Below are 115,343 nucleotides of genomic sequence, written 5' to 3' on the forward strand. Positions count from 1 at the left end.
ATCTGATCCCCTTCCAGATCAAAGCCAACCTCACCAATTTGTATGTTCAGCTAAATCCAGTTACTCTTCGTAAGTCCATAGATCAGAAGGTTCACCAATTATGTACTTTATCTCGGTAACATCAATTATGAGGCAACGATTACCCTTTGGTTACATTTTCCCGTGAGGCATTACGATATTTGACATCAAGGCATACTGAATGTCATCAGGTAAAGTAGACTACAATAGTAGTGATTTGTTCCCATTGGTTCAAATCATGGCCATCTTTTGCGGCGAGGATGCGGCTGTATCCGCCTTTTATTGAAAAAGGACTTATGCAACCTCAAATTTCTTCAGGATCAGCCCGGAAGATACCCCCTAAATTTATAATTGGCGGCCTCTTTTTGGCGGCTGCCGTAATTTACCTGATCATTTCTTCTACTCAGGCGAATGTGGAATATTTTCTGACTGTAGACGAAGTGCTTTCAAAACGAGCCTCTCTCGAAGGGAAGACTATCCGTTTATCCGGTGCGGTTCTCGGAGAGTCTATTCACTATGATCCTCAGACCATGGAGCTGACGTTTACAGTAGCTCATATTCCGGGAGATTATGCCGTGATCGAAAAAGCCGGTGGACTGGCGTTGGTTTTGCATCAGGCAATTAGCGATCCCAAAAATCATACTATCAACATTTACTACAAAGGACCGCAGCCCGATTTATTGAAGAATGAATCACAGGCAATTCTGACAGGTAAATTACGTTCTGATGGCGTTTTTGCCGCTGATGAAATTCTATTGAAATGCCCCACTCGTTATGAAGGGGCTGTGCCTGATCAGGCTGGACGCAGATAAATGGCCGCCAACCTGGGTTTTGGTTCACTGGTAATTGCGTTTTTGCTGGCCGTTTACAGCTCAGTTGCTGGATGTATGGGCGGCTTGAAAAAGCGAGCGGTTCTCGTTGAATCGGGGCGCCTGGGTTTGGTGTTAATTTTCCCCCTCGTCAGCCTGTCAATCGGTTGCCTGATTTATTTATTGCTGAACGGCCGGTATGAAATTCAATATGTATACAGCGTTGTGAGCAATGATCTGCCTTTTTATTTACGGATCACAGCTCTCTGGGGTGGTCAGGCAGGATCGCTCTTGTTCTGGTCATTCCTTCTGGCCGGGTTATCGGTGCTTATCACCAATAATCACTGGGATCGTGATATTGAATTCCTTCCCTGGGTGATCAGTGTGCTGGGTATTGTATTGGCCTTCTTCATCAGTCTCTCGGTGTTTGTTGAAAACCCGTTTGTCCGATTTTGGGAATTACCGGACGGAAGTCATCTGGCATCCATGATGATGCCTGCCGGAGCAACTATTTATCAGGCAGATAACGGGAATGGATTGAATCCTTTATTGCGGCATCCAGGAATGGTATTCCATCCACCTTTGCTTTATCTGGGGTTTGTCTCCTTTGTCATCCCGTTTTCCTTTGCCATGGCAGCATTGATCACCGGACGAACAGATGACCGCTGGATACGGTTAACCCGCCGATGGTCTTTGATGGCCTGGTTATTCCTGTCACTTGGCCTGATACTCGGTGCCCGCTGGGCGTATGACGTGCTCGGATGGGGTGGGTACTGGGGCTGGGATCCGGTGGAAATTTCCGCCTTCATGCCCTGGTTGACAGGAACTGCTTTCCTGCATTCTGTTGTCTCACAGGAAAAACGGGGGCTCTTCAAACGCTGGAACATTATTTTAATCATCCTTACCTTTGATCTGATTATTCTCGGAACATTCCTGACGCGATCGGGTGTTTTGTCTTCGGTGCATGCTTTTTCTCAAAGTGCCATTGGACCGTTATTCCTGGTGTTTATCGCACTGACGTTTGGCGTTTCTGTAGGAATGCTGCTCTGGCGTTGGAATGATCTGCAAAGTGAGAACCAGTTGACCTCTCTGTTTTCACGCGAATCGGTCTTTTTATTCAACAACTTGATCTTTATCAGTCTTTTCATTGTCTGTTTCTGGGGAGTGGTCTACCCGGTAATATCCGATGTGTTTACCGGTCAGAAGGTGACCGTAGGCCCGCCTTTCTACGAAAGAGCCACGGCACCGTTGTTTGCTGCCATGCTTTTGTTGATGGGTATTGCCCCGCTGACTGCCTGGGGGCATTCAACAGCCCGGACGCTGGGAAAGAGTTTGATCAAACCCTTGTTGGTTGCTGTTTTGATCCTCATAATTATTGCGGCATCAGGAGTACAGTCACCTGGTGCATTGCTCGGCTTTGGTCTGGTATCCCTTGTAGTTACGGTAACATTTTATGAATATGGCCGTGGAGTTCACATACGCAGCCAACAAACCGGAGAGCCTGTACTTCTATCTGGTATTAAACTGGCGGGAAGGAATCGCCGAAGGTATGGCGGGTATATCATCCACCTGGGTGTGGTGATGATGGCCTTGGGAATCATTGGGATTGAACTTTTCCAAACAGAAACTCAGGGAACCATTGCCCGTGGACAGTCTTTGAAATTAGATGACCTCACAATTTCTTTTCGAGATCTGGCTGTATTTGATACTCATGATGGCCGAAATATTGCCCGGGCGGTAGTCAATATTAAACAGGGTGACAATGTAATCGGAGAGATTTATCCACGGCGTGATTATTATTATGAATCTCAACAACCCGTAACAGTGCCTGGTGTGATCAGCACTTTCGCAGAAGATATCTATGTGATACTGGTGGATTGGCAATCCATCAGCCTGCAGGGAGCCACATTTAAGGTGTATCACAATCCACTGGTCAAATGGCTGTGGCTGGGTGGTTTCGTTTTTATTCTTGGAACACTCCTGGCTTCATGGCCAGATTTAACACTGGATGAAGAGAGAATTATCCGGATGGTTATTCGGCATGGACCGGAGGAATTCTTCAAATGAAAAACCGGGCATTCCTTTTTTCTTTTTTGTTTCTGCTGGTGTTAATCATTGGAATACAACCTGCATATGCCCAGCAACCCACTCCTTCAGATGACAGAGTCAATAAACTGGCTCGAGAAATCTATTGCCCGGTTTGTGAAAATACACCATTGGATGTGTGCCCCACAAAAGCCTGCGCACAATGGCGCGAATTAATCAGGGAGAAAATGACGGAGGGTTGGACTGACCGCCAGATCAAGGATTTCTTTGCAGAACAATATGGCGACCGGGTTCTGGCTGAACCTCCTTTGACCGGAACCAACTGGTTGATTTATATCCTTCCACCTTCAGGCTTTCTTCTAGGACTATGGTTGGTTTTCAGGGTCTTTTTTACTGGAAGGAAGATCACACCAGAAGAAGGTATTTCTGATTCTACGGTATCTTCCCCTGTATTGAATGCATCCGAAACCAACCGGGTGGAAGAAGAACTGATACGTTACAAGAAGCGCTGAAATGAAAAAAGACGTGGTGGATTCTCAAAATCAAAAGGTAAGACGGCATCTTCCTGTCTGGATATTCCTGACGGCATTTATTATTCTGGGAGTATTTCTTGGAATAATGGCAGCCGGATATGCCCGGTCAGTTCGAGTAGCCCTGTCGCCCGGGGAAAAATTACCTGAACTTTCGTTAACTTCATTTACTGGTACGACATATCATTCAATGGATTTGAAAAATAAAGTAGTTGTCATCCATTTTTGGGCATCATGGTGTCAGACTTGCGAAGAAGAAATGCGATCCTTCGAAGAGATCTGGCAACAATATAAAAAAAGTGATCAATTTATGATCCTTGGTGTGGATTATGTTGATACAGAGGTGCAGGCATTGCCTTATTTGAAGAGATTGGGAATCACCTATCCCAATGGCCCGGATTTGCAAATGAAACTGGCAGAGACATTTCGGGTCACAGGGGTTCCGGAAACATTTATATTTGATCGCAGCAGCCATCTGGCATTCTATAAAATTGGTCCGTTTGCCTCTGTTTCCGAAATCAAAGGTGTCATTGAACCGCTCTTGGTTCGGGAGTAATTGTGGATATCGGATCTTTATTGCTCATTCTGGCAATCTCTCTTCTGGCTGGATTTGTTGTATCCCGTCCTTTCTTTGCTGAATCTTCCGATAAATCTACAGATGAAGAAATTACGGAACTTCTGGCTGGCAAAGAGTTGAAGCTCTCTAATCTTATGAGCGAAAAGGAAAGAATATTCACCACCCTTCAGGAATTGGAGACAGACCATGCGTTGAAAAAGATTCCCGATGAGGAATTTCCTAAACAACGGGTTGTTTTGGTTCACGCGGCAGCGAAAACTCTTCGGGATATTGATGAACTTGAAGTTGAGATCAAATCGATTCTAAAAGAAACCTCCGTTCAGAAAAAGGGAGCATCATTGGCTGCCAATGCCGGCATACCCAATGAAGTTTTAGAAGAGTTAATCGCTGCACGGCGACGGTCACGCAGTGAAAAATCTGCCGGATTCTGCCCGCACTGTGGAAAAGTAATCCAATCATCCGATGTGTTTTGTCCCGCCTGTGGATCGAGAGTATCTGCTTCATGAAGGAATTTAAAAACCGTCTGTATAAAACAAGTATTGTTCTGGTGTTTTTACTGATATCGGGTTGTTCAGGTTCTTTGGTGGCTGATGTTACTCCGCCGCCAGGTTACCAACCCACTATTTATCCACAGTCAACTGCCTATGTACAGGCTGAAATTTCACCCTTGCTGCCACCGGATTCCCGGGCTGGTGAAGATGTTTATTCCCAGAACTGTCTGGCCTGCCACGGGATAGATGGAAAGGGGAATGGCAATCGGGTTGAAAGTCTGCCCTCGCCGCCTTCAATGCTGGGCTCGTTATCCTATTCCCGAAAGATTGCTCCGGTAATCTGGTATCAAACGATCACCCAGGGGCGCATGGACAAATTGATGCCTGGTTTTGGTACAAGTTTAAGTGACAGACAGCGCTGGGATGTAACAGCCTACCTGCTTTCACTGGATATCTCGGCCAGTCAGATGTCTACTGGAGAAGCTGTTTACAGGCAGACCTGTCAGACCTGCCATGGAGAAAAAGCTGAAGGAATCTCTGGTTCTGGACCTGAATTAACTGGTGCAGACCAGCTGCAAAGATCGCTGAATGATACGATAAATATCATTACATTCGGAAAAAACACTATGCCGGCGGTGGGAAAAGACCTGCCGGATGAACAAAAGATCAATGCGGCCATATACGTCCGTTCATTGGTTATGACCAATCCTGCCGGAGAAGAAAAATCTTCCAATGTAGAGAATAAAACACCCCTTCCTGATTTTACAGATGATCGTGACCATGATTCTAAAATCACCGGACGGGTAATCAATGGTTCTGGCGCATCTCTGCCCACCGGCCTGTTGGTGACCCTTACTGGATTTGATTCAGATCAGGAAAAATACACACAGTCCATTCCTGTGGATATCAACGGGTATTTTTCTTTTCATGATGTTCCTGTGCCTGAAGGCCGCATATATCAGCTTTCTGTTTTATATAAAGATATTCTTTATTCATCTACTCCCATTCAAGCCGGAAATACGACGGCTATGGAAAATCAGCAGATTACTATTTATGAACCAATTACTGACACTGCCTTGATAAAGGCCGCCAGGATGCATATTTTCTTCGAATTCCCGAAAGCCAATGTCCTCCGGGTTATCCAGCTGTTTGTTCTTTCCAACCCAACGAAAAACCTGATCACTTCTGCCCACGCCGGTGACCCTGTGATCACCTTCCAATTACCGGACGGAGCATCAAATCTTATGGTTAAGGGCGGTTCACTTGGCGGCCGTTTTGTTTCGACATCTGACGGTTTTGGAGATACACAGGGAATCCCGCCAGGTACAGGCACGCAGATCTTGTTCTCGTATGATTTACCATATGATAAAGATCTGCTTTTCTATATCAAACTTCCGTTAAATATTGATGTCACAAATATCATGCTTCCATCCGAAGGGGTGACGATAAAAAGCAGTCAGCTTAATACCGCTGGTGAGAAGCTCATTCAAAATACGGAATGGCGGATTTACTCTTCAGGACCCCTGACGTCAGGTTCGCGATTGGATTTGCTGGTATCCGGCAAGCCGGTGATTGACGATCCGCAGGCAGATGAAATGAATACCAATCTGGCCGTAGGTCTGTTGGCTGTGGTGGTTGTTTCTGTCTTCGTAATTATTGCCATTCTTCAAGAGATTGGCGAAAAGAAAGCCGCAAAGAAACAAAAACCAATTCCACCAAAAGATATTTCTGCACAAAACACTGTGCTGGATGCCATCATTGCGTTGGATGATCAATTCAAAGCTGGTCAAATTCCGCCAGCGGCTTATAAAGAACGCCGCGAAGAGTTGTTGAAACGGCTTCAAGAGGCACTGGCATGACTACTGAACTCAAGCCAGGCATTATTGTCAGGAGATTAACGAAAAGGATTGGCCGGAAGTGTATCCTCGAGGACGTAGATTTTTCTATTCAACCCGCTCAAATCGCAGCTGTGATTGGGCCAAATGGTTCTGGTAAGACAACCCTCCTGCGAATCCTTGCAACACTGATGCGTCCGTCTGATGGTGATATTCGGGTAGCCGGTTATCCCCTTCCCGAGGAGGCGGTTTTAGCCCGAACACATGTAGGGGTCGTTCTCCATCAACCGCTGTTATATAGTGATCTGACTGCCCGGGAAAACCTGGTATTTCATGCCCGGTTGCATAACAGGGAAAATTCCGATCATCAGATTTCTCAATTACTGCAACGGGTGGGATTGGCTGGCCGGGAGGATGATCTCGTCCGCACATTTTCTCGCGGTATGCAACAGCGTCTTGCCATTGCACGGGCTATTCTGACAAATCCAGACATACTGCTATTGGATGAACCTTTCACCGGGCTTGATTCAGAGGGAATCGTCACTCTTACCGTGATACTAAAACAAATGGCAGACCGTGGAGCGGCTATCCTGCTTTCCAGTCATGATGTTCCGGGTGTTGAGATGCTGGCAACCCGTTTTTTAATCCTCAACAAGGGCAAGATGCAGGTTTCCATCGGTAAGTCGGAATTATCTGAAAATGGACTCTTATCTGTCTACCAGAAATCTTTCCCCCCGGCAGGAGAAGCGCAATGAATTCTGTACGGGATTATTTCCAGGTTTTACGTGCCATTATTTGGAAAGACCTGAAAATGGAGTGGCGTAATCGGGAACTGATTTCCGGTATGCTGATGTTTGCCCTGCTGATGATTTTGATTTTTAATTTTGCGCTTGAATTAGAATCGCACACCAGTGCAGGTCTTTCTGCTGGAGTGCTCTGGGTAACCCTGATATATTCCGGAGCCATTGGAATAAATCGCTCGATCCTGTCTGAACGTGAAAACAATTGTTTAGACAGTTTGCTGTTGGCTCCAACGGATCGGTCAGCGATTTTTTTCGGAAAAGCAGTGGGAATCTGGGTGGTCATGTTAGCCGCGTCTGCCGTGTTATTGCCTGTTTATTCAATGTTGTACTCTGTATTCCTGTTGAAAGATGGTTTCTTTCTGGTGATTATTCTGGGAACAGCCGGGTATGCCCTGGCTGGAACTTTACTGGCTGGTATGTCTGCGCAATCACGAGCACGAGATTCACTCCTGCCGCTGTTGCTTCTTCCGGTAACATTCCCTTTGATCCTCGCTTCTGTAAAAACTTCAACCGGTCTCTTGCAGGGCTTTGCTCTGGCCGATGTTCAAACCTGGATTTCTCTTCTGGTGGTCTATGATATTCTGTTTATAGTCCTCGGCCTGCTTCTGTTTGAACGTATTGTCGAAGAATGATCGGTGCTTATCCATGATGAAACAATCCAAATGGTTAACTGTACTTGATGTGATAACCGGTTTGTTATTTCTTACGGCACTTTGTCTGGTGTTTTTCTTTACCCCGGAGGATGCCATGATGGGGGCCGTTCAAAAAGTGTTTTATTTTCATGTTTCTTCTGCCTGGGTGGGAATGCTTGCCTTCTTTCTTTCTGCCATCAGCGGGGCAGGGTACCTGATTAAACATAATCGCATTTGGGATCATGTATCCGAATCGGCTGTCGAAATAGGGTTGGTTTTTTCGGTTATTGGAATCATCAGCGGTTCCATATGGGCCAAACCCATCTGGAATACCTGGTGGACATGGGATCCGCGATTGACAACAACCGCCATCATGGTCTTGATTTATCTGGCGTATCGAATGTTGCGCAGTGGAGTGGATGATCCTGACCGAAAGGCAAGATACGCTGCCATCTATGCGATAGTCGGCTTTCTATCTGTGCCGTTCACGTTCTTTTCCATCCGTCTTTTCCGAACCATTCACCCGGTAGTCATTGGCCTGTCTGAGTCAGGTGGTGGTCTTAATATGGATACCGTCATGGTGCGCACATTGGTTTTCTGTCTTTGCACATTCACCGTATTGTTCTGTACCTTCCTGTGGCACCGCATAAATCTTGCCCAACTGACAGAAACGGTGGACGAGCTGCGATTTATGTCAGAAGAGGATAAATAGAATAGATGGATCAATCGGTTAATACAGGGAACTATTTTGTTGCCGGATATGTCGTCATCCTTGTGCTTATTCTGGCTTATGCTGCCAGTCTGTTTGTTCGATGGAAGAAATTGCAGGCGGAATGGGACAGATTGATAGAAAGAAAGAAATTGCATTAAACCAGGCCGTCCATTATTCTCTATCCAGTGTCTTCACAAATTGATACTGGCTTTTCGTAATCGTATATCCCATTACTTCATAAAACCGGTGTGATTCTTCACGGATCACATTGGAATGCAGGCGAATTTGACGGCAACCGATATCCTTTGCCCATTTTTCTGCCGCAGAGAGAAGCAATTTTCCAAGCCCCTTTTTTCGGTATACCTGATTGATCACCAGCCCGCCTACTTCTACGCATGGATCGTGTTCCAGCGACACATGCCGCATAGCATGAATGTAACCGGCTGTCTTTTTTTCAGGAATATCCACGGTAAAGATAATCTGCCCGGGATTGTTTAATATCACCTGAAGTCGTCTCAACATGCTTTCAACCGATGTGGGGTATCCAAGTTGATGGGCAAGCTCTGTGATCTCGGGGGCATCATTCATTTCCACACGTCTTATACGGGCATCATGTTCATTTGTTTTCATATGGTCATTATACTGAGAACCCCTTATGAGAACAATTTACTGCTTGACAAACGTATACAATCTGCTAATATATATGCGTAGATATAAAGCTACGTATACAGGGAGAATGAATGAAACAGATTTTAAAAGATCGAACTCTGCTGATTATTGGCGCAGCCGAAATGGTGAGTGGAATTGGAGATTGGATCACCATGATGGCTGTGTTGGCCATGCTTGTTTTTCGTGGGGACGGTGGAGTCATGTCTAGCAGTGGTATATTCCTGGCTGGATTACTCCCCACCCTGTTTTCCAGCCCGGTGGCTGGTTGGCTGGTGGATCGGGTCAACCGCCGGACTTTATTGATCGGCAGCCAGTTGCTTGCCGGTGTGGTCGTCAGCGGCCTGTTCTTTACCACCCGGATCGAATTGATCTATATCCTTCTGGCAGTGGAGGCTGTAATTCTCTCGGTGGTCACCCCGACAAGGCAGGCTGTCATTCCTGACCTTGTATCCCGGGAGGATTTGCCCAGAGCGAATGCGTTTCTTCAACAGTTGGCTGGTCTGGTCAAAGTGTTTTCGCCGGTCATCGCCGGTATGGTACTCAGTATCATGGATCCACATACTGCCATTTTGTTTGATGTGGCTTCCTTTTTTCTCGCGGCAATTGTATTAATGTTCTTACCTTCGTTACCGGCGCATGGTACAGAGACCACGCATGAAAAAAGCAAACTGGCGGAAAGTCCTATTAACGTATTACAGACCATTCCTCAGCTTCAAATCCTTTTCACGGGTGTTTTTGTCGCCATTCTGACCATCATCGGTTTCGATGTGCTCTCATCTATCTATACGCGTGATGTTCTACATCAGGGAGAGAAGCTGTATGGAATGGCTATCAGCCTGGTTGGAATCGGATCGCTGGTGGCAACAACCATTGTTATGTTCCGAAAAACTGGAGCCAATCCCTGGATAGATATTGTCCTTGGATTCAGCTTCCTGACTATTATTCCACTGGCATTGGTGGTTTCCTACCAGTTTGACAACCTGCTGGCAGCCCAGTACCTGTTGCTTTTTGCCTGCCTTATCGGTGGGATCGGAAATGGTCTGGTGCATGTGCAGATTGGCACGATTATGCAACTGGTCACCCCGACCCACATCCTCGGGCAGGTGAGTGGTTGGCTGCAAATGGTGATGGTAGCCGGCCAATTGGTGGGATTATTATTGACACCTTTCCTGGTTCCTGGCCTGGTGAACATGGAGCATTTTTTTGCCGGGATGGTGGGTATGATGTGTATTCTGATCATCTTTCTTTCCATACAGATATTTAGAAAAAATGGACTCAAACAAGAAATTCCATCTGCTGAGTTTTAAGGCTGAGGATACATTATGGACAAAGGACGAATGAGCAGTAATTCCGGTTGGAAAATCACACGATCCATCACTATGGAATTGGATGCTGCCCTTGGCATTGCCGGGGGCAGCTTTTTAGCCGGGAGTATCACACCCAATACTCAATACTTACATCAATCTGTATCATCGGAATGGATTGAAGATTGGAATACATTTTTCCATCCGATGGACTGGTTTTGTTCCATTCTGGAAACATCTGCCATACTGGCGGGTGTTCTGGACGAGAGTGATTATTCGCGAGCCACCATGGCCATCCGTCAGTTAACTCCTGAAACGGCGCTGGCTAATTTGCTGTCTCTTTTGCCCGAACACGAGAATGAGGGTCAACATTTAGAATCGATTCATGATGCTGTCATCCAACATCTTGTGAAATACCGTCGTTCAGCCTTTGAAGCCATTCATTTCACCCATCCAAATGACCCGCTTTATGAGTCCCGCCTGATAAAAGAAGTGCAATTCTGCCTGAAAATACTGCATGGAGGAGAATATCACGACAGATTCTGGCATTGGCTTGATCAGTTTTATTACGGAATTTATCAACCCTGGTGTGAATCGCGCATGGATTATCTTGTGAATCTGGAAAGGCAGGCTTCCACCATGCTGGGCGAGCGTGAGGCGCAGGGTATTATTCCTGATCTCACCTGGTTGTCCGATTTGAACCCGGCTCTTCGATATCCTGAGATTCATGATGCCATCTGTAAGGGCAGCCTTTTTGTAAACTTCATCGTTGAGCCGTTTGGTTTCTCAGATGCATTTGTTCTTTTACCCGGGTGCATATTTCTTACTATTGCCGAACCAGGGCAAATGTATGAGAATTTTGTTGCTTATTCACGTGAATTGAGCGGGAAAATGCAAGCGCTGGCTGATCCCACCCGGTTGATCATTTTGCGTCTCATTCGAGCCATGAGTATGACCAACACAGATATGGCTGCCTACCTGGGATTGGCAAGACCAACGGTCAGTATTCATGCCCGAATACTGCGTGAAGCTGGTTTAATTCGGTCGTGGGAAGAAGGCCGGGTGACCCGTCATGAGATCGATCCGGCGGCCGTCCATAAATTGTTCCGCGATCTTGAAAAATTCCTCGATTTACCATCAGAATAAACGGGTGGATGCAATAAGTTGGCTCATTTAATGCACATTTAATCAGAATTCCGTGCAGGTTTATGATTTTCACGCTATACTATTCTGGTATTTTGGTATGATTCGTTTGAGGAGGAAAGACAGATGATCGAAAGCCAGACCAGAAAGGCCTCCATTTTCCTGATAGTAATCCAAGTGATCTTGGCTATCACTCTGGCAGCCGGATTGGCTTCTTGCCCGGGCTCCATCAGCAAAGCCAACAGTGTTCCCACATTCAATATAGTCTCTGTTGTCAAAGATGTTTCTGTAACGATTCAGACATCTACTTTTCCGCCGGATAAACTATTTACCGTACGGATGGGATATGGCAATACAAATGGCTCCGGCGGGGTCGTGGTGGCCACCACGAACTCCGGCGCCGGCGGAGCTTTCCAGGAGACGTACCTGATTCCGGATATTCTGAAAGGTCAGGATATTATTGCCATTCGCATGGATGCCCCGGGCGGCTTCTATGCCTATAACTATTTCAGGAATGATCCAAATTTCCTGAATCCGGCCAGTGCCATAAATCCGGTAACAACCACAACCGGCACGGCATCCACAACGACACCCGGCTATACGGGAATCCCGACTTTCTCGATTAGCTCGGTTGAACGAGATGCCAGGGTTACTGTGAAGATGCACAATTTCCCGGCTGAACGCGATTTTACAGTCCGCATGGGGCTGTTTGGAACGCTGGCTAAAGGCGGCGAGGTCGTGGGTACCACCAACACTGGCGCCGGCGGCGATATGGAAGAAACATACGAAATTCCCGCTTCTCTTCGTGGAATTGATAAGATCGCCATCCGCATGGATGCTTCCACCTATCTGTTCTCGTACAACTGGTTCTATAACAACAGCACGTCTGTTGCCGGCACTGCGGGTGGAACCGGAGGCACCGGTGGGACTGGTGGAACTGGCGGCGAAGGTATGGCTGAAGGACAGGCCGCGCCAGCACCCGCTCCTGTTGAACCCATCTATCAGGGTATTCCATCCTTCACGATTGGCGAAGTTCAACAGGATAACGCGGTTACTATTTTGACCAGCAACCTGCCACTGAATACCGATTACACAGTTCTGATGGGTCCGTATGGAAGTTTAGGCTCCGGCGGTTCTGTTTCCGGAACGGGCAGAGTAGCAGATAATGGTAATTTGAAATTAACATTCAATATTCCGGCCAATCTGCGTGGAAGTACATATATCGCTATCAGGTTGGAAGCTTCAAACGGGTATTATGCATACAACTGGTTCCGCAATATGAATACGGCTATACCTGCGGCACCGGCTGCCGGATTTACCGGACCCACACCAACTCCGGTTTCTCCGGTCACTCCAGAAGCGGGTACAACCCCCGAAGCCGCTCCGGCTGCTTCCACACCTGTAGCTGCCGCACCGGTAGTAAATCCAAATGTTTCGTCTGACTATAATGCTGTCCCATCGTTCACGATCAGCTCGGTTGTGAAAGATTCGATGGTTTCCATCTTTGCCAAGGATTTCCCGCCAAATCAAACCTTTACCGTCCGAATGGGTGAATACGGAACGGCAGCGGTTGGTGGTGTGGTCGTTTCCACCACTGACACCGGAAAAGGCGGTGACTTCACCGCCACCTACAGTATTCCAGAATCCCTGAAGGGAAGCCAATCCATTGCCATTCGCATGGACAGCACATCGGGATATTATGCTTTCAACTGGTTCTATAACAGTTCATCCCGGTAATCTCTACCTGTAACGATCAAAAAGGACACGGGGCGAAATTCTTGTGAAAGAATTTCAAACCCCGTGTCCTCTGTTTACAGAGAACAGGAAGGAAAACTCTTGAAAAAGTTTTTATCCATTTTTGTTTTGATATTACTGTTTGGCTCCGGTTGTTCCAGTCTGCCCAATCTCTCATTGCCTACGGCGGCTGTGCTTTCACCAACGCAAATACCTGTAACACCGGCAGCCCAGAATCAAAATCCAACAGCAGCGGCGACAGCTACTGTTGGATCCGTTACAGAACAGGCAACAACGGCTTTGCCCACTATGGTGGTTCTACCCAAGATCGATCCTGAAAAAACCGTTTCACTTTTTCTGGACGGCCAGAAAGCAGCCGCAAATTTCGCGCTGACCTCCAGTCTGTTAAGCGCCAAATATGCCGCTGCATTGAAAGATGATGCCGGTTTGAAAGCAATCTTTGGTAAAGATGCTGTTCTGGGTGAGTACAAAGTCGGCTCCCCCACGATATCTGAAGATGCGCTAAAAGCAACTTTGGAGAGTACGATTTATATGCCCCAGGCTGCTAATATCCGGTTTTCATTGGTATTGGAAAACGGTGAGTGGAAGATCGATGACATAACCGTTCTTTCCACATCCGGAGAATATCCGTCCAATCCTGAAGGTGTTGTTCTGGGATTCCTTACATCTTATCAGGAATCGCCTGACCGTATGTCTAATTTCTTAATTTCTTCACGCCGTTCACAGCTGCCACCTGGAGGCGCCACAGCCATGCTGCAGATCAATGGCAGCCTTGAGGGTATGGTGATTCAATCTGCTGCAGTCAGTCCTGAACCACCGACGGCATCCATCATTGTGACCATCCGTGCAGGTGGCAAAGATTACCTTAAGAAGTTCCTGTTAACTAGGGATACTACTGGCTGGGGTATTGATGCAATAGAATCCGTCAGTGAATAAAGAGGATTCTGGCGATTGTCCTTTTATACCCACACTGTGTATACCTTTGTAGACGTCTTTGGTATTCTCTACTTGACAGCATGGTATAATCGCGCGACTATATGGGTAAGAATTGGTTGATTATCAATTCGCCTAATTATGTATCAAGAGACTTGGTTCTAATTTCAAAAATTCGGAATCGAACTTGCAACCCGAATAACAGGTGGCTCCATGGAGCAAAATCTTAGAGTATTACCCAATCATTTTAGTTTACCGAGACGGTTGTCACGCCTTTCAGAACTGGCTTACAACCTGTGGTGGACCTGGAATCCCGAAGCTCAGATGCTTTTTTCGTTCATCGACAAACTGCTCTGGGAACGGCTTTCCCACAACCCGATAGCTTTTTTGCGCCAGGTGGAGCGCTCCCGGTTAAATGCTGTCACCGGTGACCGGAATTATCTGGATTTTTATGACCGTGTGCTGCGGAATTTTGATAATTACATGAAAGGTGAGAGTACCTGGTATAAACGTACGTACCCGAACCTTACGGATAAACAAATTGCCTATTTCTCGTTTGAATTTGGTCTGCATGAATCATTGCCGGTTTATGCCGGGGGGCTGGGTATTCTTTCTGGCGATCACCTGAAAGAAGCCAGCGATCTCGGAATGCCCCTGGTTGCTGTTGGTTTTGTTTATATTCTTGGCTATTTCGCCCAGCGGATCACTGAAGACGGCTGGCAGGAGACCCGAACCCAGGTACTTAAACTGGATGAAATGCCGGTCATCCCGTTATACGATGAAGATGGACGGCAAATGGTGGTGAATGTTGAACTGCCCAAGCGGACTGTTGCAGCCCGCCTGTGGAAGGTGCAGGTAGGGCGGGTATCGCTTTACCTGATGGATACCAATGTAGCCACCAATAATCAGACAGACCAGCAATTGACTTCTCGGCTGTACACCAGCGACCTGGACGTACGGATTTCACAGGAGATACTACTAGGCATTGGCGGTGTACGTGTCTTACGGAAATTGAATTACAAGCCGGATGTCTGGCATATGAATGAAGGTCATTCCGCTTTTCTGGTTCTGGAACGCATCCGCGAACTGGTTGAACAGGGTTCTTCGTTTGACGAAGCTGCCGCCGTGGTTCGTAAATCCAATGTATTTACCACGCATACCCCGGTTCCGGCCGGAAATGATGCCTTCCCCTTCTGGCTGGTGGATAAATACTTTGATCATTTCATCCCCGGCCTGAAGATCTCCCGTGATGACTTTATCAAACTGGGCAGCACCCATTCGGAATGGGGTGAACAATTCAGTATGCCGGTTCTCGCTTTGAAATTATCTGACCAGCGAAACGGTGTTTCTGAATTACACGGCCAGGTTTCCCGCCGGATGTGGCAATTCCTCTGGCCTGACCTGACGGAAGATGAAGTTCCTATATCTCATATTACCAATGGAGTGCATACCGGCTCATGGATTGCCCGCCGTATGCGCCTGTTGTTTGACCGCTATTTTGGCCCTGATTGGATGCAGCATATTGACGATCTAGAAATGTGGTCTCAAATCGATGAAATCCCCGATGCCGAACTTTGGGCGATCCGGCGGCATCTGAAACGCAAACTGGTTACCTTTGCCAATGAACGAGCACGCCGCGCCTGGCTTTCCAACTCCATCCATCCAGTGCAGGTGATAGCCGGCGGTGTTTTGTTGGAACAATATTCTCTGACCATCGGTTTTGCACGCCGCTTTGCCACGTACAAGCGGGCTAATTTGGTCATGCGCGATATTGACCGGTTGCTGCGGATCATCAACAATCCATCGATGCCAGTGCAGATCGTATTTGCCGGCAAAGCGCATCCGGCCGATGAACCTGGAAAGCTCCTGATTCAAGAAGTGTATCGCATGGTTAAGGATTCACATGCCGGTGGACGGCTTGTCTTCCTTGAAGACTATGATATGAACGTAGCCCGTTACCTGGTGCAGGGTGTGGATGTCTGGATGAATACACCCCGCCGGCCGCTGGAAGCCAGCGGCACATCCGGTCAGAAAGCTGCCATAAATGGTGTGTTAAATTTCTCCTGTCTGGACGGCTGGTGGCGGGAAGGATTTAACGGCCGCAATGGCTGGGCCATCGGAGACGAATTAGACCATCCCGATCCCAATCAACAGGATGAGATTGATGCCGCTTCGATGTATGACACAATGGAAAAAGAGATCATCCCGTTATACTATGCCAACCGCTCTGCCGATAATCTGCCCAATGAATGGATCGGCATGATCAAAGAATCCATCCGTACACTGGCGCCCCAATTCAGTACGCGCCGCATGTTGAAAGAATATATGTCTCAGATGTATCTTCCTGAGATGGAAAGTGAAACTGAACCTGATCAGGAACCTGTGGAGAATCGGTGAATCTGAATTTTGACGTCTTTTCCTCACCGCAGGCATGGATGTTTGCGTTACTCATCTTCTGCCTGCGTGTGGGTGATATGTCACTGGACACCCTTCGAGTACTGTTTGTTGTCCGTGGACGAAAAGGAATTGCCTGGGTACTGGGTTTTTTTCAATCCCTGCTCTTCGTTATCGCCATCACTTCTGTGCTTTCACAATTGGATAACCCCTTGAACATCCTTGGATATGCAGCCGGTTTTGCCACAGGGAATGTGCTGGGAATGTTCATTGAAGAACGGCTGGCCGTGGGTCACATCCAATTGACTATCATCAGCGCGACTCGCGGTGCAGCGGTTTGTGATGCCCTGCGGATAGCCGGTTTTGGTGTGACGGAAATTCCAGGCCGTGGAAAGAACGGGACGGTTTCAGTCATTCTGACGAATGTGTTTCGCAAGGATGTTGACCATCTCGAGACGATCATCATGGAGACGGATCCCGAAGCTTTTGTGACCCGAGAGGATGTCCGCCCGATGCGCAGAGGATTCTGGCGGGCTTAGTCTTTTTCTGGATTTTCCTGTTTTACACGCAGGTGTAATCCTTCAACAGATGTAACTACAATCCGGCTTCCACGCGGAATGCTGGATTGATGTGATTCCAGCCCGGCACTCCATCGTTCTCCGGCCACCTGAACCTCGCCTTCCGGGTTAATATCGCTGACACAATACCCCGTTCTCCCGATTATTGTTTCAATTCCCGCAATGACGGGTTTTTTCTGGGCGCGAATTCCGATGGAAACCAGCACAAAAAAGAATACCCCCAGTGTAAGGCCTGTACCGATCACAAGGGGGACAGAAACGGCCGGATATCCGGGCAGCCGAACGCTGTTGAACAGGACCAGCGCACCCACAATGAATGAAACTGTACCAGCCGCTGTCAATGCCCCGTGTGTTGGCGCCTTAATATCCAGGATAAATAAAACAAATGCTGCCACCATGAATACCAACCCAAACAGGTTTACCGGCAGGATACCCATACCATAGATGGCCAGTGCGATACAGCATACTCCCAGGAAGCCGGCTACCCACCCGCCGGGAGTCGAAATTTCAATCAAAACAGCCTGTGCCCCAATCGCCAGCAACAGGAAAAGGAGATTGGGATTGGTCAACATCATTAATAAACCTTCAATCAAAGAAAGATCGAAGGTTTGAACAGAGGCATTGGCAAGGGATAATTTCTGGTTAGTCTCACCAACCTGCACGGTACGTCCGTCTAATTGATGAAGCAGGGAAGGCACATCATCAGCTAAAACATCCACCAATCCGCTGTCTACGGCTTCACTGGCAGAGACAGCCTGCGCGGATTCTATGGTTGATTCGGCCAGCCGGATGGCTTTTTCCCCGCGTTTTAACGCCAGGCTGCGGACGGTGGCTTTGAGAATCTCTTTGACTTTCGATTCCATGGTGGTGCCGATATCTTCTCCGCTGGGGCCAACGGGACTGGCTGCACCGATGGCTGTTTCAGGCGCCATGGCTGATAAATGACCTGCCAGGGTAATGATGGTGCCGGCACTGCCTGCCATGGCTCCTCGTGGAGCGATATATACAATAACCGGTACAGTACTGGATCGAATGACCTGCACAACCCGGTTCATCAACTCGATACTCCCGCCGGGTGTATTCATTTGTAGAATAATGGCCGCATCTGACTGTATTTCTGCTTCCTGTATGCCTCGGGAAATGTAATCCACCATAACAGACGTGACTGGTCCGTCATATTTTAATAAGAGCACCTGCGGCGAGTTTGATTGAGCCGTCACCAGGCTCGATGCCAACTGAAGGAGACCGGTTAGGATCAGTGCTATCCGAATGAACCGGGTGAGGAAAGATCTCTTCATACCATCATTATACGCATCAATCTGGCTGAGTCCTATTTCTCATATAACATAGACCGGGAAACCTTGTGAACGAGATTAATATTGAAAAATCAACATTTTTAGTATTGACGGTATTTTTGTTTACAGGTACTATCAACCCATGCTACTAAAAACCAGTCTCACTTCAACAGGTAAGTGTTCATGGTTGATGCCCGGGCGATGGTGTCCGAAGACGGCATCAGATCATGAATGTGACTGACCGGTAAATCACGGACCCATCGCTACCGAAGGTACATGAGGATGGTAAGACGATGGGCTAGTAATTCCCATACACTTGTTCGTTTAGCGTCACCAGCCATCCTGGTGACGCTTTCTTGTTCATTAGCGCTATGCAAACCAATATTTTTATGGAGAAGACGTAATGAAATCAACACAAGCAATACCTTCAAAAAAAAGTGCCGGGAAATCCATCGGAACAATTAATAGGATCGGCACAGTCGTTCTGTTCAGTTTATTGGTGTTTCTGATTGCCGCATGCTCCCCGGCCGCAGCTGGTACAGCAGCACCCGTTGCCACAGATGTACAGGATGCCAGGGTCGTTACCCTGAAGATTGGTGTCTCCCCCGTTCCCCATGGTGATATCATCAAATTTATTAACGAGAACCTGGCGGAAAAAGCCGGTTTGCAACTTGACATTGTTGAATTCACTGATTATGTTCAGCCCAATCTTGCCCTGGCTGATGGTCAGTTGGATGCCAACTTCTTCCAACATCTTCCGTATCTTGAAGATTTCTGCAAAGAACACAAACTAGACCTGGTTTCTGTTGCGGCTGTTCACATTGAACCTCTCGGAGTGTACTCAAAGAAAGTCAAGACGCTGGCAGAAATTCCCGATAAAGCCGTTATCGCCATTCCCAATGATGCCACCAACGGGGGGCGTGCGCTTGATCTGCTGGCTGCCAATGGTTTACTGAAACTGAAGGATGGGGCGGGTGTTAAAGCCACTGTTAAGGAAATTGTAGAGAACCCGAAACAGCTGGATATCAAAGAAATTGAAGCCGCCCAGTTGGTCCGCACACTTGACGATGTATCGGCTGCCGTTATTAATGGCAACTATGCCATCGATGCCGGTCTGAAACCAAACAAAGATGCCCTGGTTCTCGAGAGTGGTGAAAACAACCCGTATGCCAATATTCTGGTTGTAAAGAAAGGTCGTGAAAACGATGAAGCCATTCAGAAACTGGCCAGGCTGCTCACCTCACCTGAGGTTAAAAAGTTTATCGAAGAAAAATACGAAGGTGCTGTTATTCCTGCTTTCAAATAATGAATAAGAATGGTTGACGAAGCCTGTAGTATTACGATGAAAGGAATTTGTGGGCAAATCGTGACACATTTTCACGGTTCGCGTGGCGGTTTGTAGAAACATTAACGTTCACGATGTCCGAAACACCATAGTCATCCTGCTTTTTCAATGGTTGGAGCCAGGAGAGCGTACCAGACTCTCCTGGCAACCGTTTTAGGGTGATGACGATCTCGATAGAATTTAAAAACTTTTTCAGGATTACCGCTTTGAAAATGATTGAAGTAATTGATCTAAAAAAGAATTACAGCCTCAAAGATCAGATTATCACCGCATTAGATGGTGTCACTCTAACAGTAGAGGCTGGAGAAATTTTCGGTGTTGTTGGATTGAGCGGCGCCGGAAAGAGCACCTTGATCCGGTGTATCAATATGCTCGAAAAACCTACTTCGGGCACCATCGTCGTCAATGGACAGGAGGTTACATCCCTGCCACCGGCTGAATTGCGTAAAGCCCGGCAGCGGATCGGGATGATCTTCCAACACTTTAATTTACTCAGTTCACGGACGGTCGCTCAAAACATTGCGTTTCCGCTTGAGATTGTCAATTATCCCAAGGAGAAACGGAAAGATCGCATTGCTGAGCTGCTTTCACTGGTCGGTTTGATGGAAAAAGCCAATGCCTATCCATCCCAACTTTCCGGAGGACAAAAACAACGGGTTGGTATTGCCCGTGCTCTGGCCTCTGAACCTGAAGTTTTGTTGTCTGATGAGGCTACATCGGCATTGGATCCACAGACGACAACCTCAATATTGGAGTTGCTGCGCGATCTGAACCGCCGCCTTGGATTGACTATATTACTAATAACACACGAGATGAACGTCATCCGGCAAATTTGCGACCGGGTGGCGGTTTTGCAGGATGGCCGTATCATCGAACAGGGAACCATTGACGAATTGATCACACGCCCAGATTCGTTGATTTCTCGGGCGCTGTTGCCTCAATTTGAGAAACAAACAATTTCCTCCGAAGCGACATCTGTTACGATCACATTTATGGGAGAAGCCGCCGATCAACCTGTGCTGGCCAGCCTGGTTCGCAACTACGATATTGATGTCAACATCATAGCCGGAAATTTACAAAAAATCGGGAAAAACCGGGTAGGCAAACTGCAGGTCGAAATATCCGGCAAACAGGTGAATGCGGCACTCCTGCACCTGATGAATCTCGGTTTACGTGTGGAGAAAAATTAGATGGACTGGTCTTCCTGGATACCTACAATACTTGCCGGTACATGGGATACCCTGTACATGGTATTGGTTTCTACTTTATTCACGGTTCTTTTTGGGCTGCCGCTGGGAATTCTCTTGACCGTTACCGATAAAGACGGACTGGCACCGGCAGATGCCTTTAACAGTGTTCTGGGCGCCATTGTGAATGCCGCCCGTTCATTGCCATTCATAATTCTGCTGGTTCTGGTAATACCCTTTACCCGTCTTGTAGTTGGAACAACAATTGGTTCGACAGCCGCTATCGTGCCGCTGGTACTGGCGGCCACCCCATTTTTTGCCCGGGTGGCTGAATCTTCCCTGCGGGAGGTTGACCACGGTCTTGTGGAAGCGGCTCAATCCATGGGTTGTACCGACTGGCAGATCATTTATAAAGTGTTGATCCCTGAATCATTATCTTCTTTGATCCTTGGTGTAGCATTGACAATCATCAGTCTGATCGGTTATTCAGCGATGGCAGGAGCCATTGGAGGCGGTGGGCTGGGTGATCTGGCCATCCGGTATGGATACCAACGGTATGAAACCGAGATCATGGCTGCCACAGTGGTCATTTTGATCCTTCTGGTTCAGGGAGTGCAATACGCCGGGAATACACTGGCCAGGCGTATTTCCAAAAAATAACGGGCAATTCTTGTATCATGGGACCTGTTTATAGAATTCTATTAAAAAGTTAATATTTTTCATGCAAATCTGGCTTATCCTAGACGAGATAAAGAAAATACGTCAGGAGTGTAAAAAATGGGCAAAATTATAGGTATTGATCTGGGAACAACCAACAGCGTTGTGGCTGTCATGGAAGGCGGTGATCCAGTTGTAATCACCACAGCCGAAGGTTCCCGGCTGTGCCCATCGGTTGTTGCTTTCAGTAAGAATGGTGAAAGGCTGGTTGGGCAAACAGCCAAACGACAGGCGGTTATCAATTCAGATAACACCATATCATCCATCAAACGTTTCATGGGCCGCCGGTATGACGAAGTGGAACAGGAACGCAAGATGGTTCCGTATTCTGTTGTCCGCGGCAGCGGCGGTGACGCCCGTGTAAAGATTACACAAACGGGTAAGGAATATACACCTCAGGAAATTTCTGCCATGATCCTGGCCAAATTGAAGGCCGATGCAGAAGCCCATCTCGGGCAACCGGTCACCCAGGCCGTGATCACGGTTCCCGCCTATTTCAATGACAGTCAAAGGCAGGCCACCAAAGATGCCGGTCGAATTGCCGGTTTGGAAGTGCTGCGGATCATCAACGAACCGACGGCTTCGGCTTTGGCTTATGGCCTGGAAAAGAAATCCAACGAGAAAATCCTCGTGTTTGACCTGGGCGGCGGTACATTTGATGTATCTGTGTTGGAAGTAGGCGATGGTGTCTTTGAAGTAAAGGCAACCAACGGTGACACGCACCTGGGCGGTGATGATTGGGATGAGCGTATTGTCAACTGGATGGCAGAAGAATTCCTGAAAGATCAGGGAATTGATCTGCGAAACGACCGTCAGGCTCTGCAGCGTCTGCGAGAAGCGGCTGAAAAAGCAAAAATTGAGCTCTCCACACTCATGGAGACTGAGATCAACCTGCCGTATATTACTGCTGATGCCAGTGGACCGCGCCATCTACAGTTGAAGCTCAACCGTGCCCGGTTTGAACAAATGACGGCTGACCTGCTGAATCGCTGCAAGGGGCCGTTTGAATCTGCTCTACGCGACTCGGGTTTGACAGCATCTGCCATTGATGAAGTTGTTCTGGTAGGTGGTTCCACCCGAATGCCAATGGTTCAGGAACTGGTCCGTTCATTAACCGGTAAGGAACCCAACCGGGGTGTCAACCCGGATGAGGTGGTGGCGGTTGGTGCTGCCATTCAAGGTGGCGTACTGGGTGGAGAAGTGAAAGATGTCTTGCTCCTCGATGTGACACCACTGACGCTGGGTCTTGAAACTCTGGGCAGTGTGATGACACCGTTGATCGAACGGAACACCACCATCCCTGTCAAGAAATCACAGGTGTTCTCGACGGCAGAAGACAACCAGACGGCTGTGGATATCCACGTGCTGCAAGGTGAACGCCCGATGGCGGGTGACAATATGAGCCTGGGACGGTTCCGTCTTGAGGGTATTCCGATGGCACCGCGTGGAATTCCGCAGATTGAAGTTACGTTTGATATTGACGCCAACGGCATTCTGAACGTTTCAGCCAAAGATAAAGCCAGCGGACGCGAACAAAAGGTCACCATCACGGCATCTACGAACTTGAATAAGAGTGAAATTGACCGGTTGATAAAAGACGCTGAAGCCAATCGTTCGGATGATGCCCGCCGAAAGACCGTTGTGGAAACCCGAAACCAGGCAGATACAGTGGCTTATGCAGCTGAAAAAATCATTAAGGATAATGGCGGGGCTGATCATGCTGCCCTGCAGGAAAAGATCAATGCGCTGCGGCAGGCAATGAATGGTGAAGATGTTTCACGCATGCAAAACTTGATGCAGGAAGTCCAACAGGCCATGCAATCGACTGCTTCGCAAACAACTGCTTCAGACAGTCAGTCTCCGGTTCAGGAAGCCAGTCCACAGGGCGATGTGGTGGATGGTGAATTTAAAGAAGCCTGATGAATTTGTGTTATGAAAGGACCTCTGGATTAAGATCCAAGAGGTCCTTTTTTGGTGATTTGGAGGACGCCCTCTTCAATAAGAGCGATGAGTAAATATCAATTCTGGCAGGCTTTATTAACCCACGCAAAGAACTTTGGACAATAGGCCATGGCTACTTCATGCCGGCCGGATGAGAGTTTCACGCTCTTGAATGTTCCAAACAATGTTGAAAAATCAACCGCTTCTCCATCAACACGGGCAATCCAATTCTCATCCCAGTTATCAACAAAAGTGAAATATCCCGATTCGGGGGCAGTCACCTCTACAAGGAGGCTGTCTCCGGTGTAATCATGCACAACCGGGTCTACTTTATACTGATGTGCATCTGTCAGAAAGTCAGAAATGGATGTCTGGTCAATGGATGAACTGAAGAAGAATCGATTCCCATCTGATACACCCAGCAATTCATCGCGGGCTGTCAGTTCATCCTTAACATTGAAATAAAAATCCTGATACCGGCTGAAGTGCCACTTGGGAGGACTGCCTACCGAAAATGATGGTGAGAGTGTTAGAGTCGAGTCTTCGTTTTTGCGGGGTGTTGACAGTGATTGAGACATCATGCGCTGATAGTTGCCTGGCTCGCGGATTTCACGCACGGTAAATCCGTTATTCCACAACCAGGGTCCGCCATACCAGAGGTTAATAGCAGAAAACAAACCTGCTATGATCAGCCAGAAGGTGTCTTTATGATTTGATGGTCTGGAAAGGAGAATAAACATGAGCCCGACGGCCAGAAGGCTAAACGCCATAAAAGAAAAGCAAAAGACCATAGAAAGGACGGAAGGGTCGGGCAACAGGTTTTTCCCAAATACATTGGCTGCTGATTGAAGCAGGTATCCGGTTCGGGGGATGAAATAGACATTCCAGTATTCGTCTGTTATACCGCGTGAAAATTCAAATAGCTGGAATCCCAGACTGAGAATGGCGGTTCCCATCAGGGTAATCCACATCCAGGGTTGAATGCGCCTACCCTTGTTGTCTGAGCAGGTGATCAGCGATTCAAAATCTGCCAGGGCATAAGCAAGCAAAAGTGCCAGACCAGGCAGCAGAGTGATGCTCAACCTGCCCCAGCCTCGCAGGGCAGAAAATTCGGGTAGGATGCGGTAAAACAACAGGAACAAGTAGGATTGTTCACCATAAGAAATGTAACTGAGAAATACCAGCCAACCCACCAGGGCAGCTTTCACCGGCCACGTACGCCGGTGTAACAGTTCGATGTCTTCTGCTGAAAGAGACCGTTTCCCGGGGTGGGCAAGATAGAACAGTATCAGCGTTAGACCAAGAGCGCCAAAATAAAACCAACCTTCCGGGCGTGCGGCCGTTGGATAGACCAGCGATTCAATCGTATCCTGGAAATCAAAGGGGTACATGGTGGCATGATGGAAATCATCCCCTGCTCGACCCGAAGTTTGAGCTACTGTTTGACTCATATGAAGCAAATATGGCGCACAAATTAGAAGTGCAACAAGGCAGGCCGAGCCAAACCCGATAATAAACTTCCGCCAGTCTGGCTTATCCATTTGAAATACCACAGATCGGATACGCGGAAGGAGCATAAACAACAGATACGGTCCTGCCAGGAACGGCAGGTAATAAACATAATACGGATAACCGGCAGTAAACAGGCAGATTAGAGAGAATCCCAGGACCATGGACCAGCGAGCAACTGTCTTCCAATCCCGCGAAAGGAACAACCGTGTCAATGCCAGCAAAATCCATGGATACCAGGCAGCTTCATGTGCGGCATTCGGAAAACGCAGCAGTTCGGTCATTTTATAGCTGAGAGCCATTGTCAGGGCGGCAAAGAGAGCAAACCGGCGGTCAATATGCAGAGACCGCAGCCAGACAAACAGTCCCAGTGAAAACCAGCAGACCGCCGCTACCGTAAAGATCTGGTGATCTAACCGGGTATAACCCTGATTGATTCGGTAGAAAAATGCCAGCAGCAAATTGGGCGGATACACCGCCTGTGCCAGAGGATCGGAGAAAAATGGATAACCGGCACCTTCAGACGGAGACCATAAAGGGAAACGCCCGTTGGAAAGAAAATCCAACAGATAGGTTTTATAAACATAATAAAATGGACCAAAATCATTCCCAAGAGAGACATTGTGTCCGGCGATGGTTGTCACATAAGGCAAAAGGAACAGGATGGGGAAAATAACCGCGGTTGTTTCGGCTGCCCAGTGTGAAAAAAGTCCGTAGAGGAGAACCGCTGCCAGGAGCCATTCTGATAAGGCCAGCAAAACCACCCAGAAAACCCACAGAGGAGAGATGGCACCCAGAGAAGCCGGGAAGGGTGTGACAATGGCGTAATCAGGCATCGGAGTGTTAAGGTTGATCGTTTGCTCTGCCGCCAGCATACGCACTTGAGTTTTCCCAAACTCAGGGCCGGTGGCAAATTCCAATTCAAGGGGGGCATTCATAGAGCCTGATAGCGATAAAACCCCCTGACCGGAGCCGGAATAAATCCAGACATTTTCGTCCAATTGCCAGCCATCTGTACCAGATAATGTATCCAACGGAACCGTTTGACCGGCGGATCGTATTCCAGTCAAATGCACCAATCCTTCGCCTTTGATCGAAACTTGATAAAAAGACGGAAAAGCAGGAGGCTGCCAGTTAAATAGAACAAGTCCGATCAGGGCTGCCAGACCGGCGGCCGTCCAACCGATTTTTTTATTCCAATGGGTTTTCTCTATGACGGCGAATGCGCGATTGAGAAAAATGTATACTCCGAAAACAACCAGCCATACTGCAAGAAGAGTAATGACCTTCTCCGCCATTGGTTTCAGGAAGAATCCAAACCACCGGCAGGCAGCCGGGTAAGCGGTAACAAAGGAAAAAACAATGATATATGGAAGATGATTTCTAAGGATCCGGTTCTTCATCGACGTTATTATAGTCGAGCCGTCCATTTTCACAGAATCTGGGTGATATAATGCCGATATGTCCAATACCACACCCCGGAGACGACGCCGACGTCGTTCTAATTTACCAAAGATTATATTTGCCCTGGTTATTCTGGCCGGGGTTGTTTATTTTCTACCTCCTGTCAGGGAACGGGTTGATTTCCGGCTGAATACCTGGCGGATGCAGGCCATGTCAATCATCCGGCCGCCGGAAAAAGAGGTGTTTGTCCCTCAAAAGGCTACGGCTGCTTTCACTCCGGTCATCACCATGGCTCCGACTGTCACACCAACTGTTGCTCCCACACAGATTCCAACATCAGAAACAACCCAACCTGTTGAAACTCCAACAACAGCCGCTACACCGCTGCCCGCCATGGTTGATCTCAAAGGGGTACGTTATATTGATCAACACGGAGTGAAGAATTATTGCGCTCCATCCACGCTTGCGATGGCTTTATCCTATTGGGGCTGGAAAGGTTCGCGCACTGATGTTGGCAAAGTCGTCAAGCCGTATGATGATGACTACAATGTGATGCCCTATGAGTTGGAAGATTACACGAAGAACAATGCCAACCTGCAGGCCATTACACGCATTGGCGGCACTGTTGATCTAGTGAAGAAACTGGTGGCGGGGAATTTCCCTGTATTGGTGGAAACCGGTGTTTATCAGCTTGACCTGGCTAACAATGTCAGTTGGATGGGACATTACTATCTGGTAACCGGTTACGATGACGCGAATGGCGAATTTATCACCCAGGATGCCTATAAGGGTCCGGATCACCGTGTGAAATACACCGATATGGAAAAGGAATGGCGTTCGTTCAATTTCCTGTTCATGATTGTTTATTCATCGGATAAAGAACCTGCACTGCGCGGACTTATGGGCGGCATGTGGGATGAGAACACCGCCAACCGGGCTGCCTACGACAGGGCAAATACAGAAATCTCATCCATGACCGATATTAACCAGTACTTTGCCTGGTTTAATCGCGGCACCAGTATGGTTAAAATGCAAGACTATGCCGGAGCCGGACAGGCATATGATGAAGCCTTTAAGATCTATCAGACTCTGCCCGAAAACACCCGTCCATTCCGTATGGTGTGGTATCAGACCGGACCGTATCAGGCGTATTATTACACCGGACGGTACCAGGATGTGATCAATCTGGCCGATTTTACCCTCGGCCTGACGAACCACCTGGGGTTGGAAGAATCGAATTACTGGCGGGCTATGGGGTATGCCGCCATTGGAAAGCGGGCTGAAGCCGTGGCTGATCTGCGCACCACATTGAAGATCCACCCGAATTTCGGGCCGAGCATTGCTGAATTGCAGGCTCTGGGAGAGAGTTACTGATTTGCTGTTCGGGTAAATTTGGGCCAGATTTTTCAGTAAAATAGAGAAAGACAGTCAAGCCATTCCTTTGAAAGGTATACTGACGGATACAGATTCAATCATGTGACTGTCAGGATTTTTTCATGCGTATATTGCATTTTGCTGATGCCCATATTGATATCGCCAGCCAGCGCAGACGTGATCCTGAAAGCGGTCTGCCTATCCGTGTACTCGATTTTCTTAAGGCACTTGATGCCATTGTCAAAACAGCCATTGATGAAAAAGTAGATCTTGTCTTGTTTGCAGGAGATGCCTATAAAGACCGCACACCGGTTCCCACGTATCAGCGGGAATGGGGCCGGCGGATTATGCGCCTTTCGCAGGCCGGAATTCAAACGCTTCTTCTGGTTGGAAACCATGATCTTCCCCCGGCGTCTGGCCGGGCCAATGCCTTGCAGGAATTTGACACGCTGGAAGTTCCACATGTAAAGGTACTGGCCAAACCGGCGTTTCTTTCACCGGTTGACCTGGAAGGCCTGCCATTACAGATCATCGCACTGCCGTGGATTTCTCGCTCTGGAATGTTGGCTACACTGGCTGCCAACGGTGAAACGGCAGTCAATGTGCTTGAAGAATTGGAAAACCGCATCACACGGGTGGTTGAACAGTGGTTGGAAAAGGCCGACCCATCCATCCCAATAGTCCTGACTGCGCACGGAATGGTGCAGGGGGCAGAATTGGGATCCGAACGGACCATCAGTCTGGGCAGTGACCTCACATTCCCCGGCTCGCTGGTAAAAGATCCACGTATTGCATATTCTGCTCTGGGACACATCCATAAGTATCAGGATTTGAATAAGGGCAGCCAACCTCCAGTTATTTATCCTGGCTCCATTGAGCGGGTTGATTTTGGAGAAGTGCAGGACGAGAAAGGATTTGTCATTGCCACGATTGAACCGGGCAAACCGACGGTGGTGGAAAGACGCATTTTATCTGGGCGGAGATTTATTGACCGGTATATTAAATTAGATACAGCAGAAGACATACCGGTGAAAATTGAACATGCGATGCCCTCAGAAAAGGAAATAACTGATTCAATCTTCCGTTTAACGATGGAATATCCACGTTCACTGGAACCAATGATTGATGAACCGGGAATACGGCAGGCGGCAGAAACTGCATTGGAGTTTCACCTTGTACGAAAAGTGCGTATGGAAGCCCGTTCACGGGTGGGAGATGGTGTGGGAATTGGAAGTCTGCCGCCCGATGAACAGTTGGATATTTACTGGCGGGCATCAAAGGTGAACGCTGATGACCGCCAATCGCTCAACGAGCTGGCGCGGTCAATCATTGCTTCTGCCGATGGCATGGCGGATGTACAAACGCCGTGATGATGAATACGGGGAATTATTGAATGAATGGTAATTGGACTGAGGTCTTTTTAATATTTTTGATGATTATTCTGAATGGCCTGTTTGCCATGACAGAAATTGCTCTGGTTTCAGTGCGCAAGTCGCGGTTGGAACAGCAGGCGGAAGATGGAAACAAGGATGCCCGTACAGCATTGGAATTAATTGAATCCCCCAACCGGTTCCTTTCCACCGTTCAGGTGGGGATATCACTCGTGGGTGTATTTGCCGGAGCCCTGGGTGGTGCCAGTTTTGCCGATAAACTGGCTGTGTGGATTGATAAAGTCCCTGTACTTATGCCCTACAGTCATGCCATATCGCTGGTGGTGGTTGTCTTGATCATCACGTATTTTTCACTGGTCATCGGTGAATTGATTCCCAAACGTCTGGCACTGCATTCCTCTGAAAAAGTTGCGCTGGCAGTCGCCCGGCCGATGAAATTCCTTTCAAGGTTGGTTTCACCGGTTATTTCACTGCTCGCCAATTCGACGGACCTTGGATTGAAAATTCTAGGCGTGAAAGATACTCAGGAATCGCCCGTTTCTGATGAAGAGATTATGATGCTGGTGGAACAGGCTCGTGAGACGGGTACTGTGCAGGATGTAGAACAGGATATGGTTGAAAGCGTCTTCCGATTGGGAGACCGCCGGGCGGATGCCATTATGACACCCCGGGTGGATCTGGTCTGGTTGGATGATCAGGAACCTGTGGATATGAATGTAGCCAAAGTACTGGCTTCCAGTCACTCTCTCTTTCCGGTGGGAGATGGAAGTCTGGATGAGATTATCGGAATTGTCAGAGCCAAGGAATTGGTGGGCCGTAAACTAAATGGCGAGTCATTCCAACTGGCCGATATTGTCATCCCGCCGCTGTTTGTGCCAGAAAGTATGCCTGCGCTGAAAGTTCTTGAACTTCTAAAGACCCCTGGTAACCGTGCCGCATTGGTGATTGATGAATACGGTGGGTTACAGGGCATGGTTACATTATCAGATGTACTGCAAGCTATCATCGGAGATGTACCAACACCGGGCGAATCTTTCGAACCACAGGTGATTGAGCGGGAGGATGGATCATATCTATTTGACGGCCAATTGCAGATTGATGAACTCAAGGATATCTTAGATATTGACGAGCTTCCCGAGGAAGAACATGCCGGATATTCCACCCTCGGCGGTTTTATGATGAACCAGCTGGGTGAAATACCCCGAGCCGGCCAGCATTTTGAGTGGGACGGTTTTCATTTTGAAGTGGTGGATATGGATGGCCGCAGGGTGGATAAGGTACTTGTTCAGAGGATTGAAACTCCGGAAGAATATGAATAGGCAGCTCTCACTATGATCCCGATCAAATTAACTATTGATGGTTTTCTTTCCTACCAAAAACCGGTGGAAGTAGATTTCACCGGTTTTAACCTGGCCTGTATATCTGGCACGAATGGAGCAGGAAAATCTTCTTTATTGGATGCGATCACCTGGGTACTGTTTGGCAATGCACGCCGCAACGATGATTCTGTCATTAACAGTCATGTTGAAAGAGCCCGCGTAGAATTGATTTTTCACTATGAAAATGCCGTCTACCGGGTGGCGCGGGAAAAACCCCGTAACAAAGCCGGTACCCTGGAATTCAATATCCGTAATGAAGCGGGCGACTGGCAGGTACTCACAGCCGAATCAATCCGGGCAACGGAAGCGCGTATCTGTGAAACTCTGAGGATGCAATATGACACTTTTATTAATGCCTCTTTCTTTTTACAGGGAAAAGCTGACCAGTTTGCCCAGCAGAAACCGTCTGACCGCAAACGTATCTTGAGTTCCATTCTGGGTCTGGAACGTTGGGAAACCTATCAGAATGAAGCCGCATCGAGGAGGAAACAGGTGCAGGCGGAAATTGATATTCTCGACGGCCGATTGACTGAAATTTCCAATGAACTAAATGAAGAAGACCTGCGCAGGCAAAAACTGGCTGAAATTGAGACACAAAAAGATCAGATCACCAAACAACGATCTGCTCAGGAAGCCGCCCTCCAGGGTTTTGAACGCCTTGAGGCCGTATTGACTGGTCAACGTCAGGCGGTAGAGCGAATGGAGAGTGACCTTCTATCAATTTTAAATCGAAAAAAACAATTATCGTTGAGCCTGGATGACAGACAAAAAGAGATATCAGCATCAGAATCATTGCTGAAAGATGAGAAGATCATCGAAGCCCGTTTCAAAGAATGGGAGTCTGTGCGCAGAGAAAAAGAGAAACTGGATAGTCTGGCTTTGCGTTTTCATGAGCTTGAATCACAATGCCAGAAACCCCTGCAGCAAATTGCCTCAGAGCGTGGAAAGCTGCAACAGGAATTAGACAGCCTGAATCTGCGGCTTAATGAGGCCCCGAACGTCAGACAGGAATTGACCAATATTGACAGGGAGCTGCCACTAACAAAAGCAAAACTCGATGCGCAAAATGCCATTGTGGAGAATCGTTCGGCGTTTGATGCAGACCTTCACACTGTGACGGATTTGATTTCCCAATTGAGTGCAGAAAACGGTCAACTTAAAGAGACTATGCAGCAATTACGCGAACGTATGGATCAACTTCAAGCCGTAATTGGAGCTGATTGTCCCCTTTGTGGCCAGCCATTATCGTCTGATCACCGCACCGAATTACTGGCCAGCCTCGAAAAGGAAGGTAAATCTCTGGCAGATAGGTATCGTCGAAACCAGCAGACCATCAAAGAGAAGACCGAAGAAAAAATCGAATTGGGGAATCGATTAAAAGAATGTGACCAGGCCGCCAGTCTGATTCAGGAAATCCAGCGCATGTATGACCAGTCATCCATCCGCCGGGCATTCTTGCTGCAAAAACAGGAAGAATTGAAGGCGGCTGAAATCAGATCGGGTGAAATTCAATTTTTGCTATCGAAAGAGGATTTTGCCGAGGATGCCCGGGTTGCTTTGAAGGCGGTCGTTTCCGAAATGGAAGCACTCGGTTTCGATGCTGGAAAATTGGAAAGACTGACAGCAGAAGAAAAACATCTGCGGCAGGTTGATGAACAGCAACAAGAGATTAAAAGAGCAAAAGCCCGGCTGGAACCTCTGCGTCGTGAAGCGGCATCTCTTTCGCTCCAAATAGAAGAGGCCGAAAAAGAGATTTACAGACGCACGGATGAATTTGAGAAGGCTAAAGCCCAATTGGCGCATGATTCCGAAGGGCTGCCGGATATTCCTGCTTTGCGTCAGGAGCTGGCCAGATTGCGTCAAGACGAAGCCCGGTTGATCAGCGAAGCTGGCGGAGCCCGTCAGAGAGTGCAAGTCCTGAACACTCTACGAGACAGGCAGGTTGAGATTAATAATCAACGGACGGAACTGACTCGTCTGGTAGCCCGCTATAAAACACTCGAACGGGCATTTGGGAAAGATGGCGTTCAGGCTTTATTAATAGAAGAAGCCTTGCCGGAGATTGAAACTCAGGCCAATGAAATTCTTGACCGGTTGAGCGGCGGCAGCATGTCTGTTCAATTCGCCACCCAGAAAGAGTACAAAGATAAGAACCGGGATGATAAACGCGAAACACTCGATATTCTTATCGGAGATGGCGCTGGAGTACGAGCGTATGAATTGTTTTCTGGCGGTGAAGCCTTTCGGGTCAATTTTGCCATCCGGCTGGCTCTCTCGCGTGTACTGGCACACCGGGCAGGCGCCCGGCTGCAAACCCTTGTAATTGACGAAGGTTTTGGCAGTCAAGATGTTGACGGACGCCAGCGGTTGATCGAAACCATCAACCTCGTGCAGCAGGATTTTTCTAAAATACTGGTGATTACACATCTGGAAGAGTTAAAAGAAGCCTTTCCGGCTCGAATTGAAGTCGAAAAATCAGAAATGAATGGCTCCAGGGTATCGGTGATATTGTGACCATAAAGAATGTCAAGCTGGGCATTGTCCACCGGGTGCTCACGGATTATCGGGTGCCCTTTATTGACCTGCTGGCAGACCGATTCCCCGGAGGTGTACAGGTGGCAGCCGGCGAAGCCCGTCCTGAAGAACAGATTATTTCAGGGAAGCCCCAAAAAGCGGGTTTATTTATTCTGCAAAACATCCATCTCATGAAAAATGGACTGTATCTCTGCCATCAACGCGGTTTGATTGACTGGCTGGAAAAGTTCGATCCAGATGTTCTGATTATGGAAGCCAATCCTCGCTATCTGGCAACACCTCAAACAGTGCGTTGGATGCACCAACGCAGACGACCGGTCATTGGATGGGGGCTGGGTATTCCTCCTGCCAGCAGCGGTCTGCGGACTGGCTTGCGGTTGACCTTTTTACAGCAATTTGATGCCATGCTGGCTTACAGTCGAAAAGGCCGGCAAGAATATATCTCCGCTGGAATTCCGGCTGAGAAAGTGTTTCTGGCATCCAATGCGGCTGCTTTTAAACCAAAAGGCAGTATTCCGGAACACCGATCGAACTTTGATAAAAGTCCTGCAGTTGTACTTTTTGTTGGACGTCTTCAGGACCGTAAACGGGTAGACCTGCTTTTGGAAGCCTGTGCCCGGTTGGATGAGTCCATTAAACCTCGGGTGATTATTGTGGGTGACGGCCCGGAGCGACGATCTCTGGAAGCACTGGCAGGACGTATTTACCCGCAGGCAGAATTCACTGGCGATAAACGGGGAGATGACCTGTCAGATCTATTCAGGCAGGCGGATCTTTTTGTTTTACCCGGCACAGGCGGTCTGGCGTTGCAGCAGGCGTTAAGTTTCGCCCTGCCGGCCATTGCCGCCGAAGGTGACGGTACCCAGGCTGACCTGGTGCGGCCGGAAAACGGCTGGCTGGTGACACCGGGAAATCTGGACAGCCTTGTCAATGCTCTGCAAACCGCTCTTCAAGATCCGTCTGCGTTGGTACTCAAAGGTCGCGAATCCTTTCGGATTGTGAGCGATGAAGTAAACCTGGAGTGCATGGCTGATGCTTTCGAACAGGCTGTTGGGTTTGTATTACGGAAGATTGTGCGATGAAAATCCTTCTTGTCGCCGATGGGCGTAGCCCGATAACCAATGGTTGGATTCAACTCCTGAAAGAAGCCGGATGTGACATTTCGCTGGTATCCACCTTCCCATGTACTCCCATCGACGGGTTGGATGAAATGCGGATCATACCAACCGCCTTCTCTTCTATGGCGGGCAGCCAGGCGGGTGATAGAGCGTCAAAAAAAACCAGCCGATTGCGTAGATTTGTCAGCCAGTTCAGAGATGTATTCTTGACTGGACGCTACTACCTGGGGCCGCTCAGCCTGGGCAGCTCGCGGCAGATTTTCCTTGACCACCTTCGCAGGATAAAACCTGATATCGTTCATGCGCTGCGAATTCCGTATGAAGGGATGGTAGCCCGGGTGACACCCGTTGGCATTCCATTGGCCATATCTATCTGGGGCAATGACCTGACACTCCATGCACACGGTTCTCCCCTGATGAGCCGAGAAACCCGGCTGACCTTGCAACGGGCCGACGGGCTGATGGCGGATGCCCACCGCGACCTTGATCTGGCCGCCCGTTGGGGCCTACACTCCGCTACTCCGCTGTTATTCGTTCCCGGCGGTGGTGGTATCGATCTGACAGCCATCAACAGAGCTGTAGATAAACAGGAACATCTGCCAGTGGAAATTCCTGAAAATGTTCCCGTGGTGATCAATCCACGCGGTTTCCGGCCGGGCAGTGTCCGAAACGACACCTTCTTTAAAGCCATTCCCGCGGTTTTACAGGAAAAACCCGATACTGTATTTATCTGTGCCGGTATGGCCGGGCAGCCGGAAGCCTTGAAGTGGATGGCGGATCTGGAGATCGAGTCATCTGTAAAATTGCTGCCCTTCCTCCCGCAGGAAGACCTCTGGCGGTTGTTCAAACGCTCACAGGTTACTGTATCTGTCAGCCAGCATGACGGCACCCCGAATTCATTGCTTGAGGCCATGTCAATTGGCTGTTACCCGGTAGTGGGCGATATTGCCTCCACCCGTGAATGGATTACTGACGGAGAAAATGGGAGTCTGGTTTCACCCGATAATCCATCGGATGTGTCACATGCCATCCTAAAAGTCTTAAATGACCCCGCTCTGAAGGAAAAAGCCGCTGTTAAAAACATTGAAATCATTAGAAAACAGGCGGTCAGACAAAACATAGCGCATGGCGTTAAATCGTTTTATGAAACACTTCTCAAACACGATTCAGATTCAGAGCAGAGGATGTAATGAAAAAGGCAGAACAAATTACATTGATTAAGTCGGAGCATGCGAAATTGGATAAGGCTCTGAGTCAAATACCACCCAATCATATGGAGGTATCTGATACGTCTGGTGAATGGTCCATTAAAGAGACGCTCGCTCATCTGACATACTGGGAAAAGGAATTACTGGCTGATTATGCCCGATGGGTGAACGGTCAACCAATTCATGAATTTGAAAGTGAAGAGGAAATTAACACACTGAATGATGCCACCCGTGATAAAGCCAAAACCATGCCTCTTTCACAAGCGGTATCTGAATTCCATCAATCATATGACCAGCTGATTGCCTGGTTAGACTCCTTACCAGAAAGTGAATTGGATCGTCCTTTTGCCTATGGGATGACACTGGGTGAGTTCATCGGTGAAGACACCTGGAAGCATTACCAGGAACACCTGTATTTATTTGAAAAACATCTTTGAAGAACATCCTGAAAAAATAGATAAGGTGCAATTTTCTGTCGGAACTTACGTATATGAATTAACTAACTAGAGGAGAATTACTATGGGATTATTATCCTGGATTGTTGTGGGTCTGATCGCCGGCTGGCTGGCCGGAAAAGTTATGAAGGGATCCGGGTTTGGCCTGGGCGGCGATATCATTGTTGGTATCATCGGTGCGCTGGTGGGCGGTTGGCTGGCTGACTCAGTTCTCGGGCTTCACGTGGGAATTACCGGGTTTAACCTGTCAACCATCATCGTGGCATTCCTGGGCTCTATCGTTGTTTTGCTGGTGCTTCGGATTTTGAAGAAAAAATAGAAATGGTATGCCTATTGATAAACAACCTCTCTGATCAACAGAGAGGTTGTTTATTTAATTGCTATAATCATCGCTATGAACAATGAACAATTTGCCCAGGTATTTGACCGTATTGCTGATTTATTGGAAATTAAAGGTGAAGTGGTTTTTAAGACGCTGGCATATCGCAAAGCAGCTGAAAGCATCCGCGACCTTCCGGGCAGCCTGAAGGCTTTTCACCAACAGGGTAAGCTGATGGAGATTCCCGGTATTGGCAAAGCAATTGCAGAAAAAATTGAAGAGCTGATCGCCACGGAAAAGTTGGGTTTCCTTGAGAGGTTGGAAGCTGAAGTTCCGGTTGGATTATTAGAGGTGCTACAAGTGCCAGATGTTGGTCCGCGCAAGGCGGCCTTATTTTGGAAACAGGCCGGGGTGACGTCGCTGGCAGAACTGGAAGCGGCCGCCAACGCGGGAATTATTCGGACATTGCCCGGAATGGGTGAAAAATCTGAAGCCCGCATTTTGGCCGGTATTGATGCCCTAAAACGACGCGGCCATAGACTAAATCTGGATACAGCCCGGAGTATTGCTGACCGATGGTTGGATTGGATCCGTCATCAGCCCGGGGTTGAAAGGGCCGAAGCCGCCGGAAGCCTGCGCCGTTGGAAGACGACTGTCGGAGATATTGATATTGTGGTTGCCATTAAAGAACCATCGGAACTTATGAAAGCACTGGCCAGTCATCCCGATGTGCAGCGTGTTCTGGGAACCGGTGATAATAAAACCAGTCTGGAATTACCCGGCGGAATAAATATGCAGGTATGGACACAGCCGCCCGACCGATTTGGAACGCTTCTTCAATTTGTATCTGGATCCAAAGATCATAATGTGGCATTACGTGCCCTGGCTCAAAAACAGGGACTATCACTGAGCGAACAATGCATCACAACGGCTGATGGCAAAGAGATGTTGTTTGCCGATGAAGAAGGAATTTATAAAACCTTAGGATTAGATTTCATACCGCCTGAACTGCGGGAAGATCGGGGTGAAATCAAGGCGGCCGAAGAGCACAGGCTTCCCCGGTTATTGGAGGTGAGCCAACTCACGGCTGAATTACACACCCATTCTACCTGGAGTGACGGAATCAACACCATTGAAGAGATGGCGCGCGGCTGTCTCTCACGGGGGCTGAAAATCTATTCTGCCAGTGACCATTCTGGTGGACTCGGAATTGCCGGAGGGCTAAAACCGGAACGACTGCGGGAACGTAAAAAAGAAATTGAACAGGTTCAGCAAAAACTGGGGAACGGGATCACCATTCTGGGGGGCGCTGAAGTGGAAATTAAAGCTGATGGTACCCTGGATTACAATGATGAAACCCTCGCCTGGCTGGATGTGGTGGTGGCTTCCTTGCATACTTCCCTGAGGCAGCCAAGGGATGAAATAACGGCACGATTGGTGAATGCCATACGGCATCCGCATGTGGATATCATCGGTCATGCCAGTGGTCGTTTGTTGCCTAATCGCGAAGGTGCCGACCTGGATTGGGATATTGTGCTGGATGAAGCTCAAAAATCCGGTGTAGCTTTTGAAATCAATGCCAATCCTTCACGGTTGGATATTGACGAAGTTCATGTACGGCAGGCTGTGGAAATGGGCATTCCCATTTTTATCAATACGGATGCGCATGCCGTGGAACAACTTGACCTGGTAGTTTATGGGGTTTCTGTGGCACGCCGGGCCTGGTTGAAGCCAGATCAAATACTTTCCACTTGGGAACCAGACCGCCTTCTGACCTGGTTAAAGATGCCGAAAGCAAATCGGAAGAACCTGTAATTCTTATAGAAAATAATGGCATCAGAGTTCACATCCGAATCGCTTCAAGTAAAACTGGCACCGATCATTCCCGGTGAAATCCGGTATTTTGACGTTACCGGTTCCACGAATGATGATGCCCTGCGTTGGCTGCAAGCAGGCGCGCCTGACGGCAGCCTTGTGGTGGCAGATGAACAAACCTCCGGACGCGGAAGAATGCAGCGTACATGGGTCACCCGTCCGGGCGCATCTCTGGCTTTCAGCCTTATTTTCCGGCCGCAAATTCATGACCAGATTCCGTTTTATGCCCCTCTGGGTGCCCTTGGTGTTGCTCTGACTCTGGAAAAATTATACGGAGTCTGTCCAGAGATCAAATGGCCGAACGATGTGCTCATTTTTCGAAAAAAAGTCTGCGGTATACTGGCTGAGGCAGACTGGCAGGACAGCCAGCTTGCCGGTCTGGTGCTGGGTATTGGCATCAATGTTGCATCAACAGCCGTACGCAAGGAAGATAATTTCATCTTTCCAGCGGATTCATTGCAAAACAGCCTTGGCAGGCCTATAGACCGTCTGGATGTGCTGGTGGAAACCATTCGATCGGTCTTTTTATGGCGGCAAAAGATTGGGAATGACGTTTTTTTACGTGAATGGAATAACAGGCTGGCTTTTCGCGGTGAAAAGGTACAGATTCACAGACCACAGCAAGATGTAATGAACGGAACCGTACTACACATTGCGCCAGATGGCGCTTTGTGGATCAGAACAGATAATGGAGAGGATGTACCAGTTTCGGCAGGTGATGTATCATTAAGACAGACACAAACGTCGCCGACGAAGTAAATTGGGAGGCTGGATATGCTGGACGATTTTCGGAATACATCAGAACAACCTGATTATCAGGAGCCGGTACCGCCCGCCGCGATGCCTGCATATCAAGAAGAAAAGCCGGCGCAATCCCGCTTTCTGGGAATGACGCCGTTCCAACGTTTTATTATTGTTTTCTTGCTTTTTATGTTGACCTGCGTACTGGGGTCATTCTGTCTGTTGATAACAGAAAAAATAATTCCGCCTTTCTTTTAGGTGGAAAAATTTTATACTTTCGAAAAAGAGCCGGATTACGGCTCTTTTCTTTTTTAATCGTTATTTTGTCTTTTGTGGTTGACCTACGGCCAGGTCTTCCTGTGTCAGGCGCGCCATAGACACAGCCAGTTGAGATTTGGTCAGATTGATGATGTGAACTCCCCGGCTGGCTCGCCCCTGTGATGCAATGTCTTTCACTTTAAGACGCAACATCACACCGCCGCTTGTCATGATGGTGATTTCATCGTCTTCCTTGACGATTCTTGCAGAAACCAGAAGGCCGGTTTTCGGTAATGCTTTTTCATCAATGGTCATAACACCACTGGTTGCCCGTCCCTTGGTCGGATAATTCTTGATGGCTGTGCGTTTACCGAAGCCGTTTTCGGTCAAAGTAAGCAGGAAACTATCTGGCTCTACCACTTCCATCGAAGTGACTTTATCTCCTTCGGCCAGGCTGATTCCAGCCACACCGGAAGCCGGCCGGCCCATGGCACGAACGGCCGTTTCTTTCATGCGCAGTGCTTTACCCATCTTTGTGACCAGAATAATTTCATCATTGCCGCTGGTCTGGCGAACCCAGCCGAGTTGATCGCCTTTATCAAGCCCCATGGCGATCAGACCTGAAGGGCGGACTGAGGAGAATTCAGATAGCACCACACGCTTGATCTTGCCATTAACGGTGGCCATGGTGAAGTAATCGGCTTTGTCAAAATCAGGAACGGCGACTGCTGTGGTGATCTTTTCATCCGCCCCGATAGATAGAATATTTTGAATGGGAATGCCTTTGTCTGTGCGGTTGGCATCTGGGAACTGATAGGCTTTTTCCGAATAGACCTTCCCCTGATCAGAGAAGAAAAGAATGGTGTTGACACTGCGGGCAGGGATGAGCATAGCAATCTCATCTTCATCCTTCATGCCCTGACCGGATACTCCGCGTCCTCCGCGGGCCTGTGTCTTGTATTGGCTGGTTTGGGTGCGTTTTACATAACCACGCTGGGTAATACTGATCAATACCGGAACGTCAGCCTGTAAGTCTTCTTCTTCAAGTTTTTCAGAGGCATCATGGGCGATACGAGTGCGGCGTTCGTCGCCGTACTTATCACTCATCTGTTTAAGATCGTCCTGAACGACTTTGAGGATTTTCTTCGGGTTAGCCAGTAAGTCTTCCAGATAACTGATCAAATTTTTGACTTCTTGGGCTTCCTTCTCAATTTTTTCTCGTTCAAGGGCAGCCAGACGGCGTAATTGCATATCCAGAATGGCTTGAGCCTGAATTTCTGTCAGTTTGAATCTGGTCATCAGGCGAGTTTTTGCCGTGTCAGCATCCGGCGATTTGCGGATGGTCGCAATGACTTCATCGAGGTTGGCCAGTGCGATAAGCAGCCCGTCCAAGATGTGCATACGGGCGCGGGCTTTTTCAAGTTCAAATTGAGATCGGCGGGTAATTACCGACCGGCGGTGTTCTATATAAATCTGCAGGGCGCGCTTGAGTGACAGGGTACGCGGCTCACCATCTACAAGCGCCAGAAGCTGGACACCGAAGGTGGATTGCAACGGTGTGTATTTGAAAAGTTGATTTAAAACCTTGCGGGGTTCGGCACCGCGTTTCAGTTCAATGACAATACTCATACCGCGGCGGTCAGATTCATCACGGAGATCGGTGATTGAATCAATGCGCCCCTCACGAACCAGTTCAGCAATCCGTTCGATTAGACTGGTTTTATTGATCTGGTAAGGGATTTCGGTGACTACAATGGCAAAACGACCGCCACGTATCTCTTCAATATGGGCCAGTCCACGAACCACCAGACGGCCGCGTCCAGTGGAATACGCCTGCCGGATACCTTCATTCCCGATAATTACGCCGCCTGTCGGAAAATCTGGACCCGGGAGGAATTCCATCAATGTATCTGGTGTGATTTTGTCAATTGTTTCGTAATGATCAATCAGATAGCTGATGGCTTTTGAAAGCTCCCGCAAATTGTGAGGCGGAATATTCGTGGCCATACCGACAGCAATACCGGACGAACCATTTAACAGTAGATTGGGCAGACGAGATGGTAAAACAAAGGGTTCTTTTAATGTGCCGTCAAAATTATCGCCAAAATCAACTGTATTCTTTTCAATATCCAGCAGCATCTCTTCGGCTAATGGATCAAGCCGTGCTTCGGTATAACGCATGGCAGCCGGAGCATCACCGTCAATCGAACCGAAGTTTCCCTGCCCGTCTATAAGCGGATAACGCATGGAAAAATCCTGTGCCATACGCGCCATAGAATCATAAACAGCCGAGTCGCCATGGGGATGATATTTACCCAAAACTTCACCGACGATACGGGCGGATTTTTTATATGGCGCATTGGAGCGGTTTCCCAGTTCAAGCATGCCATACAAGATGCGGCGATGAACCGGTTTCAATCCATCGCGGGCATCCGGAAGCGCACGCGCCACAATTACGCTCATGGCGTAATCCAGATAGGCAGTCCGCATTTCATGATCGATATCGATCGTTTGATTTGCGTTTACAGGTTCTTCAGAAGGTATTGGATTTTCAGGGGTTTGCGAGGTCATAGTCAGCTAGAATTATACCGCACAGCGGTATATCGCGTTTGCGTATAGTCTTGTGTTCTACTGGCTCTATCTCTTTAGAAATCGATTTAAGTCCTGTTGTTCAGCTAACAGAGAGACAACAGTGGATTTTTCTGGAAAAAGTTCTATCGCCAAGCCGTAAATATACTGGTATGAAAGGTTATTTTGTTCAAGGAACTTTTCCAGTATCTTGCTCAATTTATTGTGAAAAAGCTTATGCTGGTAATCATCACGAATTCCTGCGGCAAGAATTGTACTGACCACGAATGATATGATAGCCAGTACAACCCAAATTGGCAGGCTGATTCGTGTGGATCTAAAGATGAAATATCCTGAAAAAACCAGAACCGGCAATCCCCACCAGACAAGCAGGATCAGCCAGCCAGGGCCGGCGGGTATTGTGTCCAGTTCTTTATTCATCTGCAATAAAAAATCTTTACAAAGTTGACTTCTATCTTCCAGTATCCGGTGATCACCACAATACATACACGGTTCCTGATTTTTCATCGGGGCGCCGCAATTTGGACATACTGATTGCGTTTTTTCCGAATATTCCATAATTGCCTGCCGATAAGAAGTAATATATCTATTTTATAGATAATGCGAAATCATGCAAAGAAACAATTGACGGGAAAAATGATAGATATATGTCCCCTTTTCTTTCATAAAAACCTGACGAAGGCTTTTTACATCGGGAAGAAAGCGGAAATAATGCTTGCAATGATCATGAGGAGAACCTGCAGGGCAAACAATCCGCCAAACACATAGCCGACGATCACCCAGGGGCTGTTGGATGTGGAAGTGCGAACAGGTTGATTTTCAGCCAGCTGACGAATAATCCGTGCGGTTTCACGGGCTGATTCAAGTGTGTTGCGTGTTCCAAGCCCCTGCCATATCCAACCCTCTTTTTCTTCCGGGATGATCACACGCTTGCCGGAATAAGCATCCAACTTACCGCGGATCATTTCATCTGGTTCTGTGACGAACTTTACTGGAAGTACCAGTGCTTTGAATACGGTCAAGTCATTGACAGATGTGACTTCATCCTTTTTAAATACCGTCAGAGGAATGCCTGGTGCACTTTTTGAAAGGGATTCTTTTACCTGTTCCACATATTGTGAATCTGAGATGGCAAACAGGGCTGTTGGGAAAGAGGCATGACGCATTGACAGGGCAGCCTGGGCAGCCTTTCCATCTGAGTGTAACGCCAGGAAGTGATAAACAAGCCAGACAATGATGATGGCCAGGGTTTTTGAGTCATGTAGAAAATCCATTAATGGATTGCCCGGGTTTTCAACAGTTATCTTGCTGATCAGGTTATATAACAGTTGACCGGCAGATGCCATCATACCCACTACAAGGGAAAAGAGGAGAAGATACAGGTAGCTTTTTCGAATGATTGAACGTCGGGCATGATCGCCCATGTCGCTTGTCTGGGCGGCTTCCGTCTGTAAAACTGGCCAGTAACGAAGCCAGACGGGCAGTCCGATGATCAACATGGCCAATGATGTGCTGATGGAACTGGCATAGCTGGTCAGGCTGGTGAATTGACCAAAGATAATATCGATCATGACACCAAAAAGTTGTTGAATTCCGAAGAACACGGTGATATTTCCCAACAGGGAAAGAATATAGAAATACAACCTGCGAAGGGCTGCCTGCCGGAGAGTATCGGCGGCATTCTTTATCGTTTCATTCCATTGACGTCCGAAGTAGGCCCAGACAACTCCCATCGCAATGGTCACAGAAAGGGTAGAACTTAACCGGTTGAAGAGTTCGCTGCCGGTGATAGCCTCTTTTTCTAAAAACACTTTTAATACGGTTGCCAGCACCCATCCGCCACTGGTAAGGGTGATGATGATTCCGCCAAGGGCCAAACAATACAGGCTGACAAGTCGCAGATATGAATCGGCTTCCTCTCTGGAATCGAGTGATTTTTGAATCACCTGCCAGTTGAAGGTCCACAGGGGTGCTGAAACCAGCAGAATTGCGAGACCATTGGCCAGCATTTCGCGGGTCGGGTTGCCCAGATCGACCGGAGTATAAAAGATGTATTGCAGAATGAAGACTACCCCAAAGATCAGAAGTACCAGACTGTACAGCATCCAAATATATCGGAAGAGACGTCGGGTGCCCGGCAGATCATTCCCCGGAGTGTTATCTGCCCATTCTTTTTTAACTATGTGGAAAAAATAATAAAAAGCAACTGACAGCACCATAATGGCTATCAGATTATCGGCCAGGGTCTGTTCTGACCCGAGGAAGGCAAAGGTGTTATCGAGATCAAAGAGTTTTAACAATTCCCGGTTGATCAGGGCGATGATATTCTGTGCAATGGGAATCAATGTTGCCAGGTAGGTTCCGTAAAGGAAGAGTTCACGCAGACGGCTGGCTCGTTCGTCCGGGTCATGAGAACTGTCCCTCTGAATGAAGATCCAATGGAAGAGGAACATGGGAAGCCCAACAATCAAGAAAGCCAGTCCGCCGGCAATCTGGTCGCCAATATTGTTAAGACTGGCGGCATCGAAAATCGTGCGAGCCAGAGTGATGATGCTCCACATGACAACTTCAAGGCTGATGAAGGCAACCAGATAAAAATACAACCGTCTGATCGTGCGCATGAGATACTCCGTCCAGTTATCTGGCTGTCAACTAATACTTTAGGTTTTCATCGTACCAGTCGTATCCCCAGAATGGATTGGGGAACTTACGTATTTTCCATTGTCCGTTCTGACGCACCAGATCGACTGTTTCATGTTCACGGGAAAGTTCATTGAAGGGTCCACCGTAATTTCGTTGGATAACCACCGTAACAAACGCAGTGTCTCCTGTAATGGAGCTGGTTCCAAACGTGAGCCCGGCGCGGTTATACGATTCAAAGCTGGTAACGAAGAACTCCCGGAATCTGGCAAAATCTGGTTTGGCTTTATCTTCTGCCAGATATCCATAGGCTTTTTCAAAGTTCTTCTTCTGAAGAGCAAGAATATAATTCTGGATAATGCCTTCCGGTGTATCTTCGGCAGTGTAATGCGCCTCACCCCGGCGCATAAAAAAGAGCGAAAGGGCTACGATTACCAGTACACCGATACCGATTAGGATTCCAATGAGAAAACGATCAAGTTTCAAAACACCCTCCTGATCTGCCGCCATTATTTGCGGTTGAATCATCTCCTTTTTCATTGTAACGAAAACCAATAAACAAACCAACCATGTATAAAAAACACATGGTTGGTTTGACGTAATTAATAGGGAGCTGTTGGATTAATCGCAGAAAATTATTTTGCCGTCTTCCATCGAATCGATGCGTACGAGAGAAACGATCGGAACACCGAAAGATTCCAGGTTTTTCCGTCCGCCCTCAAAAGATTTTTCAATAAGTGCACCTATACCCACCAGTTCAGCCCCGGCAGCCTGTACCAATCGCACCAGACCAAGAATGGTGGAACCGGATGCCAGGAAATCATCGATGATCAATACTTTCTGGCCGCGTGGAAGGTAATCTGGTGAAACAATGAGGTCAACCATATGTCCTTTGGTATGCGAAGGTGCCACAGTGAAATACACCTGGTCGGGCATGGTTACGGGTTTATGTTTACGAGCATAGACAACAGGGAGCGAAAGGTGTTTGCCTGCCATTAAAGCCGGGGCGATACCCGATATTTCCGCCGTCAGGATGCGGTCAGCTTTACAGTTGGCAAAACTTCTGGCAAATTCTGCACCACAGGCATCCATCAATTCAGGATCAACCTGGTGATTGATAAAGCTATCTACTCGAAGAATGCCATTATTGAGATATTTTCCTTCTTTTAGAATGCGATCCTGTAAAAGCTGCATACCAAGCCTCCTCATTGATTTATCGTATTGTAATCTCCATTTATCAATATTCGTATCTGTTTTTTCCAACTTCAAACGTGTTAAAATTTTGACAATGTCTGCTCCTGTCCAGATTATTCTGGCTTCCAATTCTCCCCGCCGCCGCGAATTGCTGGCGTTAACCGGATGGCGTTTTATTGTCTCTCCGGCAGATATTGATGAAACTCCCAATCTGAAAGAACAACCAGAACAATATGTTCGGCGGCTGGCACATGGTAAAGCAACCGCCTGTACTTATAGTATCAAAGGTGTAATTCTGGCGGCAGATACCATTGTGGTGGATGGAAATCAAATCCTCGGGAAACCCGTTGACAGGGTGGATGCTGAACGAATGCTAAAACAGCTTCGCAATCGCAGCCATCAGGTCATGACAGCCGTTTCTCTGTTCAACCCGGCGACAGGCAAGATTGCGCAGGAGATTTACATCACTAACGTGCCCATGCGGAATTATTCGGATGAAGAAATTTCGGCGTATGTGGAGGGCGGCGACCCTCTGGACAAAGCCGGAGCGTATGCCATTCAACACACTGGTTTTCATCCTGTAGAAAACTTCAATGGATGTTTTGCCAGCGTTATGGGGCTGCCCCTTTGCCATGTAAAACGTATGGCTGCTTCATTTGGCCTTTATTCGCCGGACGATTTACCAGAGCGTTGCATGCATTTGAACAATTACGATTGCCCAATTTTTCGTCACATAGAAAGCGGGGCTGTCATTGGATAACAGAATGCTGACCGCGAAATATACTGCCATCAGAACCATCTGGATGATTATCATCTGTGTGATGCTGGTATCTGCCTGCACACCGTCAACTTTTTCAAACCGAAATATCACAACCGTAATCCCCACCCGTAATCCCTCTGCCAATTCAGCAGATGCACAAACGGCGGTGTTGAAATTCATTGAAGCCTGGAAGAGCGAAAACTACACCATGATGTATGACCTGATTACAACGGTCAGCCGTGATGCCATTTCACCGGCTGATTTCGAAAAACGGTACAGGGATACGGCACAAAATCTGGGCTATGATGATCTGGATGGCTCGGTTCTTTCGGTCATGCCTGGTGAACACGTTACGCAGGTCAATACACGGGTTGTCTACCATACGGCGGTTTTTGGGGATATATCGCGCGATATATTAATGAATGTTACAAAAGAAGATAATGAATGGCGTATCCAATGGGAAGACGGCCTGATCTTGCCGGAATTGCGTGGCGGAAACTTTCTGACATCAGAATATGCCTCCTCCGGGCGTGGAGATATTTATGACCGCAATGGCGCTCCTATCGCCACTCAGATTGATGCTATGGCTGTCGGTCTGAAACCGGCTGAATTATTAAAACCACAGGAAGGGAACCTGTTGGTTGCCCTTACCAAGCTGACCGGACGGACCAGTGATTCAATATTGAAACAATTAAATAAACACCGCGATGCTGACTATGTCCCCATTAGCGAGGTATCCGCGCAGGCTGTTCAGAAGATGTCAGATGAACTGGGGTTACTGCGAGGTCTTGTTCTAACTCCCTATAAAGGGCGGTTCTATTTTCAAGAAGGTGTTGCACCCCAAGCTGTTGGTTATTTATTAAAAATCTCGCCCGAACAATTGGAAGAATACCGCCGGAAGGGTTACTCTGGTGAAGAGACTGTCGGAGTTTCAGGACTGGAAGCATGGGCAGAAAATCGTCTGGCCGGTATTCGCGGCGGTTCTGTGTATGTACGCGATGCCAAGGGCAACATATTGACCCGCCTGGCAAATGCCAATTCAAAAGCCCCCGAATATTTGTACACTACGCTTGATCGCGACCTGCAGCTCCAGGCTCAACGGGCCATAGAAGGATACCGGGGCGCCATCGTTGTGATGGAGCGGGATACCGGGAATATTCTGGCCATGGTTTCGGCACCATCCTATGATGCCAATCTATTTGAAACCAATAATTTCAATTCAGGGTATCTTCTTAATGAAGCCATAAATGATCCTGACAGGCGGCTTTTGAATAGGGTAACGCAGGGCGCCTATCCGATGGGATCAATTTTTAAAATTGTGACCATGACGGCGGCATTAGAAAGCGGTTACTACCGGTCCAACACCACTTACGATTGCGGATATCGTTTTACTGAGTTGGCGGGAACCACTCTGTATGATTGGACATATACCTATCAGAAAAGCCCCAGTGGAAAAATTGACCTGATTGGAGGCCTTGTCCGATCGTGTAATCCGTATTTCTGGCATATTGGTCTGGACCTGTTCCAAAAAGGGGAAGCCAATGATATGGTGAACCATGCGGTGAAATATGGATTGGGGAAACCAACCGGAATCAAAGAGCTGGAAGAAGTTTCCGGCCAGGTACTGGACCCGCATAATGAAGGCGATGCTGTCCAACTGGCTATTGGACAGGGTTCCATGCTGGCTACACCACTACAGGTGGCAGTAATGATATCAGCCATAGGCAACGGGGGTTCGCTTTACCGGCCGCAGATTGTTTCTAAATTTACATCGGCAGATGGATCAATAACCTATTCCACCTCACCCGAAGTGGTAAGCCATTTAGATGAAAGACCGCAGATCATGGACGTGATCCGTAATGCCATGCGGCGTGTGGTTACAGATGAACACGGCACAGCCCAGGCGGCTCTCGCTGGAATCCAGATACCAATTTATGGAAAGACGGGTACGGCTTCAACAGCACAGGAAGAGCCACACTCCTGGTTTGCCGGTTATACCGATGCGGCAAAAGAGACGAAGAAACCTGATATTACCGTTGTGGTTTTAGCGGAGAATGGCGGTGAAGGTTCTATGGTGGCGGCGCCGATCTTCCGCCGGATCATAGAGATTTATTACAACGGCCGCCCATCCAAATTGTTCCCCTGGGAATCGTCGTTGTATGTGGCACGTGAACCAACACCTACGGCAGTCCCGACAGGTGAAATCACCGAAACTCCCGGTAACTTAACGGAAGATAAACCCACTCCTGTTGCCCCTTCCCCTATATTGGCCACGGCTACTCCTGAATCATAATGATTGAAGAAGGTTTGGTTGTACGAACGCAATCAGGGTTTGCCCGGGTAGATACTCCATCGGGATCATATACCTGCCGATTACGCGGAAAATTGAAACAACACCATAAAATCAGCGATATTCTATCTGTGGGTGACCGGGTAAAAATTACGGTTATCACAGAAAAAGAAGGTCGGATTGATGATGTCAGTCCGCGAAGTCGCGTGTTATCACGACTGGCCCCGGAAGCAAGGGGGATCCATGAACAGGTTCTGGTAGCAAACCCTGACCAGGTGCTATTGGTTTTTGCCTGTGCCAATCCGGCTCCTCACCTGAGAATGATCGATCGTTTTTTGATTGGTCTGGAAAAACAGGAAATCCCGGCGAGAATTGTTGTCAATAAAATTGATCTTGTGGAACGCAAAGAGATCGAAATGATCTTTCAATTGTATGAATCTCTGGACTTTCCGGTAGATTATGTATCTGCCGCTACAGGAAACGGGATACCTGAATTACGGAAGCAATTATCCAATAAGCTTTCAGTCATGGCCGGGCCATCTGGAGTAGGGAAGACCAGTCTGCTGAATGCTTTACAGCCTGGTCTGGGTGGATTGGTAAAAGAAGTCAGTCGGATCACAACAAAAGGTATGCATACCACCCAGGTACGCGAGTTATTCCCTCTGGAGAGCGGGGGCTGGCTGGCAGATCTACCGGGAATACGCAGCCTGGGATTATGGGACATCCAGCCAGAAGAATTGGACGGCTATTTTCGGGAATTTAAAGGTCTGGTTCAAGATTGCCAGTTCAATGATTGCACCCATCACAATGAACCTGGATGTGCCATTCGAAAAGCAGTTGAAGATGGACGTATTCATCCAGGCCGGTATGATTCCTATATCCGACTTCGATTTGGCGAGGAATGACAAAGAATTTTAATAATCGGATTGATTTCAATCTGTTCTGATTGAATAATTCATCCATTTGGGTGACTTTTTTATTATTTTCGTAAATTGATTTCTGTTCGTTTGACACTGTCCCAAAAAAACGATAAAATAACTGCACTTAAACATGCCTCCGGAGATAATCTGGAAGGCTCTGTTTGTTTATGATAATGTTTTCCATCTTCAGAATTGAGGTTGTATTTGCATGACAGAAATCTTAAGTGTGCAAGGCCTTGAAACGCAATTTCGAACCCGTGAAGGGATAGTACATGCGGTAAACGGCGTTTCGTTCAATCTTGACGAGGGGGAAACTTTAGGAATTGTTGGTGAAAGCGGTTGTGGGAAAAGCGTATCGGTAATGTCAATGCTGAGGTTGATTCCCTCGCCTCCTGGTCAGGTAGTTGCGGGCAAGGCGTTGTATCAAGGTAAAGACCTCCTGAAGATGACAGATGATGAAATTCGCCATGTTCGTGGCGCTCAGATCAGCATGGTTTTTCAGGACCCGATGACCTTCTTCAACCCGGTGTTAACCATTGGGAAACAGGTTTCTGAACCGCTGGAAATTCATAATGGAATGAATAAGAAAATGGCTTATGAACGGGCGGCCAAGGTTCTGGAAATGGTCGGTATCCCGAAAGCCAAAGAGCGTCTGGAAGATTATCCGCATCAATTTTCCGGTGGTATGCGTCAGCGTGTAATGATTGCCATGGCACTGATTACCAATCCACAGCTTCTGATCGCGGATGAACCGACCACGGCTCTTGACGTTACCATTCAAGCGCAGATTGTGGAACTTGTGCAACGGCTGCGCGAAGAACTGGGCATGGCCATTATCTGGATTACTCACGATCTGGGTATTATTGCCGGGCTGGCAAAACGGGTTGCCGTGATGTATGGCGGCTGCATCGTAGAGGAAGCGGAAGTCAAAGAGTTGTATGCCAATCCCATGCATCCGTATACACGCGGTTTGCTGGGCAGCCTGCCGCGCATGGATGAATCTGATCACCGCCGGCTGGTTTCTATCGACGGTATGCCGCCTATCTTGATGGAAAAGCCGAAATCATGTCCATTCCTGTCCCGGTGTACGTATGCTGTTGACCATTGCAAGACGGAAAACCCTGCATTAAAGAGCCTTTCCCCGAACCATAAAGTGGCTTGCTGGGTTGACCCCAACACGGGGAGGGAATTCTAATGGAAGAACGTAAAGTCCTCTTAAAAGTAGACCGACTGGTTAAGTACTTTCCCATCAATCAAGGTTTTATTTTCAAACAACATTCCGGAGACGTGCACGCTGTAGATGATGTCTCCTTCGATATCTATGCCGGCGAAACACTGGGTCTGGTTGGCGAATCTGGCTGCGGAAAATCCACCACTGGGCGGACAATCCTGCAACTTTATCGGCCAACTTCCGGTCATGTGTATTTTGAGGGTCAAGACCTCGTTAAAATGAAGGGAGAAACCCTTCGCAAAACTCGCAAAAAAATGCAGATGATCTTCCAGGACCCGTATGCCAGTTTGAATCCCCGCATGACGGTAGGAGATATCATCTCTGAACCCATGATTGTTCATAACACGTATAAAGGCTCTGCCATGAAAGAACGGGTAGTGCACCTGCTCGAACTGGTAGGGCTGAATCCGGCCTTCATCAAGCGGTATCCCCATGAATTTTCCGGCGGACAACGTCAACGCATTGGTATTGCCCGTGCTCTGGCATTAGATCCGGATCTGATCATTTGTGACGAACCTATTGCCGCATTGGATGTTTCCGTTCAAGCTCAGGTTGTAAACCTTCTGGAAGATTTACAGCGAGATTTGAAATTAACGTACCTGTTCATTGCGCATGACCTGTCTATGGTGAAACATATCAGCAATCGGGTAGCCGTTATGTACCTTGGTATTATTGCCGAAAAAGCCACCCGTGATGAACTGTACAGCCATCCATTGCATCCTTATACCAAAGCTCTACTTTCTGCTGTCCCCATTCCTGACCCGGTAGCAGAAGAAAAACGCAAACGTGTAATTCTGGAAGGCGATGTGCCTTCACCAGTAAATCCGCCCAGCGGGTGCCGGTTCCGTACACGCTGCCCGATCGCGGAGAAAATATGTGAGGAAGCAAGACCTGAATTGAGAGAGGTCAACCCCGGGCATTTTGTAGCGTGCCACCTGGTTAAGTAAGGAAAGGGAAGTCATCTGTATCAATCCGCAGGTTCTTGTGAAGGTTTTCCAAAACCCTTATTCTTTTGAGAGGAGAAGCACTATGCGTAACAAGTTGTTTGTATTAATGTCGTTGCTCGTTATGGCCAGTATGCTCCTGACCGCCTGCGGGCAACAACCAGCGACTCAGGCTGCTCCCACTGCTGCCGCCTCAACCGCTGCATCTGAATCGGCTGCTGAACCCACCAAAGCTCCAGAAGCTGCCGCTCCGGTTTCCGCTGTTGAATTTAAGAACCCGGACACCATCACCTATATTACCGGTGCCGGTGAACCAGAAACCTTAGATCCTGCCTGGACCTATGAAACCGCTGGCTCAACCACAGAACTCAATATTTACGAAGGCCTGACCTTCTTCAAACGGGAAAAAACCGATGAGTTCATTCCCGCACTGGCGACCGATTGGAAAACCAGCGATGATGGCCTGACCTGGACATTCAATATCCGCAAGGGTGTGAAATTCCATGAAGGCGGCACGCTCGAACCTCATGATGTAGCCTATACCGCCCAGCGTGCTTTCCTGCAGGGTCGTATTGACGGCTGGCAGTGGATCGTCTACGAAGCTTTCTATGGTCCTGATATGGCCATGGCCGGCATCAAAGATTTCGCCGCTGCTTTCTCTGCCCCGGCTGGAGCCAAAGAACCTCCGAAGTTCGAAACCCTCAAACCCGAGCAGCTTGTTAAAGTCTGCGAAGATGTCAAGACAAAGATCGTAGCTGATGACGATGCAGGCACTGTAACTTACCACTTCAAACAGCCCGTCCCCTGGATGCTTGCGCTGACCTCTCAGCAGTTCCTTGGCGGCATTCTTGATAAAGAATGGATGGCCGAAAATGGTGACTGGGATGGCGATTGCAAGACCTGGACGAAATATGCTGATCCATCTGCTGAAAACACCATTCTCTTCAAGAAAGCCAATGGTACTGGCCCTTACAAGCTGGATCACTGGACTCCTGGCGAAGAAATTGTTTTAACCGCCAATGAAAACTACTGGCGCACCGAACCCATGTGGGAAGGCGGCCCCAGTGGTGTGGCCAGCATCAAACGTGTTGTTATCAAGAATGTGGATGAATGGGGTACCCGCCTCTCTATGCTCCAGGCTGGTGATGCGGATGAAATTTACACTCCTCCACAATACCGCAAAGAGCTTGAACCGTTTGCCAAACAGACCTGCGGAACCGATGAATCCTCCTGCAAAGATGACAAAGCTGATGGCTTCCTCACCTACTTCCGCAAGCTGCCTATGCCTGCCATCACACCTGGTCAGTTTAACTGGCAGATGAATGTTGAAGGCGGCAACCCGTATATCGGTTCTGGAAAATTGGACGGCAATGGTATTCCGGCCAACTTCTTCAGCGACATCCATATCCGCAAAGCCTTCTCTGCCTGCTTTGACTATGATGCCATGGTCAAGGATGCCCTCGCCGGTGAAGGTGTTCAGGCCCAGGGACCCATTCCGCAAGGTATGATGGGTTACCTCAAAGATCAGGCGCCTTTGAACAAATTCGATACAGCCACATGCGAAGCTGAATTTAAGAAAGCTGATCTTGACGGCGATGGAAAAGCTGCCGGTGAAGACGATGACGATATCTGGTCTAAGGGCTTCTACATGCAGATTGCTTACAATACCGGCAATGATACACGCCGTATGGCAGCAGAAATTTTGAAAGCCGGCATTGAATCTGTTAATCCGAAGTTCACCGTTGCTGTACTGGCTATGCCGTGGCCTGTCTTGCTTGAGAGCCGCCGCCAGGGTAAACTGCCCATTTATGTGGGCGGTTGGGTAGAAGACTACCATGACCCCCATAACTGGGTTAATCCCTTCCTGTATTCACAGGGCGCTTACGGTCGTATCGTCAACATGACCGCTGACTACAAGAAGAAATATGACGATATTATTATCTCTGGTGCAAAAGCCAATGGCGTTGAAGCCCGTACACCCATCTATGAAAGCATCCAGAAAATGGCACAGGAAGATGCTGTGGATATCTGGATGTACCAGCAGATGGAAGGATTCCCATTCCAATCCTGGATTAAAGGCTTTTACTTCAATCCTGCGTACGGAAATCCGGAATACGGTTGGATCTACTCTCTGTCGAAAGTAGCCCCGAAATAGTTCTTTGATATTCTGATTACATTTGGGAGCCGGGGGAAACTCCGGCTCCCAATTGCAGTTTTTCGGGCCAGATTTCAAGTCTCACTTGATTATCTGGCATTTTGGAGGTGTTATTTGTCGTCAATGCTTTCCTTCATTATTCGACGGTTGCTGATTCTGCCGCTGCTTCTTATTGCAGTGACGATTTTGATCTTTTCCATGCTGTCTATGTTGACACCCTACGAGCGCGTTTCCTTATATGTTAAGGATATTCCCAAACGTCAGGGAGCTATGGAAGGACTGATCAAAAAATATGGCCTTGATGATCCAGTTCCCGTTCAATACTGGCGCTGGATGGCTGGAACGAAAAATCCTGACACTGGCGAAATTGAAGGCGGCGTTCTTCGCGGCAACCTCGGCTGGTCAAAAACCGGCAAAGGAACTGTATGGGAAGTCATTGGACGCCGGCTGCCTGCCACGGCAGAACTGGCGCTCTGGACGGCGATTCCCATGATTGGCATCGGCATTTATCTGGGCGTCGTCTCTGCGGTTAATCATAATAAATTGCTTGACCAGATACTTCGGGTTTTTAGTATCGTCGGCTGGTCAATTCCTGTCTTTGTTTTTGGTCTTATTGTTCTTCTTTTCTTCTATGCCAAACTCGGGTGGTTCCCACCCGGCCGATTATCTGACTGGGCGTCGCAAGTTGTCCAGTCTTCCCAGTTTATTCGTTATACCAATATGAATTCTATTGATGCCCTGCTCAACGGACGGCTGGATATTTTCCGTGATGCCGTTCGTCATCTTGTGCTGCCAGTGATTACACTGGCGTACCTTGACTGGGCATATCTCTTGAGAGTAACCCGCTCCTCCATGCTTGATACGTTGAACCAGGATTATATGACGACAGCTCGTGCAAAAGGTTTGAGTGAGAATAAAGTCATCCGGCGGCACGCTTTGCCAAATGCCTTAATCCCGGTTGTTACGGTTGGAGCGTTAATGTTGATTGGTTTGTTGAATGGTGTGGTTATTACCGAGACAATTTTCAACATTCCCGGTATGGGTTCATTCCTGGCGGAATCGGCCATCTCGTTGGATGTCATTTCGGTATTAGGCATTACCATGTTCAATTGCTTGATCCTGCTGGTTGGTAATCTGATTGTCGATATTCTTTACGGTGTTATTGACCCGCGCATCCGCCTGCGGTAAATTCCCGGCAATAATAATGAGGTATCCATGGATGTAGTTAGACGATTACTGAAAAACCCCACATCTCTGCTTGGCATTATTTTATTGCTGGGTTTTGTCTTTGTGGCCATAGCCGCACCGGTCATTGCACCTCCGGCAAAAAGCTCTCGTAATGTGTATCTGATTCCACGTGATGGATTTGGAAATCAACCGAAACCACCCAATGAAAAACATATCATGGGAACAACGGAAGGACAATATGATATTCTTTATGGTGTTGTCTGGGGAACTCGAACTGCCTTCCGAGTAGGTATTGTGATTACTTTGATCACCACATTGATTGGGTTGATTATTGGTTCGCTTGCCGGTTTCTATGGGGGGTGGGTTGATGAAGTGCTGATGAGGATCACGGAGGTTTTCCTTGTGTTCCCCTTCCTGCTGGCAGCCATTACGCTGACATCCGTGCTTCAAACGGTATATGGACGAGGTGAAGCGAATTTCCTGGTTGTTCTTGCCAAAGGTTTAGCCTTATTAACCTTTGGACAAAGCCCGGCGAAAGATCTCGACCCGATCCAGATCCAAATCTTGACGGGTATGCTGGCCATCATTGTGTTTGGTTGGATGACGTATGCCCGTGTGATTCGCGGCAATATCCTGTCGGTAAAAGAGTATGAATACGCTCTGGCTGCCCGATTAATTGGCGCCAGCGATATGCGTATTCTTTTCCGCCACCTGTTGCCGAATGCCGTTTTCCCTGTTTTGGTTTTAGCCTCCATGGATATCGGCTCATATGTGTTGACATTTGCCGCATTAAGCTTCCTCGGTCTGGGTGCTCAACGAGGCTATGCTGACTGGGGACAGATGATCAGTTTTGCGCGAAGTTGGATACCCTCTCTGGGTCAATACTGGTTCATCGTGGTTTATCCCGGTTTGGCGATTATTCTGTTTGTTTTGGCCTGGAATCTGGTGGGAGATGCTCTTCGGGATGTTCTCGATCCGCGCATGCGTGGACGCGGCAACGACTAGACTTTTGCTCGAATAAGTAAAACGCCTGAAAGATACTTTTCAGGCGTTTTTTTATTAGTCTTATTTTTGTCATTTTCTTTTTGAATTGAGAAAATGCTATAAATCACGGTGATTATTTTGAATTATTCGGTTGGAAAAAGACCAAATCAGTATAAAAGCATGAAGATTCATCACTAAAACTCATAGGATTGACTGCCAAAATACATGATATTGTCATGAGTTTTTTCGATGCCAACCGGGAAATATACCACTACCTGCCTTGGCCTCCTTCCAGTAATATGATTTTTATGCCGTTTCGAAATCTACATCAACTTGAATTATTCAAAGGGTTGGAGATGAGCCAGATCGATCTAATTCTGCCCCTAATGGAACCATGTACTTTTGAAAATGGAATTCAGATATTTGCTCAGGAAACCCGGGCATCACATTTTTTCATTTTACTTGAGGGGGAGGTTGTTGTTAAATATAAACCGTATGATGGCGAAGAACTTGTAATTGCCCACATATGTCCTGAAGATGTGTTTGGATGGTCTGCTGCACTTGGACGACAAACATATACTTCTTCAGCCTATGCCTCAAAACCATCCTCAGCTGTATGTGTTGAGGTTGAAAAACTAAAAGTTTTCTGTCAAAATAATCCTGAATTGGGGATGTTATTACTTAAAAGATTGGCATCTGGTATTGCGTTCCGGCTACGCACCACGAACAATGAAATATTGGATTTGTTAACCCGTGGAATGGTGACTGTTCCAGAAAAGTGAGGCTTCAGATGGGAGATAATCCGCCTGAATTTCCTGTGCAGGAACAAATGGAAGCATTGATTGGACAACTCGATTCATATATCAGTCATTATCATGGCGGGGGAGTCGAGATGTTAAGTTTTGACGGCCACACCGTCAGAGTCCGCCTGGGTGGTGCCTGCCTTGGTTGCCCATTATCACCTGTTACACTGCACGGATGGGTGGAAGGAACCATACACCAGTTTTTTCCGAATGTTGTCGTACTGGAAGAAAAATAAGTTAGCAAAACAACCGCTATTGTTTTCTACTCCAGTGAAATTACAATTCTCTCACCAATTTCGTTGTCTGATACATCCGTGATACGACCAATCTGCCCGGCTTTTAATGCCTGCCGAATCAGGTCGGGTGAATAACCACGGCTGATTGTTGAAAATCTTGCACCCAATTTCAGGCCAGATTCAATCACCTGGATAGGTAAACGAATGTTTATTTTTTCTCTCTGGCCAATCAAATCATAGACAACAACACGCAACCACCGGGGTTTACCCGGCTTTCTTGTTAAATTTTGCATTCTTCCCTGATCGGGTAACCCGTTTTCTTTTTCCAGATTATTTAACAGGTCAATACCCTGATCGGGTGTAATTTTTCCGTCCTGTATCATTTTCAGAATATGGAGCTTTTCTTCAGGAGACACTATTTCGCTATTTTCCAATGCTAGTATTTTACCCATATCGAAAAGAAGCAGATCAAATCTTAATGTTAAAATAATCCCATTTTAGGAAAAGGATGGAATCGTTCCAGTGGAAGATAACAAACCGGAGAATACATCTGAATCGGGCGAAAATTTCACGAATGTGACTGACAGTTTTACGACATTAATTTCCCGTATGTGCAATGCACACCATTGGGTTGTACGTGAAATTGATGAAGCTCATGCTGTGATCGAATTTAAATTGAATGAAACACGATTCCAGACCCTTTTCATTTTTGGTTTTGACGAAAATGTGGAGTTTTCAGTACCAAGTTTTGCCGCCTTTGATTCACTCGAACAAATTCCACACCTGATTTCCTCATCACTTTTGCAGATTAATGCCAAAACAAAAATTGGGTTCTGGTGCCTTGAAGAAATTGGTGGAAAACTCGTTTACACCTATATGCATAACATCAAACTGAGCCAACTCGATGAGAAACTCTTTGGCGATATCGTAATGACACTGGTGCAGCGTGTGGATGAATTTGAATCTTTGCTGGTAAATTTGTCCAGCCAGGGGAATCCCAAAATAGATTTACCCCAGTAGAATGGATTGTCAGATGTGGTTTTCTGCGCGGCGCTCCCATTCACGTGCAGCCGCGCGAATCAGCTCTTTTGCTTTGGGATCTGTCACCGCATCAATACCGGGAAAGTGTTCCTGACCAACCCAGACTATTACACCATCCTGACGTGATTCCATCAATTTAATCTGCCGCGTAGGGTCATCCGAAAGTTGAATGATCTCCTGTAAAATTTCATCAATTTGTTCAACCATAGATGCCGCCGGCTTTTTAACCGTTTCAGGTTGCGGTCGCGGTGGTGCAGGTACGACAGCTGGACGAACAACCGGCGGTGTTTGACTTTGCACAGCGACAGTGGGATTCGAAATAACCGGAGGAGGAACGGGTGGAAGCGGATCTGTCTTTATCGGTTCGCTGGCTTTAATTAAGGGCGGATTATCCGGTGATTCGACTATGACCGGCTCTTTTTCTTTTGATAATAATTGTGCATCTGGCTCCTGTTGGTCAGAAATCGATGGAGAGGCAGTATGGTTTGGTAATAATTCTGCTGCCGGAATATCCAACCAGATAGCCAATTCCTTGATCAAATCGATAAACCGACTCTTCTGTGAGCTGTTGAGCGGTTTGGATGAGGCAAGTAAATGTCCGCTGGTTTCAACATAGAGGCCCGCGCCTTCTTTGGCTCGCCAGAGACGCAATAATTCTGTGTATTTCGCCGGATCGGCCAGAGGTGCCGGGGTTTCTACAGCGGGTGCGGCTGGTGCAACAGTGTTTGAAGATTTCTCTTCTTTTTTTCGCTTATCTTTATTGAAATAACCAATAAAGCCGCCTGTAACAAAACCAATGATCATACAGGTGATGGCAATTATGAGCGTGGTGTTGATAGTAACTGTAACAGGATTCATTCTGGCACCCCTTCTGGCTGGCATTTCGGACAAAAATGGGTTCCCCTTTGACCCACCACCAATCGTTGGATGGGGGTAGAACAGACTGGACAGGGATTCCCAGTTTGTTGATACACCCTGAAATTATTTTGAAATTCTCCACCTCGATAGACCCAATCAATACTGGCGCCATTATGGGCTATCGCTTCGTTCAGAGTGTCTCTAATTGCCTTCAGTAAACGTTCAGCTTCTTTGCTTGAGAGGGTATTCGATAAACGCATCGGATGAATGCCTGATCGAAAAAGGCTTTCATCTGTATAAATATTACCCAATCCGGCAAGAAATGATTGGTCTAATAACAACGATTTTATTTGTTTTTTCTTTCTTTGCAACCTCATATAGAAATCAGATGCCATTAGTGTTGTGTCAAAGGGTTCTGGCCCGAGATTACCTGTCACAATTTCTGGATTAGAAACCAACCATGCACGCCCAAATTTGCGTGTATCGTTAAAAGCAAGTCTGTAACCATCTTCAAAGTAGATCAGCAGTCGATCATGGTTTTGAGGAGGTAATACCGGAGGAGGATCGATACGCAAGTCACCGCTCATTCGCAAGTGTATCAAAAGAAATTCGTTGTCAAGATGAATGACAACGAATTTCCCTCTGCGTGTAATATCTTTTATTGTGGTTTTGCTTATTTTCCCTTCAAACTTTTCAAATGAAGGGGTTGACAGCGTCTTGTCCCATAGCAAATTTGCATCTGAGACTTTCTTTCCAATAATAGGCGCTCCACCACGGCCACCATGTTTCAAAGCCCGAACAATTGTTTCAACTTCTGGTAGTTCAGGCATTCGTGTTTACCTATTCGTTGAACAGGGCACCAACCGAGCGGCCTTCATTTGCCCGCATGATGACTTCACCCAACAGACGGGAGACAGAAAGGATCTTTAATCGGTCACCAAAATAGGCGGCTTTTTCGGCTGGAATCGGAATGGTATCGGTGGCAATGAACTCTGTTACAGGTAGGGCGGAAAGTATTTGAGATGCCGGATCGGATAGAACCGGGTGCACAAACACCATGTAGATATTGCGGGCGCCGCAGCTCTTCACCAGGTTTACAGCCTGCACCATGGAACCACCGGTATTAATTTCATCATCCACAATGATGGCATCACGGTCCTTTACATCGCCAATAAAGGTCAAAGCTTCGGCTTTGGAATCATTGGAAACGCGCCGTTTTTCGATGAAAGCCAGCGGTGTATCCAGTTTTTGGGCAAAATTCCGTGCTTTTTTAGCGAAACCCAGATCGGCTGTCACCACCACGGGAGATTTCATTACAGGAAGTTTCTTCTTCAGATAATCTGTGAGGATGTAAAAGGCAGTCATCACATCACCGGGGATGGAGAAGAAACCCTGAATTTGACCGGCGTGCAGATCCATGGTGATATATCGGTCAGCACCGGCCACTTCGATCATATCTGCCACCAATCGGGCGGTGATGGGCACACGCGGCTGGTCTTTTTTGTCTGATCGGGCGTAGCACAGATAGGGAATAACTGCTGTGATTCGAGCAGCTGAATCAAGACGGAGGGTTTGCAGCATGATCAATAATTCCATCAGGTTCCGGTGAACCGGAGCAGATGTGGTTTGTATCACATAGCAATCCTGACCGCGTACGCTGGTATGAAGTTGTACGAATAAATTGTCGTTCGGAAACACGATTACATCGCGTTCGCATAGCGGCATACGTAAATAACCGGCAATATTTGAAGCCAATTCGGGACATCCTGTTCCCGCATAAAGCTTCACATCGCCATATTGGATCCGGTCGTGCCGGACGTGTACTGCATTGGGCATTTCTTCCTCCTGACCTGGCGATTAAACCCTGGCATCCTGCCATTCGCTGCGCAAGACACTCATGATGATCGTATCAATATATCGTCCATTTTTAAAGATATCTTCCCGTAAACGTCCTTCTTCTACGAAGCCGACCGCATGATATGCTTTGATGGCTCGTTCATTGGTACTGAATACGGTCAATGAGACTCTGTTAAGATTTAGATCATTAAAAGCATGCCGGAGCATTAACTGCATGGCTTCGCGGCCGAAACCACGGTTCCAGTACTTTTTCTCTCCAATACTGATACCAATCTCTGTGCTGCGATTCTTCCAATCCAGACGAATCAAGCCGGTTGAACCAGCAGAGATCCATTGTCCATCTTCGAAAACTTCGATCATATACACATGCTCTTCAGAAGGACGTTTCATCATCGTATCGAACCAGTTTTTTTCATCCACACTCGAAAGTGGGGAATCGATTAACAGGTTTTCAATGACATCTGGATCATTCATCCAGCGAACCAGATTGGTTAAATCTTCTGGTTCCATTGCCCTGAGGCGAACATTCTTTCCGGTAAGCATGCCGAATCCTGTTTTTATGGTTCCAGACGATTGGGGCCGCGGAACACGAACACGGCTTCCCGGACACTTTCGAGACCGAGCATTACCATCAACAACCGCGAGAGACCCATGCCAAAGCCACCGTGGGCCGGGCAGCCAAATTTGAAGTAGTCCAGATAGCCGCTGAGGATATCGAGGTTCAGGCCTTTATCGAGCGCCTGTTTTTCCAGGATATCGCGTCTGTGTTCTCGCTGTGCACCTGTCGTAATTTCCAGACCTTTGGCAATCAGATCGTAGCTCTTGGTCAGTTTCGGATTATCGGCATGGCGCATGTGGTAGAACGGCCGTACTTCGATAGGCCAATCTTTCAGGAACACAAATTCATGATTGTATTTTTCTTTGATGTATTGTCCCAATTCACGTTCACCGCCCGGATCCAGGTCGCCTTTTTTGTCTGCCGGAACGCTGTAATTTCGTTCTTTCAGAATTTGTTGGGCTTCGGCCATAGTGAGCCGGGGGAATGGCAGGGTGGGAACCGTAATATCAATGCCAAATCGGGCTTTAATCTCATCACCGTGGGCATCTTTGACCTTCTGGTAGGTGTATTGCAGCAACCGTTCCTGCATAGACATCACATCTTCATGGCTGTCGATCCAGGATATTTCTGCATCAATACTGATAAATTCTGTCATGTGACGTGAAGTAAAGGATGGATCAGCACGGAAAGCCGGACCGATTTCAAAAACGCGTTCAAAACCAGCTGCCATGGCCATTTGTTTATAGAACTGGGGAGATTGTGCCAGGTAGGCGGGACGCCCAAAGTAATCCAGGGAAAAGAGTTCGGCGCCGCCTTCACTGGGGGTACCCACCATTTTGGGGCTGTGAATTTCGATGAAACCGTTTTTAAGCCAGAATTCTCGCATAGCCATTTCGGCTGTAGTTTGAATTTTGAAGATAAGTAAATTTTCAGGACGGCGGAGTTCGAGGTAACGCCAGTCCATGCGGAAATCCAAAGCCGGGAGGGTGTCATTGAATGGTTCAAATGCCAGTGGAATGGCTGCATTGTTATTAACTTCGATGGATTCGAGCTGCATTTCAATGCCGCCTAATTTTACAATCGGGTTGTCTATCACTTTGCCGGTGATGGTGAGGGCTGATTCAACTCCGCAGGTTGAGATCAGGGCCGCCTGATCGGGGCTGGCAGCTTTTTCCACAACAATCTGGACGGCACCGGTCTGGTCTCGCAAGACAAGAAATTGCATTTTCTTCTGGTCACGTAAAACTTGCAGCCAGCCCTGAACGGTAACAGATTGTCCAATTTTGCTGCGCAGATCTCCGATAAGGGTTCGTTCCATAAGTCATTCCTCCAAAGAAATTTCGTACAGGTTATTTTAAATGAATTGACGGCGTTTTGCTGGCGAAATCTGAAGCAATCAACTCTTCTGCCAGATGGAAGGGTGATACTGATCGCGTAAACAGGCGGTCAAGGGCCTGGTCATACTCCTGTGGATTCATGCGCGAAAGCCAGGTTTGAAAAAGCACTTCCCGAATTAGAGATTCCAGGTTACGGCGCAGCCGTTTGCTCTCGTTGGATTTCCACTGTCCGCTATTTTGCAGGTAGGTATAGTGTTCTCGCAACGATTGAACCAATTGGGAGATGCCTTCGCCTGTGGTGGCAATCGTTTGAAGAATGGGAACCTGCCAGCCGGCAGGAGAACCAGTTGGAGGAGGTGCATCCTGATTCTCGTCTTCCATGAAATGATGGAAAGATCCACCTGTTGATGGATTGACCGAATTCATATCCAGCACTTCTCGGAGGGCGCGTTCCGTCTGTTCAACACCGGGGCGGTCGGCTTTATTAATGCAGATGACATTGGCGATTTCCAGAATTCCTGCTTTGATGGCCTGAATATCATCGCCCATACCGGGGTTCTCAACCAGAAGAACTGTGTGAGCCAGACGAGTGATTTCCATTTCTGTCTGGCCAACCCCCACGGTTTCTACGAGAATCACGTCAAATCCGGCTGCATCCATAGCTGTTACCATTTCGGCTGCTGCCATAGATAGCCCACCCAGTGTCCCGCGGGTGGCTACGGATCGGATAAATATCCCCGGGTCACCGCTGAGATCACGCATCCGTACCCGGTCACCCAGCACGGCACCGCCGGTAAACGGGCTGGTGGGATCAACAGCCAGAATAGCCACACGTGATGGCGGATTGGTGCCATTCGGTTGGCGAAATGCCAGTGCCAGTTGATTGACCAGCGTGGATTTTCCAGAGCCGGTTGGACCGGTCACACCAATAATATGAGCCTTACCAGCATGCTGGAAAAGAACATCCAACATGCTCCGGCTTTCCGAGGTGCCGTTCTCAATTTGGGATAACGTACGTGCCAGCGCCAGCCGGTCACCTTGAAGAAGGGCATCAACCTGATTCATGGCGCTTCGGCTGATCCTTACCCTTCTATGGCGCCCGTAAGAGCCAGGCGCACAGAAGAAATGATTTCTTCAGTTTTTGTACCGGGGCCAAATACACCGGCAACCCCCATCTTTTTTAATGCGATGGCATCTTCATCCGGAATAATGCCACCCACAAATACCGGTCTGTCACCCAGCCGGTTGAGTTTTAATAATTCCAAAATTCGGGGAACAAGAGTCATGTGAGCGCCGGAAAGAATCGATAATCCAATGGCGTCCACATCTTCTTGAAGGGCAGCCTCTACAATCATTTCCGGGGTTTGCCGGAGACCTGTGTAGATGACTTCCATTCCTGCATCACGCAAAGCACGGGCGACGATTTTCGCCCCGCGATCGTGACCATCCAGTCCGGGTTTTGCCACCAGCACACGAATTTTCTTTTCCATGCCAACTCCAGCATTCAAATTATACCCTGTTGGGTTGTTTCTGACGGACGTTTATCGCTGAAATCAGAAGTTTAGTGTGATCTTAAACAACCTTCTGTATGCAGTTGATTCCATGTTTTTGTGGTGGTAAACTTTCTACACTGTTGAAATATATATCAAGGATATTATTTTTATGCCAAACATTTTTCCCTTTACTGCGATCGTCGGACAGGAACGTATGCGCCGGGCGCTGGTTCTCAATGCTGTCGATCCTCGCATTGGCGGCGTACTTATCCGCGGTGAACGCGGTACGGCAAAATCTACGGCAGCACGCGCACTGGCTGCCCTGTTACCTTATGTGAAAGTTGTGGCAGATTGCCGCTTTGGCTGTGACCCGGATGCTCCGGCCAGCCTGTGCACCGAATGCCGTGAGCGGATTGCCCGCGGTGAATCTTTGCCTGTAAAAACCCGGCCAACACCCTTTGTCAACCTGCCGGTTTCTGCCACGGAAGATCGTGTGGTAGGGACATTGGATATCGAAAAAGCCATCCAGAAAGGCGAACGGGCATTTGAACCCGGTGTTCTGGCGGCAGCCAACCGCGGCATGTTATACATCGATGAAGTCAACCTGCTGGATGATCATGTGGTTGACGTGCTGCTTGACTCTGCGGCCATGGGTATGAATATTGTCGAACGCGAAGGTATTTCGTTTTCACACCCGGCCCGGTTTATCCTGGTGGGAACCATGAACCCGGAAGAAGGCGACCTGCGTCCGCAACTGCTGGACCGCTTTGCCCTTTCGGTAGATATTCACGGTATCCGTGATTCGCGTGAGCGCGTGACGATCATGGAACGCAACCTGGAATATGAAGCTTCCCCCGATAATTTCCGGAAGAAATGGGAACCGAAAGAAGAGGAAATTTCAAAACAGATTGAAGAAGCCCGCAAGCTCGTCGATCGGGTGGGTTACACCAAACATGACCTGATTTCCATTGCTTCTTTAACAGCATCTTTAAATGTTGACGGGCATCGCTCTGACCTGGTCATTTTGAAAGCTGCTCGCGCTCAGGCTGCCATTGAAGGACGTACGTCTGTTACTGATAGAGATATCGCCATGGCTGCTGAACTGGCTCTCCCTCACCGCCTGAAACGGGGTCCTTTTATGCAGTCTGAAATGACCATGGAAGACCTGCAGGAGCGTATAGAATCCCTGCAAGGTGGATCGAGCAAGGGTAAATCTGAACAGGAGCAGGAACCGGAAGATGATGCTTCCGATGATGTAAAAAAAAAGTAAGTGAAGATGTTCAGGTCGAAGAACGACAGGACCTGAAGCCTCCGGCTGAAGAAGGTAAGCCGGTTTTCAAAGATGCCACAGCCCACTGGTGGGATGGTGGTGAAAAAACCAAGATTGGCGAATCCTTCAATCCGCGCAAGCTGGATACCCCGCTTGACCAGATGATCCGCAAGCAGGGTGGACGGCGTTCACGTACCAAGACAGAACAGGCGCGCGGCCGATATGTTCAGGCGCGCCCCACACCGGGTAAGGCTTTTGATCTGGCGTTTGATGCCACCATTCGGGCGGCAGCACCATACCAGCGCAACCGTTCAGAACAACGGCGGCGGGTGGCGTTTGCCGTCAAACCGGCAGATTACATGCGCAAAGTTCGGGTTCGCCGGGCGGCCAACCTGGTCCTATTTCTGGTGGATGCCTCCTGGTCAATGGCTGTGGCAGAACGTATGGCTGCCACCAAGGGCGCTATACTCTCGCTCTTGACCGATGCCTACCAGCGCCGCGACCGTGTGGGTCTGATCGTTTTCCAGAAAGACCGGGCCACCCTTGTGTTGCCGCCAACCAATTCCGTTCAACTGGCTCAACGGGCGCTTTCTGAAATTCCGGTAGGCGGAAAAACACCCTTACCGGCTGGTTTACAGATGTCACTCGAGGTGCTGCACCGTGAATCAACACTGCATCCTGAAGTGCAGCCATTATTGATTGTTCTGACGGACGGGGCCGGTAATGTTTCGATGGGGCATATGTCACCTCAGGACGAGTCCAACATGCTGGCCGATTTACTCGCGGAAGAAAAAATCCACAGTGTAGTGGTCAATATGGAGCATGCGGCCTTCGATCAGGGACTGGCACAGGTATTGGCCGACCACCTGCAGGCTCCCTGCTATACGATCACCGATCTGAAGGCAGAAAACCTTTATCAGACAGTACGCAATGAAATGTCAGCCATTGGTACGGTTTCAATGGGTGGTATCGGCGCTAAATAAGAGTGTCTGTTGCATAGATAAAACCGAGGTTGGAGAGAGATTTTCGACCCCGGTTTTTATTTGAATCACCCGGAATACATGGGTTGAAATTTATGCAGGATAAGTGCGGCCTTGAATATAATCTTCCAGCTGGTTGATGGTCAGTTGTTTGTTGGAGATTAATTCGCGTACAACATCACCGATCGAAATCACCCCGATTAATTTTTCATTTTCCAACACCGGAAGATGCCGGATATGCCTGTCAGTCATCAATTGCATGCATTGTTCAATACTCTGGTCGGGTGTAACCGTCGAGATTTCAGTGGTCATATAACGTTCAACTGTCGAATAAAGCAGGCATTGGCCTGTTTGGGCAATTGAGCGAACGAAATCCCGTTCAGAAACAACACCAACGATTTTCCCCTCTTTTGTGACCATTAATGCGCCGACATCTTTTTTTGCCAGCAGATGGAGAGTGTCAATCATTGTTGTTTCCGGTGAAACTGACCAGACATCGCCGCCTTTGTTCCGTAAAAGGTCTCGGACTGTAACCATGGTTTGCTCCTTGTTATCGAGAATGATTGCTCCGATCTGTATAGAAAAACAGACGATCAAACCAACAAAAGTGCAACTGCATGATAATTATGGATATACTACAGGAAGCAGAGGAAAAATGCAATTCGGAAATTTCGCCAACAGGTAATAAAAAGAATTCGTATCGGGTCGATTAATATTCTGATTCTACAAAAACAGTCTTACACATTCCTAAAATCAGGTCATAGAGATTGCTTTTGGTTACGATAACCAGAATGTCCCCGGTAAATATGGTTGTTTCACCACGGGGAATGAAAACCTGATTCCCCCGGCGGATGCTGGCAATGATGCATTCAGGTGGAAAAGGAATTTCTTTTAGTTTCTTGTTCGCAATGGACGCTTTTTCTTGAACTGTGACATCAAATACCTGTACCTGTGGTGGAGTCAGTCCGTCAAGCCGGACTGCTTCCTGCCTGTGGCGCTGCGATGCCCTGCGTGAGAGTCCAATGGTATAGGCATGAATGATATCGGCTCTTCGAAGTACTCCCAGAAGTTCTCCGGGATTATGCTGATTCACTACCGGCAGCATTCCAATATCCCTTTTACTCATTCGGCGAAGTGCCAGATTTACCGTCTCTTCAGGATAAGCGACTTCTACTTTTTTGCTGCAGGCATCTTTTACCAGCCTGGCATCTGCTTTTTCTATATCCTGAATGGAGAGTATACCTTCAAGAAAACCCTGATCGTTCAACACCGGAAGACTGTTTTCATGCGACTTGAGAAGAATCTCTTCCGCCTCATCCAGGCTGGTTGTATCAGAGAGAGTCTCGGGCTCAGAGCGCATCACCTCACTGACTGTCAGTGTACTTAGTATTTCAATGTCCCGGCCGCGATCCAGCCGGATTCCCTGTTCAGCCAACCCCATTTCATACACTGAATCTGCCTGCAGTTTTCTGGATACGGCAAAACTGACTGCCACTGAAAACATAAGCGGCAAAATGATCCGGTAATCATTGGTCATTTCGAACAACAGGAGAATACAGGTTAATGGTGCTCGGACGGTACCGGAAAGAACGGCTGCCATGCCCACCAGAGCAAATGCAGCCGGATGGAGCCCAATATTCGGAAACCACAGGTTCATCAAGGCTCCAAATCCGCCACCCAGCGTGGCACCGATGAACAATGCCGGAGCAAAAACACCCCCGACAAATCCGCCGCCCAGGCTGAATGGTGTGAGAATCACTTTGACTATCATCAGGATGGCGAGTACTCTTAGGTCGAATGAGGTGTTATTTAAAACCTGGCCGATCGTTTCATACCCGGTTCCCAGCACCTGGGGAATGACCAATCCAACGGCACCGATAATCAGGCCGGATATTACAGGTTTTACCAGATTGGCAATATTCCATTGGGAGAAAAGACGACGGAAACTATCAATTAATCGAATATACAGTGCTGAAACTGGAGCGGCCAGTAAACCGAGGGCTAAGTAAAGGGGAAGCTCATAGACTGAATTGAAGGCATAGGCTGGTATGGGAAAAGCAGGGGACGTTCCGGAGACTGCCTGTGTGAAAACAGCCGAGGAAACAGCGGTGGCCAGAATCAACGTGAGTGCGCTGGTGCTGATTTCTCCCAGAATAATCTCTACGGCAAAGAAGACACCGGCAATGGGTGCATTAAAAGCGGCTGCTATGGCAGCGGCTACACCGGCTGCCACCAGGGCTGCCGTCCGTTCCTCAGACAGGTGAAGTAATTGCCCGAATATGGAACCAAAGCTGGCCCCAATCTGGACGGATGGATCTTCAGGTCCAAGGGATGCTCCGGAGCCAATGGAAATTATGGCCTGTATTGTTTTGATAGGCGTTTTTTGATAGTGGATTCTGCCGCCCGTTAAGGCAACAGCCTGCATGACTCCGGCTGTGCCGTGCATAGATTTGCCCGAATCAAAATATCGGGTCAACAATCCAACGATTAATCCACCGGCAGCCGGAATGAGGACAACCATCCAGCCTGAAACCAATCCAAAGGATTGACGATGGGCATACTCAATTAACCATTTGAACAGCCATATTGCGGCGCCGGTAAGAACACCGACAAGAACAGCCAACAGCGAAAGGGTGAGGGTTTGAGTAGAAAATGGTTTTGATAATCGGGTAAATAAAGTATCTTTCATCGATATAGCCAACCGATTTTAGCACTTAAATAATTGTCTCGATTCATAACAGAACACTGCCTTCGACAGGCTCAGGCAGCGGAAGGCGGGAAAGGCTCAGGCAGTGGAAGAAGGGAAAACTCAACCCGGTGGCTGAGCTCGTCGAAGCCCAAGGCACTTGCCTTCGACAGGCTCAGGCAGCGGAAGAAGGGAAAGGCTCAGGCAGTGGAGGGTTAACCCACCCACACAATGTCAGGAATATCGGCAAACCGCTTTCGCATCACATCCAGGGACTGCGGATTATTATCCACAAGCACAAATTGACGGCCAAGCTCCACACAGGCAGCTCCTGTAGTTCCGCTGCCGGCAAAGAAATCAAGGACCGTATCTCCTGGATTGGACGAAGCCGTAACGATTCGACGCAGCACACCAAGCGGCTTTTGAGTGGGATATCCGGTCTTTTCTTTCCCATTTGTGGCCACGATCGTATGCCACCAGGTGTCAGTGGGCAGCTTTCCCCTGGCTGCCTTGACTTCACCTACCAGCCCGGGTGCCATATACGGAATGCGATCGACAGCATCTTGATTGAAGGTGTATTGTTCCGGGTCTTTGACGTACAGCAGGATATTGTCATGTTTGGCCGGCCAGCGGTTTTTTGGACGGCCGCCGTAGTCATACGCCCAGATGATTTCATTCAAAAAGCACTCCCGCCCAAAAATCATATCCAACAAAATTTTGCAGTAGTGCACTTCGCGATAGTCGATATGGAAATACAGGCTGCCGGTGGTTTTTAAAAGACGATACGCTTCTGAAAGACGCGGCTCAAGGAATGACAGGTAATCGTCAAAAATATCGGCATACCCACGCGAACCAATTTTTATCGTCTCGTATCGCCGTCCGCCAAACCCGGTGCGGTCACCATTTGTACTGCGTTCCGTGCGGATCTGCGTGCGGGTCTGTGTCCGGCCGGTATTAAAGGGCGGATCGATGTATATAAGGTCGATGGATTCGGTTGGCAGGGATTGAAGAACAGGCAGGTTATCCCCGAAGTAGATGGTGTTGGGCATGGAGGAATTTTAACAGCAAAGAGGCAGGAAATAAGGGATCGGTTTTATCCCCCGGTGGATGATTTTTCGACAAGAATGGATTGCCATTCCTCCACCGGATTGGAATACCAGAATCCCGACGAATAACTGGCAATACCGATATCATAACCGTACGTGAGTTTGACCTGAATCTGGTCAAACTCATCAATTCCCTTCATGTTGTGCAAAGCCTGCCCGGCAATTCTTCTGGCAATCTCCCAGCGGCTGTCTTCCGGCAACTGACCGACTGTCCACACATCTATGACCAGCGACCGGTAGGCCGGATCTTTTTCCGGTGTGATGGTTTGATCACGGACGGTAACGGTGAAAAAACGGGGATCAGACGCCAGGGTTTGTTGAATTTCCCTGATTCGGGTTGAAGAAGGATTCGGAATGTAGGATGGGTTATCAGCCTGAAGAAAGAACAGGAAAATGGCAGTTAGCAGCATCCAGACACCGGCAAACGCCCAGTGGACGCTCTTCGTGCGGGGTAGGGGGACTTCCGCCACTGCGTTAACTTTAATCACATACGTCTGGTAAAGCAGGTCGTGGAAACCCTGCTGGGCACCCCGGTTGAAGATCATCGTGTACAGGATGGCGCCGCCCAGTCCGAACAGGATCCATGCAGATAAGAAGGCTAAAACTCTGTTTTCAAACGCAGGCAAAGCCCAACCACCCAACAGGAAAGGGAGTACCAGCAGGGTGGTGCGTGCCAGCGACCTTAACGGAGTAATTGGCCGTCCATTGGCATCGCTGACGGTTGTTTTCATCAGTCGTTTTCCTACAGTCTGACCGTTGCCAACGGACGAGTTCAACAGTCCAAAGTATGGAAGAATGATCAGCAGACCCAAAAGACGGCCATAGGGGCCGATGGTAAAGAGCCAGTCTGCGAACAACCACCCCAGAGCCTGACCTGCCAAACCCAGAAGAATGGCGTCAACCATCCAGGCGGCAAAGCGCTGCCAGAGACTGGCAATCGGCGTATCAGTTGGCAATGGTGTCGGCTGGTTTTCAGCCTGTTCTTGATGAGAATCCTGCATGATGTATAAAAAAATTCCTGGAAAGATAATTTTAGTGACCGATACAGAACATTAAAGCATCATTGTAGCAGAGATGCCCGGACTATTTTTTCTTGATGAAAGTCCCTTCCTGATATTCCCGGAAGGCCGTACGCAGTTCATCCTGTGTATTCATAACGATAGGGCCATACCAGGCAACCGGTTCACGCAGCGGTTTCCCGGAAATGAGCAGGAACTGCGCACCTTCAACGCCGGCGGTAGCCTGAACAGTATCGCCGTCATTGAATACCACCAGACTGTGATTGCCGAGATACGGATCACGGTTCAGGAAGTCGAAATAATTCTCACCTGATGATGAGTAGTCAAAGCAATCTTGTTCTTCGCAGAAACGTACACGGCCCCCAATGACATACGCAAAACACGTGTGACCGCGCGGCACGGGGTTGGTGAAACTTTCACCGGCGGGGATGGTCACATCGAGATATTCCGGTTCGATGACGATATCTTTCACCGATTCGCTGATCACCTTTATGACCACGCCGTTATCCAATGTCACCACCGGGATTGCGGCAGCTTTGATATCACGGTATCGGGGATCCATCATCTTCTGGCTGCTGGGCAGGTTGGCCCACAGTTGAAACCCGTACATACGCCCATCGGCGGATGCTTTGGGCATTTCCTGATGAATGATCCCGCTCCCGGCTGTCATCCATTGCACATCGCCGGGGCCGATCACCCCATGATTGCCCAGGCTGTCGCCGTGTTCCACTGTACCGACCGTCAGGTAGGTGATGGTTTCGATGCCGCGGTGGGGGTGCCAGGGGAATCCCTTGATGTAATTTTCCGCCTGGTCACCGCGGAAGTCATCGAGCAGCAGGAAGGGGTCAAACAGTTCGGTGGCGCCGAAGCCGAATGCCCGGCGAAGATGTACCCCGGCGCCTTCGAGAGTCGGCTGGCTTTTGGTCACACGGAAGATTTTGCGGTTGTTCATCGCGTGCCCCTTTTGTAAATAATTTTCCTTGATCATTGTAGCGGAATTTATTAACAAAAATCCAGATTCTCTTGACAAATCCATTTTTCCCGCTACAATAATCACAAATACGTCAAAAGACTTTGACGAGGACGAGTAAGCGCCGTCGAGGCGGTACAGAGAGCATGGAGAAGTGGTGAGAGCCTGCCCGTACAATGACGCCGAATGGACCTCCGAGTCGCAGGGAGAACGACTTTACGTCAAGTACCTCGTGCCGGAATTGCCACCGTTATCAGGGTAAAAGGTATCGCAGAATTTCTGCCGTACTTGAATGAGTGAGGCTGGCTTTTATTTTCCCCCGTGCGCCGTCACCGGGGGATTTTTGTTAAAGTCTACAACAGCAGCCTAACCAGGGTGGCACCGCGGATGCAAACGCATTCGTCCCTAACAAGGGATGAATGCGTTTTTTTTGTTTTCAGGAGGTGCCCCATCACATTGTTTTGTTTGTTGTCCTAACTAAACCATCTTCCACCCAATATTTCAGGAGGCTTACCATGTCAGACCAAATTCGTTTCGATCTTTCCCAGAATGATATTCCGCGTTTTTATTACAACATTAATGCAGATAATCCGGTGGCGCCGAACCCGGTGCTAAACCCTGCAACACTGGAACCGGTGACACCGGATTTTCTTTCCGTGCTTTTCCCCATGGATTTGATCATGCAGGAGATCAGCACAGAACGGTATATTGAAATCCCGCAGGAAGTGCTGGATATCTATAAACTCTGGAGGCCAACCCCCCTCATGCGTGCCGCGCGGCTTGAAAAAGCCCTGGGAACACCGGCCCATATTTACTACAAGTACGAGGGGACGTCGCCCTCCGGCAGCCATAAATCCAACACGGCCGTGCCGCAGGCTTTCTTCAACAAGATCGCCGGAACCAAAGCCCTGACCACTGAAACCGGCGCCGGGCAGTGGGGGTCAGCCGTTTCGATGGCGGGCAAATTCTTCGACCTGCCGGTGGAAGTCTACATGGTCAAGGTGTCTTACAACCAGAAACCCTATCGCCGCTTCCTTATGGAAACCTATGGCGGTGAGGTATATGCCAGTCCGAGTGACCGCACCGAGGCAGGGCGTGCCATGCTGGCCAAAGACCCCAATTGCAACGGGTCTCTTGGATTGGCCATATCAGAAGCGGTGGAAGTGGCCGCCAAATCGAATGGCACTAAAAAATACAGCCTGGGTTCGGTTTTGCATCATGTGTGTATGCACCAATCCATCATCGGTGAAGAAGCCCTCAAACAGATGGACCTGGCCGGTGAGTATCCTGATGTGGTGATTGGCTGCGTGGGCGGCGGCTCCAATTTCTCCGGCATCGCCTACCCATTCCTGCGCGAAAACCTGAAGAACGGTCAGCGGGCCAGATTATTGGCCGTGGAACCGACTGCTACTCCTTCGCTCACCAAGGGTATTTTCGCTTTTGACTATGGTGATACGGCAAAAATGGCACCGGTCGTCAAGATGCATACCCTCGGCCATGATTTCATGCCTCCGGCCATTCATGCCGGCGGATTGCGTTACCACGGTATGGCGCCTGTGCTTTCGTCGCTGGTGGACGCCGGGTATATTGAGGCAGCAGCCGTTGATCAGAAATCCGTTTTCGCGGCGGCTACGGCGTTTGCCCAGTCTGAAGGCATTCTGCCGGCCCCTGAATCTGCGCATGCTATCTGCGCGGCTATCAAAGAAGCTCTCGATGCCAAGGAAAAAGGCGAAAAACGCACCATTCTATTCAACCTGTCTGGTCATGGACACTTTGACCTTACAGCGTACAACGCCTACAAACAGGGCGAATTGGGCGATTCTACTTACCCAGATGAACTGATTGCCGATATCCCGAATCACCTGCCGAAAGTTCCGATGGTCGCTTGAGGTAGTTTCTGTAAAAGAAGGTGGTCAGATTTTTATTTGACCACCTTCTCTGTTATTCTGATCCATAATCCTTTAGTATTTCAGGTAATTTTTCTATTAATAATGGGATACGTTTTTTTATAGTTTCCCAGATGATGGAATGTTGAATCCCAAAATAGTGATGAATCAACAGGTCTCTCATTTTTGACATGGCCGACCAGTCAATTTCAGGGTAGATATCCGTAATGTCTTTTGGAATGTTCTTAGCTGCTTCACCAATAATCTCAAATCCCTGTATAACGGCAAAGACAGTTTTTTCATCCGCGATGAAATCATCATATGTCATATCCGAAACGAAATTTTGGATTGACCTGGCTGTTTGTAAAATATCAACGAGATATTCCTTGAAGTCTCTAGGCATCAGGTTATTTTGACCATTTCTTCATAAATGTGCCTGGCAAATTGAGGCCGTAAATTCATATCTGGGACAAGATCAATCTTAATCTTGAGGTTTTCTTCAAGAAAAAGGTTTAATGCCGCCAGATCAAATAGATCTGGCGTTTTTGTGTATGTTACGAGAATATCCAGGTCGCTTTCGGGTTTCTCTTCCCCTCTTGCATAGGAACCAAAAACAGCAATGTCTGAAATAGAAAAATTTTCACAGAGAAGTGGTTTTAAAGCTTCCAGTATTTTCACATAATCAGTCAGATTCTTTTTCATTTCATTATTCTACAGGATTTGATTTGTCTTTTTCAAGAATCCAGATAAGTTGGGTGATTACCTCAGCCATGTGCTTCATTTGATCCGGGTCAATCACCGATAATGTATCGTTTGGGGTATGGTAGGTTGCCCAGGAGAGGGGTGACCCCGTGTTTTCCTGATGGGCTGTAGAAAAACCAGCCCGGGCAAAGGGGACAAAATCACCCCAACGGCGGGGTACAGCATGGAAGACTGCCAGCGGGTCTGCCCGCTTGATGGATTCATTTAATTTTGGATCTGTTTTAATCGGGCGGAGGGTACCGCATTGGGTGGTGATACGCATTCCGCTTCCGGCGCCAATCATATCTACACTGATGACAGCTGCATGCATTTGATTTTCCACCATGAAGCTGGCAAATTGACGTGCACCGTGCAGCCCGGTTTCTTCTGCCCCGGTAAAGAGGAAACCGATCTGTAAATTCTTCGGCGTGTCACCGGCCAACGCCAGAGCTGATGCCGCCAACAGAGCCGTCCCAGAACCGTTGTCGTTTGCCCCGGGTGAAAATCGCCCTCGTGAGGAGGCCGCTTCCCAGATATCTTGAATAAGTAGCAGACCGGCCATACCCCAGGCCAAACTTTGCCCGAGCGTGAGGAATAATCCGGTGATATCAATACCCATGAATTGAAATAATCCGGGAATGATCAGGATATTGGCCACTCGCATCATGGTGTAGATCGATTTGTCGCGCCATTTCTTCCAAAGTGCTGGACCGTCTGGTACCGCCCGCGCAGAGTCAACATGAGCGCAGAAAATTACATCGAGGTTTTGATAAGACGTATTTTTCGGTGTTACCAGAAGATTGGCCGATCCGTCTTTATATGGCAACAGCTTTTCCTGTAGGAATAACATACACTCGGGTAACAGCAAAATTAATAATGGAAGGAGAAGAGTAACCCAGCCGCTTGTGGATAAAGTCAGGCCAACCAGGGCAAAACCGGCGGCGGCTACACTGTAATAAGGAAAGAATGCCGGTTCGGGTTGGTAACGAACGGGGAACTGCCTTGTATCCAGGGCGGATTGGCGGAATTGCTCTTCAAGCCAGTCAAGCGTGTGTTTTTCAGCCGCCGATCCGGCCGGGCGGGGACCAATCTCTTCCACCAGATGGGTGAGGAGTTCCATGGTTTTATGCTGAAGTAATTCCGGTTCGAGGCTCATCGTTTTGCCGTAATAATAAAACGTTCCAACGGATATGAGTATAAAAGTGGTTCCATGCGTATAGAGGCGGTTGGTTTTATCCCCAGATGTTCCAGATTCTTCAACTCGGCTGTATGCTCTTCCAGTCCCTGATTAACAATGAGCAACAGACCGCCCGGTTTAAGGCTGTTCCAGGCGGTATTAAGCAGGTCCATGGGTTCGAACAGGTTGCCGGGAAGCCCCCATTCCAGATGATCTTTAAGGAAAACAAAGGGAAAGAACAGGGTGATCAGATCACAGGTGGAGGGCAGGATCTCAAATCCTTTTTCACTGTATTCTATTCCTGCCAACCCCTGCATATTGCCCAGGGCATGATCCCGGCGGGTGTGAAAATCGGAATACAGGCGGAAGGCATCCATTTCATAACCGGTCAAATGGACGGTTCGCGGCACCGATGATTGGTACCAGGTCAATGCCGCATGCAGGGCGTGCACATAAAACCACGATGAAGGGCCGATATCGGCTGCCGTCACACTTGGAGGAAAGGCAGTTTGTGATTGCTCGAAGGCTGAATCCAGCATGGCGAGGTAGAAGAAATTCTCTTTTATTTCTTCCACCCTGTGGTTCTTTTCATAATAATCAAAATGATACTGTGCTCGCAGACGGGTAATCTGACTGTTTACCCGGGCCTGTTCTTCAGGTGGATACGTGTCAAGAATATTGACCGCGTGTTTCACTGTTTGTATAACAGGCCGCGAGGAAAAATGGAGATGCTGACGAATGGGGAAATCGAGTGAATTCCGCAAACGCATCCAGGCAAAATAAAGTGAAGTAAATGGATTCATAATCAGTTATCTGCGAGTAATTATACAGAATGAACCAAACGGTATAATTTGACCAAATTACCGAAGAAAGAATTGACTGAATGGACTGGTTAAAAGATACTCTCACTTTTGAAACCCGCGGCAAAGGCATGTACCTGATAACAAAAAACATTCAGGAGCTGCTCACAGAATGGAAGGTGCAAGAAGGGCAATGCACTTTGTTTGTACCACATACCAGTGCATCTCTGGCGCTCAGTGAGTGTTATGACCCGGATGCCAGGGCTGATGTGGAGCAGTTCTTTGAACGCATAGCTCCAGAGAACCAGTCCTGGCATAAGCACACTCTGGAGGGTGGTGATGATTCACCTTCCCACATGCGTGCGGTAATCAGCCATAACAGCCTGACCATTCCGATCGATCAAAGAAAGTTAAGCCTGGGAACCTGGCAGGGTGTATACCTGTTCGAGCACCGGCAGTCACCCATGCTGCGAAAAGTGCTGGTACGCTGCCTGAAAGTTACCTAAACTTTTTGGATTGGCTGACGGAGTATGGTTTTAAGTTTCTCGGGGGCTGATCGCTGGGGATTGCCCAGATAAATCTCATGGTGTTTGCCGCGTAATCCGTACCCATGGTTTTGTGCAAAGGCATGGATGCGCTGGATATTGGGACCTTCGGCGCTGTATGGACCGATATGCATCATCTGCACAACCAAACCTTCGTCATAGGTTTCGTAGCGAATTTTTTCCAGTACAGATTTTTCCACTTTGGCAGATGCCTTGTGGAGAGCTTTTTCTACCTGTTCGACAGATACCCAATCGGGCTGGGCCATCATCATCGTCCAGTCCCAGTTATCTTTATTCCCTAATAGAAAATCATCCATATTGTCTGACCACCACAAACCCTGCAATGGAAAGACCTTGTAATCCTCGACTCCGGTTTTCTTCAGGTCAAATTTGATTGTGTAAGACATGGTATACAGAGCCGAAATAACGGTTGAATATACCGGGCTGGTGTTGGGATCTCCATGACCGTCAATCATTAAGAATTTTATAGGGGGAATGGTGATGATCTGTGGTTCTTTTGCCGAAGGAGAATAGCAGGTTTTGATCAATTCTTTGGGATTGAGAGTCATTTTATCCTCCTTGGGATTCGATTAAAGAAAGGACCCACTCATATTCGGATTTCATGGCATGCAGATTGTGATCAAAGAGCAATGTCACATGAGGTGAAGAAGAGAGCTCCTGGCAAGCTTTTTTATTTTCAACTTCCCGAATGCGTTCAGCCAATGTTTCCTTCAGAAATTCAAGGGACTTGCGAATTTCTTTTTTTGTGAGTATTGGAAGGCAGCACAGGGCAAGGTCAAAATCACCGGTATGCAACCGGGGAGACGCCAGACGCTGCAAGGTTTCTTCATGAAGTATTTCTTTTCCGGCAGCCGTCAGAGAGTAAATTTTTCGGTTTGGCCTGTCTACATCTGATTCATTTTGAGATTGAAGGAAACCGCCGTTTTCGAGTTTATTTAATCCATGGTAAATGGATGAAAAGCCGATATTTGTCCATACACGAATGCCGCGTTCTTTAATGATCTGTTCCATCTGGTATCCATAAACCGGTTTTTCAGCAGCCAGCATGAGCAATACATAGTCAAGGTTGGAAAGGACATACATATTCTAATCCTGTAATATTCTAATATTAGAATATTATAAAAATCAGGTTTGTCAAGAGAGAATTATTCTTGCTATACTCTGTAAGAATACTATCTCCGGAATGGACAATGGAAAATTCAAGAGACCTGCTGGTGCGTGGAGTGGCTGCCGCCAAGTCGCGGTTGGTGGGCGAAGCGCGATTTTACCTGGAATGGGTTTTGCGGTTGGATCCTCCCAGAGACCAGAAGATTGATGCCCTGTTCTGGCTCAGCACACTGGCTTCTGATCCGTCAAAAGAACGGGAATTACTCGAGTCAATTCTGGCCGAAGAACCATTTGAACCGCGGGCACGACGGCGTCTATTGATCCTGGACGGTAAGCTTAAAACGGGCGACCTGATTGATCCAGAACTGTACCAGCAGGAAATAAATACCACGGCATCTTCGTCATCAGACCGGTTCACCTGCCCGAATTGCGGCGGACGATTGACCTATGCACCTGATGGTTCTTCTCTTGAATGTGAATATTGCAGCTCCCGCCAATTCTTCCGAAGGCAAACGGCTTCTCTGGCCAACGATCAAGCGAGTGGAAATGATTTCATCATGGCTATGGCGACTGCCAGCGGCCATAACCAGATGATTGCGCAGCAATTGCTCACCTGTAAAGGATGCGGGGCAGAATTCATCCTCGAAGAGCATCAAATTTCGGCCAACTGTCCTTTCTGTCGTTCATCGCAGGTGATTAACTTCAATACCATCCGGCAGATGATTCCTCCGGCGCGCATCATCCCCATTGAAATTGGTTATCCTCAGGCCTTTGCCACAGCAAAAGAAGCCTTTGCCGGAAATCTGGATATTAACAAGATGTTTGATGTTCGTCCGGCGTTTTATCCCGTTTGGGAATTTGAGTTGAATGGCACGATAGGCTGGCGCGTTCCGACCACCGACCTGGAAAACGAAGACCGGTTTTCTGGAGATGAATTAATCAATTTCTATATGGTGCCGGTACTTGCTGTAGATGGTTTATTAGAATCCTGCTCTGACCTGGCATCTGAATTCGATTATTCACGAATCGAGCCCTATAAACCGCAATATCTGGTGGACTGCCTGGCAGTGGGTTACCAGGTGACAATGGCTTCTGCAGCTCTTGAAGCGCGTGAAATAGCCGTCCGTGAAATGACCCGGCGTATGGAACATAAATTGGGGCGGCGTGCGGGTGATTTTTTCGTCAATTCGTCCGGTTTGTATGTGTCGCAATTCTGGCTGACACTCGTTCCCATATGGATTTTTCTTGAAGCGCAAACAAAGCGAGCGGCTGTTGTCAATGGACAAAACGGGAAAACCCGCATCATTTCAACCGACTAATTCCAATTTCATCCGGCTGTCCTCAGGGCTTTTGCGACTGCCTGAATGTGGTCGGGTGTACTTCCGCAGCAGCCGCCAAAAATTTTGATACCGGCATCTTTAAATTTCAAAGCGTATTCCGCCATGACTTCGGGTGTGACTTCATATACAGTCTGACCATCTTTTGAATGCGGCAATCCGGCATTGGGTTTGGCCATCAATACAGCCCGGGGATTCGCCTGGTGCATCGCCTCGATGGCTGCAAGGGTATCTGTCAGACTGCGGCCGCAATTGCCGCCAATGGCTGCTAAACCAAGCGGCCATAATTCTTGCATGGCCGTTGAGGGTTTGACCCCCATCATCGTTCGGCCATGTGTGTCGAAACTTAATGTCACAATGACTGGCAGATCACATGCCTGTTTCGCACCTTCTATGGCTGCTCTGGCTTCAGATAAATCACTCATCGTCTCGATCAGAATGGCATCCGCTCCACCTTTTGCCAGTGCCGCCGCCTGTTCAGAGAAGGCAGTAACAGCCTGTTCGAAGCTTAACGATCCGAGAGGCTCGAGGAGTTCTCCGGTAGGTCCCATATCGCCAAAAACAAGGCCATCATCCTTCATCACCTCTCTGGCCAATTCGGCAGCCCGTCTGTTGATTTCAACAACTTTTTCCCCCAGATGATTACGATTCAACTTGATCCGGCTGCCGCCAAAGGTGTTTGTCAATACAATATTGGCACCGGCATCTTTATAACTTGAATGAAGTGTGCGGATGGCGGTCGGATTATCCAGATTCCAACTTTCTGGAGCAGTACCGGCGGGTAAACCGGCTTTTTGAAGTTGTGTTCCGGTAGCACCGTCTGCAACTAAAATCGAATGACCGGAAAAAGAATCAGCAAATCGTGACATTTCTTCCTCCTGTAACAAAACTGAATCCAATTAATAATGAGGGACATCCGATAAAACTCCGGAAAACCGGAGGCATCCGCCAATTATTCCGTGCGAAGTTTGGAGCCGCAGGATCGGCAGAAAATATCACCCGCCATAGCCTTCCGACCGCAACTATGACAAAAGACAACGGTTGGTTCGGCATCTGAATCTTTCAAACGGCTTACCGAATATCTTTTACGGAATGCGGTGGTGATTGTTTTCCCCGATCGCCAGTACCAGTACCCCCCGGTGACAATCAGGAATAATCCCAATCCACTCAGGAAATACGGTAATACCTCATTTAGTGTCTGCCAGCCGATAGTCTTGGTGGTGATAGGTTCTACCGGAGAAACGGACTGAGAAGGGGCGCTTAAGTCTGTTCCTGTTTTGTCATAGGTTATATGGATGGTGAAAGTCACGCCGGATTTCACTTCACCAACTACTGATTCGAAATATGTCAATCCATCAGGATTCGCCTGACCGGTTCCCATGGCGGGTTGAATCTGGAAATTCTTTGCCTCAAGAGGCTGCTGTATGTTTAGAACCAGTGATTCGATCCCGTAATCTCCAGTCCATTGATAGGTAAAATCATGCCGGATGTCATCAGTATTTATGGATGGGTCATAATACTCAAATTGAATTTCTGGAACAGGTGACGTGAAGGTTACTTTAACCCAATCCCCTTCCGTTATGGTGGTGTATCGAAGGTTTTCCAACCTTCCATCAATGTCCTTCATAGCTACATTGAAAGGTTTATCAACTTCTGCGGGGATTCGGATTGAAAGAGTTGCCGGAAGGCTTGTTTGCGAAGCCAGCGAAATTCGATAAAACACAAGAACACCCGGCCTGTCATATTCGGGCCAGATATTAATCACCATTTTTGAAAACTCTATCCCGCTTTGTGCTTTTACAGAATTGGGAAAGAGAATCAGGCTGAGGAAAAAAATAAAAGTAAAAAACCTCTTCACCTTTCAAACTCCCGTTCAGGTGACAATCGACCTGATGTAAACCCTGGGAACTCTCAGGAAGGCAGGCGAACACTTAACTTAAATTAATCTTACCATAGTTACTTGATGATAAGGTTTTTTCCACCATTCATGGTGCGAGCCAAGAAATAAATAATGATGATAAGAATTACCAGAGTCCCCATGAATCCCCCAAGGTTGGTCAGGAGGTCGCTGATATCTTCCCAGGCTGAACCGAATAAATACCCGAGGTATCCATATCCTATCATCCATATAGCTTCACCGATCACATCATAGACGAGGTAGTGGAAAAATGGGTAATGGCTGGTTCCTGCTACAAGATTTGTTGGCACGGCCAATGTGGAAAGTATGGATCGTGTAGCCACAATCATGGCTCCACCAAACCGGTCGAATTTGTCGCCTGCCAGTTGCAAATTCTTCTGAGAGACGAATCGTGGTGAAATCACTGTGACTGCTTTTTTACCAATCCAATAACAGATTGAATCGCCCAAGACAACAGCAGTCAAACCAACCAGGGCAGTCGGAATGGGATCAAGAATACCCTGTTGAATAAAAGCTCCGGTGGCAATGATCACCAGACTGGCAGGCAGAGGGATCCCGATTCCACTAAAAAGCATGATGACACCAATAACCGGTGCGCCATAAGCAACCACCCAGGTTAGAAGAAAGGCGTACCAGTCGCTCATGGTTGCGCCTGGGGAGGCTGTTTATTATCAGGGGCCGGTTGCATATCCTTTTGCTGAAAATCATCAATATTCTTTTTTACTTTTTCCATCAAATCCTTGGGATTATCGGAATGCAATCCGCGGATCAATGATTCTAGACTGCGTTTTTCGTTCCCCTGTACCGGCAGATTAAGGGGAGAAAGCACAACATCAGGGGGAACATGATACATCTTGGTGATGTAATCAACCGTCATCCATCCGCGGATCAACTCAACATTTGTTTCACCTCCACCGCGCTTGAAAGCCAGAACACGTTGGAATCCATGAAAGGCACGGGCGGCGAAAAAAAAGGCCAATATTACTCCCAGAATGACCAGAACCAGGAGTATTGATCTTGTTTTGCCCGAAAAAAGTTTGTTTTTGTTTTCTTTTGGTGGAATATTGTCCATGTTTAGCTCATTTTTATATTCATTTAACAGTAATTTTACAGGCATTTTTAACAGTCTAGAGGAAAATTGAAGATATAAATCGGCAACCTGTATATCAGGTATTTAATGATGGAGTCTCCATGCAAATCGCTATCGTCGACGATGATCCCATAGCACGTCAGATTCTTAGGTCCAGTATAACCCGGCTTGGTCTGGAGGTATTGGAATTTCCCGACGGAGGATCAGCCTGGGATTATTTTCTGGCTAATCCCCCGAGATTTGTTATCACAGACTGGCTGATGCCCAATCTGGATGGATTGGATCTAATCCGGAATATACGATCCGCCCATTTTCACGGGTACACCTATGCCATAATCCTTACGGGAAAAGAAGACAAAACGGATGTGGTAACCGGTTTGAGTGCTGGTGCAGATGACTATCTGACCAAGCCATTTGATATATCCGAATTGAAGGCCAGAGTGAATATCGGCTTGCGTATCCTGGATCTTGAAGATGACCTGAACAGGGCCCGCGAGCAGATGGAACGCATGGCTATGTACGATTACCTTACAGGTTTGCTCAGCCGCCGGGCGATTTATTCTCATCTTCAGGGCGAAGTCGACCGGTTTTACCGCGAAGGTGGATCATTAAGCATCATGATGCTCGATCTGGATCATTTTAAGGCACTGAATGATTCATATGGCCATATGGTAGGGGATCAGGCACTTTGCCTGGTGGCAGAGCAGATATCACAAAGTGTCCGACCGTATGATTGGGCTGCCCGGTGGGGAGGAGATGAATTCCTGGTTGTATTGCCCAATACCAATCGAGAACAAGCCGAGGCAGTAAGCAACCGTATCCATTCCAGAATTCATAAGCTGGTGCTCACTGTACCAGATAAAGACCCTCTTCAATTGCAGATTAGCATTGGTGTGATTACGACCACAAAAATACAAGATGGAATTGATGGGTTGATACAATCCGCCGACGAGGCACTTTATACGGCCAAAAATCGGGGGAAAGATTGTATCTTTTTGAAGGATTTGCAGGCACCTGAATAAATTGACATGATGAAAAAGAATATTTTCTCAAGCCTCAAAATGCAGTTCGTTCTGATCATTATGGGTGCTATTCTGCCTTTCTTTCTGTTATCCATTTACAACATGTCACACATGTCAAAAATGGAAGCGCGAAATGCAGAAATCACTGCTCAAGAACAGGCTTATATTGCAGCACGTGAGTTTGAGACAATTATTCAAAATGCGCGTCATATTTTATACAATATTTCTGAAGACAGCCGGATAGTTAAAGATCGGGATTACTGTCAGGTATATGCAGAAGCAGTACCCTATCGGGAGCCGACAATCGTCAATCTGGTTGTACTGTCGACAGAAGGTAAGCGAATTTGCTCCAGTGTGCCCCTGACCATTCCTGCAGGTCTTGAAAGTTCAGATTGGTTCCAAAAACTTATATATGGGCAGGCACAGGCTATTGTGCCGCTGGATAAAAATTGGGGGAGTGCAGGATTATTTACCACAGTCTCTGCAGCTCATTACAATGAAATTGGACTGACAGATGGCATTGTCGTGGCATTAATCGGCCAGGATTGGATCAATTCCATTCGTAACCGCATTCAGCTTCCACCGAATTCTTCTATTACACTGGTTGCAGGTGATGGAACTGTTTTATATCGAGATCCATACAAAGCGGAATATTTAGATTCCAGATTGGGGGCTGAATTCCAGGCTGGTATGAAGGATGCGCCCCGAAAGGGATCCTTCACAGGAACTGGTCTGGATAAGGTGGAACGCTTTTACGGATTTGCCCGTATGGATCCAATCTATGGAAGTGACTACATTCTGGTAGGTATTCCCAAAGATAAAGCTCTTGAGTCAGTACAAAATCTTCTGGTTCAGAACGTGATCATCAACCTGATTGTCATGATTCTGGCCATATCATTTGCCTCCAGCTTTGCCGGAACGCGAATATTGCGAATTGTTGACAAGTTGGTGGAAACTTCTAAAAAACTCGCGTCAGGTGATTTAACAGCCAGGACAGGGATCATCGAAAAAGAAGGTGAATTAGGTTTTCTGGCACAAACCTTTGACTCAACAATCCAGGCTTTGGCGGAAAAGGATGCTGAACGCCAGGCAGCCATGGATGAAGTCTTGCGGGAACGTCAGTATTTTGAAACCCTGGTTCGGTGCAGCCCGGATGCCATTGCCATCAGGGATATGAATGGTGATATTCAGGTAATCAATCCTTCATTTACTGAAATGTTTGGTTACAGTTTTGAAGAAATTCAGGGAAAGAATTTTGATGAATTAATCAATACTCCTGAGACTTTTTCGCAGGGTGAAAAGCTGACAGCGCATGTTAAAGAAGGTGGAACCATACGGGTCATCTCAAAACGCCGCCGCAAAGATGGCAAGCTGATTGATGTTGATATCAGCGGTGTTCCTATTATGGTCAATGGAAAACAGGTGGGTGATTTTGGTATCTATCATGATATTACCGCATTGATTGAAGCCAAACAAAATGCCGAAGCATCTGCCAAAGCCAAAGCAGATTTCCTGGCCAATATGAGTCATGAAATTAGAACGCCATTAAATGCCGTGATCGGTATGACAAACCTCTTAATGGACACCAAAATGGACTGTACACAGTCGGATTATGTGGAGACCATTCGTACCAGTGGCGAAGATTTACTGACCATCATCAATGATATCCTTGACTTTTCCAAGATCGAAGCTGGAAAACTTGATATTGAATCCACTCCATTTGATCTGGCTGATTGTGTGGATTCAGCCCTTCAGTTGATGGCACCCCGGGCTGCTGAAAAGAAACTTGAACTTCTCTACCTGATTGACCAGGGCACGCCGGCTGCTTTTATCAGCGATCCAACTCGGCTACGGCAGGTTTTAGTCAATTTGCTCAGTAATGCCATCAAATTCACAGAAAAAGGTGAAGTATTCCTGTCTGTGGAGGCAAAACCGCTGGAAAATGATCTGTATGAGCTCCATTTTTCGGTCGCCGATACCGGGATTGGCATTTCTGAAGCCTCACGAAGCCGGATTTTCCAGTCTTTTAGTCAGGCGGATTCATCCACAACCCGGAAATTTGGTGGAACCGGATTGGGTCTATCCATCAGCAAACGTCTGGCAGAAAACATGGGCGGTACCATGTGGTATGAAAGTGAGTTTGGAAAAGGTTCTACATTCCACTTCACCATAAAAGCCCGGGTTGCCGAAAATGTAAACCGAAAAGTCATTACGGATTGTCTGGCAATTTCACAGGGAAAAACAATTCTTGTTGTAGATGATAACGAACGCAATCGGTTGATCCTTGACCGACAGCTGCAATCCTGGCGTATGAACTGCATTCCAGCCAGTTCGGGATTTCAAGCATTAGAAATATTGAAACGAATTACAACTATTGATGCCGCCATTGTGGATATGCAGATGCCTGAAATGGATGGCCTTATGCTGGCGCAGGCAATACGTGAAATGTCAGGATATAAGAAATTGCCGCTGGTTCTTCTCTCTTCCCTGGGTCATCAGGAGTCTGCAGAAAAGAAGAAAATTTTCTCTGCACAACTATCAAAACCTGTTCGGCCCTCCCTCCTTCTGGAAACTCTGTTGAGTGTATTTGCCAACCGGCCGGTGGTCGTTCGGGAAAATCAACATGCCGTGAGCGATATCGATCAACAAATGGGAGTGAACCATCCTCTACGAATTTTGCTCGCGGATGACAACGTGGTCAATCAAAAGGTTGCCACGCGTATGCTGGAAAAAATTGGCTACAGAGCTGATTTGGCCGCCAATGGTCTGGAAGTCCTTCAGGCTGTGGAACGTCAACCATATGATTTGATTTTTATGGATGTTCAAATGCCGGAAATGGATGGGATTGAAGCGTCGCGGCATTTACACAAACTACTTCCTCCTGATCGTTTGCCGCGTATTATCGCGATGACAGCTCATGCCCTGCAGGGAGACCGGGAACGTTTTCTTGCAGAAGGAATGGATGATTATTTAAGTAAGCCAATCCAGATCAATGAAATGGTCCGTGCCTTAAAAGGAACACCAGCTTTACAGACAGTTGAAAGTGTTGTTCCTAAAACGAAAGAAGTAAAAAACACTTCTCATATAAATTGGGAAACACTAGATTCATATTATCGGGTAATGGGTGATGATACTGATGCATTCCTTGTGGAATTGATCCAGACGTTTCTCCCCAATGCTCAGAAACTCATTGATGATTTGAAGGACAACCTCGAAAAACGGGACTTGAATGCTTTTCACCGGGCAGCCCATACACTAAAATCCAGCAGTGCCAGTCTGGGTGCCATGCAGCTATCAGACCTGGCCAAGCATCTTGAATTGGATTCGGTGGAGCATATACCTGAAGACAGCTCTTGTCGGGTGGACGCGCTGCAGAGAGAACTGGATGGCCTTATCCCGGAATATCAAAAATTTGTGATTGATAAGACGAAAAAATGAAGTGCGTTTGACGAAGATGTGTCTTCTTTGTATAATCACTCCTACAATTTAACCTGTATCGCCGGTAAGAGTATGTCTGAACATGACAGATAGAGAAGGAGATCATCGGCTGGAAATCTCCGCTGTGATTCAGACAGAATGTCGACCGGTACGACTGCCGAAGAAAGCCAGAATTAATGGTGATTAGAACGGCACGGGAAGCCCGTTACAGCGCAATCCGGTAGGTCAGGCCGGGTGTGAGTGCGCCGAAATTAATCGGCGAAGCGAGGTGGTACCGCGGAAGTCTATCCCTTTCGTCCTCCTTCTACTGCATATGCAGCCGGGAACGAAAGGGCTTTATGTTTCTGCCTGTTGTGTCTGGCGGTGGAGCCTGGAGGAGAAGGTAAATGATTACCAGCGTTAATGATCCAAGTATTCAGGTATGTTTAGACCAGGCCAAAAAACCCCGCCAGATCAGTGTTGAGGTCGACGGACGTACGGTCACCATGCGCAGGCCATTTCCATCACCCGATGACTGGCGTGATCTGCCAATTTATTTTGCCATGATCGACCGGTTTAATAATCCGATCGCCATGCCGCATGGAAAACCATGGGATATGGCATTTTCCGGATTTCAGGGGGGGACGTTTGAAGGCATCCGTCAAAAGCTGGATTACATAAAAAATCTGGGTTTCAGAGCCATCTGGCTTTCCCCTGTACTTAAAAATTGCTATTACAACCCGTACAGCTATCACGGTTATGGCATTCAGAATTTTCTTGCGATTGAACCCCGGTTCACATCCAATCCTGCGCGGGCTCACAAGGATCCACGGTTTGCTGAGATGGAATTGGAGCGTTTGGTGAACGAAGCCCATGCCCGCGGTTTATATATCATTTTTGATATTGTGTTAAATCATACGGGTGATGTTTTTGAATACACCGGATTTGGTTCAACAGCTCCCTGGGTTCGCGAACCCTACCGGATTGCCTGGCGCGATGTAAACGGAAGTCCCCGGTCTGACTGGCCTGAACCGCCATTAGATGTCCCTGATGAAGCCGCCATTCTGCCGGTCGAATTACGCCGCAATGAATTCTTTCGCCGCCGCGGCCAGGGTGATGAAGCAAATGGAGATTTTTCATCGTTAAAAGAACTGGTAACGGATTATTTTGAATTAGACCCTGTTCATGGAGCCATATTCCCCGTACGAGAAATTCTCATAAAGACATACCAGTATCTTCTTGCCCGGTTTGATCCAGATGGATACCGGATTGATACGCTGAAATATGTTGAACCTGGTTTTGCCCTTGAATTTGGCAACGACATTCGAGAATTTGCTCTTTCCATTGGTAAGAAAAACTTCTTTACCTTTGGTGAAGTGTATGATAACGAAGATATGATCTCGAAGTATATTGGCCGGAGTTCATCTGATTCCAGCGATCTTGTAGGGGTGGATGCCGCACTTGATTTCCCTCTTTTCTTCCGCCTGCCGGATGTAGTCAAAGGACAATTACCTCCCACCAAATTGGTGGAGATGTATACATACCGGCGCAAGGCGGAGAAAGGCATCATCAGTTCGCAGGGTGAAGCCAGCAACTATTTTGTAACTTTTTTGGATAATCATGACCAGTACCACCGTTTCTACTTTACTGATCCTGAAAACCCGCATAAATATGATGATCAGGTGATCCTTGGGATTGGCTGCCTATTTACCCTGCTGGGAATTCCCTGTTTATATTATGGAACAGAACAGGGTTTATCCGGTATGGGGAAGCAATTGGAAAGTGTCCGTGAAGCTCTATGGGGTAAACCGAATGCCTTTGATGAGAAACATCCCTTCTATCAGGCAACACGTAAGATTGCGAATGTGAGAGCTAATCAGGCGGCTTTACGATACGGGCGGTTATATTTCAGACCTGTATCGGGAGATGGTCTGCATTTTGGATTATCCAAAACAGTTGAAGGAGTTTTGGCTTATTCCCGGTTGCTTTCTGATGAAGAAATCTTAATCGTGGCTAACACCAGCGTCTCTTCTGTATGGGAAGGAGACGTTTTAGTGGACTATGATCTGAACGCACGGTCGTCATGCTTTGACTTACTGTATTGCAATCACGAAGCTGCCACAGAACTACCGATTGTTGACAAATCGGGCTCACGTGTATCTGTGCAGATGGAAAATGGAGCTACGACAACCGGACCCGTCCGTATTGTCCATTTACGGATGAATCCTATGGAAATACAAATTCTGCGAAATCGCATTTAAATGGTGGAGGATGTAGCTGTGAGTGAACCAACTTTACCCAAGGCGTATGATTTTTCGACAACCGAAAAACGGTTGTACGAGTGGTGGGAAAAGAGCGGTTTCTTTAAGCCGGTCAGTGACCCGAAAACGCCGCATTTTGATCCAAATCAGAAAACCTTTGTAATTACCATTCCGCCACCGAATGTGACCGGGGAACTTCATCTGGGTCATGCCATGTTTGTCTCCATGGAAGATCTGATGATCCGGCATGCCCGCATGAACGGCTATTCCACGTTGTGGGTTCCGGGCAGTGACCATGCCGGCATTGCCACGCAGCTTCAGGTGGAAAAAATGCTGGTGCGTGAAGGTACTTCACGCGAACAGGTGGGCCGTGCAGAATTCCTGCGGCGTACCTGGGAGTGGAAAGAAAAATATGGGGGCATGATCTACCAGCAAATCCGTCGGCTGGGTGCTTCCTGCGATTGGGACCGCACCCGCTTTACCCTCGATGAAGGTCTGTCACGTGCCGTACGAGAAGCCTTTGTCCGGCTCTATGAAAAAGGCCTGATCTATCGCGGCCTGCGGATGATCAACTGGTCTCCAGGGTTGAAGACGGCTGTGTCTGATCTTGAGGTGGAGTACTCGGAAGAAAATGGTACGTTGTATTACTTTAAATATATGTTGGCGGATGGCAGCGGCGATTACATCCCCGTAGCCACTACACGCCCTGAAACCATCCTGGGTGACAGCGCCGTAGCCGTACACCCGGAGGATGAACGTTACCAGCGGTTCGTTGGTAAGAAAGTCGTCGTCCCCATTCTCGGACGTGAAATTCCGGTAATTGCGGATGAATACGTTACGCGCGAATTTGGAACCGGCGGTTTGAAAGTCACCCCGGCACATGATCCGAATGACTATGCCCTCGGTAAAAAACACAACCTGGCCTTTATATCCATGCTGGATACTTCAGCCAAAGTCAATGAGAACGGCGGGCCATACCAGGGTATGGACCGGTTTGACTGCCGTAAGAAGCTCTGGGCAGACATGAAAGCAGCCGGACTGGTCATTAAAGAAGAACCCTATGTAATCAAAGTCCCGCGTTCACAGCGCGGAGGCGAAATCGTAGAACCCATGATTTCCACACAGTGGTTTGTATCCATCAAACCACTGGCGGATGCCGCCCTTGAAGCAGTTCGCAATGGCAGTATCAAAATTGTTCCGGAACGGTTTACCAAGGTCTACTATAACTGGCTGGAGAATATTGAAGACTGGTGTATCAGCCGCCAGTTGTGGTGGGGGCACCGTATACCGGTATGGTACTGCAAAGACTGCGGAGAAATGATTTGCACCCGGCAGGATCCAACTGTCTGTCCGAAATGCGGCAGCCAGCATCTTGAACAGGATCCAGATGTACTGGATACCTGGTTCTCCAGCGGATTGTGGCCATTCAGCACTCTTGGCTGGCCGGAAAAAACACCCGATCTCGATTATTTTTATCCAACGTCCGTCATGGAGACCGGATATGACATCTTGTTTTTCTGGGTAGCCCGCATGATTATGATGGGAATCGAGTTCACCGGAAAACCGCCATTCCATACGGTATACCTGCATGGTCTTATCCGCGACGAACACGGTCAAAAGATGAGCAAGACCAAAGGGAATGTGATTGACCCTCTCGGTGTAATGGATGAAATGGGTACAGATGCCCTGCGTTTTACACTTCTGGTCGGTTCGACTCCCGGAAATGATGCCAACCTGAGTCTGAAAAAGGTCGAAGCCAACCGCAATTTTGCCAACAAGATCTGGAATGTTGGACGGTTCATCATAGGCACTGTGGAAGATGCACCGAAGACGGCATCAGGTAAGCCTGATTGGACTCTGGCGGATTCCTGGATCTGGGCACGCCTGCAGGAACTCATTCGCACCGTTGACCGACTTTTTGAAACCTATCAGTACGGAGAAGCCGGCCGGCAGATTTATGACTTCCTGTGGAGTGATTTTGCTGACTGGTACGTGGAAATTGCTAAACTGCAGATGGCATCTGGCGGCGACCGGGCTCATTACACTGCCGTGACGTTGGTCAGGGTGCTGGATACCGTTTTGCGCCTGCTGCATCCCTTCACGCCTTTTGTTACTGAGGAACTCTGGGGGCACCTGAAGAAATCGGCTGCCAGTTTGAAGGATGCCACTCCCACTGATGGTTGGGAAAATGCTTTGATGATTGCTCACTGGCCGAAGGCTCAGGCTGTGGAAGGTTGGGAAGAAGACAAGATTGCTGCCTTCAATCGGGTGCAGGATGTTATTCGCGCCATCCGGAATGCCCGCACGGAGAAAAAAGTTACACCGGGAAAACGAATCACTGCCATTGTAGCTGCCGGTGATCACTTGTCTGTGTTCAATGATCAGCGTAAGTCATTAACTTCACTGGCATACCTGGATGAAAGTCAACTGGTTCTGACGGATAAGATAACCTCCGTTCCTGAAGGGGCACTATCACTGCTGGTGGCCGGTGTTGAAGTCTATCTACCGCTGGCTGGAATGGTGGATGCCGATGTGGAACGTGCCCGTATGGAAAAAGAATTGGCCGAAGCGGAAAGTCAGATTACCCGGTTGAGAGGATTGCTTTCCAGTGATTTTGCCAGCAAAGCCCCGGCCGCTCTGGTAGAGAAGGAACGAGCCAAGCTGGCCGCTTTTGAAGAGACGGCGGCAAAAATAAAAGCACAATTGTAGCCCCCATCACAACCTTCCGCCCATTTTGCTGAAATGGTGGAAGGCGTCTCAGGTGGATATGGACTTCCCTGTTTGTTTCATAAAACAGGGAAGTCTTATTCCCCGGGCAGGGTAGAAGCAGGCGGTCGGTTTCGCGGGATGGAAAAGGGACAATATTTCCGCCTGCTTCTACCGGGAGCATGAGAGGGCAGGGCAACGATAGAAGCAACCGGCGATGAGGTGGTTTTGCATAGATGAAGTGCCTTCCGGTTGCTTCTACCCTGCCAGGGTTTTTGTTAGTCGAAATTCTTGCCTGGCTGTGGCACTTGACCTATACTATTAATATACCGGTCAGATTATGCCGGCTTGAGGAGGCAATGTGTACCTGACTATTCTTCATGGCCACGTCAATAAAGAAAACTGGCAGGTTTTGGAACAATCTTATGCAAAAAAGGTCAAACATCCGCCAGAAGGATTGCTCCAATCTATGCTTATCCATTGCGAAGAGGATCGGTTGGAATGGAAAATTATCACCATCTGGCGGAGTGAGGAAGCCTATAACCAGGCGAAAGCCCAGGGAATAGCCGATACCTGTGTTGAACTCTTTTGTGATGCCGGCACAACTCCTGAACGCCGCCATTACCATATTGTTGAACGTTTTTTACGGGTGGCAGAAGAATAACCTAAAGTAGACCGGGTATCAATTTTGCCAGAGCCTGGGCGAATTTTGCATGTTCACCCGGTTCCCAATGCAGGCCGTCTATGTCACTGGTAACAACGATATCGTTTGCATCCAGCAACGGAATATTGTACAGGTCTGTATATTTTTTATAATAACTGGCCAGATTGCGAGATTTTTCTGTGCCTCCGGCAAACATTTCGGCATATTCATCCAGCTTTGCCAGCCGCGGAGGGGCAACCACCAGCAGCCTGGGAGCCTTATCATCTGGACCTGATTCGGAATTGAGCACTACTTTTATCAGAACACCAATACTGCGGGCAATATCTGATGGGGGAACAGAGTAGCGCATTTTCAGATCGTTGGTTCCCAGCATTAAAATAACCAGGTCAATTGGTTTATGGGAATGCAGGCATGGTCCAAGATACTTCCTGCCATTTTTATCTTCCTCAACCGGATCATCCCAGACAGTCGTTCGTCCGTTACAGCCTTCTTCAATCACATAATACTCATCCCCCAGTAATTTTTGCAGTACACCGGTCCAGCGCACATCACGCGGAAAACGTCCATGACCAGCCGGATTGCATCCCCAGGTATTCGAATCTCCATAACATAAAATAGTCTTCTGCATCTGAATTCTCCATTAAGAAAAAGTTACTGTGCTTTTAGAACCTCATTATAGTCAAAGATGATTTCTCCAATGGGTATTCCTTTTGGTACAATAAAACGTCTCAAAAATCCGGCAGAAAGGTTTTCCGTTCTGGTTAGAAATTGTTTATTGGTAAAGATACAGTTCACGTGACTGTAACCGTGAATTTTGAGTACATCGTCAGGCGAGATTTTGGCATAGATCGCTGGTTTTCGGGGTGAACCAGGCTTTTTTGCCTGAAAAAAATAATAAAGATTAGGGATGGTGTGCAAGTCAATTTAGGTTATTCATCACATGAAACATAGTTTGAAAAACTGTATAACTGTAAGGTAAAACTCATTTCCAGGTCGACGAGGAGGATTGGCTGTGTGGCAGATTGTGATCCTGGTGGGGATGCTTATTTGTGCGGTGATGGCTGTCCGCACACAGAAACTTTTAATATCCGCTTTATGGCTGGCCGGTGCCAGCGCGCTTGTGGCCCTCTGGATGTATTTACTGGGCGCACCTGAAATTGCCGTCATCGAGCTTAGTGTAGGAGCAGGGCTGGTGACGGTTCTTTTTGTTTTTGCCATCAATATTTCTGGCGAAGGGGGCGCTCCAGCAAAGGAACTTCTTCCCCGGTCGGTAAGCTGGGGGTTGATTGTTCTATCCATAGGTCTGCTGGCCTGGATGGGTTTTTCCGGCGGCTTGCCATTACCGGCTTCGATGGATGGCACGATTTTCAAATCTGTTTTCTGGCAAGACCGGGCGGCTGATGTATTGCTCCAGATTGTCATTATCTTTGCCGGAGCGCTGGGTATACTCGGGCTTCTGGCAGAGGGAAAATCTCATACAACGAAGGGGGAGGATTAATATGTCGCTTTCTATGACTACCCTTTCCATAATAGGTGTGCTCGGGTTGATTGGCATCGGTCTTTATGCCCTGCTGGCAGCCCAGCACATGATCAAGGTGATCATTGCTCTGCAAATTCTGGCTAAAGGTGCCATTCTGGCTTTTGTGGCAGCCGGCCAGGCAAATGGTCATGTCAGCCTTGGACAAAGCATGGCGTTGACGATCGTCGTGGCTGACACCATTGTGGCAGTTGTCGGCCTTTCACTAGCTGTGCAGGCCCGGCGTTATATCGGCTCCATGAACATTCGCAGTTTATCCAATTTGAAGAGGTGAGCCATATGGCATCTACACTTCTTTTGCTCACCATAGGTATTCCCTGGGCCGGTGCAGTCATCATCTGGCTGATCGGCGATGAATACCAGAAATTGCTGCATGGAATTGCCGTGGCTTTCTCGGTAGCTGCCGGTGTGGCTGCATTAATGCTGATTCCGTATGCCACCGGGACCCCGATCATTTCAGTTGATACCGGGCCGGTGTTTGGTGTGTTCACTTTCGCTCCTGATGGTCTGGGCGTGTTTCTGGCGGCAGTAGCCACCGTTATCGGCAGCCTGGCAGTCATCTTCTCTGTGGATTACATGAAAGGTGAAGACCAGATCGCCCGCTATTATGCCTTTGTGTTGTTCTTCATCGGAAGCATGGCGGGGCTGGTGATGACAACCAATCTTCTTCTGGTCTTTGTCTTCTGGGAAATTACGGCTTTGTGTTCCTACGCTCTGATTTCCTTCCATAATGATGATCCTAAAGCCGTAGCTGGCGGTATGAAAGCCCTGATCATCACCCAGTTCGGTGGTGTTGGTCTCCTCCTGGGTGCCTTGTTGATACACAGCTACCTGGGAAGTTATGAGTTGAACGACCTGCTGGCTCGCTGGAATGATATCCCGGCAGGTGTTCTTTCTGTGGCGGCTTTTGGATTTCTGGCAGCCGCGGCTGCTAAATCGGCTCAATTTCCCTTCCAGACATGGCTGCCCGATGCCATGGAAGCACCCACTCCCATCAGCGCCCTCATTCATGCCGCCACGATGGTCAATGCCGGTGTTTACCTCCTGGCTCGTTTCTACCCGGCTTTTTGTAACGTACCCGGATGGAAAACAGCCGTTGTGATTGTCGGCGTATTCTCCGCTCTGCTGGCCGCGATCATGGCCGTTGTTGCTACCGATCTGAAACGGGTTCTCGCGTATTCGACGGTTTCACAATTGGGATACATGGTCTATGCGGTTGGAACCGGTGGTATTTTTGCCAGCCAGTTTCATCTTTTCAGCCACTCAGTTTTTAAGGCTCTGCTCTTTTTGGGAGCTGGAGCGGTGATTCATGCTGCCGGTACCCGTGATATGCGGGAAATGGGCGGTTTGGGCAAAAAGATGCCGGTTGTTCGTAATGTGTTCATTCTCGGTTCACTGGCTCTGGCTGGACTGCCGATCATGAATGGTTTCTGGAGTAAGGAACTTGTTCTCGAATCTGGTTTGGCAGGTGGTCCGATGTGGGCTTATATCGCCATGTTAATCGGAGCAGGCATTACAGCTTTCTATACCTTCCGCTGTGTTTACCTGGTTTTCTATGGAGAACCTCGTAAAGAACTGCATGTTCATGATGCCGGTCCCTTCATGAAAACGGCACTCATTCCGCTGGCCGCTCTGTCTTTGGTCACATGGCTGGCGGCGGGTCCCTTCTCGTTATTATTGAAGAACACCCTTCCTTACCATGAACTGGAAGCTGTTTCTACCATGTTTGTAGTAGAGGAGGTTTTAAAAGCCCCGGCCACATGGATTGCTATGGTCGTCATTGCCCTGGGTTTGATTGCCTGGTGGCAGCGTGACAAATTGACAGGTCTGGGAAAGAGTCTGAAAGGTCTGGGAGACATTGCGGCTGACAGCTTTGGTTTTGAAGCGATCAACCGTGGTGTTGTGGCCGGGGTGCAGTCGACGGCAGAGTCATTGCGGGCTACACAAACCGGTGTGTTGAATTGGAATGTTGCATCCATCCTGATCGGACTGATCGTCGTGATGGTTATTCTGGTGATGGGAGCCTGAGAACATGGACGTAAATACACTCTTCCTCTGGCTGCTGATCCTGCCTTTTGCCGGTGCCATGGTCACCTATCTGGTTGGCCGGGTAGCGGTGATTAATAAGGTAAAAGACAATCCTGCTCGATGGCTGGCATTCTTTGTATTCCTGGGAGTGGATTACATCTTCATCCTTCTGGCACAGCAGTTCCTATCATCTGGTCCAATTGACCTGACTGTCGGTACGGTTGCCCTGCAATTCGATGGGATCAGTCTGGTGTTGGGCGGTTCCGCCTTGTTGCTGGGCACGCTGTCCAGTCTGTTTTCTGTTGATTACATTGCCGGTGACACCGGCGAAGAAAAGTTTTATGCCATGATTATTGCCATGATGGGGGCTGTAGTCGGCCTATCATGTGCAAATGACCTGTTCAACCTGTGGGTCTGGTTTGAAACCATGGCCATCACCTCGTATATGCTGGTGGCATTTTACAGTACCCAGCCCGGCGCTTTGGAAGCCGGTGTGAAATATCTGGTGCAAAGTGCTACTGGTTCGATCCTGGTAATGATCGGTATTGCTTTTGTCTTCCTGGTGACCGGCGAAACCAATCTGGATATCCTTCAAAAGACAACCGCTCCTGCCAGTATCCTGTTGGCAGCAGGCGCTTTGTTCATCATTGGTTTTGGTGTGAAAGCTGCGTTGGTCCCCATGCACACCTGGCTGCCTGACGCCCATTCTCAGGCACCGAGTGGGGTTTCCGCCCTGCTTTCTGGCATCGTTATCGAAGCCGGTCTGGTAGCCATGATGAAAGCTCTGGGTGCACTGGCACATGTGTCCCTGTCATGGGGGGTAATATTGCTGCTCTTTGGTGCAGTCAATATGACCTATGGCAACCTGATGGCCTTGCGGCAAAACCAGGTCAAGCGGCTTCTGGCGTTTTCCAGTCTAAGCCATGTCGGCTACATGCTCATCGGTTTTGGGGTTGCCATCCAGTTCAGCATTCTCAATGGCGCGGCAGGCGGCTTCTTCCACCTCCTCACACACACCATGATGAAAGGATTGGCCTTCCTTGCCGCTGGTGCCATGTTGTATGCACTGTATATTTCTAAACAGAAGCATGGACCACTCATGCTTGAAGACCTCAACGGCGCCAGCCGAAAATATCCGATGGCCGCCCTGGGTCTTTCTGTAGCCGTTCTCGGGCTGGGCGGACTGCCTCCGCTTGCCGGGTTCATGTCAAAATGGCAGATCTTTGTGGCCGGGTTTGAAACCCAGAACACCTGGGTCATCCTTCTGGTAGTCTATGCGGCTTTGAACAGTGTATTATCTCTGGGGTACTATGCACCTATGGTTAACCGCATGTACCGGCTTGAACCATCTGCCACTGTATCAGAGGGCAAGGAACTTGGATTTGTTATACAGATACCATTGGTCATATTAACGTCAGCGATCGTGGCCATCGGCCTCTGGCCGTCTGCGGTCAGCTTCATCACCACACCGGCAGCCGCCGCGCTGCTTAAAGCGTTTGGAGGATAAATATGGATATCTTACTTTCACCTCCGGTTGCCTTTTTGTTGTACATCCCACTGGTCGGATTGATCACTCTATTAGGCCGCAAACTGGCGGGTCCGGAACATGCCAATCCGATGAAATCAAGTCTGTATGCTTCCGGTGAAGAAGCTCCGACTAGCGCAGCCGCACCGGGCTATAAACCATTCTTTTTGATTGCCTTCTTCTTTGCGTTCCTGCATCTTGGAATGCTGGTACTCGGTACCGGAGGGTTCAACTGGACTACCGGCGCGTATGTGATTGGTTTGGCCCTGGCATTGATTGCCCTGATATTGGGTTAAGCTGCGTAAATAGGTATAATATATCTAAAATAGTCAGATTCGATCAGGAGCAAGACTTTGGAAACACAAATGGATTCAGTCTGGACGAAAACACTCAATCAAGTGAAAACCTGGGCGCGGATAAACAGCCCATGGGCTATTCATTTCAATAGCGGTTCTTGCAATGGATGTGACATTGAAATTTTGGCCACCCTGACCCCCCGTTATGATGTGGAACGGTTTGGGATCAAATTACAGGGCAGCCCCCGCCACGCCGATGTGCTTATCTGCACCGGCCCGGTCACACGCCAGGCAAAAAACCGGTTGCTGCGCATCTACGAGCAGATGCCCGATCCAAAATTTGTAATTGCCGTCGGTTCATGCGGTCTTTCGGGTGGAGCTTTTCAGGGCTGTTACAACATCACCGGTAATATTAACGAGGTCATTCCGGTGGATGTGTATGTTCCCGGCTGCCCGCCGCGTCCTGAAGCCATCATTTACGGTGTAGCTCAATTGCTGGCAAAACTACAAGCCCCGGCTCCTGCCGTAAAGGAAGGGTGATGATGGATACTGAAAAATTCTTGAAAAGTGCAGAAGAACTGCTTTCTCCGCTTGGTTTGCCGCTTTCACGATCGGCAAGCTTCCGCCTGGATGCAATTGTCACCACCGATACACTGGTTCCGGCTGCGAAAGCTTTGATGGATGGAAAATGGGGTTATCTATCTGCCATCACAGGTCTGGATATACCTGCCCCGGCACCGGCAGAGGGTGAAACACCCGGCGAAAACCATATGGAAGTTCTGTATCAATTTTGTAACGGACCGGCGGTCACCACTTTAAGAATCACAGTTCCATACAGCAAGCCGGTCGTTCCATCAATATGTGGAATTATTCCAATGGCCACGTTGTATGAACGGGAAATTATCGAGATGTTTGGCATTACTATGGAAGGAACCCCCAATACAGACAAGCTGCTGCTGCCCGATGATTGGCCGGATGGAGTCTTTCCACTGCGAAAAGAGTTCACCGGTTTTGGCACCAAGCCTGCCGGAGTTGAAGGAGCATGACAATGGAAGCACAGACTACTACAGGAAAATTTGTTGTTCCCATTGGCCCGCAGCATCCGGCATTAAAGGAACCCGGCCATTTTGAATTCACGGTCGACGGCGAAATCGTCACCGGCGCTTCTGTCCGCCTTGGATTTGTCCACCGCGGTATTGAAAAAGGTGCCGAAGCCCGCAACTGGGTTCAAAACATGTATATGGTAGAACGGGTCTGCGGTATTTGCAGCCACGTGCATGCCACCGCTTATGCACTGGGCGTGGAACAATTAGCCGGAGTGACCGCACCGCCGCGTGCGCAGGCCATTCGTGAATTGGTGGCCGAATTGGAACGCGTTCACAGCCATATGTTGTGGCTGGGTGTGGCAGCACATGAAGGTGGTTTTGATACCCTGTTCATGTATTCCTGGCGCGACCGCGAAACCGTGATGGATTTGCTGGAAGCTATTTGCGGCAACCGGGTACATTACAGCGTGAACCTTCTGGGCGGGGTGAAATATGACATTGATGACAAGCTGGCTGATCAACTCCGCAAGGGTGTTGATTTCCTGGAAGGCCGATGTGAACATTACATGAAGGTGGTCACCACAGATGAGACATTTGTCGGACGGACGAAAAATGTCGGCAAAATGTCAAAAGAAGAAGCCTATGAATTGGGCTCCGTAGGTCCAACCGCCCGGGCTTCCGGCGTGGATCGAGATATCCGGATTGATGCCCCGTATGTTTCTTATGAGCAGTTTCCGGTCAAATTGATTACGGATGACGCCGGAGATCTTCAAGCCCGATTCGTCGTCAGGATCAAAGAGTTATATGAAAGTTTCCGCCTGATTCGCGAAATTTTGGATCACATGCCGGAAGGGGAATTGACTGTCAAAGTTCCGCGCCGCATTCCAGCCGGGGAAGCCATCAGCCGGGTGGAAGCTCCGCGCGGTGAATTGTTGTATTTCTTGAAGAGCAACGGTACCGATATTCCGGACAGGGTGAAAATCCGCACCCCATCTCTATGCAACTGGTCATCCGTTGTAAATTATGCGGTAGGGCACAAACTGGCCGATATGCCTATGCTTTTAGCCGGTATCGACCCCTGTTTCTCCTGCAATGACCGGTCTGTGACGATCCATCGGGGTGGAAATGTGCAAAATGACTGGTCATGGGAACAACTCCGTCAATATGGGATAGCATACTACCGATGAACACTCCTCTTTCACTCCTCTATTTGTTGATTTTTCCCGGCGGTCTGTTTTTGATCGCCATGGGTCTGGTGTATGAATGGGCAGACAGGAAGCTGGTTGCCCAATTCCAGAATCGCATCGGCCCCCGCTGGTTCCAACCGCTGGCTGATGTTATAAAATTGTTGGCCAAGGAAGAGATCATCCCTGCCGGGGTGAGCAGCGGTCTGTTTACCGCACTTCCCATTGTTGCAGTGGCGGCTGCGCTTACGGCCGCACTGAATGTGCCCATGTTCGGCCTGCGCCCGGCATACAGTTTTTCCGGTGATTTGATCGTGGCCATGTACCTGTTGAGCCTGATGACATTGTGTACTGGTCTGGCTGGCGCCAACACGAATGACCGTTTCTCGCTCATTGGCGCCACCCGTACGCTCACACAATTGTTCTCGTATGAAGCGCCGTTCATGCTGGCTCTTCTGGGACCGGCCATCATGGCGGGTAGCTGGAATATCAGCGAGATCAATGCCTATGCTGAATCCCATTTGTGGATGGTTGTCACCCAGCCGATAGGCGCCTTGGTGGCCATCATCGGTTTGATGGGTAAACTGGAACTGCCGCCATTTGATGCCCCGGAAGCCGAAACCGAAATCGTCTCCGGCGCTTTAACGGAATACAGCGGCCGTGGATTGGCCCTGTTCCATATTGGCAAGGATATTGAACTGGTCATTGGATTGACCATGGTTTCAGCCTTCTATTTTGGCGGTCTGAGCAACCCGATTTACTTCATCGTGAAGACGGTTGTACTATTACTGATCACAGCCGGTCTGCAATCTTTGTTTGCCCGTCTGCGCATTGATCAAACCGTGGGTATGTGGTGGCGTCTGGGTGCCCTGCTCGCGCTGCTGCAACTGCTGGTTCTGATTGTGTTCAAAGGATTTGGCTTATGAAAATCGGCGCCATGCTTGGTGATATTTTTGGATCTCTGTTCAAAAAGCCGGTTACGCAGATGTATCCATATGTGAAACAGGAAGGTCCCAACCGCCTTCGCGGTCAACTTGTCTACAATTCGGAGAAATGCACCGGCTGTCAACTCTGCATGAAAGACTGCCCGGCGGAGGCGATCGAAATTCTGACCGTTGACAAAGTGAACAAGAAATTTGTTATGCGCTATCATGCCGATCGGTGTACTTTCTGCGCTCAATGTGTGCAGACGTGCCGGTTTGCCTGTATAGCCATGTCAAACTCCGAATGGGAATTGGCGTCTGCCAACCGGCAGCCATTTGAAGTGTATTACGGACGGGAAGAAGACGTTGCCTTTATCCTGGATAAAGCAAACCAGACAGTTGCTGCAGAACCTGCGAAGTAAAGATCCTGCCGTAAAAATCGCTCTGGTTGGTGTTGGAAATGTCCTTATGGGGGATGATGCTGCCGGCATGCTGGTTGTTCAGCGATTGAAAACCTGCCTGCCGGCAGATTCTTTTATTATTCCAATTGAAGGTGGATCGGCGCCTGAAAACATAACCGGCCTAATAAGGAACATGCTTCCCGGATTGGTGGTATTCATCGATGCCGGTGATATCGAATTGGCACCAGGAAGTCAGGCTCTTTTTTTAAGCAATGAAGCCGAAGGCGTGAGCGCTTTCGGCCATTCCCTGCCGTTAAGTGTTCTAGGGCAATACCTGGAAAAAGAAGTAGGATGCCAGAGCCTGATGCTTATCATTCAACCTGAAAAGATCGATTTTGATATTCCTGTTTCATCTCCGGTTGAACAGGCGGTTGAGACGATAACGGCAGGGTGGATGAACCTGGCAGCCGAATTTCCTGGTCAGACGGCCGTTCCATAAGATTGGCCTACTACAATACAAAGTGTTTCTGTAACACTATCAGTATTTTTGACCTGTAAACGCAATCTGGTATATTCCCCGTTTTATTCCAACGATTGGAGCGTAGGCAATGACTACGCGTCATGATCTATGCCATTACAAAATCATGAAGACGATACTTGACATCTGAATCGCAACCTGTGTAGGATAATAAATTATTGCACCTGAATGCAATAATATTTGTGTGTTTATTGTTTTTCAATTCTACAGGTATTTTGAAGGAGAGGTCATAGTGGAAAAGAATCCAATTACGTTGTTGACCGGCCAGTGGGGTGACATGCCCTTTGAAGAGGTCTGCCGGAAGGCCAGCCAGATGGGATATGAAGGATTGGAAATTGGCTGCGGCGGCGACCATATGGACGTCGTCCGAGCGGCCACGGATAAGAATTACGTACAGCAAAAATTGGAAATTCTTGATAAATATCACCTGAAATGCTGGGCAGTTTCAACTCATATTGCCGGTCAGATTGTGGGTGATGAGTACGACCTGCGGCATAACAATTTCGTCCCCGATAAGGTGAAAGGGAAACCGGCGGAAATGCGTGCCTGGGCGATTGACCAGATGATGCACGTGCCTCAGGCGTTAAAGAATCTGGGCTGTACAGTGACAACCAGTTTTGTGGGCTCCCCCATCTGGAATTTCTGGTATTCCTTCCCGCAGACCACCGAAGCGATGGTGGAGGATGGTTTTGCTCGCATCAAGCAGCTCTGGACTCCCATCTTTGATGAATTTGACCGTTTCAATATTAAATTTGCGCTGGAGGTTCATCCTTCAGAAATTGCCTATGATATCTACACCTCGCAGAAATTACTCAAGGTGCTGGACAACCGCCCGACATTCGGCTTCAATTTTGACCCCAGTCACCTCCTGTGGCAGGGAATCAAACCGCATATTTTCATTCGCACGTTTCCCGAAAAGATCTATCATGTGCATTTGAAGGATGTTTATGTGGCGAATGACGATATATCTGGCATTCTTGGATCCCATTTGCCTTTTGGCGACCCTCGCCGCCGGTGGAATTTCCGCAGTATTGGCCGCGGGATGGTGAACTTTGAAGATATCCTTCGTGAGCTCAACTTTATTGGGTATGAGGGTCCGCTCTCCATTGAATGGGAAGATAGCGGCATGGAGCGCGAGCAAGGCGCGAAAGAATCGTTCGACTATATAAACCGGATGCGAATAAAACCATCTGATTTTGCCTTTGATGCGGCCTTGAAAAATTAAATTTGAACACATTCTCAACGGGTGGGTGTCTCCAATCCTGCCCGTTGAGAATGTTGTGTCTATTTATTGGTCGGATTTGATTTCGGAATGGAGTAGTTTTGAAACTTCAATTTGCGCTTGACAGGGTGGATGCCAAAACCGCATTACAGATGGTTGCCCGGGTCTATGATGTGGTGGATATTGTTGAGGTCGGTACTCCCATGATTTTGAGAGAAGGCATGCACCCGGTTCGCATGATCAAGGAGAAATACCCGGCCCTGATGGTCCTGGCTGATACAAAAATCATTGATGCCGGCAGCATTGAATCAGCCGATGCTTTTGAAGCCGGAGCCGATATTGTAACGGTTCTGGCATTCGCGCAGGATGCCACCATCCGGGCAGTCGTCAAAACCGCGCGGGATTTGGGGAAACAGGTGATGGCTGACATGGTCTGTGTGGAAGATGTCGCCGGGCGTGCTGTTGAACTGGATGGCATGGATGTTGACTACATCTGCCTGCACACCGCTATTGACGTCCAGAACACCGGAAAGACACCTTTTGATGAATTGGCGTTGGTCAAGACAGTCGTAAAGAACGCAGGTACGGTTGCGGCTGGTGGGATCAATTTCAATACCATTTCACTTGCGAAGAAGTACAACCCCGATATTGTAGTGGTTGGGACGGCTTTGACGGGCGCAGCCGATATACGGGCTGCTGCTCAGAAGATGATCCGGACCATCAGAGAATGAGACAATCTGGTATTTGGAGAACCATTGATGGATACCGTTGAGATCAGCCTGTCAATCTTAAAAGAACTGGAAGGTGCGTTGAAGCAGATCGATCCGGCCAGAGCGGAATCTCTGGTCGATGCCATTTTGTCTGCCGGACGGGTATTTATTGCCGGCACAGGACGTTCAGGGATGATGATGCGCGGGTTGGCCATGCGCTTGATGCATCTCGGTTTCAATGCCTGTGTCGTGGGCGAAACCATAACCCCGGCCATTCAACCCGGGGATCTATTGATCATCGGATCAGGCTCAGGTGAGACAGCCACGCTCACGACGATTGCCCGGAAGGCGAAATCCATTGGCGCCAGAGTGGCTTTAATCACCATTTATCCCGAGTCCACAATCGGGAAACTGGCCGATCTGGTGGTTCCGATAAAAGCCGTTACCACAAAAAGCAGGGAAGACAGTGGGGCGACATCCATTCAACCGGGGGGAAGCATGTTTGAGCAGAGTTTGTTGCTTTTCTGTGATGCGATGGTCATCCGCATCATTGAGAAGAAGGGGATAACCGACAGCAATTCAGATTTGATGAAGCGGCATGCCAACCTGGAATAAATCATCGCTGATGATTAGTTCATCTGTAAGTACAGGTGTCTGGAACCGGATTACCTGTTAAATCAATCTGGTAATAATGCTCAAATGATTCTTTAGTGTCATAATTAATTTGAATTTTGAAGTATCATAACCACCCTTGACGAAAAAAATCCATATTAGATACTCGAGGTAAAGATAATGGAAGGATCCTCTTCATCCCAGGCAACCAGGGAAAAAACACAGGCTGCGCTCAGTTCTGTTATCGCGGCTGTGGGGTTGACAACATTCAAGATCATCGTTGGTGCTGTCACCGGTTCGCTGGGTATTCTGGCGGAAGCGGCTCATTCCGGGCTTGATCTGGTGGCGGCGCTGGTGACATTCCTGGCGGTGCGAATCAGCGGGAAACCGGCTGATGAAGAGCATCTGTACGGGCATGGAAAAGTGGAGAACCTGTCTGCCCTTTTTGAAACCCTGCTCCTGCTGGCTACATGTGCATGGATCATTTATGAGGCCTACCAGCGTTTGTTTGTCCACCCGGTAGAGGTGGAAGTCAGTATCTGGGCGTTCATCGTGATGGCGGTATCTATCATCGTTGATGCCACCCGCTCACGGGTGCTTGCCAATGCGGCAAAAAAGCACAACAGTCAGGCGCTGGAAGCCGATGCCCTGCATTTCAGTACAGATATCTGGTCTTCCAGTGTCGTAATTGCGGGTCTGGGTTGTGTTTTGCTGGCTAACAATGTCAAAGGATTGGATTTTCTCAAGCATGCCGATGCCGTTGCGGCTGTCGGTGTAGCCTTTATTGTCATCTATGTCAGTGTGGAATTGGGCATACGCACGATAAAGGGGCTGCTGGATTCTGCACCGGATGGTCTTGTGGAAAAAGTGACGGCTGTAGTCAAGAGTGTCCCCGGTGTATCTGATGTTCACAAAGTCCGTGTGCGGCCTTCGGGTGCTCATATTTTTATTGACGCCCATGTGGTGATGGATGCAGCGCTGCCGCTGGGCGAAGTCCACACGTTGACGGAAAAGATACAGGCCGAAGTTCGAAAAATCGCACCGGAAGCGGATTTCACCGTCCATGCCGAACCGCCCAAGAAGGTGGAAGAGCCGAAAGTGGAACCACCGAAAGAATCCGCCGGTTAACCGGTTTGCCTTTCTAACGACCCAAGTACAGCTCCGCCAATAATCAAGATCATGGCAAGACCACTGATCAAGGTCAGGGTTTTATTGGCGAAAATCAATAAATTGAGTGTGGATAACAACGGGGTGAGATACGCAAGCGATCCGATCGTGCGCGGATCACCCCGTTTCAAGGCGGCATCCCAGAAATAAAACGCCGCCCCCAGGGGACCGATCCCGGCGAGACAGATCAACGTCCATTCTGTTATTGTCAGTGATTGGAAATCAGATACCCTCCCGCCGGTCAACAAAAAGATGACCAGCGATAAGAGACCGGAAATCAGGCAAAATACACTCACCGATTCCGTGCCAAAGGGGGGAAGACGTTTGGTGAGCAGAGAATACACCGCCCAGGTGACTGCCGCCCCGAAGGCCAGCAGATACCCCGGCAGGTAAATCAGGTCAATGGTCAGGCGGCCTTCTGTGACAATCAGCGCGGCGCCGGTCAGGCCGAGCAGGGCGGCAAGGATATGCCTGAACGTAAGATGATAACCGGGGAGGATAACCGGTGAAAGCACAACGATCAGCAGCGGCCACAGGTAATTAATCAGGTTGGCTTCAACCGCTGGCGCCAGTGAAAAAGCCTTGAAATAGAGGGAGTGGTACCCGAAGATACCTGCCGCACCGACCAGAATGGTGGTCAACGGGATGCGCCAGGCTTTAACCCGCAGAAGGCTGATGAAGCCGCTGATCAGAAAGGCGATGGTCAGGATGAGAAATGGGGAAATTCGCGAAAGCCGGGTGCTGATTAGCGCCAGCGTGCTCCAGATGAGAATGGCGGCAAGCGCAAGAGCAATACCGGAAGATTTTGTGTTGGTGGCCATAAAGAATCCTGTTTGGTGATACGTGCTGTGGACTGCCCGATATCAACATGATAATCTAAATCCCCGCTCTTTTTTGAGATGAGGCTGAGGGAATACTCGTTCAAAAACGAATATTTTATGCCAAAAAACACATCTGATGTCGTAAAATTGGTAGTCATCAGAATGCGCATAGATTCTATTGTGCCGGAAAACCCCTGTGTGGGCGCGGAGGGGCTCGCGAAGTGCCCGTGGTAAACGTCCGCCTTGATGAGACTGAAAAATCTCTGTGTGGGCGCGGAGGGGCTCGCGAAGTGCCCGTGGTAAACAACCCGCCTTGATGAGACTGAAAAATCTCTGTGTGGGCGCGGAGGGGCTCGAACCCCCGACCTTACGGATGTGAACCGTACGCTCTGACCAGCTGAGCTACGCGCCCGGAGATGTGAAATTATAAAGCATCCCAAAGGCTTTGACAAGCCGGCCGTATGTTTTTAAGTAGAAAGGGCGCTGCTGGAAAGCGCCCTTTCTGGAGGAAAAGATGGGACTTGAGGGAAAAGTCTATCTGGATTCAGTCAAAACCAAGCAGTTCGGGAAATTCAACACGATCCTTGATCCATTGCAGGAAGCGGGCGGCGGGAGCACCATCAACGATGCGGTGGTCAAACACAAGACTCAGAATCAATTTCTGGTATTCCACCACCTGACCGTTCTTCATGGCCAGCGCCGGAGTGATTTTTCCCACGCCGAGAATGGCCGCCTGCGGCAGGTTGATGACCGGGGTGAAGGCAATGACATCATTCCCGCCCAGGTTGGTGATGGTGAAGGTGCCGCCGTTCATTTCGTCCGGCAGCAGGGTGCCCGCCCGGGCTTTATCCACCAGCGCACGAAATTCCTGCCCGAATTGGTGGACTGATTTCTCATTGACGTTCTTGATGACCGGCACCACCAGTCCACGGTCGGTATCCACCGCCATGCCCATATTGATGGGACGAAGCCATTCGATCTGGTTCCCGTTGACTCGGGCGTTCATATACGGGAATTCCCGCAATGCCTGTCCGCAAATCTTGGCCAGTAGATCGTTGTATCCGGCAGAGAAGCCCCATTCTTTGGAAAATTTCTCCTTCAGCATCTCGCGGAGTTCCACGAAACGGGTGGCATCGGCTTCCATGAATAGCGTGACCCGCGATGTTTGCTGGGTGCTCTCGCCCATACGGGAATAGATCACGCCGCGTATGCCCGTCAGTGGTACGACCTTGATCACCTCTGATGCGGCATCTGCGGGCGATTCCGTGCGAACCGCCTGCAAGACATCAGTTTTCATAATCCGGCCGCCGGGTCCGGTTCCCTGAACCTGGTTCAAGTCAACACCGGTTGCACCGGCGATTTTCTCTGCCAGAGGTGAAACCCTGGGACGGGATGTCAGGTACTTGACCACATCCTGTTCCACAATCCGCCGGCCGTCATCACCGGTGGGGGTAATGTGAGTCCAATCGAGATGGTTTTCGGCAGCCAACTTTTTGGCCCGAGGGGAGATAAATACCCTTTCATTTTGAGGAACCGCTGAAACGGGGGAAGCAGCTGCAGTTGGCCGGGTTTCAGTGGACTGAACCGGTTCTTCCACCGGTTGGTTGACTGAAGTGCTGGTTTGGAATACGTCTTCCGCCGAACCGATCACGGCAATCACCGTCAAAACCGGCACCACCTGCCCCGGTTTGAACGGCCCAAGGTGAACGACACCGGAGGCGGTGGATTCAACCGGGAATACGGCTTTATCCGTCTCTACCTCAATGATTGTCTGGCCTTTTTCGACTTTATCACCATCCTTCACCTGCCAGTCCTGAAGAGTGACCTCTTCCACTGTCTGACCGAGTTTGGGGATAAAAAGTTCTTTCGCCATTATTTCATCACCTTTCTACAGGCATCCATCACCCGGCGGGTGTTCGGGATGGCGATGTCTTCCAGGTTTTCTGCCCGTGGTACGGGAACATTGGCGGCTGCCACCCGGACCATGGGAGCGTCCAGATAGTCAAAGGCTCTTTCGTTGATCTGCACAAGGATTTCATTAATAAAACCGGTATTTTCGTAGGCTTCACTGACGCACACCAGTCGGCCGGTCTTCTTTACAGAGGTGACAATTGTGTCAATATCGAGGGGATTGAGCGTGCGCAGGTCGATCACCTCGACATCCAATCCTTCTTTTTCCAGTTCTTTGGCGGCTTCCAGCGCACGGAAAACCATGCGGGAATACGTCACCAGGGTGATATCCTTGCCGGGGCGTTTTATATCTGCCACACCGAAGGGAATGATGTAATCTTCTTCGGGAACGGGACCTTTTTCTTTATACAGCATCTTATGCTCAATGAACATGACCGGGTTGTCATCGCGGATGGCTGCTTTAAGCAGGCCTTTGGCATCATACGCTGTGGAGGGCATTACCACATAAATACCGGGGAAGTGAGTCCAGAGGGATTCGAGGCTCTGCGAATGGTGGGCGGCAATGGCGCGTCCGGCGCCGCCTTCTGTCCGCACCACCATGGGGACGGTGGTCTTTCCGCCGAACATATAGCGGTTCTTAGCGCCTACATTGGCCACCTGATCGATAATCAGGGGGGTGAAATCAACATACATGATTTCGGCTACCGGCCGCATACCGGCCATGGCAGCACCAACGGCTGCCCCGCCGATACCGGCTTCAGAAATAGGGGTGTCGATCACCCGCCATTTCCCAAATTCCTGGAATAAACCACGGGTGGCGCCATACGATCCGCCGTACAGGCCGATGTCTTCACCCATCAGGAACACACTGGAATCGCGTTTCATCTCTTCACGCATGGCTTCCTGTAAAGCCTGTGCGTAGCTGATTTCACGAGTAATCTGACCGGCTTTGATATGGTCACGAAGCTGGCGGTCTTTTTCATAATCATCCGGCACAAATTTGGATGGAGCAAATACATCGGTGAAAACTTCACTGGCTGGCGGTTCGGGAGATGCCATGGCAAAATCCATAGCCTTCTCAATTTTCTTCTCAACGCCTTTTTCGATGGTTTCGATTTCTTTGTCTGTGAGCATCTTAACGACCTTCATCTCCTCTTTCATCACAAGGATGGGGTCGCGTTTTTTCCATTCAGCTTCTTCTTCGCGCGTGCGGTAGGCGCGCGGGTCAGAATGGGAGTGACCATACCAGCGGTATGTCTTGGCTTCAATCAGGGTTGGTCCTTCACCGCTGCGGGCGCGTTTCGCGGCTTCGGCAGTGGCTTTGCGAACTTCCAGCACATCCATGCCGTCAACTACCACACCGGGAATGCCATAGGCGGCTGAACGGGCAGCAATGTCTTTCAGGTTGCTGACATTGGCGAATGGCACAGACATTCCGTACAGGTTGTTTTCAACAACGAAAATGATGGGCAGCTTCCAAACAGACGCCATGTTCAATGCTTCATGGAAGTTGCCTTCGTTGGAGGCTCCGTCACCGAAGAAACACACCACCACTTTATCTGTTCCTTTGAGTTTCTGCGCCAGGGCTGCACCTACGGCCACGGGAAGGTTGCCGCCGACAATACCGGTGGCTCCCAGGTTGCCGTGGGCAACATCTGCGATGTGCATGGAACCGCCTTTACCTTTACAGTACCCGCCGGATTTCCCAAGAACTTCCGCCATCATCTTGTTGAGATGTTCCTGCTTTTCGGCTTCTCCAACGGCATGTCGGTCGCCATGTGCATGGGCGTGACCATGGCCGCGATGCGTGCTGGTGATCAAATCATCATTTCGCAGAGCAGAAACGGCTCCTACAGCAACTGCCTCTTCACCGGCATACAGGTGTGAGGCGCCTTTCAAAACGGCACGGCCGAGTAATTCGGCGATGTTATCTTCAAATGCCCGAATTTCTTCCATCTGACGCAGGCAGGTCAGCAATTCTTCTTTGGTTAATTCCTGCTCTTCAATGAGAGCGGATATCCTTGAAAAAGTAATGGGTTGTGCTTTCGATTTTGTCGCCTGTTCTTTTTTCATCATTCCTCCAAATCTATAAATAAATAACAGTATTTCACATTCCTTAAACTGGTAGTATCTGAGAGTACCGTTATTGTTTTCTAAGAAGTTCGCCAGCTGTAATCTCATCGGTCACAAGGACATTGATGATTTTGCCTTTCAGGGCAGACCGGATGGCTCGAACTTTTTCTACACCAGCTGCCACAGCAATGACACGTGGTATGGCCTTGTATTGCGCAAGGTTCAACCCGACCACACAATCATGGATTTCATCGGGCACTTGCATCCCTTTTTCGTTAAAGAATTGCAGGCCGATATCTCCCACAATACCGCGGGATGTCAGCCGCTCGATATCTTTTTCTTTTAAGACTTCAACCAGGGAGAAAGAGGTGGAATTGGGAACACCGATTCCCACGAGGGCGATGTTGGCTTTGGCTGCCAATCCGAGTGTGCGTTTTATTTGCGGATCATTCATCAACGAGTCGCGGACACTTTTGCTTTCTACCAGACCTGGCGAAGAGAGCAGGGTTACATTGGCCCCCAGAGTCTGGGCCGTGCGGCGGGCAAGGTCACCCGCATTGATCTTGGATTCAGGCTGACTCAAACCGCCAAGTGTTTGAACGATATGCAGGTCAGGCCAGTTTCCGGTTGGCAGGGCATCGACCACGGCCAGAATGGAATGTCCCCAGGTGATGGCAATCGTCTCATCTCCCTGAATTCCGCGAACAAGGCATTCTGCTGCCGCGGCTCCCAGAGCATTTAAGTTCGTTTTTCCATCTGCGGATGGAACGGAACTGACCACCACGGCTTCATCGAGCCCATAGGCAGCCTCAATGCTGTGCTCCAGGCTGGCAGTCCGTTCATTTCCGGCAGAAAAAGTGATCTGCACAATCTTCAGGTCACGCGCCTGTTTCAACATACGCGAGACTTTAATTCGGGACAGACCATAGCGCAGGCCAATCTGTTTTTGACTGAGACCTTCTTCGTAATAGACGTGGGCGATTTTGTACAGTAAACGACGGGTATTTGCATCTGGATGCATTTGGATCACCTGGTTTGATAGTATCGCGGCAGGTGGAATGTGTCAAGTGAACAAGACTGATCATATGATCACTATATTCTATAGAATAAACCCGGATTATGGCCGGGTTTATAGGTTGAAGATTATTCCGTTACAGGGCGTGTCTGGAAATAAATCCAAACAGCGGCTGCCAGAAAACCAGCGGACCCCAGAAGCCCCACCGGTAAAGGCCCAATAATCGGGTTTGGAGTGCCTTTAACAAAGTAGGTTGCCAGCCCTGCGATGCCATTGATGGCCGCATGTCCGATGACAGCCGGCCAGATGTTTTCTGCTTTCAAACTGAGCCAGCCGATAAATGTTCCTGCAAGGATACAGAACCAGGTCATGGTTAAGATGCCTGTCCAGGGAAAGCCCGGATATGTCAATCCATAGTTATGTCCCATAGCAATTATTGGAGCATGCCATAAACCCCAGATGATGCCGCTGATCAGGAAAGCTTTGCGTTCTCCAAGAGGCAAAAGGTTAGGCAGAAGGTATCCACGCCAGCCAAATTCCTCTCCGAAAGTGAAGAAGCTGTTGATGATCGGAGCTATCAAGAATGCCTGGATGGTATTGGCCAGAATGATCATCCAGGGTGATACGTTCATGTTGGGAGTTTTGGCCTTCACCATCTCCTGCAAAACACCCAGATTGGGATCATAGTTCGCAGGAAATATAAGAAAAAATACAACTGCTCCAATTATGGTGAATACTCCCGGCAGAAACCAGGCAGCCAGAATATACTTCCAACATTTTTTAAATTCCATCCGAAGCAACAAATCAGACCAGCCCTGTCCTGTCACCAGGCGGGTAAAGATATGTGCCAGGGCAGGTGCCCACATGTATCCCAGCGCAAGCAAAATGACGGCCAGTGATAAGCCCGGTACCAGTTGTGGACTGTCTTTCAAACCGCCTGTTAAAAATATGATTAACCCCACTGCCCAGGCCAAACCAAAGGCAAAGGCCAGGTATATACCCAGCTGCTTCTTATTCAACTCTGTTTTCATCTTCCCTCTCAGTCTCTTGTATGCGGTTGGTGATTATAATCTTGGTTATAAAAAATACGGCAAAAAATTGGAGGGATACGATGTTAAAAGTAGGGTATATAGGCCTCGGGCTTATGGGAAAATCAATGGCTCGGAACATTTTAAAGGCAGGTTTCCCTCTGGTGGTGCATAACCGCAGCCGGGGTGCTGTGGATGAACTGGTATCAGAAGGGGCAGAACCGGCCGTATCTCCGGCTGATGTTGCCCGCCGTGTGGATGTTGTTTTTACCAATCTGCCCGACTCACCGGATGTATTAAAAGTGGCTTTGGGGAAAGATGGCGTTATTGAAGGTGCCCACAAAGGTTTGATCTTTATAGATAATTCCACGATCAAGCCGGATGCTGCCAGAGAAATTGCTTCTCGTCTGGCAGAAGCTGGTGTAGCCAGTCTGGACGCTCCTGTAAGCGGCGGGGATATCGGGGCACGCAATGGCACTTTGACCATCATGGTTGGCGGTTCAGCGGAGGCATTGGAGACTGTAATGCCGGTGTTACAGGCGGTTGGCAAAACCATCACTCATATCGGAGAGCCGGGCGCGGGACAGATCGCCAAAGCCGCCAACCAGATCATGGTGGCAGCTCAGATGGTGGCCATGGGTGAATTGATGATCTTTACTCAGAAATGCGGTGCTGATCCGCGCAAGGTTATTGAGGCCATCAAAGCCGGGGCGGCGCAGTGCTGGACTCTGGATGTCAAACCGCAGCGTCTTTTTGAAGGCAACCGCAATCCGGGCTTTAAATCCCGCATGCAATCCAAAGACCTGGGGATTGTGATGGACACTGCCCGAACGTATGGAATCCCCCTGCCCGGCACTGCCATTGCCAACCAGCTCTTTCAGGCGATGGTGGATAATGGACTGGGAGATCAGGATAATTCCAGTGTAATCTCCATCATTGAAATGCTGGCTGGTGAAAAATTAAAAATTTGAGTAATGGATTGCGTTGGTTTGATAAAAAGAAATTCGGCTTCAAATTGGCCGAATTTCTTTTTATTAAAGCAATTTTTCGATCTCTGCCCGGGCCTTTTTATCCAGTACACCACCGGTCATGGCAGAGACAATATACTTCTCCACCCGGTCATCTTTTTGGTATCTCCGGGCAACGGCAAACACCGAAAGAATATCCATTAACAGGATCTTCTGCTGGGTTTCCTTGCGGGCAGATAAGTCAATATTGAGCAATTTGTCCTGTATTTTGGCGATCAGATGCTGTTTGTGGGGGATTATTTTAACCAGACTTTGCACACACTGCCGGACTGTGATGGGTTTTTCATCATTCACAAAATCCAGGTAGGCATCTACCAGTGAATCAAATTTCCCGGCTTGATCCCATTGAACATTATCAGCGATCAACATCAATCCGATACTGCGGTGATATGAATTGGAACTGGAAAACATGTCAGTCAGAGTATCCCAGAAAGGGTAGACATCATTATGCGACCGAGATCGGTTTTGCAAGAGCAACAGAGCATGGTATCGAAGGTTGTCATCCTTCTCTTTCAACAGCCCGACCAAGAATGGTATATCTTCCTGTTGAAGCGATAAAGCCCGAGAGGGGATGGTGTCTTTATCAATGGAGGCCACTTCATCCAGTGTAATCATGTTGATTTCCCTGCGATTCTATGGTGATGGTTATTGTGTTTTTTCCAGAAGCGTCAGCTTGCGTTTACCCAGAGGGCGGGTTGGCGGTTCCCCGAGATCAAGACGGTATCCAACACCTCTGATTGTCTTGATCAGCCGGGGATGTCGGGGATCAAGTTCGAGCGCTTCACGCAGCCATGAAATATGCACATCCAGCGAGCGTGTATCTTCAACGTATTCAGTCTCCCAGACTTTGCGGAAAAGTTCAGTTCGTTCAATCACTTCGCCGGGCTTTTCCATCAAGGTTTGCAGAAGCATCATCAACCTGGGTGTAAGGCGCACCTGCCGGCCTTGATATCGTACAATCCGTTCTTTGATATCCAGTTGCAAGGTTCCCACTTTAAGCACATCTTTCTTCATTGCCGGTAAAAGCGGTTTCATGCGGTTAAGCAGTTTTTGCAATGTGAAAGGCAGTGAGAGTACAACGTCAGCCTGTGTTTCTTCGGGATCCTGATTTTCCTGAAGGATTAATAAAACGGGAATTGCCGGGGCTTTCTTCTTAAGATTACGGACAATCCCTTTGCCATTTGAGTATAGGGAAG

Annotated in this window: 107 protein-coding genes and 1 tRNA gene (1 of these 108 running past the window's edge); 68 read left to right on the forward strand and 40 right to left on the reverse strand. The window is 48.5% G+C overall.

What is annotated here, in order from left to right; translation table 11 throughout:
- The first annotated feature begins 314 nt into the window (after positions 1 to 314).
- The 10 genes from LTAR_RS12830 to LTAR_RS17165 are packed head-to-tail and all read left to right on the forward strand — an operon-like array spanning position 315 to position 8,611.
- The gene (locus LTAR_RS12830) at positions 315 to 830 is read left to right on the forward strand and encodes a cytochrome c maturation protein CcmE (protein WP_158423442.1); all 516 of its coding nucleotides are present in this window, start codon (positions 315 to 317) and stop codon (positions 828 to 830) included.
- A complete protein-coding gene (locus LTAR_RS12835; RefSeq protein ID WP_062422673.1) occupies positions 831 to 2,894 on the forward strand; it encodes a heme lyase CcmF/NrfE family subunit in 2,064 nt (687 codons plus the stop codon).
- Complete coding sequence (locus LTAR_RS12840; protein WP_062422674.1) at positions 2,891 to 3,385, forward strand: cytochrome c-type biogenesis protein; 495 nt, start codon at positions 2,891 to 2,893, stop codon at positions 3,383 to 3,385. Before LTAR_RS12835 ends, LTAR_RS12840 begins: the two co-directional genes overlap by 4 nt.
- A gap of 1 nt (position 3,386) precedes the next feature.
- Positions 3,387 to 3,959, forward strand: coding sequence for a TlpA family protein disulfide reductase (locus tag LTAR_RS12845; RefSeq protein WP_062422675.1), 573 nt, complete (start codon positions 3,387 to 3,389; stop codon positions 3,957 to 3,959).
- A gap of 2 nt (positions 3,960 to 3,961) precedes the next feature.
- Entirely contained in the window at positions 3,962 to 4,486 is a 525-nt protein-coding gene (locus LTAR_RS12850) for a zinc ribbon domain-containing protein (RefSeq protein WP_062422676.1), read from the forward strand.
- Positions 4,483 to 6,330, forward strand: coding sequence for a c-type cytochrome (locus tag LTAR_RS12855; RefSeq protein WP_062422677.1), 1,848 nt, complete (start codon positions 4,483 to 4,485; stop codon positions 6,328 to 6,330). Before LTAR_RS12850 ends, LTAR_RS12855 begins: the two co-directional genes overlap by 4 nt.
- The gene (ccmA, locus tag LTAR_RS12860; RefSeq protein ID WP_062422678.1) at positions 6,327 to 7,061 is read left to right on the forward strand and encodes a heme ABC exporter ATP-binding protein CcmA; all 735 of its coding nucleotides are present in this window, start codon (positions 6,327 to 6,329) and stop codon (positions 7,059 to 7,061) included. The genes LTAR_RS12855 and ccmA overlap by 4 nt, the downstream gene beginning before the upstream one ends.
- Positions 7,058 to 7,741 (forward strand): heme exporter protein CcmB, encoded by a 684-nt coding sequence (locus LTAR_RS12865; protein WP_062422679.1) that lies wholly within the window; start codon positions 7,058 to 7,060, stop codon positions 7,739 to 7,741. The genes ccmA and LTAR_RS12865 overlap by 4 nt, the downstream gene beginning before the upstream one ends.
- Complete coding sequence (locus LTAR_RS12870) at positions 7,728 to 8,453, forward strand: cytochrome c biogenesis protein (RefSeq protein WP_500778620.1); 726 nt, start codon at positions 7,728 to 7,730, stop codon at positions 8,451 to 8,453. The genes LTAR_RS12865 and LTAR_RS12870 overlap by 14 nt, the downstream gene beginning before the upstream one ends.
- Positions 8,454 to 8,458: 5 nt before the next feature.
- Positions 8,459 to 8,611 (forward strand): hypothetical protein, encoded by a 153-nt coding sequence (locus LTAR_RS17165; RefSeq protein WP_158423443.1) that lies wholly within the window; start codon positions 8,459 to 8,461, stop codon positions 8,609 to 8,611.
- Between the two features lie 13 nt (positions 8,612 to 8,624).
- Here the strand turns inward: LTAR_RS17165 and LTAR_RS12875 are convergent, their stop codons facing one another.
- On the reverse strand, positions 8,625 to 9,083 hold the full coding sequence (locus tag LTAR_RS12875) for a GNAT family N-acetyltransferase (RefSeq protein ID WP_062422681.1): 459 nt from the start codon (positions 9,081 to 9,083) through the stop codon (positions 8,625 to 8,627).
- Between the two features lie 110 nt (positions 9,084 to 9,193).
- Between LTAR_RS12875 and LTAR_RS12880 the strand changes: the two genes are divergently transcribed.
- The 6 genes from LTAR_RS12880 to LTAR_RS12905 all read left to right on the forward strand — a co-directional run bounded on the left by LTAR_RS12880 (position 9,194) and on the right by LTAR_RS12905 (position 17,190).
- On the forward strand, positions 9,194 to 10,429 hold the full coding sequence (locus LTAR_RS12880) for an MFS transporter (protein ID WP_062422682.1): 1,236 nt from the start codon (positions 9,194 to 9,196) through the stop codon (positions 10,427 to 10,429).
- A gap of 15 nt (positions 10,430 to 10,444) precedes the next feature.
- The gene (locus LTAR_RS12885) at positions 10,445 to 11,572 is read left to right on the forward strand and encodes an ArsR/SmtB family transcription factor (protein WP_062422683.1); all 1,128 of its coding nucleotides are present in this window, start codon (positions 10,445 to 10,447) and stop codon (positions 11,570 to 11,572) included.
- 123 nt (positions 11,573 to 11,695) lie between these two features.
- Positions 11,696 to 13,306: a hypothetical protein gene (locus tag LTAR_RS12890; RefSeq protein WP_062422684.1), complete on the forward strand. Its 1,611-nt coding sequence runs from the start codon at positions 11,696 to 11,698 to the stop codon at positions 13,304 to 13,306.
- Positions 13,307 to 13,405: 99 nt separating this feature from the next.
- Complete coding sequence (locus tag LTAR_RS12895) at positions 13,406 to 14,260, forward strand: hypothetical protein (protein ID WP_062422685.1); 855 nt, start codon at positions 13,406 to 13,408, stop codon at positions 14,258 to 14,260.
- A 210-nt stretch (positions 14,261 to 14,470) separates the two neighbouring features.
- Complete coding sequence (gene glgP, locus LTAR_RS12900; RefSeq protein ID WP_062422686.1) at positions 14,471 to 16,654, forward strand: alpha-glucan family phosphorylase; 2,184 nt, start codon at positions 14,471 to 14,473, stop codon at positions 16,652 to 16,654.
- Positions 16,651 to 17,190, forward strand: coding sequence for a DUF2179 domain-containing protein (locus LTAR_RS12905; RefSeq protein ID WP_081419975.1), 540 nt, complete (start codon positions 16,651 to 16,653; stop codon positions 17,188 to 17,190). The genes glgP and LTAR_RS12905 overlap by 4 nt, the downstream gene beginning before the upstream one ends.
- Here LTAR_RS12905 and LTAR_RS12910 read toward each other — a convergent pair.
- On the reverse strand, positions 17,187 to 18,527 hold the full coding sequence (locus tag LTAR_RS12910; RefSeq protein WP_062422687.1) for an NfeD family protein: 1,341 nt from the start codon (positions 18,525 to 18,527) through the stop codon (positions 17,187 to 17,189). The genes LTAR_RS12905 and LTAR_RS12910 overlap by 4 nt on opposite strands.
- A gap of 457 nt (positions 18,528 to 18,984) precedes the next feature.
- Between LTAR_RS12910 and LTAR_RS12915 the strand changes: the two genes are divergently transcribed.
- From LTAR_RS12915 to dnaK, 4 genes are all read left to right on the forward strand, one after another.
- Positions 18,985 to 19,830 (forward strand): MetQ/NlpA family ABC transporter substrate-binding protein, encoded by an 846-nt coding sequence (locus tag LTAR_RS12915; protein WP_062422941.1) that lies wholly within the window; start codon positions 18,985 to 18,987, stop codon positions 19,828 to 19,830.
- A gap of 251 nt (positions 19,831 to 20,081) precedes the next feature.
- Positions 20,082 to 21,059: a methionine ABC transporter ATP-binding protein gene (locus LTAR_RS12920; protein WP_062422942.1), complete on the forward strand. Its 978-nt coding sequence runs from the start codon at positions 20,082 to 20,084 to the stop codon at positions 21,057 to 21,059.
- Positions 21,060 to 21,716, forward strand: coding sequence for a methionine ABC transporter permease (locus LTAR_RS12925; protein WP_062422688.1), 657 nt, complete (start codon positions 21,060 to 21,062; stop codon positions 21,714 to 21,716).
- 117 nt (positions 21,717 to 21,833) lie between these two features.
- Positions 21,834 to 23,693 carry a molecular chaperone DnaK gene (gene dnaK, locus LTAR_RS12930; protein ID WP_062422689.1) on the forward strand — a complete coding sequence of 620 codons (1,860 nt, stop codon included), beginning with the start codon at positions 21,834 to 21,836 and terminating at the stop codon, positions 23,691 to 23,693.
- Between the two features lie 98 nt (positions 23,694 to 23,791).
- Here dnaK and LTAR_RS12935 read toward each other — a convergent pair whose 3' ends face one another.
- Positions 23,792 to 26,626: a glycosyltransferase family protein gene (locus LTAR_RS12935; RefSeq protein WP_062422690.1), complete on the reverse strand. Its 2,835-nt coding sequence runs from the start codon at positions 26,624 to 26,626 to the stop codon at positions 23,792 to 23,794.
- Positions 26,627 to 26,684: 58 nt separating this feature from the next.
- On the opposite strand from LTAR_RS12935, the gene LTAR_RS12940 reads away from it, so the two are divergent.
- The 11 genes from LTAR_RS12940 to LTAR_RS12990 all read left to right on the forward strand — a co-directional run bounded on the left by LTAR_RS12940 (position 26,685) and on the right by LTAR_RS12990 (position 39,280).
- The gene (locus LTAR_RS12940) at positions 26,685 to 28,001 is read left to right on the forward strand and encodes a C39 family peptidase (protein ID WP_062422691.1); all 1,317 of its coding nucleotides are present in this window, start codon (positions 26,685 to 26,687) and stop codon (positions 27,999 to 28,001) included.
- 122 nt (positions 28,002 to 28,123) lie between these two features.
- A complete protein-coding gene (locus tag LTAR_RS12945) occupies positions 28,124 to 29,371 on the forward strand; it encodes a metallophosphoesterase family protein (RefSeq protein WP_062422692.1) in 1,248 nt (415 codons plus the stop codon).
- 23 nt (positions 29,372 to 29,394) lie between these two features.
- Positions 29,395 to 30,711 carry a hemolysin family protein gene (locus LTAR_RS12950; RefSeq protein WP_062422693.1) on the forward strand — a complete coding sequence of 439 codons (1,317 nt, stop codon included), beginning with the start codon at positions 29,395 to 29,397 and terminating at the stop codon, positions 30,709 to 30,711.
- 12 nt (positions 30,712 to 30,723) lie between these two features.
- A complete protein-coding gene (locus tag LTAR_RS12955) occupies positions 30,724 to 33,285 on the forward strand; it encodes an AAA family ATPase (RefSeq protein WP_062422694.1) in 2,562 nt (853 codons plus the stop codon).
- Positions 33,282 to 34,388: a glycosyltransferase gene (locus tag LTAR_RS12960; RefSeq protein WP_062422695.1), complete on the forward strand. Its 1,107-nt coding sequence runs from the start codon at positions 33,282 to 33,284 to the stop codon at positions 34,386 to 34,388. The genes LTAR_RS12955 and LTAR_RS12960 overlap by 4 nt, the downstream gene beginning before the upstream one ends.
- Entirely contained in the window at positions 34,385 to 35,614 is a 1,230-nt protein-coding gene (locus tag LTAR_RS12965; protein ID WP_062422696.1) for a glycosyltransferase, read from the forward strand. The genes LTAR_RS12960 and LTAR_RS12965 overlap by 4 nt, the downstream gene beginning before the upstream one ends.
- Positions 35,614 to 36,069 carry a DinB family protein gene (locus tag LTAR_RS12970; RefSeq protein ID WP_062422697.1) on the forward strand — a complete coding sequence of 152 codons (456 nt, stop codon included), beginning with the start codon at positions 35,614 to 35,616 and terminating at the stop codon, positions 36,067 to 36,069. Before LTAR_RS12965 ends, LTAR_RS12970 begins: the two co-directional genes overlap by 1 nt.
- 76 nt (positions 36,070 to 36,145) lie before the next feature.
- Entirely contained in the window at positions 36,146 to 36,406 is a 261-nt protein-coding gene (locus LTAR_RS12975; RefSeq protein WP_062422698.1) for a GlsB/YeaQ/YmgE family stress response membrane protein, read from the forward strand.
- A gap of 75 nt (positions 36,407 to 36,481) precedes the next feature.
- A complete protein-coding gene (gene polX, locus LTAR_RS12980; protein WP_062422699.1) occupies positions 36,482 to 38,221 on the forward strand; it encodes a DNA polymerase/3'-5' exonuclease PolX in 1,740 nt (579 codons plus the stop codon).
- Positions 38,222 to 38,236: 15 nt separating this feature from the next.
- Positions 38,237 to 39,040 (forward strand): biotin--[acetyl-CoA-carboxylase] ligase, encoded by an 804-nt coding sequence (locus LTAR_RS12985; RefSeq protein WP_062422700.1) that lies wholly within the window; start codon positions 38,237 to 38,239, stop codon positions 39,038 to 39,040.
- Between the two features lie 15 nt (positions 39,041 to 39,055).
- Complete coding sequence (locus LTAR_RS12990; RefSeq protein WP_062422701.1) at positions 39,056 to 39,280, forward strand: hypothetical protein; 225 nt, start codon at positions 39,056 to 39,058, stop codon at positions 39,278 to 39,280.
- 60 nt (positions 39,281 to 39,340) lie between these two features.
- On the opposite strand, the gene gyrA is transcribed toward LTAR_RS12990, so the two are convergent.
- From gyrA to LTAR_RS13015, 5 genes are all read right to left on the reverse strand, one after another.
- A complete protein-coding gene (gyrA, locus tag LTAR_RS12995; protein WP_062422702.1) occupies positions 39,341 to 41,851 on the reverse strand; it encodes a DNA gyrase subunit A in 2,511 nt (836 codons plus the stop codon).
- 66 nt (positions 41,852 to 41,917) lie between these two features.
- Positions 41,918 to 42,427 (reverse strand): hypothetical protein, encoded by a 510-nt coding sequence (locus tag LTAR_RS13000; protein WP_139044560.1) that lies wholly within the window; start codon positions 42,425 to 42,427, stop codon positions 41,918 to 41,920.
- A gap of 128 nt (positions 42,428 to 42,555) precedes the next feature.
- Positions 42,556 to 44,490, reverse strand: a complete 1,935-nt coding sequence (locus tag LTAR_RS13005) for a DUF5671 domain-containing protein (protein WP_062422704.1) — start codon at positions 44,488 to 44,490, stop codon at positions 42,556 to 42,558.
- 31 nt (positions 44,491 to 44,521) lie between these two features.
- On the reverse strand, positions 44,522 to 44,995 hold the full coding sequence (locus tag LTAR_RS13010) for an Rv0361 family membrane protein (protein WP_158423444.1): 474 nt from the start codon (positions 44,993 to 44,995) through the stop codon (positions 44,522 to 44,524).
- Between the two features lie 135 nt (positions 44,996 to 45,130).
- Positions 45,131 to 45,703 carry a xanthine phosphoribosyltransferase gene (locus LTAR_RS13015; RefSeq protein ID WP_062422706.1) on the reverse strand — a complete coding sequence of 191 codons (573 nt, stop codon included), beginning with the start codon at positions 45,701 to 45,703 and terminating at the stop codon, positions 45,131 to 45,133.
- Positions 45,704 to 45,797: 94 nt separating this feature from the next.
- On the opposite strand from LTAR_RS13015, the gene LTAR_RS13020 reads away from it, so the two are divergent.
- The 10 genes from LTAR_RS13020 (at position 45,798) to LTAR_RS13065 (ending at position 57,214) form a co-directional block, all read left to right on the forward strand.
- Complete coding sequence (locus tag LTAR_RS13020; RefSeq protein WP_081419977.1) at positions 45,798 to 46,463, forward strand: Maf family protein; 666 nt, start codon at positions 45,798 to 45,800, stop codon at positions 46,461 to 46,463.
- 4 nt (positions 46,464 to 46,467) lie between these two features.
- A complete protein-coding gene (locus LTAR_RS13025) occupies positions 46,468 to 48,756 on the forward strand; it encodes a penicillin-binding transpeptidase domain-containing protein (RefSeq protein WP_062422707.1) in 2,289 nt (762 codons plus the stop codon).
- Positions 48,756 to 49,658, forward strand: coding sequence for a ribosome small subunit-dependent GTPase A (rsgA, locus tag LTAR_RS13030; RefSeq protein ID WP_062422708.1), 903 nt, complete (start codon positions 48,756 to 48,758; stop codon positions 49,656 to 49,658). Before LTAR_RS13025 ends, rsgA begins: the two co-directional genes overlap by 1 nt.
- 223 nt (positions 49,659 to 49,881) lie before the next feature.
- The gene (locus LTAR_RS13035) at positions 49,882 to 50,868 is read left to right on the forward strand and encodes an ABC transporter ATP-binding protein (protein ID WP_062422709.1); all 987 of its coding nucleotides are present in this window, start codon (positions 49,882 to 49,884) and stop codon (positions 50,866 to 50,868) included.
- The gene (locus LTAR_RS13040) at positions 50,868 to 51,851 is read left to right on the forward strand and encodes an ABC transporter ATP-binding protein (RefSeq protein WP_062422710.1); all 984 of its coding nucleotides are present in this window, start codon (positions 50,868 to 50,870) and stop codon (positions 51,849 to 51,851) included. The genes LTAR_RS13035 and LTAR_RS13040 overlap by 1 nt, the downstream gene beginning before the upstream one ends.
- Positions 51,852 to 51,933: 82 nt before the next feature.
- Positions 51,934 to 54,003, forward strand: coding sequence for an ABC transporter substrate-binding protein (locus LTAR_RS13045; RefSeq protein ID WP_062422711.1), 2,070 nt, complete (start codon positions 51,934 to 51,936; stop codon positions 54,001 to 54,003).
- A gap of 123 nt (positions 54,004 to 54,126) precedes the next feature.
- The gene (locus tag LTAR_RS13050) at positions 54,127 to 55,191 is read left to right on the forward strand and encodes an ABC transporter permease (protein ID WP_062422712.1); all 1,065 of its coding nucleotides are present in this window, start codon (positions 54,127 to 54,129) and stop codon (positions 55,189 to 55,191) included.
- Positions 55,192 to 55,218: 27 nt separating this feature from the next.
- Positions 55,219 to 56,196 (forward strand): ABC transporter permease, encoded by a 978-nt coding sequence (locus LTAR_RS13055; protein WP_062422713.1) that lies wholly within the window; start codon positions 55,219 to 55,221, stop codon positions 56,194 to 56,196.
- A 215-nt stretch (positions 56,197 to 56,411) separates the two neighbouring features.
- Entirely contained in the window at positions 56,412 to 56,957 is a 546-nt protein-coding gene (locus LTAR_RS13060; protein WP_062422714.1) for a Crp/Fnr family transcriptional regulator, read from the forward strand.
- 8 nt (positions 56,958 to 56,965) lie between these two features.
- Positions 56,966 to 57,214, forward strand: coding sequence for a NifU family protein (locus LTAR_RS13065; protein ID WP_062422715.1), 249 nt, complete (start codon positions 56,966 to 56,968; stop codon positions 57,212 to 57,214).
- A gap of 26 nt (positions 57,215 to 57,240) precedes the next feature.
- On the opposite strand, the gene LTAR_RS13070 is transcribed toward LTAR_RS13065, so the two are convergent.
- Positions 57,241 to 57,630 (reverse strand): SHOCT-like domain-containing protein, encoded by a 390-nt coding sequence (locus tag LTAR_RS13070; protein WP_062422716.1) that lies wholly within the window; start codon positions 57,628 to 57,630, stop codon positions 57,241 to 57,243.
- A 106-nt stretch (positions 57,631 to 57,736) separates the two neighbouring features.
- Between LTAR_RS13070 and LTAR_RS13075 the strand changes: the two genes are divergently transcribed.
- Positions 57,737 to 58,234: a hypothetical protein gene (locus LTAR_RS13075; protein WP_062422717.1), complete on the forward strand. Its 498-nt coding sequence runs from the start codon at positions 57,737 to 57,739 to the stop codon at positions 58,232 to 58,234.
- Positions 58,235 to 58,243: 9 nt separating this feature from the next.
- Here the strand turns inward: LTAR_RS13075 and LTAR_RS13080 are convergent, their stop codons facing one another.
- From LTAR_RS13080 to LTAR_RS13110, 7 genes are read right to left on the reverse strand one after another with little or no spacing between them, the layout of a single operon-like run.
- Positions 58,244 to 59,113, reverse strand: coding sequence for a hypothetical protein (locus tag LTAR_RS13080; protein ID WP_062422718.1), 870 nt, complete (start codon positions 59,111 to 59,113; stop codon positions 58,244 to 58,246).
- The gene (gene mutM, locus LTAR_RS13085) at positions 59,110 to 59,943 is read right to left on the reverse strand and encodes a DNA-formamidopyrimidine glycosylase (RefSeq protein ID WP_062422719.1); all 834 of its coding nucleotides are present in this window, start codon (positions 59,941 to 59,943) and stop codon (positions 59,110 to 59,112) included. Before mutM ends, LTAR_RS13080 begins: the two co-directional genes overlap by 4 nt.
- Before the next feature lie 10 nt (positions 59,944 to 59,953).
- Positions 59,954 to 60,949 carry a ribose-phosphate diphosphokinase gene (locus LTAR_RS13090; protein WP_062422720.1) on the reverse strand — a complete coding sequence of 332 codons (996 nt, stop codon included), beginning with the start codon at positions 60,947 to 60,949 and terminating at the stop codon, positions 59,954 to 59,956.
- Between the two features lie 21 nt (positions 60,950 to 60,970).
- A complete protein-coding gene (locus LTAR_RS13095) occupies positions 60,971 to 61,513 on the reverse strand; it encodes a GNAT family N-acetyltransferase (RefSeq protein ID WP_062422721.1) in 543 nt (180 codons plus the stop codon).
- 14 nt (positions 61,514 to 61,527) lie between these two features.
- On the reverse strand, positions 61,528 to 62,847 hold the full coding sequence (gene aspS, locus LTAR_RS13100) for an aspartate--tRNA(Asn) ligase (protein ID WP_062422722.1): 1,320 nt from the start codon (positions 62,845 to 62,847) through the stop codon (positions 61,528 to 61,530).
- 31 nt (positions 62,848 to 62,878) lie between these two features.
- Positions 62,879 to 63,931 carry a methylmalonyl Co-A mutase-associated GTPase MeaB gene (meaB, locus tag LTAR_RS13105; RefSeq protein WP_062422723.1) on the reverse strand — a complete coding sequence of 351 codons (1,053 nt, stop codon included), beginning with the start codon at positions 63,929 to 63,931 and terminating at the stop codon, positions 62,879 to 62,881.
- 17 nt (positions 63,932 to 63,948) lie between these two features.
- Complete coding sequence (locus LTAR_RS13110) at positions 63,949 to 64,356, reverse strand: cobalamin B12-binding domain-containing protein (RefSeq protein WP_062422724.1); 408 nt, start codon at positions 64,354 to 64,356, stop codon at positions 63,949 to 63,951.
- 172 nt (positions 64,357 to 64,528) lie between these two features.
- Here LTAR_RS13110 and LTAR_RS13115 point away from each other — a divergent pair, with 172 nt between their 5' ends.
- Both LTAR_RS13115 and LTAR_RS13120 read left to right on the forward strand, forming a co-directional pair.
- Positions 64,529 to 65,629 carry a magnesium chelatase ATPase subunit I gene (locus LTAR_RS13115; RefSeq protein WP_062422725.1) on the forward strand — a complete coding sequence of 367 codons (1,101 nt, stop codon included), beginning with the start codon at positions 64,529 to 64,531 and terminating at the stop codon, positions 65,627 to 65,629.
- A 161-nt stretch (positions 65,630 to 65,790) separates the two neighbouring features.
- Entirely contained in the window at positions 65,791 to 66,612 is an 822-nt protein-coding gene (locus LTAR_RS13120) for a vWA domain-containing protein (RefSeq protein WP_062422726.1), read from the forward strand.
- Positions 66,613 to 66,702: 90 nt separating this feature from the next.
- Here the strand turns inward: LTAR_RS13120 and LTAR_RS13125 are convergent, their stop codons facing one another.
- The 5 genes from LTAR_RS13125 to LTAR_RS13145 form a co-directional block, all read right to left on the reverse strand.
- Complete coding sequence (locus LTAR_RS13125) at positions 66,703 to 67,146, reverse strand: CBS domain-containing protein (protein ID WP_062422727.1); 444 nt, start codon at positions 67,144 to 67,146, stop codon at positions 66,703 to 66,705.
- 172 nt (positions 67,147 to 67,318) lie between these two features.
- Positions 67,319 to 69,298, reverse strand: coding sequence for a chloride channel protein (locus LTAR_RS13130; RefSeq protein WP_062422728.1), 1,980 nt, complete (start codon positions 69,296 to 69,298; stop codon positions 67,319 to 67,321).
- Between the two features lie 212 nt (positions 69,299 to 69,510).
- Positions 69,511 to 70,344, reverse strand: a complete 834-nt coding sequence (locus LTAR_RS13135) for a DNA-methyltransferase (protein WP_062422729.1) — start codon at positions 70,342 to 70,344, stop codon at positions 69,511 to 69,513.
- A gap of 44 nt (positions 70,345 to 70,388) precedes the next feature.
- Positions 70,389 to 71,402 carry an RDD family protein gene (locus tag LTAR_RS13140; protein ID WP_062422730.1) on the reverse strand — a complete coding sequence of 338 codons (1,014 nt, stop codon included), beginning with the start codon at positions 71,400 to 71,402 and terminating at the stop codon, positions 70,389 to 70,391.
- An 82-nt stretch (positions 71,403 to 71,484) separates the two neighbouring features.
- A complete protein-coding gene (locus tag LTAR_RS13145) occupies positions 71,485 to 72,372 on the reverse strand; it encodes a pirin family protein (RefSeq protein WP_062422943.1) in 888 nt (295 codons plus the stop codon).
- A gap of 533 nt (positions 72,373 to 72,905) precedes the next feature.
- On the opposite strand from LTAR_RS13145, the gene LTAR_RS13150 reads away from it, so the two are divergent.
- Positions 72,906 to 74,279 (forward strand): TrpB-like pyridoxal phosphate-dependent enzyme, encoded by a 1,374-nt coding sequence (locus tag LTAR_RS13150; protein ID WP_062422731.1) that lies wholly within the window; start codon positions 72,906 to 72,908, stop codon positions 74,277 to 74,279.
- Between the two features lie 52 nt (positions 74,280 to 74,331).
- Here LTAR_RS13150 and LTAR_RS13155 read toward each other — a convergent pair whose 3' ends face one another.
- From LTAR_RS13155 to LTAR_RS13170, 4 genes are read right to left on the reverse strand one after another with little or no spacing between them, the layout of a single operon-like run.
- On the reverse strand, positions 74,332 to 74,679 hold the full coding sequence (locus LTAR_RS13155; protein WP_062422732.1) for a HepT-like ribonuclease domain-containing protein: 348 nt from the start codon (positions 74,677 to 74,679) through the stop codon (positions 74,332 to 74,334).
- Positions 74,679 to 74,978 (reverse strand): nucleotidyltransferase family protein, encoded by a 300-nt coding sequence (locus LTAR_RS13160; protein WP_062422733.1) that lies wholly within the window; start codon positions 74,976 to 74,978, stop codon positions 74,679 to 74,681. Before LTAR_RS13160 ends, LTAR_RS13155 begins: the two co-directional genes overlap by 1 nt.
- A gap of 4 nt (positions 74,979 to 74,982) precedes the next feature.
- Entirely contained in the window at positions 74,983 to 76,173 is a 1,191-nt protein-coding gene (locus LTAR_RS13165) for a M28 family metallopeptidase (RefSeq protein ID WP_062422734.1), read from the reverse strand.
- On the reverse strand, positions 76,170 to 76,997 hold the full coding sequence (locus LTAR_RS13170; RefSeq protein WP_062422735.1) for a hypothetical protein: 828 nt from the start codon (positions 76,995 to 76,997) through the stop codon (positions 76,170 to 76,172). The genes LTAR_RS13165 and LTAR_RS13170 overlap by 4 nt, the downstream gene beginning before the upstream one ends.
- Positions 76,998 to 77,077: 80 nt before the next feature.
- Here LTAR_RS13170 and LTAR_RS13175 point away from each other — a divergent pair, with 80 nt between their 5' ends.
- Positions 77,078 to 77,500, forward strand: a complete 423-nt coding sequence (locus tag LTAR_RS13175) for a secondary thiamine-phosphate synthase enzyme YjbQ (RefSeq protein WP_062422736.1) — start codon at positions 77,078 to 77,080, stop codon at positions 77,498 to 77,500.
- On the opposite strand, the gene LTAR_RS13180 is transcribed toward LTAR_RS13175, so the two are convergent.
- Together LTAR_RS13180 and LTAR_RS13185 are read right to left on the reverse strand one after the other, a co-directional pair.
- Positions 77,497 to 78,108 carry a GyrI-like domain-containing protein gene (locus LTAR_RS13180; RefSeq protein ID WP_062422737.1) on the reverse strand — a complete coding sequence of 204 codons (612 nt, stop codon included), beginning with the start codon at positions 78,106 to 78,108 and terminating at the stop codon, positions 77,497 to 77,499. The two genes, LTAR_RS13175 and LTAR_RS13180, sit on opposite strands and share 4 nt — an antisense overlap.
- Before the next feature lies 1 nt (position 78,109).
- Positions 78,110 to 78,643 carry a PadR family transcriptional regulator gene (locus LTAR_RS13185; RefSeq protein ID WP_062422738.1) on the reverse strand — a complete coding sequence of 178 codons (534 nt, stop codon included), beginning with the start codon at positions 78,641 to 78,643 and terminating at the stop codon, positions 78,110 to 78,112.
- 107 nt (positions 78,644 to 78,750) lie between these two features.
- Between LTAR_RS13185 and LTAR_RS13190 the strand changes: the two genes are divergently transcribed.
- Positions 78,751 to 79,986, forward strand: coding sequence for a TFIIB-type zinc ribbon-containing protein (locus LTAR_RS13190; protein WP_062422739.1), 1,236 nt, complete (start codon positions 78,751 to 78,753; stop codon positions 79,984 to 79,986).
- A gap of 8 nt (positions 79,987 to 79,994) precedes the next feature.
- On the opposite strand, the gene LTAR_RS13195 is transcribed toward LTAR_RS13190, so the two are convergent.
- From LTAR_RS13195 to LTAR_RS13210, 4 genes are all read right to left on the reverse strand, one after another.
- A complete protein-coding gene (locus LTAR_RS13195; protein ID WP_062422740.1) occupies positions 79,995 to 80,873 on the reverse strand; it encodes a homocysteine S-methyltransferase family protein in 879 nt (292 codons plus the stop codon).
- A gap of 83 nt (positions 80,874 to 80,956) precedes the next feature.
- Positions 80,957 to 81,862 carry a zinc ribbon domain-containing protein gene (locus LTAR_RS13200; protein ID WP_062422741.1) on the reverse strand — a complete coding sequence of 302 codons (906 nt, stop codon included), beginning with the start codon at positions 81,860 to 81,862 and terminating at the stop codon, positions 80,957 to 80,959.
- Positions 81,863 to 81,960: 98 nt separating this feature from the next.
- Positions 81,961 to 82,566 carry a DedA family protein gene (locus LTAR_RS13205; RefSeq protein WP_062422742.1) on the reverse strand — a complete coding sequence of 202 codons (606 nt, stop codon included), beginning with the start codon at positions 82,564 to 82,566 and terminating at the stop codon, positions 81,961 to 81,963.
- Positions 82,563 to 82,994 (reverse strand): hypothetical protein, encoded by a 432-nt coding sequence (locus LTAR_RS13210; RefSeq protein ID WP_062531971.1) that lies wholly within the window; start codon positions 82,992 to 82,994, stop codon positions 82,563 to 82,565. Before LTAR_RS13210 ends, LTAR_RS13205 begins: the two co-directional genes overlap by 4 nt.
- Before the next feature lie 119 nt (positions 82,995 to 83,113).
- On the opposite strand from LTAR_RS13210, the gene LTAR_RS13215 reads away from it, so the two are divergent.
- The 5 genes from LTAR_RS13215 (at position 83,114) to LTAR_RS13235 (ending at position 93,082) form a co-directional block, all read left to right on the forward strand.
- Entirely contained in the window at positions 83,114 to 84,034 is a 921-nt protein-coding gene (locus LTAR_RS13215) for a GGDEF domain-containing protein (RefSeq protein ID WP_062422744.1), read from the forward strand.
- Positions 84,035 to 84,040: 6 nt separating this feature from the next.
- A complete protein-coding gene (locus LTAR_RS13220) occupies positions 84,041 to 87,472 on the forward strand; it encodes a response regulator (RefSeq protein WP_062422745.1) in 3,432 nt (1,143 codons plus the stop codon).
- A 386-nt stretch (positions 87,473 to 87,858) separates the two neighbouring features.
- Positions 87,859 to 89,712, forward strand: coding sequence for an alpha-amylase family glycosyl hydrolase (locus LTAR_RS13225; RefSeq protein WP_062422746.1), 1,854 nt, complete (start codon positions 87,859 to 87,861; stop codon positions 89,710 to 89,712).
- Between the two features lie 18 nt (positions 89,713 to 89,730).
- The gene (locus tag LTAR_RS13230; protein ID WP_201775995.1) at positions 89,731 to 92,421 is read left to right on the forward strand and encodes a valine--tRNA ligase; all 2,691 of its coding nucleotides are present in this window, start codon (positions 89,731 to 89,733) and stop codon (positions 92,419 to 92,421) included.
- A 358-nt stretch (positions 92,422 to 92,779) separates the two neighbouring features.
- On the forward strand, positions 92,780 to 93,082 hold the full coding sequence (locus tag LTAR_RS13235; RefSeq protein WP_062422748.1) for a hypothetical protein: 303 nt from the start codon (positions 92,780 to 92,782) through the stop codon (positions 93,080 to 93,082).
- A 1-nt stretch (position 93,083) separates the two neighbouring features.
- Here the strand turns inward: LTAR_RS13235 and LTAR_RS13240 are convergent, their stop codons facing one another.
- A complete protein-coding gene (locus LTAR_RS13240; RefSeq protein WP_062422749.1) occupies positions 93,084 to 93,710 on the reverse strand; it encodes an SGNH/GDSL hydrolase family protein in 627 nt (208 codons plus the stop codon).
- A 384-nt stretch (positions 93,711 to 94,094) separates the two neighbouring features.
- On the opposite strand from LTAR_RS13240, the gene LTAR_RS13250 reads away from it, so the two are divergent.
- The 15 genes from LTAR_RS13250 to LTAR_RS13320 all read left to right on the forward strand — a co-directional run bounded on the left by LTAR_RS13250 (position 94,095) and on the right by LTAR_RS13320 (position 106,232).
- The gene (locus LTAR_RS13250) at positions 94,095 to 94,580 is read left to right on the forward strand and encodes an NADH-quinone oxidoreductase subunit J (RefSeq protein WP_062422751.1); all 486 of its coding nucleotides are present in this window, start codon (positions 94,095 to 94,097) and stop codon (positions 94,578 to 94,580) included.
- A 1-nt stretch (position 94,581) separates the two neighbouring features.
- Positions 94,582 to 94,893, forward strand: coding sequence for an NADH-quinone oxidoreductase subunit NuoK (locus LTAR_RS13255; protein ID WP_062422752.1), 312 nt, complete (start codon positions 94,582 to 94,584; stop codon positions 94,891 to 94,893).
- Positions 94,894 to 94,898: 5 nt separating this feature from the next.
- Complete coding sequence (locus LTAR_RS13260; protein ID WP_062422753.1) at positions 94,899 to 96,647, forward strand: NADH-quinone oxidoreductase subunit 5 family protein; 1,749 nt, start codon at positions 94,899 to 94,901, stop codon at positions 96,645 to 96,647.
- A gap of 4 nt (positions 96,648 to 96,651) precedes the next feature.
- Positions 96,652 to 98,154, forward strand: coding sequence for a complex I subunit 5 family protein (locus LTAR_RS13265; RefSeq protein ID WP_062422754.1), 1,503 nt, complete (start codon positions 96,652 to 96,654; stop codon positions 98,152 to 98,154).
- 2 nt (positions 98,155 to 98,156) lie between these two features.
- A complete protein-coding gene (locus LTAR_RS13270) occupies positions 98,157 to 98,468 on the forward strand; it encodes a hypothetical protein (RefSeq protein WP_062422755.1) in 312 nt (103 codons plus the stop codon).
- A gap of 57 nt (positions 98,469 to 98,525) precedes the next feature.
- Complete coding sequence (locus LTAR_RS13275; protein ID WP_236686612.1) at positions 98,526 to 99,008, forward strand: NADH-quinone oxidoreductase subunit B family protein; 483 nt, start codon at positions 98,526 to 98,528, stop codon at positions 99,006 to 99,008.
- On the forward strand, positions 99,008 to 99,514 hold the full coding sequence (locus LTAR_RS13280) for an NADH-quinone oxidoreductase subunit C (protein WP_062422757.1): 507 nt from the start codon (positions 99,008 to 99,010) through the stop codon (positions 99,512 to 99,514). Before LTAR_RS13275 ends, LTAR_RS13280 begins: the two co-directional genes overlap by 1 nt.
- Before the next feature lie 2 nt (positions 99,515 to 99,516).
- Entirely contained in the window at positions 99,517 to 100,701 is a 1,185-nt protein-coding gene (locus tag LTAR_RS13285) for a hydrogenase large subunit (protein ID WP_062422758.1), read from the forward strand.
- A complete protein-coding gene (locus LTAR_RS13290) occupies positions 100,698 to 101,624 on the forward strand; it encodes a complex I subunit 1 family protein (protein WP_062422759.1) in 927 nt (308 codons plus the stop codon). Before LTAR_RS13285 ends, LTAR_RS13290 begins: the two co-directional genes overlap by 4 nt.
- Positions 101,621 to 102,043, forward strand: coding sequence for a 4Fe-4S dicluster domain-containing protein (locus tag LTAR_RS13295; protein ID WP_062422760.1), 423 nt, complete (start codon positions 101,621 to 101,623; stop codon positions 102,041 to 102,043). The genes LTAR_RS13290 and LTAR_RS13295 overlap by 4 nt, the downstream gene beginning before the upstream one ends.
- On the forward strand, positions 101,988 to 102,521 hold the full coding sequence (locus LTAR_RS13300) for a hydrogenase maturation protease (protein ID WP_139044562.1): 534 nt from the start codon (positions 101,988 to 101,990) through the stop codon (positions 102,519 to 102,521). Before LTAR_RS13295 ends, LTAR_RS13300 begins: the two co-directional genes overlap by 56 nt.
- A 271-nt stretch (positions 102,522 to 102,792) precedes the next feature.
- Positions 102,793 to 103,785: a sugar phosphate isomerase/epimerase family protein gene (locus tag LTAR_RS13305; RefSeq protein ID WP_201775996.1), complete on the forward strand. Its 993-nt coding sequence runs from the start codon at positions 102,793 to 102,795 to the stop codon at positions 103,783 to 103,785.
- A gap of 98 nt (positions 103,786 to 103,883) precedes the next feature.
- On the forward strand, positions 103,884 to 104,513 hold the full coding sequence (hxlA, locus tag LTAR_RS13310) for a 3-hexulose-6-phosphate synthase (RefSeq protein WP_062422762.1): 630 nt from the start codon (positions 103,884 to 103,886) through the stop codon (positions 104,511 to 104,513).
- 27 nt (positions 104,514 to 104,540) lie between these two features.
- Complete coding sequence (gene hxlB, locus LTAR_RS13315) at positions 104,541 to 105,107, forward strand: 6-phospho-3-hexuloisomerase (RefSeq protein WP_062422763.1); 567 nt, start codon at positions 104,541 to 104,543, stop codon at positions 105,105 to 105,107.
- Positions 105,108 to 105,284: 177 nt separating this feature from the next.
- The gene (locus tag LTAR_RS13320; RefSeq protein ID WP_062422764.1) at positions 105,285 to 106,232 is read left to right on the forward strand and encodes a cation diffusion facilitator family transporter; all 948 of its coding nucleotides are present in this window, start codon (positions 105,285 to 105,287) and stop codon (positions 106,230 to 106,232) included.
- Here the strand turns inward: LTAR_RS13320 and LTAR_RS13325 are convergent.
- The 6 genes from LTAR_RS13325 to LTAR_RS13350 all read right to left on the reverse strand — a co-directional run bounded on the left by LTAR_RS13325 (position 106,229) and on the right by LTAR_RS13350 (position 113,122).
- Positions 106,229 to 107,092 (reverse strand): DMT family transporter, encoded by an 864-nt coding sequence (locus tag LTAR_RS13325; RefSeq protein WP_062422765.1) that lies wholly within the window; start codon positions 107,090 to 107,092, stop codon positions 106,229 to 106,231. The genes LTAR_RS13320 and LTAR_RS13325 overlap by 4 nt on opposite strands.
- A gap of 338 nt (positions 107,093 to 107,430) precedes the next feature.
- Positions 107,431 to 107,504, reverse strand: a tRNA-Val gene (locus LTAR_RS13330).
- Between the two features lie 132 nt (positions 107,505 to 107,636).
- A complete protein-coding gene (locus tag LTAR_RS13335) occupies positions 107,637 to 108,965 on the reverse strand; it encodes a dihydrolipoamide acetyltransferase family protein (RefSeq protein WP_062422766.1) in 1,329 nt (442 codons plus the stop codon).
- Positions 108,965 to 111,079, reverse strand: coding sequence for an alpha-ketoacid dehydrogenase subunit alpha/beta (locus LTAR_RS17605; protein WP_304607932.1), 2,115 nt, complete (start codon positions 111,077 to 111,079; stop codon positions 108,965 to 108,967). Before LTAR_RS17605 ends, LTAR_RS13335 begins: the two co-directional genes overlap by 1 nt.
- 67 nt (positions 111,080 to 111,146) lie before the next feature.
- Positions 111,147 to 112,097, reverse strand: a complete 951-nt coding sequence (locus LTAR_RS13345) for a sugar-binding transcriptional regulator (protein WP_062422767.1) — start codon at positions 112,095 to 112,097, stop codon at positions 111,147 to 111,149.
- Between the two features lie 122 nt (positions 112,098 to 112,219).
- Positions 112,220 to 113,122: a CPBP family intramembrane glutamic endopeptidase gene (locus LTAR_RS13350; RefSeq protein ID WP_062422768.1), complete on the reverse strand. Its 903-nt coding sequence runs from the start codon at positions 113,120 to 113,122 to the stop codon at positions 112,220 to 112,222.
- Between the two features lie 80 nt (positions 113,123 to 113,202).
- Here LTAR_RS13350 and LTAR_RS13355 point away from each other — a divergent pair, with 80 nt between their 5' ends.
- A complete protein-coding gene (locus LTAR_RS13355; RefSeq protein ID WP_081419981.1) occupies positions 113,203 to 114,090 on the forward strand; it encodes an NAD(P)-dependent oxidoreductase in 888 nt (295 codons plus the stop codon).
- A 63-nt stretch (positions 114,091 to 114,153) separates the two neighbouring features.
- Here the strand turns inward: LTAR_RS13355 and LTAR_RS13360 are convergent, their stop codons facing one another.
- A complete protein-coding gene (locus LTAR_RS13360; RefSeq protein ID WP_062422769.1) occupies positions 114,154 to 114,762 on the reverse strand; it encodes a hypothetical protein in 609 nt (202 codons plus the stop codon).
- A gap of 30 nt (positions 114,763 to 114,792) precedes the next feature.
- On the reverse strand, positions 114,793 to 115,343 hold the 3' portion of the coding sequence (locus tag LTAR_RS13365; RefSeq protein ID WP_062422770.1) for a response regulator transcription factor. Its footprint extends 223 nt past the window's final position; 551 of the gene's 774 nt are visible here — the last part of the coding sequence; its start codon lies off the right edge, out of view — the gene reads right to left on this strand; the stop codon is at positions 114,793 to 114,795.

This window comes from Leptolinea tardivitalis (assembly GCF_001050275.1).
Lineage (GTDB): Bacteria > Chloroflexota > Anaerolineae > Anaerolineales > Anaerolineaceae > Leptolinea > Leptolinea tardivitalis.

What these genes read in the sequence shown, in the direction of transcription:
- LTAR_RS13205 (WP_062422742.1), bottom strand. Translation starts at nt 82,566, where the DNA reads ATGAGCGACTGGTACGCCTTTCTTCTAACCTGGGTGGTTGCTTATGGC.
- LTAR_RS13295 (WP_062422760.1), top strand. Translation starts at nt 101,621, where the DNA reads ATGAAAATCGGCGCCATGCTTGGTGATATTTTTGGATCTCTGTTCAAA.
- LTAR_RS13285 (WP_062422758.1), top strand. Translation starts at nt 99,517, where the DNA reads ATGGAAGCACAGACTACTACAGGAAAATTTGTTGTTCCCATTGGCCCG.
- LTAR_RS13055 (WP_062422713.1), top strand. Translation starts at nt 55,219, where the DNA reads ATGGATGTAGTTAGACGATTACTGAAAAACCCCACATCTCTGCTTGGC.
- LTAR_RS13140 (WP_062422730.1), bottom strand. Translation starts at nt 71,402, where the DNA reads ATGCAGGATTCTCATCAAGAACAGGCTGAAAACCAGCCGACACCATTG.
- LTAR_RS12865 (WP_062422679.1), top strand. Translation starts at nt 7,058, where the DNA reads ATGAATTCTGTACGGGATTATTTCCAGGTTTTACGTGCCATTATTTGG.
- LTAR_RS12925 (WP_062422688.1), top strand. Translation starts at nt 21,060, where the DNA reads ATGGACTGGTCTTCCTGGATACCTACAATACTTGCCGGTACATGGGAT.
- LTAR_RS13125 (WP_062422727.1), bottom strand. Translation starts at nt 67,146, where the DNA reads ATGGTTACAGTCCGAGACCTTTTACGGAACAAAGGCGGCGATGTCTGG.
- LTAR_RS13325 (WP_062422765.1), bottom strand. Translation starts at nt 107,092, where the DNA reads ATGGCCACCAACACAAAATCTTCCGGTATTGCTCTTGCGCTTGCCGCC.
- LTAR_RS13320 (WP_062422764.1), top strand. Translation starts at nt 105,285, where the DNA reads ATGGAAGGATCCTCTTCATCCCAGGCAACCAGGGAAAAAACACAGGCT.
- LTAR_RS12970 (WP_062422697.1), top strand. Translation starts at nt 35,614, where the DNA reads ATGAAAAAGGCAGAACAAATTACATTGATTAAGTCGGAGCATGCGAAA.
- LTAR_RS13190 (WP_062422739.1), top strand. Translation starts at nt 78,751, where the DNA reads ATGGAAAATTCAAGAGACCTGCTGGTGCGTGGAGTGGCTGCCGCCAAG.
- ccmA (WP_062422678.1), top strand. Translation starts at nt 6,327, where the DNA reads ATGACTACTGAACTCAAGCCAGGCATTATTGTCAGGAGATTAACGAAA.
- LTAR_RS12965 (WP_062422696.1), top strand. Translation starts at nt 34,385, where the DNA reads ATGAAAATCCTTCTTGTCGCCGATGGGCGTAGCCCGATAACCAATGGT.
- LTAR_RS13345 (WP_062422767.1), bottom strand. Translation starts at nt 112,097, where the DNA reads ATGCATCCAGATGCAAATACCCGTCGTTTACTGTACAAAATCGCCCAC.
- LTAR_RS13000 (WP_139044560.1), bottom strand. Translation starts at nt 42,427, where the DNA reads ATGGAATATTCGGAAAAAACGCAATCAGTATGTCCAAATTGCGGCGCC.
- LTAR_RS12890 (WP_062422684.1), top strand. Translation starts at nt 11,696, where the DNA reads ATGATCGAAAGCCAGACCAGAAAGGCCTCCATTTTCCTGATAGTAATC.
- LTAR_RS13110 (WP_062422724.1), bottom strand. Translation starts at nt 64,356, where the DNA reads ATGGAAAAGAAAATTCGTGTGCTGGTGGCAAAACCCGGACTGGATGGT.
- LTAR_RS12940 (WP_062422691.1), top strand. Translation starts at nt 26,685, where the DNA reads ATGTCCAATACCACACCCCGGAGACGACGCCGACGTCGTTCTAATTTA.
- LTAR_RS13025 (WP_062422707.1), top strand. Translation starts at nt 46,468, where the DNA reads ATGCTGACCGCGAAATATACTGCCATCAGAACCATCTGGATGATTATC.
- LTAR_RS13170 (WP_062422735.1), bottom strand. Translation starts at nt 76,997, where the DNA reads ATGAATCCATTTACTTCACTTTATTTTGCCTGGATGCGTTTGCGGAAT.
- LTAR_RS13095 (WP_062422721.1), bottom strand. Translation starts at nt 61,513, where the DNA reads ATGCTTACCGGAAAGAATGTTCGCCTCAGGGCAATGGAACCAGAAGAT.
- LTAR_RS12840 (WP_062422674.1), top strand. Translation starts at nt 2,891, where the DNA reads ATGAAAAACCGGGCATTCCTTTTTTCTTTTTTGTTTCTGCTGGTGTTA.
- LTAR_RS13280 (WP_062422757.1), top strand. Translation starts at nt 99,008, where the DNA reads ATGATGGATACTGAAAAATTCTTGAAAAGTGCAGAAGAACTGCTTTCT.
- LTAR_RS13360 (WP_062422769.1), bottom strand. Translation starts at nt 114,762, where the DNA reads ATGATTACACTGGATGAAGTGGCCTCCATTGATAAAGACACCATCCCC.
- LTAR_RS13080 (WP_062422718.1), bottom strand. Translation starts at nt 59,113, where the DNA reads ATGAATCCTGTTACAGTTACTATCAACACCACGCTCATAATTGCCATC.
- LTAR_RS13145 (WP_062422943.1), bottom strand. Translation starts at nt 72,372, where the DNA reads ATGAACAACCGCAAAATCTTCCGTGTGACCAAAAGCCAGCCGACTCTC.
- aspS (WP_062422722.1), bottom strand. Translation starts at nt 62,847, where the DNA reads ATGGAACGAACCCTTATCGGAGATCTGCGCAGCAAAATTGGACAATCT.
- LTAR_RS13355 (WP_081419981.1), top strand. Translation starts at nt 113,203, where the DNA reads ATGTTAAAAGTAGGGTATATAGGCCTCGGGCTTATGGGAAAATCAATG.
- LTAR_RS12880 (WP_062422682.1), top strand. Translation starts at nt 9,194, where the DNA reads ATGAAACAGATTTTAAAAGATCGAACTCTGCTGATTATTGGCGCAGCC.
- polX (WP_062422699.1), top strand. Translation starts at nt 36,482, where the DNA reads ATGAACAATGAACAATTTGCCCAGGTATTTGACCGTATTGCTGATTTA.
- rsgA (WP_062422708.1), top strand. Translation starts at nt 48,756, where the DNA reads ATGATTGAAGAAGGTTTGGTTGTACGAACGCAATCAGGGTTTGCCCGG.
- LTAR_RS13260 (WP_062422753.1), top strand. Translation starts at nt 94,899, where the DNA reads ATGGCATCTACACTTCTTTTGCTCACCATAGGTATTCCCTGGGCCGGT.
- LTAR_RS12985 (WP_062422700.1), top strand. Translation starts at nt 38,237, where the DNA reads ATGGCATCAGAGTTCACATCCGAATCGCTTCAAGTAAAACTGGCACCG.
- LTAR_RS12950 (WP_062422693.1), top strand. Translation starts at nt 29,395, where the DNA reads ATGAATGGTAATTGGACTGAGGTCTTTTTAATATTTTTGATGATTATT.
- LTAR_RS13175 (WP_062422736.1), top strand. Translation starts at nt 77,078, where the DNA reads ATGGACTGGTTAAAAGATACTCTCACTTTTGAAACCCGCGGCAAAGGC.
- LTAR_RS13020 (WP_081419977.1), top strand. Translation starts at nt 45,798, where the DNA reads ATGTCTGCTCCTGTCCAGATTATTCTGGCTTCCAATTCTCCCCGCCGC.
- hxlB (WP_062422763.1), top strand. Translation starts at nt 104,541, where the DNA reads ATGGATACCGTTGAGATCAGCCTGTCAATCTTAAAAGAACTGGAAGGT.
- LTAR_RS13350 (WP_062422768.1), bottom strand. Translation starts at nt 113,122, where the DNA reads ATGAAAACAGAGTTGAATAAGAAGCAGCTGGGTATATACCTGGCCTTT.
- LTAR_RS13265 (WP_062422754.1), top strand. Translation starts at nt 96,652, where the DNA reads ATGGACGTAAATACACTCTTCCTCTGGCTGCTGATCCTGCCTTTTGCC.
- LTAR_RS13155 (WP_062422732.1), bottom strand. Translation starts at nt 74,679, where the DNA reads ATGCCTAGAGACTTCAAGGAATATCTCGTTGATATTTTACAAACAGCC.
- LTAR_RS13130 (WP_062422728.1), bottom strand. Translation starts at nt 69,298, where the DNA reads ATGAAAGATACTTTATTTACCCGATTATCAAAACCATTTTCTACTCAA.
- LTAR_RS12910 (WP_062422687.1), bottom strand. Translation starts at nt 18,527, where the DNA reads ATGAAGAGATCTTTCCTCACCCGGTTCATTCGGATAGCACTGATCCTA.
- LTAR_RS12855 (WP_062422677.1), top strand. Translation starts at nt 4,483, where the DNA reads ATGAAGGAATTTAAAAACCGTCTGTATAAAACAAGTATTGTTCTGGTG.
- LTAR_RS13160 (WP_062422733.1), bottom strand. Translation starts at nt 74,978, where the DNA reads ATGAAAAAGAATCTGACTGATTATGTGAAAATACTGGAAGCTTTAAAA.
- LTAR_RS13180 (WP_062422737.1), bottom strand. Translation starts at nt 78,108, where the DNA reads ATGACTCTCAATCCCAAAGAATTGATCAAAACCTGCTATTCTCCTTCG.
- LTAR_RS12990 (WP_062422701.1), top strand. Translation starts at nt 39,056, where the DNA reads ATGCTGGACGATTTTCGGAATACATCAGAACAACCTGATTATCAGGAG.
- LTAR_RS13120 (WP_062422726.1), top strand. Translation starts at nt 65,791, where the DNA reads ATGATCCGCAAGCAGGGTGGACGGCGTTCACGTACCAAGACAGAACAG.
- LTAR_RS13165 (WP_062422734.1), bottom strand. Translation starts at nt 76,173, where the DNA reads ATGAGCCTCGAACCGGAATTACTTCAGCATAAAACCATGGAACTCCTC.
- LTAR_RS13115 (WP_062422725.1), top strand. Translation starts at nt 64,529, where the DNA reads ATGCCAAACATTTTTCCCTTTACTGCGATCGTCGGACAGGAACGTATG.
- LTAR_RS12935 (WP_062422690.1), bottom strand. Translation starts at nt 26,626, where the DNA reads ATGAAGAACCGGATCCTTAGAAATCATCTTCCATATATCATTGTTTTT.
- gyrA (WP_062422702.1), bottom strand. Translation starts at nt 41,851, where the DNA reads ATGACCTCGCAAACCCCTGAAAATCCAATACCTTCTGAAGAACCTGTA.
- LTAR_RS13015 (WP_062422706.1), bottom strand. Translation starts at nt 45,703, where the DNA reads ATGCAGCTTTTACAGGATCGCATTCTAAAAGAAGGAAAATATCTCAAT.
- LTAR_RS13045 (WP_062422711.1), top strand. Translation starts at nt 51,934, where the DNA reads ATGCGTAACAAGTTGTTTGTATTAATGTCGTTGCTCGTTATGGCCAGT.
- LTAR_RS12945 (WP_062422692.1), top strand. Translation starts at nt 28,124, where the DNA reads ATGCGTATATTGCATTTTGCTGATGCCCATATTGATATCGCCAGCCAG.
- LTAR_RS17165 (WP_158423443.1), top strand. Translation starts at nt 8,459, where the DNA reads ATGGATCAATCGGTTAATACAGGGAACTATTTTGTTGCCGGATATGTC.
- LTAR_RS17605 (WP_304607932.1), bottom strand. Translation starts at nt 111,079, where the DNA reads ATGATGAAAAAAGAACAGGCGACAAAATCGAAAGCACAACCCATTACT.
- LTAR_RS13255 (WP_062422752.1), top strand. Translation starts at nt 94,582, where the DNA reads ATGTCGCTTTCTATGACTACCCTTTCCATAATAGGTGTGCTCGGGTTG.
- LTAR_RS12845 (WP_062422675.1), top strand. Translation starts at nt 3,387, where the DNA reads ATGAAAAAAGACGTGGTGGATTCTCAAAATCAAAAGGTAAGACGGCAT.
- LTAR_RS13090 (WP_062422720.1), bottom strand. Translation starts at nt 60,949, where the DNA reads ATGCCCAATGCAGTACACGTCCGGCACGACCGGATCCAATATGGCGAT.
- meaB (WP_062422723.1), bottom strand. Translation starts at nt 63,931, where the DNA reads ATGAATCAGGTTGATGCCCTTCTTCAAGGTGACCGGCTGGCGCTGGCA.
- LTAR_RS13005 (WP_062422704.1), bottom strand. Translation starts at nt 44,490, where the DNA reads ATGCGCACGATCAGACGGTTGTATTTTTATCTGGTTGCCTTCATCAGC.
- LTAR_RS13060 (WP_062422714.1), top strand. Translation starts at nt 56,412, where the DNA reads ATGAGTTTTTTCGATGCCAACCGGGAAATATACCACTACCTGCCTTGG.
- LTAR_RS13240 (WP_062422749.1), bottom strand. Translation starts at nt 93,710, where the DNA reads ATGCAGAAGACTATTTTATGTTATGGAGATTCGAATACCTGGGGATGC.
- glgP (WP_062422686.1), top strand. Translation starts at nt 14,471, where the DNA reads ATGGAGCAAAATCTTAGAGTATTACCCAATCATTTTAGTTTACCGAGA.
- LTAR_RS13290 (WP_062422759.1), top strand. Translation starts at nt 100,698, where the DNA reads ATGAACACTCCTCTTTCACTCCTCTATTTGTTGATTTTTCCCGGCGGT.
- LTAR_RS13050 (WP_062422712.1), top strand. Translation starts at nt 54,127, where the DNA reads ATGCTTTCCTTCATTATTCGACGGTTGCTGATTCTGCCGCTGCTTCTT.
- LTAR_RS13065 (WP_062422715.1), top strand. Translation starts at nt 56,966, where the DNA reads ATGGGAGATAATCCGCCTGAATTTCCTGTGCAGGAACAAATGGAAGCA.
- LTAR_RS12920 (WP_062422942.1), top strand. Translation starts at nt 20,082, where the DNA reads ATGATTGAAGTAATTGATCTAAAAAAGAATTACAGCCTCAAAGATCAG.
- LTAR_RS12830 (WP_158423442.1), top strand. Translation starts at nt 315, where the DNA reads ATGCAACCTCAAATTTCTTCAGGATCAGCCCGGAAGATACCCCCTAAA.
- LTAR_RS13225 (WP_062422746.1), top strand. Translation starts at nt 87,859, where the DNA reads ATGATTACCAGCGTTAATGATCCAAGTATTCAGGTATGTTTAGACCAG.
- LTAR_RS13035 (WP_062422709.1), top strand. Translation starts at nt 49,882, where the DNA reads ATGACAGAAATCTTAAGTGTGCAAGGCCTTGAAACGCAATTTCGAACC.
- LTAR_RS13195 (WP_062422740.1), bottom strand. Translation starts at nt 80,873, where the DNA reads ATGTCACGATTTGCTGATTCTTTTTCCGGTCATTCGATTTTAGTTGCA.
- LTAR_RS12955 (WP_062422694.1), top strand. Translation starts at nt 30,724, where the DNA reads ATGATCCCGATCAAATTAACTATTGATGGTTTTCTTTCCTACCAAAAA.
- LTAR_RS13210 (WP_062531971.1), bottom strand. Translation starts at nt 82,994, where the DNA reads ATGGACAATATTCCACCAAAAGAAAACAAAAACAAACTTTTTTCGGGC.
- dnaK (WP_062422689.1), top strand. Translation starts at nt 21,834, where the DNA reads ATGGGCAAAATTATAGGTATTGATCTGGGAACAACCAACAGCGTTGTG.
- LTAR_RS13135 (WP_062422729.1), bottom strand. Translation starts at nt 70,344, where the DNA reads ATGCCCAACACCATCTACTTCGGGGATAACCTGCCTGTTCTTCAATCC.
- LTAR_RS13215 (WP_062422744.1), top strand. Translation starts at nt 83,114, where the DNA reads ATGCAAATCGCTATCGTCGACGATGATCCCATAGCACGTCAGATTCTT.
- LTAR_RS13185 (WP_062422738.1), bottom strand. Translation starts at nt 78,643, where the DNA reads ATGTATGTCCTTTCCAACCTTGACTATGTATTGCTCATGCTGGCTGCT.
- LTAR_RS12875 (WP_062422681.1), bottom strand. Translation starts at nt 9,083, where the DNA reads ATGAAAACAAATGAACATGATGCCCGTATAAGACGTGTGGAAATGAAT.
- LTAR_RS13040 (WP_062422710.1), top strand. Translation starts at nt 50,868, where the DNA reads ATGGAAGAACGTAAAGTCCTCTTAAAAGTAGACCGACTGGTTAAGTAC.
- LTAR_RS13270 (WP_062422755.1), top strand. Translation starts at nt 98,157, where the DNA reads ATGGATATCTTACTTTCACCTCCGGTTGCCTTTTTGTTGTACATCCCA.
- LTAR_RS13150 (WP_062422731.1), top strand. Translation starts at nt 72,906, where the DNA reads ATGTCAGACCAAATTCGTTTCGATCTTTCCCAGAATGATATTCCGCGT.
- LTAR_RS13335 (WP_062422766.1), bottom strand. Translation starts at nt 108,965, where the DNA reads ATGGCGAAAGAACTTTTTATCCCCAAACTCGGTCAGACAGTGGAAGAG.
- LTAR_RS12835 (WP_062422673.1), top strand. Translation starts at nt 831, where the DNA reads ATGGCCGCCAACCTGGGTTTTGGTTCACTGGTAATTGCGTTTTTGCTG.
- mutM (WP_062422719.1), bottom strand. Translation starts at nt 59,943, where the DNA reads ATGCCTGAACTACCAGAAGTTGAAACAATTGTTCGGGCTTTGAAACAT.
- LTAR_RS12885 (WP_062422683.1), top strand. Translation starts at nt 10,445, where the DNA reads ATGGACAAAGGACGAATGAGCAGTAATTCCGGTTGGAAAATCACACGA.
- LTAR_RS13220 (WP_062422745.1), top strand. Translation starts at nt 84,041, where the DNA reads ATGATGAAAAAGAATATTTTCTCAAGCCTCAAAATGCAGTTCGTTCTG.